We start from the raw sequence: 115,343 nt of genomic DNA, 5'->3' as shown, positions 1-115,343 counted from the left end.
TTAACGAACGGCTCATCTCTTTCTCCATCTGAGGTAGGACAGGATAAACCGCTCCAGGTCTCCGTCCAGAACCGCCGCAGCGTTCCCAGTCTCCTCGCCTGTCCTGTGATCCTTGACCATGGTATAGGGATGGAGCACATAGGACCTTATCTGATTGCCCCAGGAGATCTCCTTCTTGTCGTGGAGACTGTCCAGGGCATCCTGTCTTTCCGACATGGATTTCTCATATAGTTTTCCCCTCAGCACCTGCATCGCCACCGCCTTATTCATATGCTGGGATCGCTCGTTCTGACAGGATACGACTATACCGGTCGGGATATGGGTTATGCGAACCGCTGAATCGGTCATGTTGACATGCTGCCCCCCTGCTCCACTAGCTCGGAAGGTGTCTATGCGCAGATCCTCGGTCCTGATATCCACCTCGACATCGTCCGGGAGCTCGGGAGCCACGTCTACCGAGGCAAAGCTGGTGTGCCTTCTTTTCGCGGTATCGAAAGGCGATATGCGAATCAGACGATGAACCCCTACCTCCGATTGGAGATAGCCGTAGGCGAAATTGCCCGCAATCAATAAAGTCACCGTCTTTATGCCGCCTTCTTCGTCCCTCTGATAGTCCAGGATCTTGGTTTTGTAATCGTTGGACTCACACCAACGGAGGTACATCCTGTATAGCATCTCCGCCCAATCCTGAGAGTCCAATCCTCCTGATCCGGCATGGACGGTCATTATGGCGTTGTTGCCGTCGTAGTTCCCGTTAAGTAGAAGCTCCATGCTGAAGGCCTCCATCGACCTGGAAAGACTCTCGGACCTGGAGGCAAACTCCGCTTCCAACTCCTGGTCGTCCTCCTCGTCCAGAAGCTCGGCCAGGACGACCAAGTCCTGATACTCGGAGCTCATTCTGTCCCAGGAGGATATCCTGCTCTCCAGCCTGGCCAGATCGGTGGATATTCGCTGGGCATCGTCTCTTCCCCAGAAATCGGGCAAAGCCATTATCTCGTGAAGTCTGCCGGTCTCGCCTCTCAATGAAGGCAGGTCAAAGACTTTCCTGCAGGTCCGACAGCAGAGCCTGAAGTTCCTCCAATACAGCGGATGTGGATATATTATTCACTTTCCGTCCTCCGTTTCTCACTTATAAAATCGATAAGGTCATCATTATAACATCTCTTAAGGTGTGGCATAGGGCACGCTGGAGGACACGAATCGCTTCTTTTCATGTATAATCACCATGAAGATAAGCGATAAAAAAAGGAGGTGTCTCCATGCCTCGACTGACCGAGATGTCAAGGACGAGCGGCTGAGCCGCAAAGATAGGTCCGGCGGACCTAGACGAGGTACTGAAGGCCTTTCCGGTCCCCGAAGACGACCGTCTTATAACGACCTGGGACTGCGGAGAGGACGCTGCACTTTGGGAGATAGACGAGAATAGGGTCGGCATACTCACATTGGATTTCATAACCCCCGTGGTTGACGATCCCAAAGCCTGGGGAGAGATAGCGGCGGCCAACGCCATAAGCGACGTGTTCGCCATGGGAGGCAGACCTTTCGTGGCCCTCAATATCGTCGCCTTCCCCATTAACTGTCTCCCTTTGGATACCCTGAAGGCCGTGATGGAAGGAGGTTACTCGAAGGTAATCGACTCTGGTGCCTTTCTCATGGGAGGACACAGCGTAGAGGACGAGGAGCCCAAGTACGGGCTCTGTGTTTTCGGAGAGGTGGAAAAAGACGCCCTCTGGAAGACAACCGGGGCCGACCCGGGGGACCTGCTCATACTGACCAAACCCCTGGGAAGCGGCATAATAGCCACCGCGGTAAAGGCAGATATGGTGGACGACTCTGCTTGGGCCGAAGATGCTACGAAATGGATGAGCAAATTAAACGATCTGCCTCTCAAGATGCCCCGATCTATGAGAAAAGCCATCAAGAGCTGCACCGACGTCACCGGTTTCGGACTGGCCGGTCACTGTCTAGATATGCTTTCGACTCAAAAGGTGAACCTGGAAATGGAATCGAAAAAGCTACCTCTGATGGACGGTGCCCTGGAGCTCGCCTCCATGGGACTTCTACCCGCCGGGGCCTACACCAACAGGTCCCTTTACGAGGGAAGGGTGGATGGACTGGATTCGATGGGCGAAAGGGCCGACTTCCTCTTCGATCCTCAGACCAGTGGAGGGCTTCTCCTGGCAGTCTCGCCCGATAAAAGCGAGGAGCTTATGGAGTTGGCCATCGATAACGGTTTCGAGAAAACCACGGTAATAGGACGTTTCAAAGATGGAGACGGAAGGATACAGATAGTTTAAACCGAGAGCTTCCCGGATCGGTCCGGGAAGCTCTTATTTTTCCTTGGATCTGAGGACGTTCCACAGAACCAGATAACGATCGTTCAAAACCCCGACCGGATCGGTCTCCACCGTCAATGGGTCTATCCATACGAACCCAGGGACTTTCCGAGCTACCTCTATCAGGGTCGGATCGGATAGATGATCGACCAATACCGCATCGTATCCTTCCTTCCACGAGGTCAAGATCTCGGACAGCTCTTTCTTTTCGCTGTCTTTTTTTGCCGGAAGGGCTTCGGAAAGCTGAGACCTCATGTCCTCCGTAGGGGTCTCAACCTCGCATCCGGCCGCGACGAAAAGCAAGTCGGAGGATCCGGAGAGACTGAGGATCCTGGCACCTTTCAAAAGTTTTCTACCCATCGATACCGTGCTGTCCAGTCTGCTCTGGAACTCCGCCAGACGGCGCTGATAGTAGCTGTATCCGTCGGGATCGAGGTCGGCAATGGCCACCAGAACCCTCTGCCCCACAAAAGGCAGAGAGGCCGGATCGGAGAAGATCTCTTCGACGGAACGATCGACTGGAAAATCGCTGTAGAGGACGGCTACTCCGGCGGACTCCAGAGATAACCCATATTTTTTACCGTCCGACCTGTCCAGACACAGGGCCCTCTTAGGCATATCGTCCACCTTTATTCTGTACCGAATAAAATTTCCGTCGTCCCAACCGGAAAGAGGCACTACGGAAAGGTTTACCCCTCCCAAAAATGACGCCATGGAGGCCAGACAGGGATCGGTAACGGCGAGTCTCCAGGGAGAAGCGGAAAAGGACGGACTCTCGGCTAAAAAAAAGACGGCGAGGGCGAGAGCGAAAATCCCTGCCCTCGGCCCGATGGTCGTCTTAGAGATCATAATAAATCAGACCTGGCGACTGCCCGGTTTGTAAGGTTTGCTGCCATCCGAACAGAGAGGACATTCGTCCGGGTCGTATACGGGAAAGGAGACCTTCCATAAAGACACGGGGTCCTTATCGAAGCAGTGCTTTCCTCCGCTTCTGTCCACTATGCAGGCTGTGTCCACCCAGTCGCATCCTGCCTCGGCGAGACACCTTCCCACCTCGGCAGCGGAGCCTCCGGTGGTGATGACGTCCTCCACTACCACGAAACGCTCTCCGACCGGAACAGGGAACCTCCTGAGGGACATCTTTCCGTTTTCCCTCTCGCAGAAGATAAAGGGAACTCCGAGGGCTTTGGCTACCTCGTGACCTATTATGAGCCCCCCTATGGCGGGAGATGCTACGAAGTCGATGGACTTTCCCTTCAACGCCTCGGCTATGCTACGACCGGCGAACTCCGCCTTATCGGGAAAACGAAGCATCATGGCACACTGCATATAATGACCGCTATGCTTGCCGGAAGTGAGGAGAAAATGCCCCTTCAGGTACGCTCCGGACTCCACCATAAGCTCCTCGAGTTTATCCCTTATCTGACTCATCCCTTGAGCCCCTCCCTTATGGAATCTCCTATAACGTTCATAGCCGATTCTATATCGTCCGCCTTGTATATGGGACGTCCCATCACTACGTAATCCGCACCGTTCTTTATAGCCTGACAGGGAGTGGCTATCCTGGTCTGGTCGTCTCCAAGAGAGGTCAGTCTGACCCCGGGAACCACCTTGAGAAGTCCGGGCCTGACTCTGTCTTTTATCACCGGAAGGTCCAGAGGAGAGCAGACTACCCCGTCGAGTCCGGAGTCGTCGCACAACCAGGCTCTCTGCCTCAAAGCCTCTTCCATGGGACAACCAGGGGTCGCCTCCGACCAGACCTCCTCGTTGAAGCTGGTCAGCACCGAGATACCGAAAAGCTTCATAGAGGAGCCCATTCTATCCCTTGCAGCCACCGCTTCCTCCAGCATCCTTCGACCTCCCGCCGCGTGCAGAGTCAGGGACCAAAGTCCTATTCCTCCGAAGGCCTCCACCGCGAGACGTATGGTATTAGGTATGTCGTGAAGCTTGAGATCGAGGAAGACCTTGAAGCCGTAGTCCACCATCTCCTTTACAAAATGGACTCCTCCGAGGGCGAAAAGTCTCGGGCCTATCTTTACGTAATCAAGTTTCCCCCTCACCAGATTCAACGTCTTTCTGGCATCCGCCAGGGTATCGAGGTCCAGGGCCATTATCAGGGGAAGCTCGTCGTCTCGGTGCATAAAAATTCCTCCTCGTTCCAAATCGTCGCCTACTTTTTGGCGACTCCTACAAGAGATCTCAGTTCCTCTACTTTTTCCTCGGTCATGTAGGCCTTTACCTCTCTGAGGATATTCTCGGGAAGACGAATATCCCTGAACATTCCCGTGCCGAGCTCAATGGCGGTAGCTCCGGCCATTATCATGGCCAGAAGATCCCGACCGGAGGAGACTCCGCCGCAGCCTATGACCGGAATGGACACGGCTGACGAGACCTGCCAGACGAGGCGAAGGGCCATCGGGAAGACCGCCGGGCCGGAAAATCCCGCCACCACTCTGTCGAAGACCGCCTTTCTGCCGTCGACGTCTATAGCCATGCCCAGCCATGTATTTGCTACGACCAAAGCGTCAGCTCCGGAGTCCTCGGCAGCTCTGGCCACCCCCTCCGGATCGGGGGCTTGAGGGGTCATCTTGACCCATAGAGGTCCTCTCCAGACCTCCCGTACCATCGACACCGCCTGAGACGTCAGGACAGGGCTTACCCCCCATGACATGCATCCCTTGTCCACGTTGGGACAGGACACGTTCAGCTCGATGGCGGCCACGCAGTCCGCCACCTCCATCAGCCGTTCCACCATCCGGGCGAGCCCTCTCTCGTCCTCCATGGACACGTTGGCTATTATCGGAACGCCATAAGACTTGAGCTTGGGGACCTTTTCGTCTACGAAATCGTCTATTCCGGTGTTCTGGAGCCCTATGCTGTTCAGCAAACCGCAGGGAGTTTCCCATATTCTATGACCGGGGTTGCCGTCTTTAGGCGATTCGGTTATGGCCTTTGAACAGACGGCTCCGACGTGACGGAGAAGATCGTCTCTCCAGAGAGATTCGTCGTAACCCCACGTACCGGAGGCTATTATCACCGGAGATCGAAGGGGCACCGATCCGATATTGACCGAAAGATCAAGCATTCCATACGACCTCCTCCAAATTGAAGACAGGACCATCTGCGCAGACGCGCCTTTTGCCCTGGATCGTCTCTATGACGCAGCCACAACAGGCTCCGATCCCGCAGGCCATCCGGCTTTCCAGACTTACCTGACACGATAGAGGCTCCAGCTTTACTATAGCCGCCATCATGCCCATGGGACCACAGGCATATACCGGATGGGACTCCCCTTTTTCAAGACCGTCGAGAGCCGTCCCCCTGACGCCGATGGAGCCGTCGTCGGAGAATACCTCCATCTCGGGACACCTCGCTTCCAGATAGTCCACGAACGGCCCCCACCCCTCGCCGGGGACTCCTAGAACGAATCGTCCCGCCCCGAAGACCTGCCTGGCAAATAAAAGAGGCGCCGCCCCCAAAGCTCCCGCTACGTATATAGGCGACGATTCCGGAGATGAAAAGCCACGTCCCATAGGTCCTCTGACCACGAGATCGTCGCCTACGGAACGTCCAGCCAGAAGAGAAGTTCCCCGCCCTACCAGCTTTATCAGCAACTCAAGATCCTCTCCATGTACCGCCGACACGGCGAAGGGGCGCATCAATAGAGGGTCCATCCCCCAGGAAGGATCCCTAAGCAGCACGAACTGCCCCGGATAGATGGACTCGGCGATAGAGGGACACCTCACCCTGATGGACAAGATGTCCTCTCCTACCATCTCTCTGGCCGTTATCTTACAGGGAAAATCGTCGACATTGCCGCTCATATCCCCACCCCCATTATTTTTTCAAGAATACCTACAGATACCCATCCGCTATCCTCGAGAGATCTCCTTCGTGTTCGAGACCGAGAAGTCCGGCAGGTCCCGAGGTAAGACATTCGAGCAGTTTCTCCTCCGAGACGTAGGGAAACTCGCTCCGCCTCGTTCTCAAAAGCGACAGGGCCGCATCGGGTAAGGTCTCGAAACCAAAGGGAGCCTCCGGAAACGGGACCATCTTGTCCTCCTCCGATATCTGGACATGGCCGCTGGTTATCGCATCCACCGTCCCGTCCTCCACCCCTTCCCAGAGGGCCTTTCTGTCGCTATCGGACCTCAGAGGTATCTCTGTCTTGAGGTACGGATCCCATCCGGATTTGATCAGGTCTTCCTCGGTAAGACACAGTGAGAAAGATGTCACCGAACAGGTCACGTCTAGACCCTTCGCCTTGGCCTCTCTCACCATGTCCAGGCCCCTCTCGGTGGAGACACCGTGAAGATGAAGCGGAATATCGTATTCTCCTGCCATCTCCAATGCCCTGAAGATGCCTATGGACTCGGCTACCACCGGAAATCCCTTCATTCCGGAGACGGAGGAAGCCCTGCCCTCCGACACCAGAGCTCCCCTGGTCAGGGGCTCCTCGTCCGGCACCAACGCCAGACGACACCCAAGACCGGAGCAGTATGCCATGATATTTCTAAGCAGCTCGCTCTTTCCGCCTAGAGCTCGACCTCCGTATATCATACCAGCCCCTAAAAGCTCCTGGGAGGTCCTTATGTTGGCCATGGTGCCATCGGGCTTCAGGGCATCGACCACCGGGATGGTCGCAATTCCGTCGAATTCCGAAGCCTCTAGGTCGGCTATAACCCCTAAAGCTCCGTAACCTCCGGACCCAGCCAGGGCGCAGAGTCTGCCGATAGAGTCGGCATTTCCTCTGACGAAAAGATCCACGAAACCCTTAACCCTCATAGCGCCTCACCTCCGAGACAGAGTTCGAGGACGGCCATCCTGGCTGCGACCCCGCTCCTGACCTGATCTAGGATCAGGCTGTTGGGTCCATCCGCCACATCCGAGGCTATCTCGACGCCTCGGTTGATAGGGCCGGGATGCATTACGACCGCACCTTCCGATATGTCCTCCATGGATGCACCGAAAAAACGGTGATATTCCTCGAAGGACGGAAATAGCCCCTGATCCTGACGCTCTCTCTGTATTCTCAAAAGATAGACGATCCGAGCCTCGCGCATCGCCTTTTTAGCGTTCTCCCCATAGGACACCCCGAAGGACCCTAGATCGCTGGGCATGAGGGACCTGGGACCGGAAAAGGAGATCGAGGCTCCCATGGTCCTGAATGCCTTGGCTACGCTTCGGGCCACCCTGCTGTGCTTGACGTCGCCTGCGACTACCATCTTAACTCCGTCAAGGCTGCCCAATCTCTCGTAAGCGGAAAGAAGATCCAACAGGGCCTGAGTGGGATGGCTCCTCGCACCGTCTCCCCCGTTGATTATCGAGACGTCCGGGAGAAGTTTTCCCAGATACATGGGGAAACCTGCCATCCCGTGTCTCATCACGATAGAGTCGATCCCCATGGCCTTCAAGGTCCAGGCCGTATCCCTGAGGGTCTCGCCCTTGGACAGGCTGGATCCGGAAGACGCCCAGTTTATGACCTCCGCTCCGAGGAACTGTTCGGCCATCTCGAAGGACGTCCTCGTCCTGGTGGAGGGCTCGAAAAAGAGGTTCACCACGGTCCTCCCCCTCAGGAGCTCTCCCCTTCTCTTAGGAGAGTCGAGAGAGGCCTTGTGCTTCGAGGCCAGCTCCAGGAACACCTCGAAATCACTACGGTCCCAGTCCTCCAGATCGAAAAGGTTTCTTCTGGACCAGCTCATGACAGGTCCTCCCTCTCGCATATCAGGACCCGATCCTCTCCGTCCAGCTCCTCGACTCGAACCTCCACGACCTCGCTCTTGGAGGTAGGGACCGTCTTTCCAAGGAAATCCGGCTGTATGGGAAGTTCTCTGTGTCCTCTGTCCACCAGGATAGCCAGCTGGACAGCACCCGGCCGCCCCAGGTCCATCAGAGCCTCGAGAGCCGCCCTTATGGTCCGACCTGTAAACAGGACGTCGTCGACCAAGACCAGTGTTTTGCCGGAGACATCCACCGGTATGGAGGTGCTGTGAACGATAGGCTCGTCGGACAAAACGGCCAGATCGTCCCTGTAAAGGGTTATATCCAGTTCTCCCTTAGGGAGTTTCACTCCCTCCGACTCGAGAAGGATCTTTCTGATACGTGAAGCCAGATAGACCCCTCTTCTCTGTATTCCCAGGATGACCAGATCCTGGAGCCCTCGGTTGCGCTCGATGATCTCGTTTGCGATCCTGCGGAGCACCCTCTCCATGTCCTCCGCGGTCATGACGACAGCTTTTTCCCTCAGCTTCACCGCTACGCCTCCTCATAATCTGAACTGGAGGCATTATAGCAGTTACGCTATTTATTTGCAACCGGTTGCATCAACCCTCCTAAAGCTGTCCCTATCACCGCCCCCACAACCGGAGCCCCGTCGAAGGGGGTGTTCCTGCCTTTGGACTCGAAACGATCGGCGTCTATCGTCCATCTCGCCTCCAGATCCAACACAGTCATATCCGCCACACAGCTAGGCCTCAGAGAACCTCCGGGAAGACCGAATATCCCCGCGGAAGCGCAGGACATGGCCTCTACCATGCGGTTTATCGAAAGATGCCCCTTGCCTACAAGCTCGGTCAAGATCATGGGGACCGCAGTCTCAAGACCCACTATTCCGTTAGGCGATTCCAGAAGCCCTCTGCCCTTTTCCTCTTCGGAATGGGGAGCGTGATCCGTCGCAATGACGTCTATAATCCCCAGCCTGAGGCCCTCTCTCAAGGCCTCCACGTCCCGAGCCTCTCTCAAAGGAGGACTCATCTTGGCCTGAGATCCATGAACGGAAAGAACTTCTTCGGTCAAGATAAGATGGTGCGGGGTCGCTTCAGCTGTAACCTCTATGCCGTCCTCCTTGGCCCTACGTATCATCTCGACCCCCAAGGCTGTGCTGACGTGTTGTATATGGACCCTGGCCTTCGTCTTGGAGGCCAAAAGGATATCCCTTTGGATCATGGCCTCCTCCGCCACCTTGGGAACTCCCTTCACCTTCAATGCATCCGATAGAGCTCCCCGATTCATCGTCCTGTCCCCCCATAGACGGGGATCCTCGCAGTGAACCGATATGGGAAGCCCCAGCTCGGCGGCCTTCTCGAAAGCCCTGTACATGACCTCCGAGTCCACGATAGAAAAGCCGTCGTCGGAGAAAGCCACCGCACCGGCCTCGGCCAGACTACCCATGGGGGACAGTACCTCCCCCTTCAGTCCCAAAGTTACAGATCCTACGGAACAAAACCGTACGGGGCTCCCCTTTCCCTTTTCCAGAACGTAGTTGAGGGTTTCCACCGAATCCACCGCAGGGGAGGTATTCGCCATGGCTATGACCGATGTGTAGCCTCCGGCGGCGGCAGAAGCGCAGCCGGAGATAACGGTCTCTTTATGCTCCTGGCCGGGATCCCTGAAATGGACGTGAGGATCTATCAGACCGGGCACGACAGCGTAACCTCTCAGGTCCACCTTCTCAACGTCCCGTCCCAACGCCGAGGTCAGATCCCTGCCTATCGCTGCGACCTTTCCGTCTTTCACCAATATGTCCGATATATCGTCCAATCCCTGACAGGGATCGATCACTCTAGCCCCTGAAAACAAACTCATCATCTAGAACACGCCTCCCAACTATCGATCTTTCGTCACCAGACGGTATATCGCCTCCACCAGGGCTCTGTAGCCCGGACGGATACGACCTATCTCCACTTTTTCCTCAGAGCTGTGGCTTATCCCTCCCACGCAGGGGACGAATATCATGGCAGTAGGGATAATCGAGGCGACATACATGGCATCGTGCCCCGCTCCGCTCGGCATATCGGTCCATCCGATCTCCATATCCTCACAGACCTGACCCAGAAGCCGCCTTAGACGCCCGTCCAGCACCACCGGATCTCCTCTCGAAATAACCTTCTTTTTAATCTCCACGTTACGAGAGGCGGAGATCCTCTCCATCTCACTCAGAAGACCGTCGAAAACCCGACCTATGCTTTTTCCTTCTATGCCCCTGACGTCCACCTTCAGAGAACATCTGCCGGGAACCACGTTCATGACCCCCGGGAATACCTTACAGTCTCCGACCGTTCCGACGGTCTTGAAGGCCGACTCCTCCTTGGCCAATTTTTCCACCGCCAGAACTATCTCGGAGGACGCCGCCAGGGCGTCCTTTCTCATATCCATGGGGCAAGCTCCCGAGTGGGCCGATTCACCTAGGATCTCCAGGGATAGCCTTGTGGGGGCGGCAATGGCCTCCACGACTCCTACGTCTATGCCGGTTTGGTCCAGAAACGGACCCTGTTCGATGTGAAGCTCGAAAAAAGCCTTCATGTCCGAGGGCAGAATTCTGGAACGATCCGCCTTTTCGGGTGAGAGGCCGAAGTCTCTAAGGGCCTTGAAGATCGATATCCCCTGATCGTCTCTGTGATCGAAGAAATCTTTGAGGGACATATATCCCGTAACGGCCTTGCTGCCCACGTTCGATACCCCGAAACGGCTGGATTCCTCACCGGAAAAAACTATCACCTGAAGGGGGTTGACGTGGTCCGGACAGCGTTCCGCCACGTCAAGGACGGCACCCAGCCCTGCCGCTACTCCTAAGATACCGTCGAACTCGCCTCCATCGGGCACTGTGTCTATGTGGGAACCTACTGCTATAGGAGGGGCGCTGGGACGGCTCCCCCAACGGGTCCCCTTTATGTTACCCACTTCGTCTATCTCGACCTGAAACCCGGTCTCGTGCATTATCTCCACCAATGTCTCCCTGGCCAGACGGTCTTCCTCGGTATATGCGATGCGTGAGACCCCTCCTGTCTCGGATCTGCCGTTAGAATTTATCCTTCTGACCGCATCGAGACAAAGATTAAACCCCGACTGCATAAGAACAGCCCCTTCCCATCTATGGATAGGCCTTTAGCATAGCACAAAGCCCCCTTGGGAAAAGGGGGCTTCGGTACGGGAAGAGCCTACCGTCAAGGATAGACGAGCTTTGGAAGAAAAGTGGAGATAGCCGGTATGTAGGTGATGATCAACACCCCCGCCAGACTCACCAGGATGAACCGCATCACCGCTGGTATTATCTCCGACATGGGAAGCCCCGTAACTCCGCTGGCGACGAAGAGGTTCAATCCGAAGGGAGGGGTGAAGTTCCCTATGGATAGATTAGCCACCATGACTATACCGAGGTGAAGAGGATCTATTCCCATCTTCATGGCTATGGGGAAAAACAGAGGGGCAAGTATTATTATCGCGGCAATACCCTCCATGAACATCCCAACCACCAGCAAAACGGCGTTGATTATTCCCAGAAACACCCAAGGGGACGTCACGTTGGAGACGACCATGGAGGTTATCGCCTGAGGGATTCGGACGACCGTCAGAAACCACCCGAAGGTCTGAGCCGCAGCCACCAGAATAAGGACTTGAGCGCAGGTAATCGCCGAGCTGAGGCATACATCGTATAGGCCTTTGAGAGTTATCTCCCTGTATATGAAGATACCCACGAAAAGGGCGTACACGACAGAGATACCCGCCGCCTCGGTAGGTGTGAATATACCCATGTATATTCCGCCCAGAATTATGACCGGAACCATAAGGGACCAGACGGCCTGTTTGCTCTTTTCCCATATCTCCCTTCGGCTGGAGGGAGCGGATAGAGCCAGATTATGAGAGCGGGAGAAAAACCATATATAGATTATGCTCGCAAGTCCGTAGACGACACCGGCGCTGATACCGGCCATGAAGAGAGATCCCACCGAGGTACCGGTGGCGGCCGCGTATATTATCAGGGTTATGCTGGGAGGAATTATCAGCGCTACCGACCCCGCCGACGTTATCAAGCCTACGGAAAAGCCTTTAGGATAACTTTCCCTGACCAGCTCGGGATACAGAAGCTTACCCATGGCCACCACGGTAGCGGGGCTGGATCCGCAAAGAGCTCCGAATACCATACAGGTAGCCTGGGTAGTGTAGGCCAGGCCGCCCCTGGTGCTGCCGACCATACTCCTGGTCCAGTCTAGGATTCGTCTCGACAGTCCGCCCACGTCCATGACGTTCGCTGCGAAGATGAAAAAAGGCATGGACATGAGAGCGAACTTGTCTATTCCACCGAAGGCTTTCTGTACTATAACCATAGGAGGCATATGGGTGAAGAGAAGCACGCATATCAAGACGGCACCGTTCAGTGCTATGAAGATGGGGACGCTGCCGAATAGGGCTGCCAGGAGAGTGCATATCAACACAGTGGTCAATTCAGTTTCCCCCTTCCGAGGCCGTTGTTATCCGCTGTAGAAAACGCAACGCCATAAGTCCCGATCCTATGGGAATGGCGGAGTAGACGATCCACATGGGGACTTCCAAAGCCGGAGATACCTGCCCTGACCTGAAATTGAAAGAGACTATCTGCACCCCGTAGGCGGCCAGAAAACCGCAAAATACGGCGGAAACCAGGTAGATTACCCTGTCTACCAGTCCTCTACTCTTGGGAGAAAGCTTCCCTAGCAGGAAATCCATCCTTATATGGGCTCCCCTTCTCACGCACAGGCTTCCTCCCACGAAGGTTATCCATATCATGAGATACTTTATAAGCTCTTCCGCCCAGCTGGTACTGGCACTGAAGACGTAGCGCAAGGTAACGTTGACGAAAAGTATCAAAGCCGTCGCCAACAGGGCCATGGCACAAAAGCCCTCCTCCAGACGATCCAAAATCCTCATCATATCCATCCCCCGAGGTTTAAAAAAAGGGGCGAGAGGAATCCCTCCAGCCCCGAAAAGATTCTAAGATCCGATCAGTTCTTTCCCAATTCGTCGTAACAGGCGGAAAGAAGCTCTTTCATGGCATCGGTACTCGCGAACTGGTCGTGAACCGAGCGGCTCTTCTTCGAAAAAATCTCGTATTCCTCGTCGGTCAGCTCCGTGACGGATATTCCAGAGCTCTTTATCTCATCCAGGTATTCCGCTTCCTTCTTGGCCTGGGCCTCTCTCTCGACAAGTCTGGCCTCTTTCTCCGCCTGTAGTACAAGCTCTCTGGCGTCGTCGGGAAGACCGTCGAACCACCCCTTGTTGACCACGAAGAGATAGGCCAGAAAACCATGGTTGCTCAATATCAACCTATCCTGGACCTCGTAGAGCTTGTTCATCGCTATCGTCTGGATCGGGTTTTCCTGCCCGTCGACCACCCCCTGCTGAAGGGCGTTGTAAAGCTCGGCATACTCTATGGGGATGGGGTTGGCTCCCCATGCCTTATACTGGGCGATCAGGAGAGGAGATGGCATGACCCTCATCTTGACTCCCTTGAAGTCCTCCGGAACGTGGATATCGATATCCTTGGTAGTGAACTGCTTAAAACCGGAGGCCCAAAGCCCTAAAGAGACCAGCCCTTTGGGCTCGGTGAATTCGTAGAAACGCCGTCCGACCGGGCCGTCCATCACCCGATAAAGCTCGTCGGTAGAAGGCCAGAGAAAGGGAAAGTCTATTATCTGAAGCTCCTCCACGAAAGGAGTCAGCACAGAGACGGGCTGTATGGTTATGTCGAGGGTTCCCATCTGAGCGGACTCTGTCTGCTCCCTCATGGACCCCATCTGCATGGATGGAAATATCTGAACCTCCATCTTTCCGCCCGATCGATCCTCCAGGATGGTCTTGAAGGTCTCGGCACCTATGTCCTCCGGGCTTCCCGTCGGCTGGTTATGGCTCAGACGTATCGTCATCTTCGGATAGTCGGCCGCAAATGCCGCCGTAGAGGCGGTTACGATGAAACAAACGAAAATCGCCGTTATCAAACGTCTCATTATCTATACCTCCATCACATAGATTGAATCTAAAAAAACTAGAATTCTTGAAGTTTATCAGAGAGAGTCATCCCTTGCAACCGATCGCATCAAGGACAATCCATCTAAAGCCGCTTGGACCTCCGCCTCTTTAATAGATCTTCCTCTTCCAGAACTCAGAAGGACTCCCGAGACGTACAGTTCCACCTCGAAACTGGGACTGTGAGGAGGTCCCTCACGAGACATGATCCTATATTCCGGCAATGGCTCCCCCCTTATCTGTAGGATCTGTTGGAGCTCCGACTTGGGGTCGATGGACGAGGTTCCGTCCTGTAGATAATCTCCCTTTTCGAACAGAAAGTCCAGATAGCGGTTCACCACCGATTCCGCCATATCGTAGCCTCCGTCCATATAGACAGCTCCAAAGATAGCCTCTATAGCATCGGCGTGCATGGAGGAAAGATCACTGCTTCCCTCCTTTTTTCGTAGTCCCCGATTGACCCTGAGAACGCCCGAGAGCCCCAGTGCCTCCGCCCACGTCAAAAGAGCTTCCTTACGGACCAACCGGGCCCTGAGCCTGGTCAGTCCTCCTTCGTCCATATCCTTCATCGCCCTGAAAAGTCTCGTCGAGGTAGCCAACTCCAAAACCGCATCTCCCAGGAACTCCAGCCTCTCGTTCCAAGAACAAAGCCCTGACTCATGGGCATAGGACGAATGAGTCAGGGCTTCACGGAGCAGTTCTATATCGGTGAAGCTGTATCCCAGACGGTCCTGAATCAGAGAAAGGTTATTTTCCCATTTCCGTCCGTACATGAGGGGTTCAATCGTTAAAACGCTCGATAGCCAGGACGCCGTTGTGTCCGCCGAAGCCGAAGCTGTTGACCAGGAACCTGTCCACCCTGGCCTCGGTCGTCTCGGTGATGACGTTGACGTCGCAATCCGGATCCTTCTCGTCGAGGTTAAGGGTCGGATGTACGATGCCTTCCTCAACGGACTGAAGGGCAGCTACTGTCTCTAGAGCTCCAGCCGCTCCGAGGCAATGACCTATCATGGACTTAGTGGAGTTGACCATGAGGCGATCGGTGGCCTCACCGAACAGGTTTCTTATGGCGATGGACTCGACCTTGTCGTTGAGGGGGGTTGAGGTTCCGTGGGCGTTTATCAGATCGACCTGGTCAACGGACCAACTGGCTTGATCCATGGCCATCTTCATAGCCCTTGTGGCTCCTTTCCCCTCCGGATCCGGAGCGGTGATATGGCTGGCATCGCAGGTAGAACCGTAGCCGACTACCTCGCCATAGATATGGGCCCCTCTGGCCTTGGCGCTCTCGAGTGTCTCCAGAACCAGAACCCCCGCACCCTCTCCGATGACGAAGCCGTCCCTGTCCTTGTCGAAAGGACGGCTTGCCCTCTCGGGCTCGTCGTTTCTCGTGGAGAGAGCCTTCATGGCTGCGAAGCCTGCCACGCAGATGGAACGAAGGGCGGCCTCGGTTCCACCGCAGAGCATGACGTCGGCGTCGCCTCTCTCTATGGTCCTGGCAGCCTCTCCGATACTGTGTATCGAGGTGGCACAGGCGGTCACGACGCACATGTTTGGCCCTTTGGCCTGATGTCTGATGGCCACGTATGCGGCAGACATATTTCCTATCATCATGGGGATGAAGAAGGGACTAACCCTCTTGGGTCCCTTGGTCATCATGGTCTGGAAACTATCGAAACAGGTTTCGATTCCACCCTGTCCGGAACCTATATAAACGCCGAATCTATTGGAGTCAAGGTCCTCCGCTTTGAGACCGGCGTCTTCCATGGCCATATCCGAAGCTGCCACGGCAAACTGGATAACCCTGTCGGACCTTTTAGCCTCCTTTTTGGGAAGCCACTGGGTTGGATCGAAGTCCCTTACCTCCGCTCCGACCTGAACCGAGAACTCCGAGGCATCGAAGCACGTTATAGCGCCGACGCCGTTCTTTCCCTCTTTAAGAGCCTGCCAATATGCCTCTCTACCGCTGGCTATGGGACTGACGACCCCTAGCCCGGTGATAACGACTCGTCTGTCTTTCAAAGGATGTCCACTCCTTACGGCGCAGGGGAGTTCACAACACTCTAACTCTCGCCTCGCCATGATTTGAGCGAGAGGGGCGGTTGACCGCCCCTCTCCGGATCGAAAACGGGAGTATTCTACCCCTCGATTCCGAGTTTGTTGCTGGCGTAGTCGATAGCTTCACCGACACTGGTGAGTTTCTCCGCGTCCTCATCGGGGATCTCGATGTCGAACTCCTCCTCGATTCCCATGATGAGCTCGACGATGTCGAGGGAGTCAGCCCCCAGGTCCTCGACAAAGGAGGCCTCGGGTTTAATCTGCTCCTCCTCCACATCAAGACGATCTATGATGATCTCCTTAAGACGGGCAAGTACTTCATCTCTCTTCATGGCAACGTCACCTCCCTTCGTCAAATTCAGGATCAGACCATGGTCATTCCGCCATCGACGGCTATAACCTGGCCGTTGATATATGAGGCATCTTCCGAGACCAGGAAGGCCACCGCCTTAGCGACGTCCTCGACTGTCCCGGCACGGCCAGCAGGTACGGATTTCAACATCTCATCTTTCACCGACTCCGGCAGGATATCGGTCATATCGGTGGCTATGAATCCAGGGGCCACTGCGTTTACCGTTATCCCTCTTTGAGCGTACTCTCTTGCTATACTCTTGGTCAAGCCTATTATACCCGCCTTCGAGGCGCAATAATTAGCCTGTCCAGGATTGCCTATAAGCCCGACAACCGAGGCTATGTTCACTATCCGACCCCAGCGCCCTTTTGCCATTACCTTGACTCCGTCTTTGGAGCAAAGGTATGCGGACTTAAGGTTTCCGTCTATGACGGCATCCCAATCGGATTCCTTCATCCTCATGAGGAGGCCGTCTCTGGTTATCCCGGCATTGTTCACCAGAATTTCCACCGGACCGAACTCTTTAGAGATGGTCTTGAAAAGCTCTTTTACCTGATCGGGGTCGGAAACGTCGGCTCTGCCGGCCATAGCCTCTCCCCCCAAGTCGGAAATGTTTTTCACGACCTCGTCGGCCGCCTCGGATGAACTTCTATAGTTCACCACTACCCTCAGACCTCTGGAAGCAAGTTCAAGAGCGATGGCTTTTCCTATTCCCCTGGAACCACCGGTAATCAAGGCAACTCTGCCGTTCTCGGGCATTTTATTTATCCTCCTCGAGAAAGTCAACGACTTTATCCAAATCCTCGGCGGAACCTATCGAGAGAGTCTTGCTTCCCTTGACACATTTCTTCGCCAACCCCGCCAAGACCTTTCCAGGACCGAGCTCTAAAAAGGTGGAAACTCCCGCATCGGACATATACCTCATGCTCTCCACCCACCGGACTGGGCTGTAGGTCTGTCGATACAGTCCGGATCTGATGTCCTCCACCGAGGTTACAGGCGAAGCGGACACGTTCGCTATCAGAGGACAGGCTGAATCGGACCAATCGCAACGTTCCATCTCCCTGGAGAGCTCGTCCGCCACGTCGGTCATCAGTCGGCAATGAAACGGAGCGCTGACGTTGAGGGGGATAGCCCTCTTGGCCCCGGCCTCCTTGGCTGCTTCGATCGCCTTAGCCACCGAGTCGGAATCCCCGGATATCACGACCTGCCCGGGAGAGTTGAAGTTGGCCGCCTCGCATACCTTGTCTCCGTCGAACTGGGAACAGATGTCTCGAACGTCCGAATCCTCCAGACCAAGGATCGCCGCCATAGCTCCCTCTCCCTCCGGAACAGCCTTTTGCATCAGACGACCTCTGGCGTTGACCAACCGGACACCATCGGCTAGAGATAGGGTTCCCGACGCGACCAAGGCAGAATACTCTCCTAAGCTGTGCCCGGCTACAAAATCGGGGTTTAGGAGTATCCCTTTGTCCTCGGTCAAAGCCCTGAAAAAGGCCACGCTAACTGTAAGCAACGCCGGCTGGGTGTACTCCGTCAAGGTCAGTTTTTCCTCGGGACCTTCGAATATGATGGAACTCAGAGAGAAACCCAAGGCCTCGTCAGCCTCGTCGAAAACCCTGCGAGCCAAGGGAAACCCCTCGTAAAGATCCCTGCCCATTCCGACGGATTGAGCTCCCTGGCCGGGGAACAAAAGCGCGAATCTCTTCATACTCATACGGCTACAGCTCCTCTACAGGACCGTTATTTTAGCGATCCCAGTCTAGATAGGACCTCCTCGGCCTCTCTACATATCTCCTCGATTATCTCGGACGCCGGCTGTATCCTAGATACCATGGCGGCGATCTGACCGGCCATGACCGACCCGAAATCGACGTCCCCATCAACCACAGCTGCTCTAAGTTTGCCAGCACCCAGAGCCTCGATATCCTCGACGGACGCACCGGATATCTCCATGTGGTCGAACTGAGAGGTTAATTTGTTTCTTATACATCTAACCGGATGTCCGGTAGGACGCCCCGTCACGGCGGAGCTTCTGTCCTTGGCGTTTAAGATAGCAAGCTTGTAGTTTTCGTGAACTCTGCACTCGGAGGAACAGACGAAACGGGTTCCGATCTGAACTCCCTCGGCCCCTAGGGCAAAAGCTGCGGCCATGCCTCTTCCGTCGGCTATTCCTCCGGCGGCTATCACAGGTATATCTACCGCGTCTACCACCAAAGGAGTCGCGACCATCGTGGTCAGCTCTCCTATGTGGCCTCCTGCCTCGCATCCCTCGACTATCACGGCGTCGGCTCCCTGTCTCTCCACTCTACGAGCCAAAGCGGTCGTGGGCACCACCGGAACTACCTTCGTTCCCAACGGCTTCAGGCGTTCCAGAACCTTTCCCGGACTCCCCGCCCCAGTGGTGGCAACGGGGACCCGATTCGCAGCCGCCACCTCTATGGCATCCGACGCGGTGGGAGACATCAACATTATATTGACCCCGAAAGGACGATCGGTAAGGGCTCGTACCTTTTTAAGCTCCTTGTCCAGAAGCTCCGGAGGCATACTCGCCGCGGCTACGATACCGAGTCCTCCGCCGTTGCTTACGGCAGCGGCCAACTCGGCCTCAGCAACCCAGGCCATTCCACCCTGGACTATGGGATAGTCAATTCCAAGAAGCTCGGTAACCCTTTTACCAAGTCTCATGTCTCTCACCTCACGCCTCGTATATAAAGGCACCGTAGGTCATTCCGGCACCGAAACTGGTAATCAACACCTTCTGTCCGCTGTTATAGGTTATACGTCCACCCTCGTAGGCCTCATTCAGAGCCAGAAAAACCGAGGCAGCAGAGGTATTTCCATACCTTTCCAGGTTGTTGATCGCCCTGTCCTCCGAGACCCCGAGCCGTTTGAGGACACCCTCCATGATCCTGAGGTTTGCCTGATGAAATATCCAACGATCGATATCAGAGGGAGATATACCGGCATCGGAGCATACGTCCTTCAGATATCCTGGAAGAACTCTCTGGGTAAACTTGAAAACGTCGTTTCCCTTCATCGACACGAAATGTTTTTTCTCCGCCAATGTGTCGCTGTTAGCTGGAAGGGAAGATAGCCCTCCAGGAAGGGTGATATAGTCCCACTTGGTTCCGTCGGCCTTCATATCGCAGGCGATAACACCGGGGGATCCCTTTTCTCCGGCCTCCAGTACGACCGCACCGGCTCCGTCGCCGAAAAGCACGCAGGTGGTCCGATCCTCCCAGTCTATCAGTCTGGATAAAACCTCTACACCGCACACCATCACCCTGTTCCACAGGCCCGATGCTATCCCTGAAGACGCCACGGATAGAGAGTAGACAGAACCGGTACATCCGGACTGGACGTCGAAGGCCCCTGCCTTGGACGCACCTATGGCTCCCTGAACCCTGGCGGCTACGCTGGGGAAAAGGGTGTCCGGAGAGTTTGTAGCGACTACAACCATGTCTATGGACTCGACGTCCACTCCGGATCTATCGATAGCCTGTCTACAGGCAGCGATGGCCAGATCGCTGGCGTTTTCGTCCTTGGAAGCTATTCTGCGCTCCCTTATACCGGTCCTCTCCACTATCCATTCGTTGCTGGTATCGACTATCCTCGCCAATTCATCGTTATCCATCACTTTGTCCGGAACCGCCATCCCGGTTGCCACCAGACGGACGGATCGTCCCTGAAGCAACGCCATCAAACGTCCTCCTCTCCAGGTAGGAGATCGGTTATCTCCTCTTTGATCTTACTGACTCCGTTTTTCAACACAAATTCCCTGGCCACACCGAGAGCGCTCGTTATGGCGGGAGCCTTGGAACGACCGTGGGCTTTGATTACCGCTCCGTTGACGCCCAACAGAGGCGTCCCACCGAACTTCTGGTAATCGAAACGATGCTGCAGATCCTTGAGCATCGGAAGAAAGAACACAAGCCCCATCTTGGCCAGGATTCTTTTATCTACCTCGTTTTTCAAGATCTTAAGGGCCAGCTCTCCAAGTCCTTCAAAGGACTTCAACATAACGTTGCCGGAGAAACCATCGCATACGACTACGTCGGCATGACCGAATGGAACGCCGTTTCCCTCTATGTATCCGCCAAAGTCGACATGGGAGTTTTCCACGAGCATGGTTCTGGCCTCGGATATAACTTCGTCTCCCTTGATCTCCTCGGAACCGTTGGAGAGAAGCCTCACGTCAGGTCGGCTCACTCCCACCATATGTTTCATGAACAAGGACCCCATAACGGCAAACTGGGACAGGTTGAGAGGCTTGCACCTAATGGTCGCACCTACGTCTATCAGAAGCGTTGGTTTTTCCAGAGTGGGCAAGACCACGCCCAACCCAGGACGATCTATACCGGATATCCTCCCTACCACCAGGACCCCTCCGGCGACTATGGCTCCGGTATTGCCTGCGGAGATACATCCTCCGGCCTCGCCGGAACGGACCATCTCCATGGCCAGGCGAAGACTTGAACGCCTTTTAGATCTTATGGCCCTGGCGGGAGATTCGTCCATGGATATGGACTCCTCCGCACTCACTACGTACAACCGACCCTTTATAGAGGGCTCGACCGAATCTATGGCCGATCCTATCCGGTCGGTGTCGCCCACAAGGGCTATATCGAGATCGGGAAATTTCCGACAGGCCTCTACGGCTCCGAGACAGTTCTCACTGGGACCGTAGTCCCCTCCCATTGCATCAAGCGCCAGTATCAAGCCTCTCACCTCTTACCTTTCTCTCACCCTCTGAATCTAGCGCCACTACGATGTACCGCCCGACGAAAATTTCCTTTTCGCCGACTCTGGTTCTGACGCTGACTATGTATTTATTTCCCTTATGGACACCTACCTTGGCCCTTGCCATAAGGACATCTCCAACCTTGGCGGGGGCCTTGAATCTACCTCTGATGGATCCAACTATAACCATGTCGGCTCCGACCACGGCGATGGCCAAGGAGGATGCTTGCGCGTATATATAATGGTCCCAGACATATTCCGTGTGTCTGAAGGCCATTTCCTGTCTGGTCTTGAGAACCGACAGAGCCCAGCGGTTCGGTTCCAGCTCCAGCAGATCTCCGATGAACTCTTCCTGTTTGAGAGACCTCAACTTGCTCGTAGCCTGCTCCGCCATCCGTCTGGTTCTCTCTCTGAGCTCCGGAACCCCCAGAAGGGTCCTGTCTAGACGAACGGTGCTTACGCTGACATCCAAAGTCGAAGCCAGCTCTTCGTCGGACAAAAGAGGATTCTGTCTTATAAGCTGGGACAACCGTTCGTGTCTCATCTTACGATTTATCGAACGTGCCACGGCGCCCCCTCCCTTATCACTTGGTCCTAACATCAGATTTGAATACCAGGCAAGTATAGGAATTTTTATCCTGCCGGTCAAGGGCAAACCTCATAAAAAAGGAGGACGGGAAAATCCCGCCCCCTTTTTTATCTTCGCCTCTTTGCTAGGCTTCCTTGTCCGCTGCGACCTCGATAGCCTTACGGCCTCTATAATAACCGCACTCGGGACAGGCATGGTAGTTTTGGATAGTCTCGCCACAGTGAGGACAGGCCGTCAGACCTGGCGTCTCGAGACGTCCAAGCCACTGAGCCTTCCTGTTATGAGTCCTGCGATGAGATACCCTTGACTTTGGAGTTGCCATCGATTTTCCCTCCTTTACCTGAAGAGCTGCCGAACTTATCGGCTAAAATTTGGAATCGGGGATCCGCCGCCTCTCCCTCTTCCCTCGTAGTGCTGGGCCCGATCGGATCACACCCCTCGGGACAAACCGGGTAAAGGGGCATGGAGACGACGAAACACTCCCAAAGGTCGCCGGAGATATCGATGGTTTTTCCAATCTGAGGCAACGATTTTATCACCTCGTCAAGTTCGACATCTTCCGACTCTTCTTCGTCGGGCTGCGACACATAACAATACTCGAAATTCTCGCCTATTGCAACCTCCAGAGGAACGAGACAACGAGAACATTCCGTTTCGACCCTAAAGGAGAGCCGGAGAGATATCCTGACCGCACCATCGTTCCGTACCGTCCTCGCCGAAAATTCGACGGGAGACACGCATCGGTAGGTACCTCCATCGAGCTTTATGAGATCCTGAAAATCCAGAGACCAGTTTTTCTCGGACGGCAGAAGCGGTTCTTCCGGAACATCCACAAAGAATCGCCAATTCTCCGGCGGGCTATCGCGGAAAACCAAAAGGACCGGCTCCTGGAGTTAACAGGACACCAGTTTTTTGGTGTCTCTCGCTATCACGAGTTCCTCGTTGGTAGGTATCACCATGACCTTGACTTTGGAGTCGTCGGAGCTGATGATCCTTTCCTCGCCTCTGAAATCGTTCTTGCTCTTGTCCACCGAGGCGCCCAGGAAACCGAGGTTCTCGGTGACTGTCTCCCTTATGGCCTTGCAGTTCTCGCCTATACCGGCGGTGAAGACGATGGCGTCCACGCCTCCCATGGCGGCGGCGTAGGCACCTATGTACTTGGTTATGCTGTAGGAAAGCATCTCGAAGGCCAAGGTAGCCCTCTCGTCTCCCTTCTCCATGCCCTCCTCGATATCTCTCAGATCGCTGCTGATTCCGGAGACACCGTGGACCCCGCTCTCTTTGTTGAGAATCGTGTCGGCCTTGTCCACCGACCCTTCCTTCTCAGCTATGAATTTGACTATGGATGGATCGATATCGCCACAGCGGGTTCCCATGAGAACCCCGGCGAGAGGTGTGAATCCCATGGACGTATCGACGCAGATTCCGTCCTTGACGGCGGTGATAGAGCTGCCGTTTCCGAGGTGACAGGTGACGATTTTAAGATCCTCGATGGGACGTCCCATAACCTCTGCACAGCGATTGGCCACGAAGAAGTGACTGGTGCCGTGGAAGCCGTAGCGACGGACCTTGTAGTCCTCGTAATAACGATAAGGCACACCGTACATATAGGCGTGTTTGGGCATCGTCTGGTGGAAGGCTGTATCGAAAACCCCGACCTGAGGAACGTCGGGAAGCACCGAGGTGATGGCCTCTATGCCGGTGATGTTGGCCGGATTATGCAAGGGGGCCAAGGGAATACATTCCTTGAGAGCGGCCATGACCGTGTCGTCAAGACGGACGGAGCAGGCAAACTTCTCTCCGGCATGAACGACCCGATGTCCCACGGCACTGAGCTCGTCCAGGCTGGAAAGCACTCCATGCTCTCCGTCTAGAAGAGAGTCCAGCACAAGCTTTACCGCAACCTTATGATCGGGGATAGCGGTCTCGGTGACCACGGCGTCCTGCCCTGCCTTGGTGTGTTTGATCCTGGAGCCCTCTATGCCGATCCTCTCCACCAAACCCTTGGCGAGAGCGTTTTCGGTCTCCATGTCGAAAATCTGATACTTAAGGGAAGAACTACCGCAGTTGATAACCAGAACTTTCATATCGCCTATAAGCCTCCTTGCCATTTTGCATTGCATGGCATAATGTTATCCCCGAACGAAAACTCCGAAGGGGGTATTCCGATGTTTAAAAAAGCGATCGGTATCATCGCCGAATATAACCCGTTCCATATGGGGCATCTGCATCACGTCGAGAATGCCTCTTCAAGTGGAGACCCGGTAATAGTGGCCCTTTCCTCCAACTTCACACAAAGAGGGAAACCAGCGTTTATCGATAAGTGGAGCCGTGCGGAGATGGCCCTGCTCTCCGGGGCGGATCTGGTGCTCGAACTTCCGGTCGTCTTTTCATGCCACAACGCCGGTGTTTTCGCAAACGCCGGCGTCGATATAATGAAGTCGACCGGGGTGGTCGACCGCCTCTCTTTCGGCATGGAGACGATATCCCCCAAACTTCGGGACATCGTGGCTATTTTAGTGGAGGAACCTAAACCTTTCAAGTTAAACCTTCGTAAGTTTCTAAATGAAGGTTTCTCTTACGTGGAATCCAGGACCAGAGCTATGGATTGCGCATATCCCGGAGCCGGAGAAATCCTCTCTCAGCCCAACAACAGCCTAGCTATCTCCTACATGATGAGGATAGAGGAAAAAGGATACGATATAACCCCACTTCCCGTGAAAAGAGCCGGAGCCGGATATCACGATCGATCGATATCCGTCGAGTTCCCCAGCGCAACGGCAATACGAAAGGGCATAAGGGGAAAGAGGGAGAAAGCCTTTCAGCAAGTTCCCCCCTTCAGCCGTAAAATTCTGGAGAGAGAGATATCGAGAGGAAGATGCTTCCTTGACAACGACACCCTGTGGGAAAAGATCCGCTTTCTGATGACCAGGACCTCCGGCGAAGAACTCGGGAAATATGCCGAGTTCGGGGAGGGCATAGAAAACAGATTCATGAAGGCCCTAGGGAAATCCACAGACTGGGAGGACTTCATCGATAGATGCACCTCCAGGAGATACCCAAGAGGAAGACTTCAGAGAAACATGATGCATTTTCTCATCGGTCTAGGACACGAGGAGAACAGGGCATATCAGGAAAAAGGCCCCGCCTACCTGAGGCCGCTGGGGGCTACAAAAAGGGGCAGAGATCTGCTCAAGAGAATAGACGAGGTAGGCACTCTTCCGGTAATATCGAAATTCGCTCAGTTGGACCGGGACTACGGTAGATCGATGCTTTTGATGGAAAGACGGAGCTGCGATATCTGGGAGCTACTCCTTCCGGGGGGAACTCCCGGAAAAGACGCCAAGACACCTCCGATCATCGTCCAATCTACTTGTCGAAACGAGGAAACCTCTCTCTGAGACGACGATACACACCTGGGGGAACCATCTCCTGCACCGGCCCTCCGAAGTTGAAGATATCCTTTACCGCATGGCTCGACAGATAGGAATATCTGGCTTCGGTCACAATAAACAAAGTCTCTATCTCCGGGGCTAGCTGTCTGTTCATCTGGGCAAGCTGAAACTCGTACTCGAAATCGGAAAGCGCCCGCAACCCCCTTATTATTATGCGGCTCCGTTCCTGTCGCAGAAAATCAACCAAAAGCCCGGTGAACGAATCTACCTTTACGTTAGGGAGATGGGACAGGGCCTCTATCGCCATGGTTTTTCTCTCGTCGACGCTGAAAGTGGCCCTCTTCTCCGGGTTTATAAGTATGGATACCGTCAGCTCGTCAAACAACCCGGCGGCTCTCTCGGCTATGTAGATGTGGCCGTTAGTTATGGGATCGAAGGACCCCGGATAGACGGCCCTGATGGTATGGCTCACCACTACCCCTCCTTTAAGGCCGACGAAGAGAGCTCCAAAAAGGAAAGGACCGACCTTCCGTAAGATCTCTCGTCTCTCAGGATCCAGGGAAAAGAGACCTTTACAGGTTCCTCCCTGCCATGCTCGAACACGAAAACCCCGTCCTCCTTCAGTATTTCTCTGCGGGAGAGAATTAAATCAGGAAGAGTCTCGTCCCATCGGGCTCCGTAGGGCGGATCGGCGAAAACGACGTCGAAGGCAAAACCCTTTCTCGATACCCAGGATAACCCCTTTCTGACGTCCATGGAAATATGGGTGTGAGAATCGAAGCTATTGGCCTTCCATATAGCCTTAGATCTGGATCGCACCAACTCCACAGAAACCACAGGATCCGCCCCTCTTCTGCACGCCTCGAAGGCTATCCGTCCAGTTCCGGAAAAGAGATCCAGGAAAGCCACCCCATTCAGGTTACCCAGGATATTGAAGAGAGCCTGAGCCACCAGGCCCGTAGTGGGGCGAACCTCCTTCATGATCTCCTGATGCTTCCTGCGACCGCCCCCAAGGCCTTACGGACCGCGGGAGTGAGATAAGGAGAACAGATTCCGTCTACCTTGACCAAAGCCCCGTTTTCCCTGAGAACTACCCTCACGTAAAATTTCTGCTCGTAACCGTCGTCGGAGGTTACCGCCTGAATAAGCCAGGATTCCCTGGAATCGGAGTAGATCCTCTCCAAAGTCCAGTGAGCTCCGTCCTCTCCCTCGGAGATACCCAACCTTTCATTCCTCAAAACTGCCATATCCAACTCGTCCGATTTCACGGCTACGTGCATATCGTCACACCTTCCGTCCACAATCCTACCCACTGTAAAATTACCGAACTTCTCGAAGACCAAGAGGTATATATCCTTGCCCTGCTCTAGCCATTTCCTCTCGTATTTCGTCGTTATCTCCCTTCTTTTGTTTACCTCGAAAGAGACCAAACTAAGAGAGGGATGTCCATCCAATATGGATGCGACCTCGTCGGCATACCATTTTTCGTCGGTGGCCAGTTCGAAACAGCCGCCGATACGTAAAACCGACGCAACCACATCGGAGAAACCTCTATGTGTGACCCGCCTCCTGGCGTGGCGTTCCTTGGGCCAGGGGCATGGGAAACTCATATATATTCGGTCTAAAGACTCGTCGCTGAAACACTCTCTCAGAAGGAATCGGGCATCGCCGCATATTATCCTGACGTTTCCAAGATTCTCTCTGACGGCCCTTTTTACCGCCTTGCCGACACAGGTCATGGAAATCTCCAATCCATAGACCGTCGTATCGGGGTTCAACCCGGCCAGGTGCGTGAGGAACTCCCCGTTTCCGAAGCCTATCTCAACCATCTTTCTGCCGCCTTGTTCCGGATCAAATGGCACTCCCGATATAGACGGTTCCAAGAGGACATCCTGTCTTTTCATGACCATAAAAACCTCCAACAAAAAAATGCAAGTATCCCCTGCCATCACCGCTTCCAGGTCGGCCAGGACAGTTCGCCATTATACCTTATAACCCGATCGTCGACGATTTGCTTTGACTCTTTAACTCTCGTTGGTATAATCAGGAGGAGAGCGACCTGTATGGTGTATAATTCAGCCTCTTAACGGAAACGCTTTTCATTTCAAGAAGGCGATGCTATGATAGGTTGTATGGGGTATACAAGATAATTCTTATTCTTCACCATATCAAGAGGGGGTAATTTTATGGCAAAGCAGTGGAAAACTATGGACGGAAACATGGCTGCGGCTCATGTTTCCTATGCGTTCACCGAGGTGGCGGCTATCTACCCGATAACTCCGTCGTCTCCCATGGCCGAATACGTGGACGAGTGGGCGGCACACGGCAGAAAGAACATATTCGGAAGAACCGTCGAGCTGGCGGAGCTTCAGTCCGAAGCCGGCGCATCCGGAGCCGTCCATGGTTCTCTCTCCGCAGGTTCCCTTACGAGCACCTTTACTGCCTCGCAGGGACTCATGCTCATGCTTCCCAATATGTACAAAATCGCAGGAGAGCTGCTTCCTGGGGTTTTTGACGTAAGCGCCAGAGCAATCGCCGGTCACGCTCTCTCCATATTCGGGGATCATAGCGACGTCACGGCCTGTCGTGCCTCAGGGTTCGCCATGCTGGCATCCGGCAGTGTACAGGAGACAATGGACTTGACGGCGGTAGCCCATCTCTCCGCCATAAGATCCAGCATCCCCTTCCTCAACTTCTTCGACGGTTTCCGTACCTCTCACGAGATACAGAAGGTAGAGGTCCTCGACTACGACGATCTAGCCGACCTGGTCGACTGGGACGCTATCAGAGATTTTAAGGAAAGAGCTCTTAACCCTGAGCATCCCTATCTGAAAGGGACCGCCCAGAATCCGGACATCTACTTCCAGGCCAAGGAAGCGGCCAACCGCTTCTATCTCGACGTGCCGGACATCGTCGAGGACTACATGAACCAGATAAGCGAGCTCACCGGTCGTCACTACGCTCCCTTCAACTACTACGGAGATCCCGAGGCGGAGAACATCGTCATCCTCATGGGCTCCTCCACTGAGGCTGCCGAGGAGACCGTGGATTATCTTATGGCCAAAGGAGAGAAGGTTGGTATCATCAAGGTCCATCTATACCGCCCCTTCTCGGCCAAGCACTTCTTCAAGGTGCTTCCCGCTACGGTCAAACGTATCGCCATCCTCGACCGCACCAAGGAACCGGGATCACTCGGAGAGCCCCTCTATGAGGACGTATGCGCACTTTTCAACGAGAAGTCCGAGCGTCCTGTCATAATCGGTGGACGTTACGGCCTCGGCTCGAACGACACCACTCCGAGCTGGCTCAAGACCGTATTCGACAACCTCAAGCTCTACGAGCCCAGAAACCATTTCACCATCGGAATCGTGGACGACGTCACCAGACTGTCCCTTGAGCTCAAAGAAGAGATCAACGCGGCTCCGGAGGGAACGATCAGATGTAAGTTCTGGGGTCTCGGCTCGGACGGCACTGTAGGAGCCAACAAGAACGCCATCAAGATCATCGGAGACAACACCGATATGTACGCTCAGGGCTACTTCTCCTACGACTCGAAGAAATCCGGAGGTGTCACCATATCCCACCTTCGCTTCGGCAAGAAGCCCATCAAGTCGACCTACCTCATCAAGGACGCCGACTTCATAGCCTGCCACAAGCAGGAGTACGTCCACCTTTACGACGTCCTCGACGGACTCAGGAAGAACGGCACGTTCCTTCTCAACACCCAGTGGACCGACATGGAGGCTCTGGAGGCCAATCTTCCGGCCAACGTAAAGAGGGCTCTGGCCGAAAAAGAGGCCGATTTCTACGTGATCAACGGAATCGATCTGGGACAGGAGATCGGTCTGGGCAACAGAATCAACATGATAATGATGTCCGCTTTCTTCAAGTTGGCGAAGGTCATCCCCTACGAGGATGCCATCAAGTACATGAAGGAAGCCAATAAGAAGACCTACGGCAAGAAGGGCGATAAGATCGTCGCCATGAACGATACAGCCGTGGACAAGGGAGCGGACGGTCTCATGAAGATAGAGATCCCCGACAGCTGGAAAAACGTAGAGGACACCTGCTGCTGCGAAGAGGACATGCTTCCCGAGTTCATCAAGGAAGTCTGTAAGCCTATGAACGCTCAGAAGGGCGATCAGCTTCCTGTGAGCGCCTTCGTCGGACGGGAGGACGGAAGCTTCCCCAGCGGAACCGCGGCATACGAAAAACGAGGCGTGGCCATCGACGTTCCCGAGTGGATCATGGACAAGTGCATCCAGTGCAACCAGTGTGCCATGGTATGTCCTCATGCTGCCATCAGGCCGGTCCTTCTGAACGAGGACGAGATGTCTCTGGCTCCGAAGAACTTCGAGGTAGTAGATGCCAAGGGCAAGGAGCTGGAAGGTCTCAAGTTCAGGATGCAGGTCAGCCCTCTAGACTGTCTTGGATGCGGCAACTGCGCCGACATCTGCCCGGTCAAGGCGCTGGAGATGAAGCCTCTGGCCACCCAGACCGATCCTCAGGCGGAGAACTGGGAGTTCGGCGTTTCAGTAAGCGATAAGTCCGACAGGGTAAACGTAAAGACGGTCAAGGGAAGCCAGTTCTCCCAGCCTCTGCTCGAGTTCTCCGGAGCCTGCGCCGGATGCGGAGAGACTCCCTACGCCAAGCTGATAACCCAGCTCTTCGGAGACAGGATGATCATCGCCAACGCCACGGGATGCACTTCCATATGGGGCGGATCCGCTCCTAGCATGCCCTACTGCACCAACGCAAAGGGACAGGGACCCGCTTGGGCTAACTCCCTCTTCGAGGATAACGCCGAATACGGGTACGGAATGGCCCTGTCGGTCAAGAGCATCGTCGGAGGCCTGGTAGAGAAGGCAAAGGCTCTGGTCGCCAAGGATATAGACGAGGACGTCAAGGCAGCCCTTCAGGAATGGCTCGACTCCTACAACGACGGAGACGCCTCCAAGAAAGCCGCCGAAAAGGTCAGATCCATACTCGACAGAGACCTCGGCTGCGCCGAATGCAACGCCCTTCTGGACGACATAGCCGAGCTTGAAGACTACCTTGTCAAGAAGTCGGTCTGGATCTTCGGAGGAGACGGCTGGGCCTACGACATCGGTTACGGCGGACTGGACCACGTCCTGGCCTCCGGTGAAAACGTGAACGTAATGGTCTTCGACACCGAGGTCTACTCCAACACGGGCGGACAGTCCTCCAAAGCCACACCGACCGCGGCCGTAGCCAAGTTCGCCGCATCGGGTAAGAAGATCGCCAAGAAGGACCTGGGACGCATGGCCATGACATACGGCTACGTCTACGTAGCTCAGGTGGCTATGGGAGCGGACAAGAACCAGCTGGTAAAGGCTATGGCCGAGGCCGAGGCATACGACGGACCTTCCCTCATCATCGCCTACGCTCCCTGCATTAACCACGGCCTCAAGGAAGGCATGGGACGCAGCCAGAATCAGGAAAAGAAGGCCGTAGAGGCAGGGTACTGGCATCTCTATCGCTACAACCCCGAGGCGGAAGAGGGCAAGAACCCCTTCAGCCTGGATTCCAAGGAGCCCAAGGCTTCCTTCAAGGACTTCATCCTCAGCGAGGTGCGTTACTCCTCACTGACGAAGACCTTCCCCGAGGTGGCGGAACAGCTCTTCGAGGCCGCTGAGAGGGACGCCAAGAGGCGCTACGAGACCTACAAGAAACTTGCCGAGAACTAGAACGCAGAAAATAGATTCAGAACAATCTTTCTAGGCGGGAGGCCGTAAAAAAGCGGCCTCCCGCCGTTTTTGGTAGTTGACCGAAAGGTGTCGGCCGTGTATAATGCTCCTCGTTGAGGCGGGACGTAGCGCAGCCTGGCTAGCGTACCTGAATGGGGTTCAGGTGGTCGGAGGTTCGAATCCTCTCGTCCCGACCAGAATTATCAACGGGAAGCCGTAAAGGCTTCCCGTTTTTTTCATATTTCAGGAGGTCCAAGATCCTATGAGAGATGCCCCCTCTTTTACTCCGAGAACCAGCCTGGGACAGAATTTCCTGATCAATAGGGACATAGTCCGAAGGACTGTGGAGAAAGCCGACATAACGGAGAACGACGTGATCCTCGAGATAGGTCCTGGTCAGGGAGTCCTGACGAGGGAGATACTGTCGTCTAGATGTTCCCACCTTCATTCCATAGAGATAGACAGAAGGCTGGAACCTTTTCTTCAGGATATAGAGGGAGATGACCGTTTTTCCCTCCATTGGGGAGACGGGGTGAAGTTCCCCTACGGAGAACTTAGACCGGTTCCCTCCAAGGTGGTAGCAAACATACCCTACCACGTAACGACCCCTTTGATATGGTCTATATTGGAAAAACTGGCTCCCTCCGGTCTGAGTTATATGATAATGATGGTCCAGAAGGAGGCGGCGGACCGGCTTGTCGCACAGGCCAGTACCAAGGAGCGTTACCCTTTGGGTATAACCTTGGCGGCCATGGGATCGGCCAAGACATACATGAAGGTATCCCCCGGGTCCTTCAGGCCTATCCCTAAGGTATCCTCCGCTCTGGTAGAGCTGACGATAGAGAGGAGGAGAGATCTCCCCTCAGACGACCTCTGGCGAAAGGTTCTTAAGGCCGGGTTCTCTCAGAGACGAAAGAAACTGGCAAATAACCTAGTCTCCCTCGGAGTCAAAAAGGAAGAGATTCTAGCTCTCATGGATCGCTCCGACATTCCATCGGAGGCGAGAGCCGAGACCCTTTCTGTATCTCAATGGCTCGAATTCGTGGAATCCCTAAGACGGGCGGTTTAAAAAAAGAGTGGCATGGAAGAGACGAAGCGTCTCGACCATGCCACTCTTTCGTGACCGGAAAGTCCTCTAGTTAACCCTGTCCTTAAGCGCTTTTCCGGGACGGAACACAGGGACCTTCTTGGCGGGAATCTCTATGGTCTTCTCGGGATCCTGAGGGTTCCTGCCGGTTCTAGCCGCTCTCTCTCTTACCTCGAAGGTTCCAAATCCGACAAGCTGGACCTTTTCACCCTTTACCAGGGCCTCCTCGACTGACTCCAAAACGGCAGAGACCGCCTCTCCTGCGGCTTTTTTGCTGAGTTCCGCGGATTTAGCCACTGCCTCGATAAGTTCGGTTTTAGTCACGTCAAACTACCTCCTCAAAAGGATAAATAAAACGACTCCTACACGCAGGAAGAACTAAGCTCTCCCTGCTATTTTTATCAGCTCATCCAGTCGTGGTCAAGCCTCAGCGCCTTTTTCCATCGCTATTACGCCAAAAAAGGCGTATAGGTACCCCATCGTAGTCTCCTAGCCTTCTGATTTGATTAATCATGTGATTCTCGAAGGACCTGGTAACTATATTTCTCTCATTCACGAAAAACACGAACATAGGGGGCTCCACACCTGCCTGGGTACAATAATAGATCCGAAGAAGCTTCCCTTTCTTATCGCTAGGGAGCCTCTCGAAGGCCAGGACATCTCGCAACAGACCGTTCAGCTTGGTGGTACTGAACCTGTTCTTACGCCTCTCGTAGACCCCTAATACTGCGTCCAGGAGCTTCGCTCCCACCCCTCTTCCGGTCAAAGCGGAGCAAAACACCAGAGGAGCGTGGTTGACGAAAACCAGGGAATCTCTGACCAAATCTCTTTTCTCGTCTCCGATCCTCTCTCCGTCGCCCTTGAGAAGATCCCATTTGTTCATCACCAGGACTATTCCCTTGCCTCTCTCCACTATGGAAGAGGCTAGTTTCTTATCCTGATCGGTAACCCCCTCGACCGCGTCCACCACCAATATGGCGACGTCCGACCGGTCTATGCTCTCCATGGTCCTGACGAAGGAATAATACTCTATATCGTCCTTGAAACGGCTCTTACGCCTTAGACCAGCGGTATCTATGAGACGAAGCTTTCTGCCATCGTCCAATTCCATGAGAGAGTCGATGGAGTCCCTGGTGGTTCCAGGAACGTCGCTCACCAAAGAACGGTTTTCGCCTAAAAGCCTGTTGAGTATGCTGGACTTACCTACGTTGGGTCTACCAACCAGGGCGACCTTTATCTCGTCTTCCTCATAGAAAGACCTATCGTCCTCGGGAAGAAGCTCGCATACCCTGTCCAAAAGGTCATCTATACCTCTGGCGTGTATGGCGCTTATGCCGACAACATCTTGAAAACCTAGACCGTAGGCTTCGTAGACCAGTTCGTCGAACTTCATGTCGTCCAGCTTATTGACGACGACTACGACCGGCTTTGGGGTGCCCTTCCTGATCACCATGGCTATATCCTCGTCCATCCATGTCAGACCTTCTCTGCCGTCCACGGAAAGGAGGATAACGTCGCTTTCCTCCATAGCCTGGAGTATCTGCCCCTTCATACCTTCCATTATGGGATCCTCGTCCCTCAGCAAAAGGCCTCCGGTATCCACCAGGTAAAAACTGTTTCCCCTCCATTCAACCTGACCGTAGAGTCTGTCCCTGGTAACTCCCGGGACGTCGTCCACTATGGCCCTTCTCTCCCCTATCAATCTATTGAACAACGAGGACTTCCCTACGTTGGGACGTCCTACTATGGTTACGATTGCCATCTTTTCCTCCCTAGTCGGTCCAGAGGACCACTTTCGGATATTCGGCGGATCCTATGACATACTCTGATTCCAGGGCCACATAAAGCCGATGAAGGTGTTTAACAGCCACCCATATCAGATCCTGAAAGGGATCGGGGTCCATTACGTCCAACCCCGCCGATACCAACTTATCGATTAGTCTTTCCTTGTATCTACAGCTCACCCTGATCTCCGCAAGATAACGAAAAGGCGGAAGCTCCAGTTCCGATCTCTCCACAAGCTCTCTTCTCCAAAACGAGGTCCATCCGGAGAGGAGGGATACCTGCCAGCCCTTACCGGGACGTCTGCTTTGGATCACGACCTGTCGCCTCTCCGGAGAAGGACCTCTCCAGCAGGACTCGGATATCATTGTATAGGCGCTGTATCTGGCATCGTGTTCGGATCTTCTTGCCTCTCCATCCGAATCGAGCCAACAGACCAGCCCCACGTCCAAGATATCACATAATTCCAGGCTCTTTCTCGTTCCTACGACCAAACCTCCCGAGGATAACTCCTTTATCCTGTCACGTCTATCCACAGTCCTCTTGGGATCGTCGGAAGACCAAGTGAACACTCTCTCCTTCGAGACCACGGCTTGAGCTATCGGCAACAGAGCCTCAAGCCCCGGACGTCTACCCATTATAACCGGACCTCCGCAGTTAGGACACTTATTCGGGATATCGAAGGTCTTTCCGCAACGTACGCAACGTCCCCTTCCTCCGAACAGCCTCAAGGTCCCTCCGCAGTCACACCTGAGAGGGTGTTCGCAATCGTCACATTTCAGATCCCCGACATATCCCTTTCTATCCAGTATCCAAAGGGCGACCCTACCGTTTTCCATCGTATCGAGGGTCCTGGTCATAGTTCCCTCCGCCAGAGGAATCTCGTCGGAAGCTCCCGGCACAGATACCCTGTTCGCGTCGTTGAGATCTATAAAGACGACCCTCGATTCCAGACGTCCACGTTCCTCCTCGGGACGAAGCTCTCGGAACACTCGTGAGGACGGGATCCTCCCTCCAACTACCAGACGGGATCTCGAGTCCATAGCTAGCCTGGTCAATACGCTCCTGCCGTTCAATCGGGGATGACGTTGCATACGATATGAGTCGTTCCCCTCGTCCTCCACCACGACGAGATCGGGCTCCAGGGGAGCGGCCATCACCCCCGGCCCCCCCACCACGAAACGACAGTTTCCGTCCCTGACGGAAAGCCAGGCCTCCATCTTTTTCTTACCGCCGGTATTGGGCCAGAGGAGACCTCCGACGATACCGTCATCCTCCAGCCTTTTCAGGAAAGCCTTGGCCCTGAGCTGCTCCGGGAAGGAGATAATCGCCCTGGTGCTACCATCTCCCAAAAGCTCCTCGTAAAACTTAAGACGATCGTCGTCCAACCAGCGATAGAGACCCTCCATGGAAAAAGACGGTTTCTCCTTTTTTTTCGATCTATCGATAAAGGGAGAGAGGTCCTCTCCCTTCAATATCTGTTCCGGCAGCATGGAGGAAAGAGCCTGGCCTACACCGCATAGAAAGGAACGACCGACCCAGGTCATAAGACGCCAGGACACGTCCGGTATCGTAGAGGATTCATCCAGAACCTCCATAATCGGCCTTACCTTCTTCTCCGGCCAGGAGGAAGTTTCGTCGCATCTAGATACGAATCCTATTCGAGATCCTCGTCCTATCGGAACTCTTACCCTGACGCCCGGCTCCAAAGGTCGATCGTGACGATAGGTCAACCCCGACCACCAAGGGCCCGGAACCAGGACTTCAGGAAACCAAGTCACATTCAGCGCCCCTCTCGTAGCAAGAGCACCTCGTCCCAGATAACACCGGCAACCTCCGACTTCTTCCCTTGAATCTCCTTGGAGTTTCCATGAACGTCGAAGATCGTGACCCTGTTGGTGTCGGTTCCGAAGCCGCTTCCCGGTTCGGCGAGATCGTTCGCTACTATGAGATCCAATCCCTTGGCATTGAGCTTTCTCAGAGCGTTTTCCTTAAGGTCGTTCGTCTCGGCGGCGAACCCTACCAGGATCTGCCCTGGTTTTTTCATCTCTCCCAGGGTAGCCGCTATATCGGGATTGGCAACCATCGAGAAGGAGACCTCCGATTTCCCCTCTCGTTTTATCTTATGCTCCGATCTGGAGGCGAACCTGTAGTCCCCAACAGCCGCAGCCTTTACCATCACGTCGCAATCGTCCATGGCTCGGGTGGCAGCGTCGAGCATGTCCTCTGCCGAGGTTACTGGTATAACCTGAATGCCATGAGGCAGCTCCAGGGCGACCGGTCCCGATATGAGACGGACCTCCGCTCCTCTGTACCAGGCCTCCTTGGCTATAGCGTATCCCATCTTGCCACTGCTGGGATTGGATATATAGCGCACGGGATCCAAGAACTCTCTGGTAGGGCCTGCCGTTACCGCCACAGACAGACCTGCCAGATCTTTGGGACAAAGAGCCCTCTCGACCTCCTCCACTATGACCTCCACGTCGGGAAGGCGACCTCTGCCCTCGTAGCCACAGGCCAGATCCCCAGAATCGGGGTCGACCACAACGTACCCCATGGACTCCAATGTATCTAGGTTCCTCCTGGTAGCACTGTGATCCAACATATTGACGTTCATGGCAGGAAAGACTACCACGGGAGCCCTGGAGGCCAAAACGGCTCCGTCTATCACCTTAGAGGCGTTTCCACCGGCAAGCCTGGCGGCGGTATCGGCGGTACAGGGAGCGACCACTATAACGTCGGCCCATTCCGCCAGAGATATATGTGGTATATGCCAACCGGAATCATCGGAAAGATAGTCCCGATCACGCCATACTCTGTTATGGGATAAAGTGGCTAGGACCATGGGGCTTACGAAAGCCTCCGATGCCTCGGTCATGGCCACCTTAACCTCCCATCCGGACCGGATAAAGCCCCTCACCAGGTGAGGGGCTTTATATGCAGCTATTCCACCGGTCACACATAGAAGGACTCTACTCGACCGAGACGGACTCTTCATCGGAGGAAACTCCTCCCTCTTCTCCGGCAACCCCCATCTTGACCGAGAGTTTGTCCGATTCCAGCTCGGAAAGAGCTATGGAGATTACCTTCTCTCCCTTTCCGGTCTCTTCAAACGCCCTGCTTCCCCTGTCCTCGCTCAGGCTTCTGGCCCTGGCTGCTACGACTGTGGTCAGAAGATATTTATTTGATACTCCTGAATTCTTTTTAATCTTATCTATGTCGAAAAATTTCAACCTAATCCCTCCCTTTACCTCTTCCCTCGCGATAATCGTAAACGATTTGCTCCAGTTCGGAAACCGCCCTTTGAAGTTCGTCGTTGACCACTATATGGTCGTATCTGACGGCCAAGGCCATCTCCTCCAGAGCGTTGTTCAACCTCAGTTTTATGGTTCGTTCGTCCTCCGATCCCCTTCGGCGAAGACGGCATTCCAACTCTTCCGTAGAAGGTGGAGTTAAAAAAACCGTAACTATATCGGGACATCTATCCTTAACTTGCAGGGTACCCTGAACGTCTATCTCCAGCACTACGTCCTTGCCCTCGTCTAGATATCGTTCGACATCGGAGCAGAGGGTGCCGTACATATTTCCGTGAACCTCGGCCCACTCCAGGAAGTCACCGGCGGCGATCCTGCGTTTGAACTCCTTCTGCCCTATAAAACGATAGTCTACCCCGTCGATCTCTCCCTGTCTCGGAGTTCTGGTAGTACAGGATATGGAAAAGACCAATCCCTCCACCCTTCGAAACAACTCCTTGCGTACGGTCCCCTTACCTGCTCCACTTGGTCCGGAGAAGACGAACAACCGCCCTCGGCTGTCCCGTTTAACCATCTGGTTCCTCGCCGGAAAAACGATTGACGATAGTCTCCGGCTGGATGGCCGACAGAATGACGTGATTGCTGTCGGTCACCAATATGGCCCTTGTCTTCCGCCCCTGAGTGGCATCTACGAGACGACCGGTCTCTTTGGCCTCTTCTTTCAGACGTTTCATCGGAGCCGAAGTAGGGTGTATTATGGCCACGACTCTCTCGGCAACTACCATGTTTCCGAATCCTATATGAACGAGTCTCTGTCCCACAGACTATCACTCCACGTTTTGAACCTGTTCCCTAATCCTCTCCAACAAGGATTTTCCGTCGACCACAAGCCATCGTATCTCGGCATCCGCAACTTTGGAGCCCATCGTGTTGATCTCTCTGTTCATCTCCTGGAGAAGGAAATCCAGTTTTCTCCCTCTGGGTCCCTCTTCGTCCAGCAGTTTCTCGAACTGACCTATATGACTGTCCGTACGGGAAAGCTCCTCGGATATATCCCATTTATCCGCTATTACCGTCATCTCTTGAGCAAGCCGTCCCTCGTCCATAGATATCTCGAAACGATCCGCCACCGCCTGAACCCTTTCCTTAAGCGACTCAAAGGCCTTGTCCGCACATCCCCGCCAGAGAGAGCCTATCTTGGACACTATTACCCGGTAGTCCTCTAGACATCCGGAGATATCCTCAAGGAGCTTTTCACCCTCACTCTCCCTCATAGAGACCAGCTCGTCCAGTCCCCGAGAGGTTAGATCGGCTAAAACCGACGATATCTCGTCTTTCATCGACGAGGAAGACGCGGATGGAAGATCCAAAACCCCGGGCAATCCTAAAATTCCGTTCAGGGGAAGCTCGTCCGATCCATCCCCCATAGATAGCACCACGTCTTTCACCTGTGACAGATAGGAGCTAAGGACATCGGGGTTTATCCTGCCCATGCGACACTCGGAAGCCCATGAAAGCTCTACCCTGACCTGAACCTTGCCTCTATTGAGTCTTTTCTTGACGGCTCCCTGTATCAGAGGATCCTCCGAAGCCAGCTCTCTCCCTGACTTCACGAAGACCTCCAGATAGCGGGAGTTGACGCTGGAGAATTCCACGGTCAAGGTACCCCAATCCCTATCCACCGAGACTCGGCTAAAACCGGTCATACTTGTCAACATAACGATCAATCCACCTCCGTTTTTCTATAGATATGTCCTGAAGACGAGCTTTTCCAAGACGGGGATTATCTCTTTTACATCCCATTTCGACGCGCTTATAGCCTCTACGTCCTCGCCGTCGGATCTTATCCTGGTCAGGAGGCCGTTCAGGGTGGATCGATCTATGAGATCCGCCTTGTTCAGCAAGACCGCCCGAGGGATCTCTATAGCGTCTATATCCCTGAGGGTCTCCCTAACAACCCTCAGGGTCTCAAGCGCATCCGGATCGCTTCCGTCGAGCATGACCAACAGGAAGTCGGCCGCAACCGCCTCTTCCAACGTCGTCCTAAAGGCCGCTATCAAAGCGGGAGGAAGTTCCCTTATGAACCCTACCGTATCGGTCAGGAGGATCGTTCGTCCATCGGACATAGATATCGAACGTACCAACGTATCCAACGTTGCGAAAAGGGCGTCGGCCACGTATACGGATCTGTCTCCCGACAGACGGCGTAGAAGAGTCGATTTTCCGCTATTGGTATATCCGACCATCGCTATCGTTAGTATATCGGAACGACTACGTCGCTTCCGTTGATTTCTTCGCCTCTTTTTTACCTGGGCAAGTTTTCTCGTTATATCTCTTATACGCCTCTCGAGCTTTCTCCTGTGTCTCTCGAACTCGGTCTCGCCGGGCCCTCTGGTACCTATTCCGCCCCCCAGCCTAGACATCTGATGTCCCAGACCACGAAGGTGGGGTAATTCATAGCGGCATCGGGCCAGTTCCACCTGAAGCTTAGCCTCCGATGTCCTGGCCCGTTCCTCGAATATCTTCATTATGACCAAAGGCCTGTCCCAGACATACCGCCCCGACTCCGCCTTCAGATTTGCCATCTGCCTAGGGGTCAAGGGACGATCGCTGACGATCAGTCCTGCATCGACCACATCGCAGATCCTCTTGAGATCCCTTGCCTTTCCAGACCCTAAGAAGAAAGCGGGGTCCGGAGAGTCCCGCTTTTGAATTACCCTCTCGACGACGTCCACATCCAGGTTCGCCAACAGAAGCTCAAGCTCCAGAAGAAGACGCTCCCCCTCCTCCAGACGCTCTAAAGCAATTAAAACCGCTCTACCTCTATCAACCGCCAAGGGCTACCGCCTCCATGGATCTGAGGGATTCTCCTAGTTCGGACAGTATCAGAGAACGACATTCCTTGGAGGAAACACCGCCTTCTAGAATCCTGGAGGTATCGATAGGATCTCCGAATCTGACCTCTATGGAGCTCCAACCTATCTTGCTGGCTCCTACCGGCATAGCGTCGAAGGTCCCGGATATATAAACCGGGACGATAGGCACCCCGGTCCTGACCGCCAAGAGGGCGACTCCCCCCTCCAGGTCCTTCAACCTGCCATCCAGAGACCGGGCGCCTTCGGGAAAAAGGAGAACCGACTCTCCCCCCTCGAGAAGCTGTAGAAACGTCCTTAGGGCACCTCCAGCGCTCAAGGAGGAATCCCTGCTGACCGGGATGGCTCCCAACGTCCTTATCAACCAGGCGAAAAGACGGGATCCCTCGAAAAGCTCCACCTTTGCCAGATATCTCAAACGATCTGGAAAGGCGGCACCTAAAACCACTGGATCGAGATTGCTACAGTGGTTGGCCACCATTATGAAAGGCCTCTCCACAGGTATTTTATCCTTGCCCGCTATTCTGAGACGATTATGAAGCTTCAAAAAAATAAAACAAAACCGTCTTACCAACTGATATATAAAGGCATTAATCATGTCGAACCTCCGAAGCGATGGAGACGATCTTCGCCACCACTTCATCGATAGTCATATCCGATGAATCGATGGAAACCGAATCAGCGGCCTTTCTCAGGGGGGAACAGGCTCTATCCATGTCGGCCCTGTCTCTCCGTCTTATATCCTCCAAAATGGACTCGAAGGGGAATTTCTCCCCTTTTTCCCTCAACTCACGCCAACGACGATCGGCTCTGGTCTCTTCCGAAGCGGACAGATACACCTTTAAAGGAGCTAGAGGAAACACCACCGTCCCCATATCCCGACCGTCGGCGACCAAACCACCGGAAAGGGCCTGCTCCCTCTGCAGATCCAAAAGTTTGTCTCTGACCGAGGGAAGGGCCGAATAGGACGAAGCGATGGAGTCCACCTTAGGGGTACGGATCATGTCGGTTACGTCGACATCGTCCACCGTGACCCTGCCGCCTTCGAGTGAAACGGAAATAAATCTAAGAGTCCTGTTCAGGTCCTCTCCCTCCTCGGGGGGGATACCACGGCTGTCCAATATATAGGCGAGGGCTCTGTAAAGAGCCCCTGTGTCCAGATAGGGTATTCCCAACTCAGAGGCGACCTTCCTGGCCACGGTACTCTTTCCGGCACCGGCAGGACCGTCGACGGTGATAACTATATTCTTAGATGCCATAGCAGGCCTTATTCCTCCATGAGTTCCATCTCTTCAGATACCTTGTCCATGATGTCGACCAGATCGGACAAGAGCTCCTCGACCTCCTCCTCTAGTCCCAAACGTTGGAGGACCGTCTCCGACAGAGAATACTGAAGGGCATCCGCCCCTCCGCTTACCCCCAACATCAAAATCAAGGAGTTGGCTAGGTGGATGATGTCCACGAGCCCTCTGTATTCCTGAAGATCCTCCGGAAGTTCGTCGGGTGAGTACTGATACTGAATAGCCACCTTGTGAGATTCCGGCAGATTCCACTTCTCCACCAACATGGCCCCCACCTGGGCGTGATCGAACCCAAGCACCATCCGTTCCGCCTCCACGAAGGGGATCTTATCGGTATCCACGATACGTACTATTATCTGGTAACCGAATTTTATATAGTCGTTTAGAACTATCTTGCCTATGGCGTGAAGCATGCCTACGATATAGGCCTCATCGGGAAGGCAGGCCTTGGTTCTCTCCGCCAGATATCTGGCCGCATAGGCTACACTGAGAGAGTGTTTCCAAAGGTCTCCTCTGTCTAGGGCGTAACCGGCAAAGGAATTGTCCATCCTCTGATAGACCGTGGCGGCTATGACCAGGTTTTTGATCGTTTTATAGCCCAGAAGTGCTACCGCCTCCTGAATGCTGGAGATCTTTCTGGGAAGCCCGTAAAAAGCCGAGTTCGCCAACTTCAAAGTTCTTATGACCAAGCCCTCGTCCTTCGAGAGACTGCCTGCGACGTTATACGCGCTGCTGTCCGGGTTATCCAATGCTCTCAAGGTCTCCATTACAAACTGAGGGAAGGATTTGACCTCCTTCAGCCTGCTGAGGATACGATTCTGTATCAGCTGTCTGGTTCGATCGTCCATCAACCCATCTCCTGCCTTGAACTAGACGCTTCCTCCCTGACGGATAAGTCGCCATAACCGTTGGAGTTCCACAACACAGTATTCCCCTGATTTGAGTTTTCTCAACTCCATTCTACCAACTTTTCTACGAAAGAGGACATTCACCGAAAGGGAAAAATAGGACGCCATTAGCCTGATCTCCCTTTTCAGCCCCTCTTGTAGGACTATCGAGACCCATCTTCCGGCAGGTTTTTTATCCATCACCCGAAGCGAGACCGGAGATACGACCCTTCCGTCTATCGGAACTCCCTTGCGCCAGTAGGAAAGCTCCTCTTCAGTAAGGGGTCTATCCAGCAATACCTCGTAGGTCTTTTGATAGCCAGCGCTAGGATGTATCAAAGAATTACAGAAATCACCGTCGTTCGTCAAGACCAGAAGACCCTCGCTTTGCCTATCGAGACGCCCGACAGGATAGATCCTCTTAGCCCTCAGATCGGGGGGCACAAGACCTATCACGGTAGGATAAAAACGGTCCTCGACGGCACAGACGTAGCCCTTGGGCTTGTTCATAACGAGATAGACGGACTTCTGAAAGCATACCAAATTTCCGTCCACTGACACCTGGTCCTCTTCCGATACATCCCTGGCAGGATCGGTGACAGTCACGTTTCCTACCTTCACCCTACCGGATCTGATTATATCCTCGGACCTACGCCGGGACGCCACTCCGCACAAAGCGAGATACCTATTGAGCCTCACCGTCGTCGTCCTCCCGTCGAGAGCGCAGCTCCTCTATCTCGGAGACCGTAGGCAAATCGGAGATGGCTCCCAAACCGAAGACCTTGAGAAAGGAGTCGGTGGTCCTGTAGAGGAGAGGAGATCCGGTACTCTTCTTTCTCCCGGAGATACGTACCAGACCGTGACTCAGCAGAGTCTCGATCACCCTCTCGCAGCGCACACCTCTGATATCCTCTATTTCCGATCGGGTTACAGGTTGATTATAAGCCACAACGGCTAGAGTCTCCAGGGCCGCTTTGCTCAGTCTGATACGTTCCCTTTCGTTTGCCTCCCTGAAACTATCCACCGCATCGGCGACATCCAAAACGGTACAAAGATGCCACGCACCGCCCAAAAAGACCACCTCTATTCCGTGAGATCCTTCCCTGTATTTTTCAGAGAGGGCCTCCAGACCGGCTAGGACTGTCTTCTCGTCTATTCCCACCGCTTCGGCGAGCTCCGTCGCCGTAGCTCCCTCGGAAGCGACGAAAAGGACCGCCTCGATCCGTTTGAGGACAGAAAACCCTTTATCTTCTTGAAAGAACGAGGACGTCACCAAATTGATCCTCCTGCCTAAGGCTTATTCTGTTTCCTCTGGAAAGCTCCAAGAGGGCCAGAATCGTAACTACCAACTCGGAAGCTCCGGGTCTATCTATCAGGAAGGTGGAAAGGTAGATCCTACCGTCGCCGAGCTCTTCCATTATCAGACCCATTCTGTTCTCCACCTGGTTTTCCTCGGGAATAGGGGCGGGCATCCCCGCCAGATGGTCGTCCTCCCATGTATCTTCGGGATCGGAGAAGACCATCTCCCTGGATTTCATCAGACACCACCAGATGGAAGAGAGGGAGTAAAGGTCCCCTATATCGTAGGACGGCGGAAGAGGCAGGGAGCTCCTGAAGGAACGACGTCCCGTTTCGGCCAGGCGCTCCGCCAGAAGACCGGCGGCCTTCCTGTAGGGGCGATAACGCAGAAGCATATCCTCGATATCCGTCGATTCCTCCACGAACTCCTGATCCCAGATCTCGTCGGTGTCATCGGTAACCTTCTGAGGCATCAGGGCCAGAGCTTTATCCAGTATGAGTCGAGCGGCCTGGACCAAAAAATGGGCCACAGCCTCTATCGGGACCTCGCCTTTCCGGGAGTGATAGGCGCCGTAAATCCTGACGACCTCTGCGACGCTGACCGAAGAGGCCTCTATCTCGCGGCTTTCCACCATATGACAGAGCAAGTCCAGAGGCCCGGAAAAACCGTCGATATCTATACGGATCATCGCATCATCCCCGATTCAGACAAGGTTGGACTGCAGGTTTATCTACGAGGGACGAAGCCGATGCCTTCCAAAACGGCGTCCATTGTCTCTCTGGCGACAACTCTGGCCTTGTCGGCTCCGTTCCACAGGATATCGTCCAAAGTTTCCTGACGAGACTCATAATAAGCCCGTCTCTCCCAGATCGGAGTCATCATGGACACCACGTGCTCCTTCAGGGCCTTCTTGCACTGGACGCAGCCGATGGAACCGGCCCTGCAACCGGAGGCCAGATCCGCCTTTTCCTCCTCGTCGTGGTTGAATACCTTATGGATATCCCACACCGGACATTTGTCGGGATCCCCAGGATCGGTCTTTCTCTCCCTGGCAGGATCGGTCATCATGGTCCTGAGCTTATCCCACATCTCCTTTTCAGTATCGGCTATATTGATGCTGTTGCCGTAGGATTTGCTCATTTTTCTCCCATCCGTGCCTGGAACCTTCGGAGTCGGGGTAAGAAGGATATCCGGCTCGGGAAACACCTCGCCGTAGAAGTTGTTGAACCGACGAGCGATCTCTCTGGTGATCTCAAGGTGAGCCGACTGATCCTCTCCGACAGGAACTACGGAAGATCTGTACAGAAGTATATCGGCAGCCATCAGGACGGGATATCCCAGAAAACCGAAGGTACTGAGGTCCTTATTCTGTATATTTAGGATCTGTTCCTTGTAAGTTGGGTTTCTCTGAAGCCAGCCAAGCGGTGTCACCATTCCCAAAGCCAGGGACAGCTCCGCATGCTCCGGAACGTGGGATTGAACGAATATAGTCGATTTCTCCGGATCAAGGCCCACAGCGAGCCAATCCAACAGAACCTCCCGACAGTTCCCCTTTATAACCGAGCTGTTAGCGTAATCGGACATCATGGCGTGCCAGTCCACTATGCCGTAAAAACAGTCGTATCCAGGATCCTCCTGAAGCTTTATCCAATTCGACAAAGCACCTGCCATATGCCCCAGATGCAGCTTACCGGTAGGTCTCATTCCGCTAAAAGTTCTAAGTTTCATATCTAGAAGAAGCTCCTTTCCTCACCCAGTCAGGTTAAACGAGCTCTCCCGAACAGGACGGTCTCTCCAGCAATAGGGTATCCAATCCGGACAACCTACCTACGTGAGCGGCCAAATCCCCCATGGAAGCCCATTCCATCTCGCCGTGATCAACCTCCAGGACCGACAGTCCGGAAGCTACGGCATCCTGCACATCGTGATACTTCACGTCTGCCGTTATATACACTTCGGCTCCGGCAGCCAGAGCATCTCTCCACAGAGAACCTCCCGATCCACCGCACAAAGCGATCTTAGAGATCGTCCTGTTAGGGTCTCCGTGAAGTCGGGCGAATGAAAGTCGCCATCGATCCTTCGCCGACAAAGCGAGGGTCCTGAAAGAACGGGGCTCCAGTCTTCCTACCGCCCCTACCCCCCATCCTCTGTTCTCGAACAGCATCGGCTCCACCGAGCCTAATCCTATCGAGTTCGCCAGAGAGACATTCGTCCCTGCCGGGGAATTATCCCAACTGGTATGGCAACAGAGGATCGACATATCCTTCTCTATCAAGTCGAAGATCGCCGCGTTGGAAGGTATCGAAGGATCAAGACGCCGGAGGGGAGAGAAGATAAGAGGATGATGGGTGACGAGACAGTCGCACCCAGCGCTGGAGGCCGATCGAACGACCTCCGCCGTAGGATCGAGGGCGACTGCGATACGATCGACCCTTCCCGATCGAGATCTCAACAGAACGCCACAGTTGTCCCAATCCTCCGCCCAGGCCAAAGAAGCCACTTCCTCCATCACACGGGCCAAGCCGTCTATATCCATTATTTTCCCCCCACTCGTGTTTTTCCTAAAAAAAAAGCCGCTCCCGAAGGAACGGCTTAGCTCTTGGTGGGCCCACCAGGACTCGAACCTGGAACCTTCCGGTTATGAGCCGGTGGCTCTGACCAGTTGAGCTATGGGCCCGGAACGGCGCTTATTATAACCGGTACTATCGTCTTGTTCAAGAGGCAAAATCGCCGATTTGAGGTTTTATTTTATTCCTCCACCGTTATGCACGATACGGGACAACTATCCCTGGCCTCCTCCACACAGTCCGCCCCTTCAGGGCGAAGGACCCTCGCTATCCCTTTCGACTCGTCAAGGGTGAAGGCATCTGGACAAATTTGGACACACACTCCACAGCCAATGCATTTATCGCTGTCGATACTGACACGCATACAAGGGCACCCCCCTCATAGTGGGGCATTCTATACCATAGCTTCGCCGACGTCAATCTGAATGTATACAAAAAGATCAGCCCGAGATGGACACCCTTGCCCCTTCACCGGACATATCCAGACGAAGCAAGGCGGAATAACTCTCTATGGCCTTTTTTCGAGGCTCCAGAGCGGCGAGAAAAACCCCGATTCCGACGAGCTCTGCTTTGAACTCCCTGACCACCTGACACATTCCGGAAGCGGTGCTTCCACCTCGCATGAAATCGTCTATGACCAAAACTCTGCTGCCCTGACATATCTGCTTGGTCCCCATGTACATAGCACGGACATCTCCGGTCTGTGTGGCGAAATGGACGCATACGGCGGGTCCATCGCTTGCCCTGTTCCTAAATCTACACACGGCCAACGGAACGCCTAGCGCCTGAGCGGTGAACATCCCAAGCGGTATACCCTTCACTTCCGACGTCATCACGACATCCGGACGGGTATCGTAAAAATCGGAGGCCAATATCAGCCCCAGCTCCCAGGTAAATTTAGGGTTGAACAGTATATCGCTATAGTATATCAGTCCGCTGGGAAGAATCCTGTCCTCCTTGGAAAGGACCTCGGCAAGTCGAGCCAGAAAAGCCTCCCTCCTAGCTCTAGACACCTGAGGCACGAAAAAAGCCCCTCCGGATCTGCCTCTATCGACTCGAACCCGACCCAACCCCTCAACCTGAAGGGCCTCGTCTATGATGGAAACGTCGTCGCTTACCACAGTCTTGGACACATCGAAATCGTCTGCCAACGACGTAACCGAGAATTGGCGCGAAGGGCAGGTCAGAAGTTTAGATACTATCCTTATAAGCCTCCCGGTGCGTTGTCCTCTCATAATCCACCATCACTCCACCAATATTATTTTTTCGACACATTCAAGCCCATAAAGGTGACCTAATCTACCCTTTACAAGACTACCTTTTCGATATAAGGCAAAAACCGCACTGCCGCTGCCGCTGAGACCCCAGGCCAAGGCTCCGGAGATTTCTATACTGTCGAAAATCGACCTGTATTCGGGATAGGAGGCCATAAGAGGTTTCATAAAATCGTTGGGAAGAAGGCCGATTTTAGATCCTTTGGAGAGCCCCTCTACTATGGATAGGGCCTCCTGTCGGGCCTCTTCCGGCCCCTTGGGCCAAACACCTGAAAAGCAGCGGTCGAGAGCCCCGTAGGCCTCTAACGTAGCGGAACGCCAAATTGGGATCAAGAGGGCGCAGTCTAGCTCCAAAGGGGGGAGAAAGCTCACGTCCTCCCCAACTCCCTCGACCAGGGCCAGAGATACGTCTTGGGCGAAAAAAGGCAGATCCGCCCCTACAGAAGCCAGGACATCCGGATGAGGTACGTTCTCGCGACACGACTCGATCCACTTATATACGGCCACGCCGTTCCCGGAACCGCATCCAAGACCCGTTCCGGGAGGAATTTCCTTATTTATGGACACCGAGAGAGAGGGGACCGAAACTCCTCCTCCACGGAGAAGATCGATCACCCTCTTGACTAAATTGACGCCGTCTATCGGTATATTTCTCACCTCTACGACATCATCGACATCTTGCTTTTTTAACGGAACGATGCTCAGGGACTCCAACGACGGCATCCTCATGAAAACCGATACCAGATCGTGATAGCCGTTTTCCCTTCGGCCGACGATTCTCAACGATAGATTTATCTTACCGTCGCTGGGAACAAGGATCTCCATGATAGAATCACTCCTGAAAAAGAATGCTGATCAAAGAAACTCGGAGGTCCTGGCGTTATCCTTGATAAGCTCCAGTTCCACCTCTTTTGTCAACAACTCAGCGTAACTGAAGGAAACCTTGCTGTGTTGAGATTCCACGTAAAGGGTGAAAAGACACGGGTATGTCTCCAAAATCACCCCTCGCCTTTCCTCCGTCTTGCGACGTCCCTTGGTGGCACGATACCGCACCGTGTTTCCCTTGTATCGAGCCACCCTCTGACGAATCGATTGAATGGAACAGGCCATGAGAGTCCTCCTCTTTTCACAGGGATAAGGACATTCTAACATATCCATCCAAAAAATTCAAATTTTTTAACCACCTAAGATTATCCTTCTATCTCCCACCCTTCTGGTAACCCCCTTGCCATCGAGATACTCCAAGAGAGGCAGGACAAACTTTCTACTGCTTCCGGTTATATCCCTCACGGAAGCTATGGTTATACCTCCGTCTACCTCCCTAAGAGCTGATACTAACCGTCTCTCCACATCGGAGGATAGCAGGAAGGTCCCATCCACCACGGAGAACAACCCCATCCGTCTGACATCGGTCAGTAAACGGGAGAACTCATTTTCGTCCATTCCGAGGGCTTTAGGACAATCGGTCAAAACCGGCGGTTGGAACCCCGCCTCGTCGCACAGTCCCTTCAGGGCTTCCACCTTCGCCTGAAAAGCCTGATCGTCCTCTTTCTCGAACCCGGGAAGAGAGAGCAGGGATTCTTTGGATATCAGTGCCCCCCCCTCTACCATCCATCCGACGAAGGAACGGCCGAATTTTCTGTCTTCGTCGATAAAAAGACCGTTCACCAGCCTGTCGGCAGCCTCCCCCTCCTGATGAGGGTGCTCTTCATGAAAGGTCTCCAGCCGTTTCAGGATAGAGCCCTCCAGTCGGACTCTCTCTCCGTCGGAGATGACTATGCCGTTGCCTACGGAAATAACCGATACGCCCCTGGATTTCAGGAGATCCTTCAATATTTCAGCCAATCCTTTTCTGGTCTCCTGGGTCTGCACTATCAGGTCGTCGAAGGGGATCCTTTCATGAAAATCCACCAGGGCCGCTATGCGATCCTCTCTGGAATCGGAGGCCATCAACGCCTCCAGCCTGGCGACGGCCTCCTCTCTCGCCCTTCTCCCTCGAGCTTTTTTCCCGTAGGGGGAGAGGACCTCTCCTCCGCCTATAGTCCTTAGGGGACTGTAAAAGCGGACGACAAACCTCTGACATATGGAGGCGACGACCGGTTCCTCCAGGACGAGCTGAGCGACCGCCTCCTCTCCGGGAAGAAGTTCCTTTCTGTCCAGAAAAGCCACCCTCGCCAACACGTCCGAGGTTCCCAGGTGGACCCTGAGCCTCTGCCAATGGGAAATTCCCTCTATAGCCCCCGGCAAGACCTTCAACCCCACGTCCAGACAGCTGGACGCCCTGAACACGCCGGAGGCACACACGACGTCTCCTCTGTTGAGCTGATCCACGGAAAGACCGTTCAGACTCATGGCCACCCTCTGACCTGCCTCGGCAGAATCGACAGAAGAACCGTGAACCTGTAGGCTTCTAACTCGGGTGTCCAACTCCGCCGGCAATATCTCCATATCGTCGCCCTGGGAAACCCTGCCTCTGTAGGCCGTTCCGGTCACAACGGTTCCGAACCCCGCCACGGGAAAGGATCGGTCTATAGGCATAAAGAAGGCCCCTTCTCTATCTCTGGGGACGACCTCGTCCACAAGCTTGTCCATCTCGTCCATAACGGCGCTCAGGTTGTCTCCCGTTACGGAGGAAACAGCCAGTATAGGCTTGTCCTGAAGAAAGGTCCCCTTGACCAGATCCTGAACATCGTCCGTCGCTAACTCCAGCATCTCCTCATCGACCAGGTCAGCCTTAGTCAAAACCACGAATCCCTCGCGAACCCCGAGGAGCTCTATTATGTCCAAATGCTCTCTGGTCTGAGGCATAACCCCCTCGTCGGCGGCCACCACGAGCAAAACGGCGTCCAGACCGGAGGCCCCCGCCACCATCTGTCTTATGAACTTCTCGTGTCCGGGAACATCTATCACGCTGACCACTCGGCCGCTGGGAAGCTCCAGAGGAGCAAAGCCGAGCTCTATGGTTATCCCCCGTTTCCGTTCCTCCGACAACCTGTCGCAGTCCACGCCGGTCAAGGCCTTAACCAGATGGGTTTTCCCGTGGTCTATATGCCCGGCAGTACCTATTACTAGAGACATCTCCTCGGTCATCTCGACTCCTCCTCCAGGATAGACGTAAAAGCTCGAACCAATCGGTCCAGGTCTCCCTCCATCAGGGTCCTGCCGTGGATCAAGATCCTACCGTCTCTAGCCCCGACCACCGCAGGTTCGTCGCAGGACCTGAGCCTTTCCTGAATAGTTCCGGAGCTCAGATCGGGCAAGGATATGGATAGAGCAAATCCGGGAACAGCCGTGGCAGGGAAGGCCCCTCCTCCGACTGCGTCGTCCACCGCTACGACCTCCATATGGGCCCCTTCGAGAACCGGTTCCAGAGCCTCCATGAGAGATCGACATCTCTCTTTTATCGCATCTCCGTCGAGAGAGAGCATGGCCAAGGTAGGTATCTCGTTCCAACTTCCTCTGAGATACAGCCTCAAGGTGGCCTCGAGAGCTGCCAAAGTCATCTTATCGCACCTGAGAGCTCTTAGGAGAGGATAGGTCCGAATCGAGTCCACCAGCTTTTTCTTTCCAACCACGGCCCCTATCTGAGGTCCCCCCAAAAGTTTATCTCCGGAAAAAGTGACCAGATCGACTCCGGCATCGATACAGTCGCCGACAGTGGGCTCTCCCGAGAGCCCCAGCTTGCCTGGATCGATCAATATACCGCTGCCGAGATCCTCCATGAAGATAACACCCTTATCCCTAGCGAGGGCAGCCAGGTCCTCTCTAGATACCTCCTTGTGGAATCCCACCACCCTGAAATTGGAAGGGTGGACCTTCATAACCATTGCAGTATCCTCGTCGATCGCCTTTTCGTAATCCCTCAGGTGGGTCCGGTTCGTGGTTCCCACCTCGACCAGCCTGGTTCCGGAAAAGGTCATTATGTCGGGTATCCGGAAGGAACCTCCTATCTCCACCAGCTCCCCTCTGGAGACCACGGCCGATCGACCGGCGGAGAGAGCGGCGAGGCAGAGAAGAACGGCTCCGGCGTTGTTGTTGACTACTACGGCGGCCTCCGCTCCGGTAAGCTTGCAGAGGAGCCACTCCACGTGACTGTTCCTCTGACCTCTTTCCCCCGCCTCCAGGTCGTACTCCAGCGTGTTATACCTACCTGCGACCTCGGAAACCGCACTTACAGCCTCCGGCGACAGGCAGGACCTTCCAAGGTTCGTATGGACCACTACTCCGGTACCGTTCACCACCGATCTCAGGCTGGGTGCGGACATGGATTCGACCCTGTCATCCAATAAAGAAAACAGATCCTCGTCTTTAAATTGCTTTCTCTTTCCGGACAGGATCTCGACTCTCATATCGTTCAATATGGAGGAACACAGCTCCTTCAGTCCCTCTCTATCCAGATATTCGAGATACCTAGAGGTTCTCTCGTCGTTCAAAACCTTCTCCATCGCGGGAATTCCACGAAGAAGTCCCTGTATATCTCTGTCCGCCATTAGGACCGTCACCACCCGATACGAATTCCCCCGCAGGGGTGAAATAGGTTAATAGTAATGATATAATTTCTTTGCAGTTATGGAAAGACCTTTCGATCAATCGATGATAACAGACCGAAGGCTTCAAGCCTAGAGCAACAGCTGCATACAGAATATCCATAGGAGGTCGAGCGTAATGCAAACAGTGGATGCCAGGGGAAAGATGTGCCCTCAGCCTGTGATAATGACGAAGAAAGCCATAGAGGCGGGGGCCTCGGAGATCAAGGTGATAGTGGACAACGCCATCGCCGGACAGAACGTCACGAGACTGCTCAAAAGCAAGGGGTTCGAGGTGGTCCTGGAGGCGGAAAACGACCTGGATATAGCTGTCACGGGAATCAGGGGAGACGGCCCTTCCGAGGGAGAAGATGGAACTAGCCCGTCCGAAGACACCCGAGGGGGAAGTAACGGACCATCCGGCGACAGCAAAGCCATAGCCGTCATCATCACCAAAGACATCCTTGGAGGAGCCGATAGAGATCTGGGAGAGATCCTTATAAAAGGCTTTCTAGGAACCCTTCATCAACTGGACGACGAACTTATACCGGAGACCCTGGCCTTCATGAACGAGGGAGTCAGACTGGCCCTCAAGGACAGTTCGACCTGCGAAAGCATCATCGAACTGGAGAAGAAGGGATGCAGAATCTTGGTCTGCGGAACCTGCGTAAACCACTTCGGCATAGCCGATCAGGTAGGAGTCGGAGAGATATCCAACATGTTCGATATCTCCGAGGCCATGCTAAAGGCCGATTCCATACTCTCGCTGTAAACGTTGAATATCAAAAAGACGGCAGGAAAGATCGAACGATCTTCCTGCCGTCTTTTATTCTTTCGTAATCTATCAGTTGAAGGACTTCAGATTCCTTCCAGAGAAGATCTCCGCCATCTCCGTCTTGATCTTGTCCATGATTATCTTTTTCTTTGAGGGGCGGATATCGTCCGCACTTATGTGAAACAGATAATCGTCCAGGTCGAAATCCCTGAGGGTCATCCTGGTGCAGAAAAGATTTTCCTGGTAAACGTTGACATCGTACATGTTATACCTGTTTATGGTGTCCTTCGAGATAAAGTCCTGTATGGAGTTTATGTCGTGATCGATGAAGTACTTATTGCCATCTATATCTCTGGTGAACCCTCTTACACGATAATCTATACAGGCGATATCGGGATTGAACCTGTGGATCAGGTAATTTAACGCCCTCAGAGGCGATATCCTTCCACAGGTGGACACGTCTATATCGGCCCTGAAGGTGCTTATGCCGTTATCCGGATGTTGCTCCGGGTAGGTATGGACCGTTATGTGGCTCTTGTCGAGATGACCTATCACGGTATTGGGCAAAGGCCCCGGCGCAGCGGACTGCTCTCTCTCCGACTCGCTACCTCTGAGCTCCGGAGGAACGGGTTCCTCCGCTATCAGCATCGTGACGCTGGCGCCCTGAGGCTCGTAGTCCTGTTTGGCCACGTTCAAGATGGTTGCCCCTATAATATCCGCCACGTCGCTCAGGATGGCGGTGAGCCTATCGGCGGAATACTCGTCGTCGATATACTTTATGTACTCCTTACGCTCCACCAGACTTTGGGCATAGCATATATCGTACAGGTTAAAACACAGGCTCTTGGTAAGATTGTTGAAACCATACAGCTTTATTCTATCTTCCGTCATCGTAAGCCCCCCAGACGTGAACAGGGTAGCCCGGACAACCGCCGGGACGGCCTTTCGGAGAAACTCCTCTTTCCGAATATACCACTCAATTCTCCATACCTCAAAAAAGCCTCATTCCCAAACCGCTTTTTCTCTGACGGCGGACCCTATCGGGTATCAGAGAGGCCTCCAGTTTTGCTTCGGTCCAACGAGCCAGTCGGATGAAGGGATATCCCAGAAGAAAATAAATCGCCGCCACGATCAACCCAGTTCCGAAATAATCGTAGTAGGTCGTAGCTATCTGTCCGTAAGCTTTGGTTAGATCCACCAAAGTTATGACGGAGACCAGCGAGGAATCCTTCAAAAGCGATATAAAATCGTTGGTCACAGGAGGCAACACCATCCTGACCGCCTGAGGAACCACGACGTGACGCAGGGACTCTCTCCTGGTCATTCCCAGTCCCAAGGCCGCCTCCATCTGACCGGCTGGAACCGCCATCAATCCCGCCCTGTATATCTCGGCCTCGTAGGCGGCGTAGTTTAACCCTAAGCCTATCACCCCGGCGGTGAAGGGATCGAGCTTTATGCCCACGTTTGGGAGACCGTAGAAAATGAAGAAAAGCTGAATCAAGACGGGCGTCCCTCTTATGATCTCCACATACCACGTCGACAACACCGCCAAGGGCGCGGGACCGAACACCCTGACTATGGCGAGGCACAATCCGAGGACCACAGCCAATACCATCGCGGCCAGCGACACCTCTATCGTAGTGATAGCAGCTCTTCCGAGCTTGGGCATGAAGGAAACATATCTTCGAGCCGTATCCTTCCATGTGGCACCGGGCCTATGGCTCTCAATCCATCTGTTGTATCTGTCCGGAGTCGCCTTGACCGGCCCTAGATCCTGAAACTCCTCTGCTGACAGGGAATTCCACAGGTTCCACCTCTCCAGGATAAAGCGGATAGTGCCGTCGTCCCTGAGGGACATTATAGCCTGATTCACCTGGCTCAAAAGCTCCTCTTCGCCTTTGCGCACCGCTATTCCGTACTCGATTCTGCCTATCTCCGGACCTACGAATTTGACCTCTCTCATAGGACCTCCGTAATAGAGAGCGATAGGGGCATCGAAAAGGGTGGCGTCCAGCCTTCCGTTGACGAGATCGGTATAGGCGTTTATCTCGTCGGCGTAGGTACGGACCTCCACTCCTTCCAAAGAATCCAGAACGTACTGAGAGTAAGACTGCTTCAACGTCCCTACCACCCTGCCCTTGCAGGATTCGAGATCGGTGATGTCGAAATTATCCCTTCTCACAGCTATCTGAAGATGTGTGACGTAATAAGGGATCGAGAAATCGACCACATCACTGTGTTCCGGCGTGATCTCCAGTCCGTCTATGGATACGTCGTACAGATGTCTTTCCAAACCAGGGATGAGATTGTCCCATCCGTTCTGGACGAATCTGGTGGAAAGCCCCATCTGTTCCGCTATAGCCTCGACTATCTCCACCTCGTAGCCGACGAGTTCACCTATATCGTCAGCATGGTGGAACATGTAAGGAGCTCCGCCCTCCGTATCGCCTCCCCAGGTCAGGACGCCGGGAGACATAGTATTGGAGGCGAGAGCTCCGGTAACCGGTAAAAAAGAGAAAAAGAACGCACAAAAGACCGACAGTAAGCGGGACATCAGGCGACCTCCATCATGTGACGAAGGAAATTTCTGGTCCGCTCGTTCTTGGGGTTTGAGAACATCTCGTCTCCGTCGGAGATCTCCACTATCTCGCCACGGTCCATAAAAACGACGTAATCGGAGGCATCTCTGGCGAAATGCATGGCGTGGGTCACAAGCACCTGGGTCATCCCCTCTGCGTCGAGATCCCTCATTACCTGGAGGACCTCTCCCACCAGCTCGGGATCCAGAGCCGAGGTAGGCTCGTCGTAAAGCATCACCTTCGGAGCCATGGCGAGAGCCCTGGCTATGGCGGCCCTCTGAGCCTGACCACCGGAGAGAGTAACCGGATATCGCCCGGCATATCCCAGAAGTCCGACCTTCGAGAGGATGGCCCTGGCTATCTCCTCCGCCTCTTCGTAGGGCTTCTTCTTTACGACCATGGGAGCCAGCATAACGTTTTCGATCACGGTCTTATGGGGAAAAAGGTTGAATCCCTGAAACACTATTCCTATCTCTTTCCTCATATCGTGAGCGGTCTTCATGAACCTCTGTCCAGCTTGCCGTTCGGATGAATCTCTCCTCAAGGTCTTGCCCGCCACGGAGATAGTCCCGGAATCCAGAAGTTCCAGCCCGTTTATACACCTCAGAAAAGTGGACTTGCCGCATCCGGAAGGACCGATTATGGAGACCAGATCTCCCTCCTTGATGTCTATGGACACCCCGTTGAGCACCTTCTCGTCGTCGAAACTCTTGTGGAGATCCTCGACGCTTATGAGGACCTCGCAGTTCTTTTTCAACTCCTTCTCACTCTCCTAACTTAAACCGGATCGCCCCCTTGAGGGCGTCAGAGACGTAGTATGACATAAAAGCCACGCAAGAGAAAGGGTTACACCCTTTTTTCTTGCTCCTTCTTCTCTAATCTTAGTTTATCGCCTGACCGAAAGATCTCATGTAGGGGAACTATCCCCTTTTCCGGCTCCACATATCTGACCTCGCAGGGAATATCGCGACCTATGGAATCCCTGATTACCGACCGAATCGTTCCGACCAAACCGATCACGTCGGAGGAACCGGCGTCCCCCAGGTTTATTATAAAATTAGCGTGTTTTTCGCTGACCATGGCGTCGCCCAGTCGAAGTCCCTTGAGTCCGCATCGCTCTATTACCCTTCCCGGAGCTCCCCAGAGGGAGAATATCTCCGGGTCGTTGCTGAAGACCGATCCGCAATTCGGATATCCCAAGGGGAACTTCCGTCTTCTCTCTCTGAGCACATCCTCCATCTCGGATCTCACGTCTCCGGGCGTCGACCTCTTCAGACGGAGTCCGGCCTCCACCACGACCCTCCGTCCATCCTGAAAACTGGAACGACGGTAGGAAAAGCCGCACTCTTCGGTAGAGAACACCTTAAGGGCTCCGTCTTCGTCCAGAAAGCGAACCCACTCCACAGAATCGCCGATGGACCTTCTGAGGCTGCCTCCGTTCATTGCTATCAACCCACCGACGTTACCCGGAATCCCGACTGTATGCTCCAACCCGGAAAGTCCGGCGGAGGCGCTGGCCCTCGCCAGACAGGGGGCCCACGTACCGGCTCTCACAGTAATTCGATCCTCTCTGATCTCGAATCCCCCTAAAGACCTGCCTATCTTCAGTACCGCCCCTCGAAAACCGTCGTCGTCGAAGAGCAGGTTGGACCCTCTGCCTATCACCAACCAGGGAACATCGTTACGGCACAAGGCTGAGACCGTGGCGGCCACTTCCTCGTCGGTGCGGGGCTGGACGAAAAGATCCGCCGGGCCTCCGATCCTCCACGTACAGTGATCTTTCAGAGGTTCGTCCAAGGAGAAGGGAATCCCCATGCTCTCCAACATACGAAGAACTCGTATCATCTCCCACCCCTCCGTCCTCTTTTCTTTTCCTTTCGTACCCGGACCTTCTCCGTCTTTTTATCGGTCCTCTTTTTTTCGGTATAGTTTCTAACGAGACATTCAGGACCTCTGCCTATAAGATCGGTCCGCCCCGTCTTCTCCAGCGCCTCCACCACCAGAGCCCTGTTTTCCGCCCTATCGTACTGCAACAAAGCCCTCTGAAGCGCCTTATCGTGACCTCTTTTGGCGACAAAGAGAGACCTTCCAGAATAGGGATCCATCTCGGAGTAATACATGCAGGTGGACAGACTGCCTGGCGTAGGTATGAAATCCTGAACGTGATCCGGGATGTGCCCCAGGTCCCTCAGGAACTCCGCCATGACAACGGCATCCTTCAAGGTCGCACCGGGGTGACTGGATATCAGATAGGGAATGAGATACTGCTTCTTGCCTATCTTTTCGTTTATTCTGTCGAAAGCCTTCTTGAACTTGAGGAACACGTCTATGGATGGTTTTCCCATAAGCTTAAGGACCCGGGGGGAACAGTGTTCGGGAGCCACCTTTAATATTCCGCTGACGTGATGGCGACATATCTCCTCGAGATAGCTTTCGTCGCCGCACTCCATGAGATAGTCGTATCTGATGCCCGATCGTATGAACACCTTCTTGACCTTGGGGAGCATCCTTATCTTCCTCAAAAGAGCCATATAGTCCGAATGATCCGTATCCAGAGAGGGGCAGGGTTTAGGCGCCATACAGCGTCGATCTCGACAGGTTCCGACCTTCAACTGCTTCGAGCATGATGGATGACGAAAGTTGGCAGTAGGACCTCCAACGTCGTGGATGTACCCCTTAAAACCGTCCATGGAGACCAATCTCTCCGCCTCTTTCAATATGGAACGATGGCTCCTGGCCTGGATTATCCTGCCCTGATGGGCCGAAATGGCACAAAACGAACAGTCTCCGAAACAGCCTCTATGGCTCACTATGCTGAAGCGGACCTCCTCTATCGCCGGAATCCCGCCCAAATCGTCGTACATGGGATGGGGCTCCCTGACGTAGGGAAGATCGTAGACACCGTCCATCTCCTCGGTCGACAGAGGCATGGCAGGGGGAAGCTGGACAACCGTCTTATCTCCGTGCCTCTGACAGACGGACCTTCCCCTGAAGGGATCCTGTTCTCCATACCAAAGCCGAAAAGCCTCGGCGAAAGCCCTCTTATCCTTCTGAACCTCCTCGAAAGAGGGGACCTCTATGGCCTCTTCCGGAACCGACGAAGACCTGTAACAGGTCCCTCCGATATCGGTCAAATCAGACACGGACTCGCCGGAGGCCAGCCTAGAGACTATCTCCAGGATCTGTCGTTCCCCCATTCCATAGACAAGGATATCCGCACGGCTGTCGATCAGTATGGACCGTCTCACCTTATCGGACCAATAATCGTAATGGGCCATCCTTCTCAGGCTGGCCTCCACCCCTCCTATAATCAACGGGACGTCGCCCCAGAGCTCTCTCGCTATATTACAGTAGACCAAGGTAGCCCTGTCCGGCCTGTGACCGAGCTCCCCTCCAGGCGAATAGCTGTCGCTTCTTCTCCTGTTCCTCGCAGCGGTCAGTTTGTTGAGCATCGAATCGAGATTCCCCGCCGACACCAACACCCCCAGCCTGGGACGGCCCATCGCGGTAAAATCCTCTCGCCCCCGCCAGTCCGGCTGTGCGATTATTCCGACCTTAAACCCCGCCGCCTCGAGACATCGACATATCACGGCGGGCCCGAAGCTCGGATGATCCACGTAGGCATCTCCGCTCACGAACAGAAAATCCAGCTCGTTCCAGCCCCGGGCCTCCATATCGTCCCTGTTCACAGGAAGAAAATCTCTGCGATCCAACATATCTACTCCTCCCACAGAAGCCTCTCCCATATGGAATTAGCCACCCTCATTCCCTTACGGGTCAGGGCTACCGAGCCCTTTTTCCACTCGAGACAGTTATCGGGAATTTCCGAGAGACACTTCAACAACCGGGCCTTCGATCCGGATCCGAACCTTCGACAAAAATCGTCCAGATCGATCCCCCATTTGGTTCTCAATGCCAATATGGCCGACTCGGACGCCTCGGCGACGCCACCGATCCTCTCGCTGTAGACCGCCGCGAAACCGGAGGACCTCACCGAATCGCAATACCCAGCCAGAGACGGATCGTTCTCGTACCTCAGACCGTTTAAATATCCCCAGGCTCCCGGCCCCAGCCCCAGGACATTCTCCCTGTTCCAATAGGCCAGATTGTGGAGACTCCAGCGCCCTTCGAGGGCGAAACTCGCTATCTCGTACTGGTCGAAACCGATCTTAGGCAGATACCACTGGGCCCATCGATAGTGGCCGTAACCGTCGAAGACACCCTCGGGCGGTTTTTTCCCCCAAAAGGAATCGTTATCCAAGGTAAGCTGATACAGAGACATATGACCGACCCCCAGCTCCGCCAAGGCCTTTAGGCTCCGGTGCCATTTTCTGAGGGTCTGCCCCTTCAGGCCGAACATCAGATCACCACTGACGTCGAAACCGGACGCCACCGACGCAATAACAGCCCGTCTCGCCTCGTTCGAATCGTGAAGTCTACCGAGCCATCGAAGCTCGTCGTCGTCCAGGCTCTGAACACCTATACTGATTCGAGAGATCCCTCTGTCCCTCCAAAACCGAAGATGGCCGTCGGAAAGGCTCTCGGGGTTCGCCTCTACGGAGAACTCCTCGATCGAACCACGGTCGATATATCGATCCAGCAGATCCATCAGCCTGATCCATTCCTCAACTGACAAGACCGTGGGAGTTCCTCCTCCTATGTAGAGGGTCCTGACCGAAAGGGGCCCTCCGGATAGCCGACTCAGTCCGATAAGCTCCGACTCCAAAGCCGAAAGATAAAGGTCCACGTCCCCAAGACGAGGAACAGAGCTGGCGAAAGAACAGTAAGGACATTTGGACCTACAGAAAGGCACGTGAAGGTAAACAGAGAGGGGCTCGGAAAGCCCCTCTCTACCTCCCTCGAAATCGAGGATATGACTAGTTACTTTCATCGTCCATGTTGAGGAAGGACATAAAGGCATCGGGAGGAATGGAAACTTTCCCTATCATCTTCATCTTTTCCTTGCCCTTCTTCTGCTTCTCCAGAAGCTTCCTCTTCCTCGTTATATCACCGCCGTAGCACTTGGCCAAAACGTCCTTCCTCAGGGCCTTAACGTTGGAACGGACTATGATCTTGGATCCCACAGAAGCCTGAAGAGGAACCTCGAACATCTGTCTCGGAATTATCTCCTTTAACTTCCTGATCGCCTGCTGACCTCTGTGATACGCGTCGTCCTGATGGCAGATAAAGGAGAAAGCGTCCACCGGCTCGTGGTTTATGAGAACGTCGACCTTGACCAGCTTGGCCTCTCCGAATCCCACGTGCTCGTAGTCCAGGGAGGCATAACCCCTCGTCTGGGACTGAAGCTTATCGTAAAAGTCGACGATGAACTCCGCCAGAGGAAGATCGTAAATCGCCCTCGCCCTCTCGGGAGTGATATAGTCCATGGACACGAAGGTACCCCTCTTCTCCTGACAGAGCTGCATGACCTTCCCGACGTAATCGGAAGGAACGTAAACGGTGAGCCTTATCATAGGCTCCGACACGGAGGCGATATCCCCGACCTCGGGAAAATCCGAGGGCCTGTGGGCCTCTATCTCCTCGCCTTTTTTGGTCTCCATCCTGTAAACGACGTTGGGGGCCGTCGCCACCAGCTGAACGTCGAACTCCCTCTGAAGCCTCTCCCTGGTTATATCCATGTGGAGCAACCCGAGAAAACCGCAGCGAAAACCAAAGCCGAGGGCGGTCGAGGTCTCTGGCTCGAACTCTATGGAAGCGTCGTTCAGCTTGAGCTTTTCGAGAGCCTCTCTAAGCTGGGTATATTCGTCCCTGTCCACAGGGTAGAAACCGCAATAGACCACCGGCTTTACAGCCTGATAGCCCGGAAGTGGCTTATCTGCCTTTTTGTTGTAGAAGGTGACGGTATCCCCGACCCTTGCCTCGTCCAGGGTCTTTATGCTGGCTGTAAGATAGCCGACCTCCCCGACCCCCAGGGACTCGACGGAGGTGAAACCCGGACGGAACACCCCGACATCCTCGACGGTGTAGCGTCTGCCGGTGACCATGAAAATTATCTCGTCTCCGGCAGAGATCCTTCCGTCCACGACCCTTATGTAGCATATGACCCCTCGATAGTTATCGTACACCGAGTCGAATATCAGAGCCCTCAGAGGAGCGTCTGCGTCTCCCTTCGGAGGGGGAACAATCCCCACCACCCTCTCCAGGGCATCCTCAATGCCTATTCCGTTCTTGGCGCTCGCCAACACGGCATCGGAGGCGTCCAGACCGACCACGTCCTCTATCTCCTGGCGAATCTCGTCGGGACGTGCAGATGGAAGGTCTATCTTGTTTATGACCGGAATTATCTCCAGATCCTGATCGATGGCCTTATACGCGTTGGCAAGGGTCTGAGCCTCCACCCCCTGAGCAGCATCCACCACCAACAGAGCCCCCTCGCAGGCGGCGAGAGACCGGGATACCTCGTAACTGAAGTCCACGTGGCCCGGGGTATCGATAAGGTTCAACACGTACTTTTCGCCGTCCGAAGCGGTATAGTCCATGCGTACCGGAACGGACTTTATGGTTATTCCCCTCTCCCTTTCGAGCTCGAGGGAATCCAAAACCTGTTCCTTCATGTTTCTCTTATCGATAGTACCGGTAAACTCCAGCATCCTGTCGGCTATGGTGGACTTACCGTGATCGATATGAGCTATAATCGAAAAATTTCTTATCCTTTTAGGATCCATATAGAAAAAACACCTCACAGATAGAAAGAGCGCCCCCTAAAGGGCCCGTTTCGCTCCCTCCGAAAGAGGGATCCGAACCAGACTATGATATCAGAGACGGGACAAAACCGCACCGTCTCAGGTAGAAGCCCATCCGAAACGTAGCCCTCCATCGAGCCTCTCCCTATAGTTGACATTTATAGACCTCAAGGTGATAATGTCAGTATCTTATTCCGGGAGGTAACTGCCATGGAGATCCGTGAAATGCTGTACGAGGGAAAGGCAAAGAGACTCTACGCTACCGACGACCCCGACGCCCTATATCTGAAGTATAAAAACTCCCTTACCGCCTTCAACGCCAAGAAAAAGGCGGAGATGGAGGGAAAAGGAGAGCTGAACAACATGATAAGCTCCTGGATATTCAGATATCTGAAGAGCAAGGGCATAGACAGTCACTTCATCGAAAGGATCGACGAGCTTTCACAGCTGGTAAAACCGGTCACCATAGTCCCTCTGGAGGTGGTGGTCCGCAACGTCACAGCCGGTTCCATATGCAGAAGGCTCGGGGTCGAGGAGGGAATGAAGCTTCCCAGACCTCTGGTGGAGTTCTATTATAAAGAGGACGAGCTGGACGACCCTCTCGTCATAAGAGACCATGCGGTGTTGTTCGGATGGGCCACCGACGAGGAACTGGACAGAATGACCGAAATGGCCCTTACGGTGGACTCTGTGCTTACCGAGCTCCTCTCTTCCATAGATATAGACCTGGTGGACTTCAAGCTGGAGTTCGGCAAGGATAGAGAAGGCAACATTCTTCTGGCCGACGAGATCTCTCCGGACACCTGCCGTTTCTGGCAGAAGGGAACCAGACAGAGCCTGGACAAGGACCGTTTCCGCAAGGACCTGGGAGACGTGCTCGGAGCTTACAGGGAGATATGGCGCCGTCTTTCGGAAAAGAAGGAGGAGAACTGATGCGTTACGGAGCGGAGATACTGGTATATCTGAAAGAGGGAGTCCTGGACACCCAGGGCAAGGCCGTCGCGGCATCCCTGACGAGGCTGGGCTACGACGACCCTTCCGTCAGGGTAGGTAAATACATCCGAGTCGAGATAGAGGCCTCCGACATGGATTCCGCCAAGGAAACCTTCGATAAAATGTGCAAGGATCTTCTCGTAAACGCCATAGTCGAGGACTACACGGTAAAGGTGGAGGAACTGAGATGAACGTCGCCGTGGTGGTCTTCCCCGGCAGCAACTGCGACAGAGACGTGGTCAAAGCCATAAAATACGCAACGGGAGACGAGGCCGAGCTGGTCTGGCACGGAGAGACGGAGCTTCCAGGAGAAACCGACCTCGTCGTTCTGCCAGGCGGCTTTTCCTACGGCGACTACCTCCGTTGCGGCGCTATGGCCCACACGGCTCCCATCATGGCCGACGTGAAACGGCACGCCGATCGGGGCGGTCTGGTGCTGGGGATATGCAACGGTTTTCAGGTTTTGACCGAATCCAAGATGCTTCCCGGGGCCCTACTGGTCAACCGGGACCTGGCCTTCATCTGTCGCCCCGTCGAGATATCGGTGGAGAGGGACGACACCGCCTTCACCTCCGGCTACGAAAAGGGACAGGTGATAACGGTACCCATAGCCCACTACGAGGGTCGATACCACCTTCCAGAGGATGAGCTGGAGCTCCTGGAGAAACGGGGGCAGGTGGCGTTTCGCTACAGCGGAGGGAACCCCAACGGGGCCCTGAACGACATCGCCGGTATATACAACGAAGGCGGGAACGTTCTGGGGATGATGCCCCACCCGGAGAGATATTCCGATAGAGCCGTAGGGGGAGACGACGGACTTCCCATGTGGCTGTCGATAAAGAGATGGATCGAAAGGACCGGTGCCTGATATGGATTACTCCAAAGCGGGACTCCGCAAAGAGGAATACGACGCCCTGAAAGCCAGACTCGGAAGGGAGCCCAACGACCTGGAGCTTCAGATCATGGGGGTAATGTGGTCAGAACACTGTAGCTACAAATCGACCAAGCCGCTTCTGAGGCTATTCCCCAAGGACGGAGACAGGGTCCTCCTCGGACCGGGGGAAAACGCCGGGGTCGTCGACGCCGGAGACGGACTCGGGCTGGCTTTCAAGGTGGAAAGCCACAACCATCCCTCCGCAGTCGCCCCCTATCAGGGAGCCGCCACGGGGGTAGGAGGCATAATTCGAGACATAATGGCCCTGGGAGCCAGGCCTGTAGCCTCCATGGACGGACTTTTCTTCGGAGACCCGGAGGAGAGGAAGACCCAGGCACTGGCCGACGGAGTGGTAAAGGGAGTGGGAGGCTACGGCAACTGCGTAGGAGTTCCCACCGTAGGAGGCAAGACGGTCTATCACGAAAGCTACAGGGGCAACCCCCTGGTTAACGCCTTCTGCGCCGGACTTGTCCCGACCGACAGAATGGTGAGCTCCCAGACGGCCTCTTCTGGCCAGAAGGTACTGATACTTGGCTCCAAGACAGGAAGGGACGGCATAGCCGGAGCGGCCTTCGCCTCGGTGGAGCTAGCCGAGGACGGTTCGGGGGTCCCGTCCATCCAGATAGGCGATCCCTTCACGGAAAAGCTTCTCATAGAGGCCTGTCTGGAACTGCGAGACAAGGACCTGCTGGTCAGCATGCAGGACATGGGAGCGGCGGGAATACTCTCCTCCTCCAGCGAGATAGCCGCCAAGAGCGGCATCGCCATGACCATAGACTTCGACGCCGTTCCACTCAGGGCCGAGGGAATGGAGCCCTGGGAGATAGCCCTATCCGAGTCTCAGGAGAGGATGCTGCTCATAGTCGAGCCGGAAAAGGTCGACCAGGTGATGGCTGTCGCCGGAAAATGGGAGCTGGACTGCGCCGTCATAGGAGAGACCGAAAAGGGCGATCATTACCGCATCCTCTGGAAGGGGGACACCGTCGCAGACATGCCTGCGTCTGTAATAGGCAGCGACTGTCCCGAGATCCCCTGGCCCTCCGTCAGACCCGAGGACCTGGAGGATCGCTGGAACTTCGACCTCGACTCGCTTCCCCTTCCGGAAAACTGGAACGAGGAGATTTTGAACCTTCTGGGCTCCCATTCCCATCGCTCCAGAAAAGAGATATTCGAGCAGTACGACTCGATGGTCCAGACCAACACGGTGATAGGTCCAGGATCCCCTGTGAGCGCCGTAAGGATCGAGGGCACCGACCGATTAGCCGTCATGTCCATGGAGGCCCAGCCCTTCATGTGCTGGCTAGATCCCTACAACGGCTCAGCCGAGGTCGTGGCCAGAAGCTGCCGGGCTCTCGCCGTAGCCGGAGCGAAACCGGCCGGGACCACCGACTGCCTGAACTTCCCCTCTCCGGAGAAACCCGAGCAGTTCTGGACCCTGGAGCAGTCCGCCAAGGGAATGGCCGAGGCCTGTTCCTCACTGAAATGCCCCGTGGTGTCCGGAAACGTCAGCCTGTACAACGAGACCGCCAACGGCCCCATTCTGCCGACTCCCCTGGTCGGAACGGTAGGATTCGTCGAAAACATCGAGGAGCTTCTCCGTTCCGGCAACTGGAGCGAGGGAGACAGACTCTTCTACGTGGGAATGCCCAACCCGAGGCTCGACGGAGGATCCTACCTGCTGAACAAGACCGGCCGCATCTGGGGCAAACCTCTGGACTTCGACGGAGAGCTGGAAAACGAGTTCATCCTGAGGGCGATCGAGACGGCCAAAAGGCGGGCCGCCTCGTCGGGAATGCCCATAGCAGGAGGAGGACTGGCCGTGGCCCTGGCCAAGGAGGCCGGAGCCAGCGGCCTGGGAGCCTCTATATCCATACCCTGCCCCACCAGGAGGGACGTCCTCCTCTTCGGAGAAGGAGGCCCCAGGGCAGTTTACTCGGTTCCTAAAAACCGACTGGTTCTCTTCAGAGCCCTCTGGAAGGGCTACGCCGTGACGGAGATAGGACAGGTCGGAGGAAACCGCCTGACCCTGGACGACCTGGTAGATCTGTCGGTATCCGAGATCAGGGAAAGCTGGAATCTCTGATATGTGCGGAGTTTTCGGCGCCTTTTCCGCCTCGGGCAATCCGGTCCTCGAGGAGGTCTACCTGGGCCTCTACGCCCTCCAGCACAGAGGACAGGAATCGGCGGGAGTAGCATGGATCGACGGAGAAAATCAGATAAGGACCATAAAGGGACAGGGCCTTGTACACCTGGCTTTGAACCAGGCGGAACTGTCGGGCATCCCGGCGAGCTCCGCCATAGGACACGTCCGCTACTCCACTGCCGGAGGCTCGGGACTGTCTAACGTGCAGCCCCTGGCGGCAAACTACTGCAGGGGCCCGGTGGCAATAGCCCATAACGGCAACATATCCAACGCCTCGGGGGTAAGAAGATACCTTGAGAACAGAGGGGCCATATTTCAGTCCACCACCGACACGGAGGTCATCCTCCACCTCATGGCCCACCAACCCCACAAAACGGAGCTGGACGCCCTGGTCGACTCTCTGAGAAAACTCAAGGGAGCATTCTCTCTCGCTGTGGCCCTGAAGGACCGCCTGGTGGCTGCCAGAGATCCCTGGGGATTCCGTCCCCTCGCCCTGGGCAAGAGAGACGACGTCTACTACATATCGTCCGAGAGCTGCGCCCTCGACCTGGTAGGGGCGGAGATGATCCGGGAGCTCGATCCGGGAGAGATCCTGGTGATAGACACAGACGGCCTCCATTCCCTCAGGATCCCGGTGGAGCCAAGGCGGAGATACCTCTGCGCCTTCGAATTCGTCTACTTCGCCAGACCGGACAGCCTGATAGCGGGACAATCGGTCTATCAGGTAAGAAAAGAGCTGGGCCGTAGATTGGCCAGAAGGTCTCCCTGCTCGGGAAACTGCGTTACTGGAATGCCCGACAGCGGAACGATAGCGGCCATGGGCTACGCCGAGGAATCGGGGCTAGCCTACGAGAAAGCCATAGTCAGGAACCGTTACTCCGGACGGACCTTCATCGAACCCACCCAGAGGGTGAGGGAGCTGGGTGTAAGGAAAAAGCTCAACCCGATAAGAGAGCTAATAAAGGGTCAAAGCCTGGCTGTGGTGGACGACTCCATAGTCCGTGGAACGACCTCCAGAAAGATGGTAGAGCTTTTGAGAAACTACGGCGCCTCGGAGATACACATGAGGATATCCTCTCCGCCGGTGCGCTTTCCCTGCTACTACGGCATAGACACCCCCACCAGGGAGGAGCTCGCGGCGGCCCGATCCAACGAAGAGGCCCTATGCGCCGAAATAGGGGCCAACTCGCTGGCCTATCTTACCGAGACGGACCTGGTAGAGGCCATTGGCCTACCGGCCTGCGAGGTATGCACCGCCTGTTTCAGCGGATCCTACATGGAGGACGGAGAGAAATATGAAGAACTGGACATATGAGGAATCGGGAGTCACCATAGACGGAGGCAACCGCTGGGTCAAGCGGATAGGCGAGCTCATGTCCCAAAGACCCAAGGACCCTAACGTAGTAGGTGGAATAGGCGGCTTCAGCGGCCTCTACGACATGGGCGGAGGCTCTCTTCTGGCCGCCTGCTGCGACGGCGTCGGCACCAAGCTGGAGATAGCCGAGGCCGCTGGAAAACTCAAGGGGCTGGGGCAGGACCTGGTGGCGATGAGCGTAAACGACCTGATAACCTGCGGAGCCAGACCTATACTCTTCCTCGACTACCTGGCCTGCGGCAAGCTGGACTCGGACAGACTCATCCCCGTAGTCGAGGGAGTCATGGACGCCTGTCTCGAATCGGGATGCGCTCTTCTCGGAGGCGAAACCGCCGAGATGCCCGGGGTGTACCCTCCCAACGGATTCGACCTGGCAGGCTTCGCCGTGGGAACTGTAGACAGAGAGGACCTCATAGACGGATCCTGCGTCGAAAGAGGCGACCTCATGATAGGGCTCGCAAGCTCGGGCATACACAGCAACGGCTACTCTCTGGTCAGAAAGGCACTGGAGAAAGAGCTCGCCGCCTCACTTCACGAAAAGATCGACCAACTGGGAGAGCCCCTCTCGGACGCCCTGCTAAAACCCACCAGGCTCTATCCCCGTCCGGTTCTCTCGGCTCTAAAAACCGGAAAGATAAAGGCGATGGCCCATATCACCGGAGGGGGCCTGGAGGAAAACATAGAGAGAGCCCTTCCGAAGGGAATGCTCCCCGAGATAGACTTCGACTCCTGGAACAGACCGGCCATATTCGACTACATCTCGGACAGAGGCGTGGACGAATCGGAGATGCGCAGGGTCTTCAACCTCGGAATAGGATACACCCTGGTGGTTGCCCCAGAAAACCGCGACGAAGTTACGGAAAAACTGAGAGAAAAAGGGGAGACCCCGGTGATCTTCGGTACGGTGGCATGACCTCCATAGGACTGCTGATATCCGGCAGAGGCTCCAACATGGACGCCATCCTGGACCGAGTGAAATCGGGAGATCTGAAGGCCAACGTCTCCTTCGTGGCGTCGGACCGACCCGGAGCCCCCGGCCTGGAGAAGGCGGCCGCCAGAGGGGTAAAGACCGAGCTACTGCCCTACGAAAACGGCAAAGAGGCGGCGGAGGAACATCTCCACCGCCTTTGGCGTCGTCACGACCTGGGCTGGCTCGTACTGGCCGGCTTCATGAGAATACTCTCGCCGGGCTTCGTATCCTCCCACGCCGGAAGGATCGTGAACATCCACCCCGCCCTGCTCCCCTCCTTCCCCGGAGCCCACGGCATAGAGGATGCCTGGGGCTACGGTGTAAAGGTGACGGGGGTAACGGTCCACCTGGTGGACGAACTGGTGGACCACGGGACCATCCTGTCCCAGATGCCGGTAAGGGTAAAACCGGACGATAACATGGAAACCCTGGAAAGAAGGATTCACCGAGCGGAACACAGACTATACTGGAGAACCCTGGAGAAACTCTTCTCCGGGATAATTCACACAGGAAAGGACGATTCCAGATGAAGAGAAGAGCCCTCATATCGGTCTACGACAAGACCGGCGTGGTCCAGTTCGCCAAGGCGCTATCCGAGCGAGGTTGGGAGATAGTCTCCAGCTCGGGAACCGCAAAGGCCATTGAAGAAGGCGAAGTCGAGGTCGTGGAGGTCGCCGACCTGACCGGAGTGCCCCACATGCTGGGAGGCCGGGTGAAGACCCTGCACCCGGCCATATCGGGAGGCATACTTGCCAGACGGGAGCTCGAAAGCGACATGGCCGACGTCGACACCCACAGGATCCCCCTGATAGACATGGTGGTCTGCACCCTCTATCCCTTCGAGGAAACGGTCCGATCCGGCGGAGGGCTGGACGAGCTCATAGAGAAGATAGACATAGGCGGGGTAACCCTTTTGAGAGCTGCGGCCAAGAACTACCGCCACGTAACTGTGATATCTGACATTGCCGACTACGACTCCATAGTAGAGGAGCTGGACAAAGAGGGAGATATATCCGTATCCACCAGACAGTCTCTGGCCCTCAAGGCCTTCGCCCTCACATCGGGATACGACTCGGCCATAACCGCCGGTCTGTCCTCCGAGCTGGGCAGGGATATGGAGGAACAGGAAGAGATACCCTCGGACCTGCCTCTCAACCTTAAACTGGCTCAGCCTCTGAGATACGGTGAAAACCCCCATCAGACCGCCGGACTCTATCTGCCATCCCTCTCCGAACTACCATGGGAACAGCTGGCAGGCAAGCCCCTTTCCTACAACAACATACTCGACCTGGACGGAGCCCTAAGAGGAATGGCCATGATGCAAAAGGACGTCGGAGCGGTAGTGTTGAAGCACACCACCCCCTGCGGCATGGCGGTGGCAGACACAGTAGGAGACGCCTACAACAGGGCTTTCGAATGCGACTCTCTTTCGGCCTACGGCGGGGTCGTAGGGGTTACCAGGACGGTCGACCTCGACTCGGCCAAGAGGATAGGCGAACACTTCACGGAGATAGTCGCCGCCCCGGACTTCGACGAAAAAGCGGTCGAATACCTGGCGGAACGCCGTCCCTCCCTAAGGCTCATAAAGTGGAACGGAGGCCGGGTGATGCCCTGGCAGATCACCGGAACATGGAGCGGACTGCTGGCACAGAAAGACCAGCTTCCTCCTCTGCCCTCCCCCGACTCGGGCGAGTGGATCGGCCCTAAAAGACTCGACCTCTGGGAGGACATGCTTCTGGCCTGGAAGGTAGCCTGTCTGTCCAAGAGCAACGCAGTCGCCATGGTCAAAAACGGAGCGGCGGTAGGAATAGGTATGGGATTTTGCAGCAGGGTCTTCGCCGTCGAGTTCGCCGCCTCCCAGGCGGGAGATAAGGCCAAAGGAGCTGTTATGGCCTCCGACGCATTCTTCCCCTTCGCAGACGGACTGGAAAAGGCGGCGGAAGCCGGAATCGTGGCGATAATCCAGCCCGGCGGCTCCGTCAGAGACGACGAGGTCAAGTCCAGAGCCGAGGAACTTGGCATATCCATGTTTCTCAGCGGCTGGCGGACCTTCAGGCACTGACCATGAAGGTACTCGTACTCGGCGGAGGCGGCAGGGAACACGCCATAGCCTGGGCCCTGGCTAAATCGCCCCTCTGCGACGAACTGCACGCCCTGCCGGGCAACCCGGGAATCGCCGGAATAGCCACCTGCCACGAAGGGAATCCCTGCGACGGGAAATCGGTCGTAAAACTGGCCGAGGACCTCTCGATAAACCTGGTCGTGGTGGGCCCGGAGGCGCCTTTGGTATCCGGCGTCTCCGACGAACTTCGCAGGGCCGGTATTCCGGTGTTCGGTCCGGGAAAGGCCGGAGCCATGCTGGAGGCCAGCAAGGCCTACTCCAAGGAATTCATGGCCAGACACGGCATACCCACCGCCCCGTTCAAAATATGCCGCAGCATAGACGAGGCGAGAGAAGCCCTGGAGGAAAGAAAGCCCCCCTACATAGTCAAAGCCGACGGCCTTGCGGCGGGAAAGGGAGTATTCATCTCCGACGACCTCTCCCAGGCGCTGGACTCCTGCAAAGAGCTCCTGGACGGATCGCTGGGCGAGGCCGGAAAGACCCTCGTGGTGGAAAACGGCCTTACGGGACGGGAGGTCTCTGTGATGATAATCACCGACGGAGAGACATGGAGACTCCTCCACACCAGCCAGGACCATAAAAGGGCCTTCGACGGTGACAGAGGCCCCAACACCGGAGGAATGGGAGCCTACGCTCCGGTTCCCTGGGTGGACCCCGAGATGACCAAAAAGATAGAGCAAGAGATCGTGAAAAAAACCCTGTCGGGACTGAAAAAAGACGGCATAGACTACCGTGGCGTCATATACGCGGGGCTGATGGTCTCCCCGGAGGGCAGGATCGACCTGCTGGAGTATAACGTCAGGCTGGGAGACCCGGAGACCCAGGCACTGCTTCCCCTCTTCGACGGCGACTGGCTGGAGGCCTGTCTCCGATGCACCCAGGGAAAACTCTCGGAGGCCAAATGGTCTCTCAAGGACCTGTGCTCGGTCAACCTGGTCATAGCCTCGGAAGGATACCCGGGCAGCTACGAAAAGGGACACCCCATAGAGGGGCTGGACGACGAAGAGGAAGGCGTTACAGTCTTCCAGGCGGGAACGGCGCTTAAAAACGACAAGATAGTAACGGCGGGGGGAAGGGTGCTTTCCGTGGTTGGCACAGGCTCAACTCCCGACGAGGCCAGAAAAAGGGCCTACGGAAAAGCCGAAAAGATAAAATTCCAGGGAGCTTTCTATCGAAAGGACATAGCGGCAAACACGGAGAGGCCGAGGGAGGAAGACAGATGACCAAGGCAAAGATAGGCATAGTTCTGGGATCGGCAAGCGACAAAGCGATCGCCAAAAAAGCGGGGGACATGCTGGACAAGCTCCAGATCCCCTACGAGGTGACGGTGGCCTCCGCCCACAGGACTCCGGAGGACGCTGCGGCCTACGCCGCCAACGGAGAGAAACGAGGGCTAATGGCGATCATAGCCGTGGCGGGACTTTCCGCCGCCCTTCCCGGCGTGCTGGCCGCCCACACTTCCCTGCCGGTCATAGGGGTTCCGGTTTCCGCCGGAACCGTGGGAGGGCTGGACGCCCTCTACTCGGTGGCCCAGATGCCTCCGGGCGTTCCCGTGGCGTCGGTGGGAATAGACGGAGGGGCAAACGCCGCCCTTCTGGCAGCCAGGATAGTGGCCCTCCTGGACGAAAAGGTGAGACAGAACCTGGAGGACCTCCGGGTGGAACAGGCCGAAAAGGTCCGCAAATCCAGATCGACCCTGGAGCTTCCGGAGGTGCCGGAGGAAGCGTTTAAATAGCCCCAGGAAAAACAGTCGTTCCCCGCTCTCTATCAAGAGGGTGGGGAACGACTGTTTTTCGACATGGACTTTAGTATTTTCTTTCATCCTGAATACCCAAGTTTTCCCTTATAGCATTCTGGAGAAGAGCGGAGAAATTGACTCCCTTAGCCTCAGCGGCACGATTTAGCCAATAGGGCAGGGTTAATGTCTTTTTTATCGCCTTACTCTCCATAGCATCTCTGACCAGAGGCATTATGGCCGAGATCATCACCGTTCTTTCACCTGGTCCAAGATCGATATCGGATAGACGGGATGGATTGGGGATAGAGTCTCCGTCCTCCTCCATCCCGAAGATGTGAAGCTCAAGGGCTTCGGTGGCTTTTTTTATCCCCTCTTTGTCGGAGGTCGCCTGGCTGACGCATCCGGGAAGATCGGGGAAGTATATGCCGATACGACCGTCGGGGTTATAGTGAAACACCGCCGGGAAGTTGTATCTGTCCTGCATCTATTTCACCTCCCTTGGTTCATATATCATAAGGTTATGCCTGCCTGCTTTTCTATGCTTTTGAGAACCATTATGTCCAGGTCTTTTACGGTCATGATAATCAGGTTATTCAAGGTTAACTCAACTTGGGCCTCAGAATGTCGATCAACGTGATTGGCGTCTGTTCCGCTACTGACCCAGTTGAAATTCACCAAGTCGGAGAGTGCCATAAAATGGCGCTCTCCGTGGCAACTCTCGCTCTGTTTAGGCTTCGGTAACTTAGCCATTCAGGCAAGAGGACTTTTTGATACGGTTATTTCTTCTGGAACAGGAGCAAAGGCAAGAGCAAGAAAAATGCCGCTGGGGCAATCCCACCTATAGAGCATCCAGCACCACCGCTTCCACTGCTTGCGGGAACAGGCTTTGCGGTATTGATTGCATCGATAGCTTTTTGAATATCCTCTTTTACTGGATCCACCAGTTTATCTATTTCACTCTTATATTCATACCATTTAGACGAATCAAGATTCAATAATCCCATGTTTACAAGATCCTGATAGCTATAATTCTTTGAGCCTATCTTTTCCATGATAGTCTGTATCAGATGCTCTTCCGTATCCACAGCAAACACGGACCCCGATAGATCATCAAAGGTCAAGCCAGCCCCTGGACGATTGGACACATTTAGAACGACGTAGTAAAACCCGTCCTTTTCCTCTACTGTAGCGAGTCTTTCTGCCACGAGATTTCTCCCCCTGAACATTATGACGCTATCTTTCGAGGCTATCCTAAGGCGGAAAGTCAGGACGTTATTGGATATGTTTGTCATAAGAGATCTTATCTGGGCAACAGGAAGAGAGAAATCAAAATTATCCCCATCGCCTAAAGAACCATCGTTTTTTATCTGAGCAATCACAGGTGTTATAGCCACAGAGCCTTCATATTTCACGGCTATATCCGTCACGTTCTTAGCGTGATCCTTCTTTGCAGGAAACTCTATGTCCTTTACATCACCGTCAAGATTCACAGCAACTATCTCAGCTACTTTATCCTCGCTAAATAAATTCAAAAGATCTCCGTTGCCGTTGACTATGTCTGCTGTCTCACCGGCAGTCATAGGCTTTGCCCCAGTGTCAGAGCTTATATCTTCATCTTCCAATTTAAAAGGTTCTATATCGGAAGGCTCAACCTTTGGTATCACCGGTGTAACAGGATCGGTACCTATATATACCGTGACAGCCCAATTCAGAAAAGACTTATCTTCTGCGATTATCTTGTAAGGGACGGGAGATGTAAAATCATTAGCGGTTACCCCACTCTCCTGAATTAGAGATCCAACCTCAGCGGAGGCTCCATCGGATAGGGTAAAATCAGCCACCAGAGAGGATACATCCGTTCCGCTAGGCATGGTCACGGTGACGGTATGAGCAGAGCTGTCGATTATAGAACTCACCTGACCGGGAAGAGAATAGCTGGTTATATCCTTGCCGATTCTTGGAGCTGGGGCAACGTTTACCGTGACTACCCAGTTCTGAACGCTTTTATCCTCGGCAGTAACTCTATAGGTAACGGGATTCCTAAAGTCGTTGGCGGTCTTTTTGCTGATTTGGGCTACTCCGCCTACTTCAGAAGAGGCTCCACCTGAGAGGGTAAAATCAGCCACCAGAGAGGATACATCCGTTCCGCTAGGCATGGTCACGGTGACGGTATGAGCAGAGCTATCGATTATAGAACCCACCTGACCGGGAAGAGAGTAGCTGGTTATATCCTTGCCGATCCTTGGAGCTGGGGCAACGTTTACCGTGACAACCCAGTTCTGAACGCTTTTATCCTCGGCGACAACGGCATAGGTAACGGGATTCCTAAAATCGTTGGCGGTATTTTTGCTTATCTGGGCTATTCCGCCTACTTCAGAAGAGGCTCCATCTGAGAGGGTAAAATCAGCCACCAGAGAGGATACATCCGTTCCGCTAGGCATGGTCACGGTGACGGTATGAGCAGAGCTGTCGATTATAGAGCTCACCTGACCGGGAAGAGAGTAGCTGGTTATATCCTTGCCGATCCTTGGAGCTGGGGCAACGTTTACCGTGACTACCCAGTTCTGAACGCTTTTATCCTCGGCGACAACGGCATAGGTAACGGGATTCCTAAAGTCGTTGGCGGTCTTTTTGCTGATTTGGGCTACTCCGCCTACTTCAGAAGAGGCTCCACCTGAGAGGGTAAAATCAGCCACCAGAGAGGATACATCCGTTCCGCTAGGCATGGTCACGGTGACGGTATGAGCAGAGCTATCGATTATAGAACCCACCTGACCGGGAAGAGAGTACGCAAGAATTGCTTTTCCGGTCTGCAATGCTACGGCTGTTGTCGTAAAACTAAACGTACTTTTCCAAACAACCCCCTTGTTGTCCCTAGCACTAACTTCCCACGTGTACTTATCCCCCAGGTAAAAGCCGGACGTTTCAAAAGTAATTCTACTTGGCCCTATAGATGAAATACTTCCACTGCTCATGTACGTTCCCTTTTCGTTTCTTACTTTAATAGTATATCCTGCTATTGGAGTTCCATCCTCGTTATAACAGCGTGCCCAGGATAGCGTTTGGTCCAATGGAACATCGACGGCATTGTCCGCTGGTATGGGATCGGAGGGTTTTTGAGACTGTGAGAAAGACGAGGCCCAGGTGGAACAAGAACAGACTGCCACCGCTAGAAAAGCCAACAAGAACAGACTAATAAATCTTTTTGTCATAACAAAAACCTCTTTCTTTTTAATTGAGAAAATCTCCTTGTTTAAAGAATTTCAGCTTTAATAAGGTATCTTCCTGCCCTGTTCTAACACCCCCTTACAGACATTCCAACAACCTAGCTTGCTGAGTAATTGCATTTTGTAGATAATGTTTTCAGCAGGAATAACTAAACCTTCCACTCAGCCCTTTCCTGACCTTCAGAAAGATTGACATTAAAACACTACACCAGACATACGACATTTTAAGTCGTAACTACCCTAAACGTATATTTAGGCACATCTTCCACTCCTCTTACCCAAGAGAGACTCTCTTGCCCTATAATCTACACAGAGAGGGGGGCTTCATTTGGAAAAGATGATTTTAGGAAGGACAGGGCTTTCCGTCACCAGAAGCGGCTTCGGCGCTCTTCCGGTACAGAGAATTCCGCTTGAGGATGCGGCAGAGCTGTTGAGGGAGGCGTTCGAGAAGGGAATCAACTACTTCGATACCGCCAGGGCCTACACGGACAGCGAGGAAAAGATCGGAAAGGCGTTGTCGGACGTTCGAGACAGCATCGTGATATCCACCAAGAGCCACGCTACGACGCCCCAGGAGCTCAGGGAGCACGTGGAGACCAGTCTGGCGACGATGAAGACCGACTACGTGGACATACTGCAGTTTCACAATCCGAAGAAGGTCTTTCTGCCCGGCGGAGAGGACGGCATGTACGACGCCCTGGCGGAGCTGAAAGATCAGGGAAAGGTTCGTTTCATAGGCTACACCAACCACAGCCTGGACAGGGCCATGGAGGCGGTTCGCTCGGGATATTACGACACGGTACAGTTTCCCCTGAACCATCTGTCGGCCCAGAGGGACGTGGAGCTGGTGGAGGAATGCTCGAAAAGGAACGTAGGGTTCATCGCCATGAAGGGTATGTCCGGCGGGCTTATCACCGACGCCAGATTATCCTTCGCCTTTTTGAGACAGTTCGATAACGTGGTGCCCATATGGGGAATGCAGAAAAAGTCGGAGCTGGAACAGTTTATCGAGTTGGAAGCGGCTCCCCCGTCGCTGGAGGAGCTCCAGGATCTCATAGACGAGGACAGAAAGGCACTTTCCGGCGATTTCTGCCGTTCATGCGGCTATTGTCTGCCCTGCCCCGCCGGAATAGACATTCCTCAGGCAGCCAGGATGTCCCTCCTTTTGGGAAGGATGCCCTGGCAGCCCTTCATGTCCGACGAGTGGCGTGACAAGATGGAAAAAATAGAGGGCTGTATACACTGCGATCACTGCAAGAACCATTGTCCTTACGGCCTGGATACCCCGGAGCTGCTCAGGAAAAACCTCGTCTTCTACAGAGAGTTCTACAGGGAAAAAACCGGCAAGAAACTACCTTAAGGAGGGCTGAAGGGAACCGAAGCCACGAGAAAACATATCGGCGACGGCCTCTTCCGGAACGGGGCGGCTGTAGAGAAAGCCCTGCGCCGAGACGCAGCCTATACGGAGGAGCAGATCCCTCTGTTCCTCCGTCTCCACTCCTTCGGCTATCACCCTAAGCCCTCTCGCACGGGCGAGGGCCACGATGCTCTTCACTATAGCCTCGTTCAAAGATGGGGCCTCTTTACCCGGCATGAAGGATCGGTCTATCTTGAGGACGTCTACGTCGAAACGGGCCATATAGGTTAGGGACGAATATCCAGTTCCGAAATCGTCTATGGCGAGGGAGACACCCAGTTCCTTCAGACTCTCCAGCATACTGCAGCTTCTGTCCAGGTCTTTCATCAGGGTCGACTCGGTCAGCTCCAGCTCCAGAAGTTCCGGAGGAAATCCCGTTTCCTCCAGGATTCGACCTACCATAAGTACGAAGTCGTCCTGTTGAACCTGTTTCGCCGATATATTAACGGCCAGGGGAACTCTAAGCCCCTCCTCCAGCCAGAGGGCTCCTCTACGACAGGCCTTCTCCATAACCCATCGTCCCAGGTCAACTATGAGGCCTGTTTCCTCAGCGGCCGGTATGAAAAGCTCGGGAGAGCGATCTTCCTCTCCATCTTTCCAACGACAGAGGGCCTCGAATCCCAAGACCTCTCCGGAGGACATGTCCACCTTTGGCTGGTATGCCAAAGAGAGCCCCGACTCTCTTGCAAGAGAGTCGGCGAGGCGACGTTCCATTCCTATACGCTCCCGAAAAGAGACCCCCATTACGTCGTCGAAGAAGACTATCTTTCGTCCCGATTTCTTAGCCTCGTACATGGCTATATCGGCATGGCCGAAAAGGTCTTCCCAGGTGATGCCGTGATCGGGATAGACGGAGATGCCCACCGAGGCACCTATGGATATATGGGCCCTTTCGGAAAGCTTGAACGGCCCGTCCATACAGTCCAGTATCGATTTACCCACCGAGTAGGCGTCGCAGTAATCGCCGGAATATATCATGACGCCGAACTCGTCTCCGCCGAGACGGGAGACCATGGCGGAGGGGTCGAGCGCTCTGGATATACGGTCTGCCACGTAACGAAGCAGCTCGTCGCCTATGGCGTGTCCTAAGGTGTCGTTCACGTTTTTAAACCGGTCCAGATCAACGTAGAGAATCGAGAAGGGCTCACCCCTCTTTACCCTGGAGCGGCCTTCCCTCACGAAAGACACCCTGTTGGGAAGGTCGCACAGTTCGTCTCTAAAGGCCAGACGACGGACCTTTGCCTCTACCTCGGCCTGCTTCGTGACGTCCCGATATATGCCGTAGAAACCGACGAGTTTTCGGTTCACCTCTATGGGACACCCGAAGATCATGACCTTTATGATTTCTCCGTCGCCTCTGAGACGGGTTCCCTCGAACTCCACTTTCTTATCTTCCAATATCTTTCGGTTTATCGCCAACCCCTCGTCCACCCTGTCGGGAGGAAGAATCATCTCGTCCAGTTTTTTACCCAGCAGGTCTTTTTTGGAAAAACGGAATATGCCGAGGAAGGCGTCGTTGACGTCCATCACCCTCTCGTTCGGGTCCAGCAGGACTACTCCGTCCGGCAGGGTCTGAAAGAGTCTTTTCAGGGAAATTCTGTCCTTACGGCTCACAGGATCGATCGGTTCAACCTGTTTTACCGCTTTCTCGAAAAACGAGCGAACGAGAGAGACGATTTTTCCTACTCCAGCCATCTCGGGATGTTCTCTCTGTATAGTGTCCTTATTCTACCGGTAATTTCTCCGGGATTGCCGTTTCCCACCGTTATGTCCCCTACCTGAACGACCGGCATTATCTCCTTCACCGATCCGGTTATAAAGGCCTCCTGGGCCTCGGACAGCTCCTCCAGAGATGGAACCCGCAGCTCCAGGTCGATCTCGTTTTCAGTCAGTATCTGAAGGAGAAGAGATCGAGTGGTTCCAGCTAGAACCACGTCGTCCGGAGCGGTTACGACCTTTCCGTCTTTTATCATGAAGAAACTGCTGTGTCCCGCCTCGGTTATTCCGCCCCCTGGACAGTAAAGTACTTCGAGGGCCCCGGGATCGACGCTGTTTTTTGCCAAGGCGGCACTGTAGTCTATGCTTTTCGCCGAGGGCATCAGCCTGGCTCTGTCCAGGGGGAAAAGCCTGACTCCCTTGGAGTAATGCTCCTTATCGGGAAGAACCAGGTCCTGAAAGGAAACGAAGTAACGTGGATCGGGAAAACGACATCCGTCCACGAAATTATCTCCTCCGGTTATGTAGAAGTTCACCAGAACCTCTCCGTCTCCATCCATCCGGCCGATTCCCTCTCTGACTATGGATTTCATAGCCTCCACTCCGAGTTTGTTCTCTATTCCCAGAGCCGAAGCGGATTTCAAGAGTCTTTCCAGATGGTAGGTCATCATCATGGGCCTTCTGTCGTAGGTCCTGACGAGATCGAAGACTCCTATGCCTCGAAGTATTATGTGATCCGAGAGAGGAAGAGCGGCACGATCAAAGGGAAGGAAGTTTCCGTCCATATAGCAAAGTCTCAAATCGATCCCTCCAAAGGTCTATGTAAGCTTTCATGGCACTCCCGGTATTGTACCTCAAAAAATTCAGGAATCGAACCTTTTCTTGAGAATATCCAACGCCTCTTCCGATCTGGATTTAGCCAGGATGCAACACAGAGATTCCGGAGTCTCCACTATCATCTCCAGGTTTATGCCCCTCTCGGCCAGGGCGGAAAAGACGTCGGACAGCAGTTCTGGACGGTCGGAAAAGCCCTTTCCGTAAAGAGCCACTCGACATATTTCTGTATCGAAGGTCACTCCCTGGGCGCCTATTTCGCCGGGCATCTTGCGACAGACGTCTATGGCCTCTCCTATGCGGGAGTCCTTTATCAGAAAGGCTATGTCGTTTACGTCGCCTCTCATGACGCTCTGAATGACCATCTCGACTGGCACCTGAGCCTCCTTAAGGGCGGAAAAAAGATGGGCCGCTATGCCGGGGCGATCGGGAACCCCCAGCACCGCCACTTTAGCGACGTCGACGTCGCAGACGATGGTATCTATGGAAAAGCCGGACATTTTATCGACATCTCCTCTCTTCGGGAACTTTAAAATCAGCCGTCGTTTCGACCGATGCTCCGTAACGATCTACGTCCAATACGAAAAACCGGGAGTGAACTCCGGCCTCGGCGAAAATACGGCACATAGGCCTGGCGAGCTTTTCAGGAGACCATCTGGTGAAGGCCACCATGGTAGGGCCGGATCCGCTTATTGCCACGCCGTCGCATCCGGGAATTTCCCTCAAGGTATCGAGAATTTTCTCCCCTCCGGGAAAAAGTTTCGACCGAAATGGCTGATGAAGACGGTCTCCTACCGCCAATGAGAGGTTTTCCCACTTTCCGGTGGCCCAGGAAGCGGCCAAAAGAGCGGAACGGCCCAGGTTGAAAACAGCGTCTTCCATAGGGACAGTTTTAGGCAAAGCCGCTCTCGCCTGAGAGGTAGGGACCCTCACGTCTGGAACGGCCACCACGGCGGTCATTTCATCCTCTCCGCAGGGGAGCCTTACGTAGCGCAGGTCTCCATCGAGCCAGCAGCTGACCACGAAACCGCCCAGGCAGCAGGGAACCACGTTGTCCGGGTGTCCCTCCAACTCTACCATGAGGGGCAGAAGCTCCTCTTTGGAAAGGGGCTCGTCCCTGAGCTCGTTCGCCACCATAACTCCTCCTACTATGGCGGAGGAGGAGCTTCCCAAACCTCGGCAAAACGGGATCGCGTTGAGGCTCAACAGGTCCAGCCCGGGGGGTTCTATTCCCCATCGCCGACAGGTGGCCTCGTAGGCCAGGATGAAACCGTTTTCCTCCGGTTTTTCCGCCTCGCCAGCTCCTTCGCCCAATACCTCTATTTTGTAGATTCCTCTTTCAAGAAATCCTTTGACCTTGAAAACGTTGTAAAACCCCAGAGCCAAGCCGATGGAGTCGTACCCCGACCCCATGTTGGCGCTGGTGGCTGGGACCCTTACGGATATCATGACCTGAAGATCTCCTCCAGGACGGACCATTGAGCCTTCACCGGCTCGATCGGGGAGATCCTGGATAGAAGGGCATCCGGATCTTTTAGACCGTTCCCCGTCAGGACCGTGACTATTCTGATGCCCTCGGGCAACTCGCCCTGTTCCTTCAGTTTCATCAGTCCCGCCACTCCGGCACAGGAAGCGGGCTCGGCGAAGATCCCATCCCTACCGGCCAGGAGCCTCTGGGCTTTCAGTATCTCGTCGTCGTCCACCGCGAGGAAGGTTCCCCCGCTGTCGGACACGGCTTTTTTTGCTTTCTCCGCGTTTACCGGACGGCCTATCCTTATGGCGGTGGCCACCGTTTCCGGCTCGGGGAACTCCCGTCCCAATGCCAGAGGGGCCGAACCGGAAGCCTGAACCCCTACCATCCGGGGCAATCCGGAGCAGCGTCCCAAAGAGGAATAGTAATCGAAGCCTTCCCTATAGGCGGAGATGTTTCCAGCGTTGCCCACGGGCAACACCAGCCAGTCGGGCCGATCGCCCAGCTCGTCGCAGATCTCCCAGGAGGCGCTTCTCTGTCCCATCAATCTGTAGGGATTGACCGAGTTGACTATCGCCATGCCCATCTCCTCCGCTCCTTTTCTTGCAAGGTCAAGAGCGACGTCGAAATTGTCCTCTATAGGTACTACCTTAGCTCCGTAGGCGATGGCCTGGGCGAGTTTCCCCATGGCCACGTTGCCGGCAGGTAGGACCACGAAGCAGGGGATACCTGCCCTGGCGGCGTAGGCGGCGGCGGAGGCGGAGGTGTTGCCTGTGGAGGCACAGACCACCGAACGGGCCCCTTCCTCCAGTGCCTTCGCCACCGCCAGGACCATCCCTCTGTCCTTGAAGGACCCGGTGGGGTTCAAGCCGTCGAATTTAGCGTAAAGCTCGACGGAGAGCTCTCTACCGAGATTTATCAGAGGGATAAGCGGTGTGCTCCCCTCACAGAGAGACAGATCGGGAGTTCTGTCCGTTATAGGAAGATGTTCGCCGTATCTCCTTAAAATTCCCTGAGCCATGAAAAAGACCTCCTCTAGATAAAGTAAAACCGGACCCGATCGTCTCAACAGGCCCAATGCCTGGAGACGACCGAGTCCGGCCGCGGTTCCACTCCAGTTCCGGTAAAAACCGGCTCTCTAAAGAAGTACATAACAAGCTCCGAGGTGGTATTCCCGAAAGTCCTTGCCGGGAAGCTTTTCAGCCCACGAGCTCCCCTCTCTGAGACCGGTTTCGATCGGTACTGGCTCTCTTCATCGCTTTATTCCGATTTGGTTGATAAAGTACTTTACAGCAGCGACATAACTATGTCAAGGACGGGACGCTCGACTTTATGGATCCAAAGGCACGGAGTAAATTAGGGGGTTTTCCCTATATCGACATAAAGGGGGCCGATGCTATTATGTAGTCGTCCGCAAGAAGCGGACGTTTTGTGGAACCCTCCAAAATCCACCACCCCAGGCGATGGGATCCCCCCCATCGCCACTTTTTTATCCTCTCAATCCTCGGAAATTCTCGTCTTCTCCAAACCTCCGGATCTTAGAGTATCCAAGGTGCCGTAATGGGTCATGTCCATGTGTATAGGGGTTATGGAGACATAGCCGTGAGCCACCGCCCATACGTCGCTGCCCTCCACCAGGTCGTCCTCCGGTTTACCGGCCACCCAATAGTAGGTGCGTCCGAAGGGATCCTGTAGTTTGGTGACCTTATCGGCGTAAACCCTGACTCCCTTATGGGTAACCTTCAACCCCTTCATCATGGTCAGAGGCAGGTTCGGTACGTTTACGTTCAGAACTATGTCGTCCGTCATGGGGTTATGGGAAAGCCAATCGACCAAACGGACCACTACCGCCGCGGCAGCATCGTAATGGAGCTCTTCGTCTCCTCTGGAACAGTTCAGCGACACTGCCACCGATGGGTACCCCATGATGGATCCCTCCATCGCGGCTGAGACCGTACCGGAATAGGTTATGTCGTCTCCCAGGTTGGGACCGTTGTTTATCCCGGATATGACTATATCCGTGCCGGAGGATACCTCGTCCACCCCCAGTACCACGCAGTCCGAGGGGGTTCCGTCGCAGGCGTGGACGTCCAGATCATGGGGGTAAAGGTCGCTGACCACGGACCAGACTCTCAAAGGTCTGGTCAGGGTTATGGCGTGCCCTACGGAACTTCTCTCTCTATCGGGAGCCACCACTGTCGCGAGGTGACCTCCAGCTTTAAGGGCCTTGGCCAGAGCCGCTATTCCAGGAGCGTAAACTCCGTCATCGTTGGTAACGAATAATCTCATAGATTCACCTCAAGCCAGTATAAGTCTCAAAAAAAGGTACATGACGGGGCGCATTATTGCCCCGATTGCACCGACGGCGACCAAAAGCAACAACACTATCATTCCGTACCTCTCAAGGTAGAACCAGCCTTTCATCCAGGATCGGGGAAGAAGGGGGTAGATCAGCTTCGATCCGTCCAGAGGGGGAATGGGGATGAGGTTGAACACCGCAAGCCCCACGTTTACGTAGACCATCAATATCATGACCCTTCCGAGAGCGGGGCTGGCCATGAAGGGACCGGGAAAGAAACGCAGTATCAGACCTACGACAAAAGCGGTGAAGATGTTTCCCGCCACCCCTGCCACCGAGACCAGCACCATGTCCCTCCTTGGCTTGCCGAAGTAACGTGGGTCGATGGGAACAGGCTTGGCCCATCCAAAATGGAACAACAGCAACATTATGGCCCCTATGACGTCGAAGTGGGCCAAGGGGTTCAACGTAAGTCTGCCTGCATCTCTGGCAGTAGGGTCTCCCAGCTGATAGGCCACCCAACCATGGCAGAATTCGTGAAAGGATATGGCCCAGAGCACGGCAGGCAGGGCCAGAAGTATATCGGCGATTTGTCCAGACATATGGTTATCTCCCTTCCATCTCTACTTCTCTTTTAAAATTTCGAGTTACCCAGGCGATTTCATCGTCCCTGGTATCGACAGTTCCGTCCAGCCTGGCCAGAAGCAGCGAGTCCAGGATTTTTCCGACGTGAGGCCCTTCCGAATATCCCATGGCCAATATATCGCTTCCGGACAACATGGGCTTCACCTTGATTAACCTGGTCAGATACAGCAGTATCCTTCTCCTGAAACGCCAACGAGCGGTGGAAAGAGCCCAATAGAGGGCTACCACCGGAGAGACGTCCCTCAGAAAGGTCACTATCTCCGAGTTTCTTCTGGAAGACCGGCCTCCTATGGCTTCCTCCGCCCCTCCCAATCCGTCAACGCTCATCCGAAGAAGAGATCTCTCCCTGGCACCCAGGTTCAATCTATCGGCAACCCTGGGCCACAGGTCGTCCGGCCCCTCTTGGAGCAAGGCGGCCAGAGGGGCTATCCATAGGTCGTCTCCCAGGGGGATCAACTCCTTGGCCATTCTACCTCTCGCTACGGAGAGACGACGCAGAGTTCTGGCTACCCTGTTGCCCAGGTGTATTCCTGGAAAGAGGGGCTCCCAGAGTCCCAGTTCGGCCATTCTCTTGACTATGGGCCAGGGTCTGGGCTCCTTCAATGATATCTCCAGCTCCGATCTCAAACGAAACCCGGAGAGCCCGCCAAACAAGCCGCCTCTCACGCAGTTTTTCATCGTTCTGAGAGCGTTATCGTCCAGGTCGAAACCGAGCCTCTGCTCGAGCCTGACTCCTCTAAAGATTCTGGTCGGGTCCTCAACAAAGCTGAGGTTGTGCAGGGTTCTCAGCTTACGAGACAGGATATCTCGCCTTCCGCCAAAGTAGTCTATCAGGGTTCCCCAAGTCTCCCCTCCGATGGAGAGAGCCATGGCGTTGACTGTAAAATCCCTCCTGTAGAGATCGTGTTTCAGTGAGTCGCTGGAGACGGTCGGCTGAGCCGTGGGGAATTCGTAAAACTCCCTCCTGGCAGTGGCGACGTCCACCTTTCTTCCGTCCGGAAAGGCGATCGTGCCGGTTTTGAAGCGACCGTGAAGCGATACGTCGGCACCGTCTCTCTCCCAGGATTTTATGAAGCCGGTGGCGTCGCCCTCCACCACAACGTCAAGATCCGTGACGGGTCGATCGAGCAGTAGATCTCTCACGACACCTCCTACGACATAGGCGGCCATTCCCATATCGTGGGCCCTGCGCCCCATCGTTTTAAGCAGTTCTCTGTCGGAGCAGGAAAGCCCCTTGTCCAACAGACGTTCCATAGGCTCGGTCCAAGGGTAATCCGGGGCTATCTGCCTTTCCTCCATGGGCATAGATGCGGGGTAGAGAGCCCTCAAAAGGTCGGTTCTGGTGACTATTCCTATCAGATCTCCGTTACGCACCACCGGCAGTCTGCCGATGTTGTGGGTTACCATGGATCGATGGGCTTCCTCTATGGAGGCCTGAGAGGAGACGGTTATGACCCCTTCCGTCATGAACTCCCCCACCATGGCCTCTCCGTATCCGTGTAGCTGAGCCTTGTCCAGGTCCTTTCTGGTTATAAGACCTATCAGATCTCCACGCCTGGTAACGGGAAGAGCGGAGTGACCGTAGCGAAGCATTATCCTGTAGGCGTCGTTTACAGAGCTGTCCTCGTCCACCGCCATGACGGGGCTGGTCATTATCCCCGACACGGTCATAACCGGGGTTATAAGCTCCTCGACCTTGTTTTCGAGAGACAGGAGAATCCTCTGAGGGCTCCTGTCGCTTACCGTAGCGGACGCAGCCTGGGGATGGCCTCCTCCGCCCAGAGGTTTAAGCAGAGATGACACGTCGAGAACGTTCTGTTTGCTTCTGCCGACAACGTAGGTGCGCCCCTCCATCCTCACGGCGGACAGGACTACGTCGGCGCTGAAAAAATCGCGAAGACGATGGACGAACAGGGACAGTCCCTCGATGTAGGTGTCGACCGCCGCCATGGTGAAGACAACTCTAGCACCGGCGATATACCTCTCCCAGGCGTTCTCCACCAACTTATCCATCATGCTGCGCTCCGAGGCGGAAAGCCCCATCTCTATAGCGGAGGGGATGAGGGTGAAATCCGCGCCGTATTCCCTCATGCGACACATCATCTCGTAGTCCCGTTTGGTGGTTCCGCCGAATATGAGGCCCCCGGTGTCCTCGTATATGCCAAGGGCGAAAAGGGTGGCCTCGTGGGGAGTCGGAGCTATCCCCCTGCGGAGCACCTCCTCGAGTATGAGGGTGACCGCCGCCCCCACAGGCTCTATTACCTTTTTGGATGCGTCTATCTCGTCGGAACAGGGCGGATGATGATCGTATACGTGGACGTCCACTTCCGGACGTCCCGCCAGAGGGGCGAGGACGCCCAGTCTCCGAACGGACCTGGTGTCGACGACTATCAGCTGGGTTACCTCGTCCATTCTGATTTTTCTTGGGGTCAGGACGGTCCACCGGTCGCGATGTCTTTTCAGAAAATCCCTGACGTTTCGTTCAGCCGATCCGGAAAAACACGGAACGCCGTCGGGATATAGTTTCCCGGCGGCGATCATGCTGGCGAGTGAGTCGAAGTCGCTGCCGACGTGACTGGTGATAACCTTCAAAGACAGGCCTCACAGAGGGCCTCTCTGAAAGACAAGCTGGCCCTCAGGACATCGGCTACGGCGAGAGGTGTCGGTTCCTTCTTTATGATCTCCGAAGCCACTCGAGATATCTCCGGCACCAGAGGTGCCAGGGTGTAGAATTGGACCTCCCAGTTGTCCGTGAGGAACTGGTCGTATCTGGAATAGGCCGTCTCCAGAGAGGCAAGGTTGGCCTGGTAGGCCAGTTTTTTGCCGAGGATGCCCGATATAAGCTGTCTGGCCTGTTTTTTGAAGGCGCATTGGATCTTGACCGTACATATGGACGACATCCGAAGCATCTTCTCGCCGTGGGACCTCAGGATATCCTTCAGTTCATCCAGGGATCCGTCGTTAGTGACCACCAGATCCGCCATTGATTTCTTCTCCTCAGAGGATATGAGGAACTTCTCTCTCCTGTCCAGCTCGTCTCCGTTCAGGCCTCTTGAAGAGTTTCTCGCTACCCTGTTTTCCGGAGACGCCGTCACGTAAAGGGTCATATCGCACCAATAGGGAACGTCGGACTCGAAAAGCAAGGGGATCTCCACCACCACCCAGCCCCGTTCCGCCGAAAGCCCGGAGGCCATCTCGCTTCGGACCATGGGATGGATTAGTCGGCAAAGCCAACGATATTCCTTCTCTTCTCCGAAAAAACGCTCCGCGACTGCGGAGGGGGAGATTTTTCCGTCTTCGTTCAAGACGGAGTCGCCCCATCTGTCTCGGGCCGCGTCCACCAGCTCCCTGTGGTTCCAAAGTCTACGGACTATTTGATCCGCGTCTATGACCCTGGCACCCATGTTGCCCAAGATGGAGGCCACTGTGGACTTACCGGCGCCGATATCCCCGGTAATTCCCAAAACGAACATGATTAGGTCCCTCCCCTGCTCTGCTCTCTACGACCCGGTAGTTCTCGGGTATCTCCCATATGAATCTGGAAACGTCGTTATTCATCACGGAACCGAAAAGACGCCGAAACCGAGACGAGGTCAGATATAGCCTCTCTTCGGCTCTGGTCATTCCGACGTAACAAAGCCTTCGTTCCTCCTCCAGTTCGTCTCTTCCTCCATCCAGGGATCTTCCGTGAGGAAAGATTCCATCCTCCATTCCAACCACGAAAACTACCGGGAATTCCAGCCCCTTGGCGGCGTGGAGAGAGGACAGGCTGATACCATCCGGTATGTCGTCTACCTCTTGGTCGGTATAAAGGGCTATCTCGGCCAGGACGTCCTCCAGGCTCTCGGATCCGGGAGATATGGAGGTAAGCTCCATAACGTTCTCCCTGCGCTCCTCGAATTGATCGGGGTACCCCTTCTCCAGGTAGGATCCGTAGCCTATAACGTCCATTATATACTCAACGGCACGGTTCAAGTCGGAGCCTATGTCTATCAGCGATATCATATGCCGGGCCAAATCCCTTATGCCCTTATCGCCCTTTCCCCTGAGACCGCAACCTCCGTCCGCTATGCGACACCAGGTCGTCCTGGCCTCGGCGGCGTGGGTCGAGAGGTAGTTTTCCACCGACTCCAATCCCTTTGCGCCCAGTCCTCTCGGGGGCACGTTGGCCACCCTTGCCAAAGCGCTGGCGTCTCTGGGGTTTACTGCTAGACGAAGGTAGGAGATGGCGTCTTTTATCTCTTTTCTGTCGTAGAAAGCGGTGCCCTTGACGACTCTGTAAGGGATCCCCCTTTTTACGAACTCCTGTTCGAAGTTTCTGCTAAGAGCGTTCATTCTGTAAAGCACCGCCATGTCGGTGTAGCGGTATCCGAGGGACAACAGCTCCTCGACCACGTCGGAAACGTAACGTGCCTCGGAACGCTCGTCCCCCAAGGTCACGACGTTTATAGGCTCTCCTCCGGAACGGGCTGTCCAGAGCCTCTTTTCCGGACGGTTTACGTTGTTGCCTATCACGGAGTTGGCTGCGTCCAGTATGGTCTCGGTCGATCTGTAGTTCTGCTCCAGGAGGATCACCTTCGATCCGGGAAAGTGCCGTTCGAATCCAAGGATAACCGACATGTCCGCCCCTCTCCATCCGTAGATCGACTGATCCGGATCCCCTACAGCCATTACGTTAGGAGAGTCTCCGGCCAGAAGGCGAAGGAGGGCGAACTGGGGACGGTTCACGTCCTGGTATTCGTCCACCAATATCCAGTCCAGTCTATCCCTCTCTTTTTTCAGTATATCCCGATCGGTGGACATGAGATGAAGCGGCATGACGATGAGGTCGTCGAAATCGAAGGCACCCTGCTCCTTCAGGGATTTGGTATAGCGACTGTAGAGCTCCGCCATATCTCCTTCCAGAATAGTTCCGTCCATGGTAACCGGATCCGAGGCAGTCTTGGCCTTGGATATACATTCCAGGACCCAGGAAGGCTCCATCTGAGAGGTGTCCAACTTCATGGCCTTCATGGATTTTTTCACCAGGGAAAGCGAGTCTCCTCTGTCGAAGACAACGAAGTTTCTCCTGTATCCCCGGGCCTCCAGGGCGTCTCTGTTTCTGAAGAGCATCTGAAGCCCGAAGGAATGGAAGGTGGAGATCTGACCGTAGGGGTATCCGCCGTCCAGCATGGAGTCTACTCTATCCTTCATCTCACGGGCAGCCTTGTTGGTGAAAGTGACTGCCAGGATCCGCCAGGGAGGAACCGACCGCTCCGCCACCAGCCAGGCCAGCTTGCTCGTCAAGACCCTGGTCTTGCCACTTCCGGCTCCGGCCAAGACGAGAAGAGGGGTCCCCTCGTAGGAGACCGCCTCCCTCTGTCGAGGATTAAGACTCTCTAAGACAGGAGAGTCCTTCGTCATCCGTTCCTTTTCTCCTCTAGCCAGCTACGGAGGATCCGAGACCATTCCTCCAGTCCCTCTCCCTTGGCGCAGGACATATCCAGACGCTTCGCCTTCGGGTTCATCTTACCGACATCGCCCCAGTAGAGATCCAGGTCGAAAGGCACGTAGGGCAGCAGGTCCGTCTTGGTGAGGACCACGGCGGAAGCCTCGGTGAAAAGCAGAGGATACTTGAGGGGTTTGTCCGGTCCCTCCGGCACGGAGGAGATGGCGACCTTGTGATCCTCTCCTATGTCGAACTCGGCGGGGCACACCAGGTTACCCACGTTCTCGACGAAGATTATATCCAGTTCGTCCAAAGGCAGCTTGTCTATGGTGGAGTCCACCCAGTTCGCCTCGAGATGACAACCTCCGTCGGTGTTTATCTGGATCGAGGGCACACCTGTGGCCTCGATTCTCTTGGCATCCCTGTCGGTGGCGACGTCGCCCTCTATCACTGCCGCTCTGAGGCCGTCCTTGCCCAGGGTTTTCTCCAGAAGGGTGGTCTTGCCGGAACCGGGAGAGCCTATGAGATTGACCATGAGGATTCCCTTCTCCTTCAGGCGATCCTTGATCTTCTGAGCGTAGCTGAGGTCCGCCGCCATAACCGCCTGTTGAACTTCTACTTTTTTCGTAGTCATCGTTCCTGCACCTCCAGGGATTCCAGTTCTAGTTCCATTCCTTGTTCCATATCCACTTCCATCCCTCCACAGGAAGGACAGAGATACCCAAGTTCCTCCTCGCCCCAATGGGCTCCACAGCCCCGGCAGGAAAACTTTATGGGCACCGAGATTATAGCAAGTTCCGCCCCTTCCATGGGAGTTCCCTTCACCGATACTTCGAAGGCGAACTTCATGACGTCCGGTATTACCTGACGCATGGCTCCCACCCTGAGGGTCACCGATTTGACCGAGGACCATCCGTTTTCGTCCACCATCTTTTCTAGGCTTTCCAAAATAGCGCTGACCAGGGACATCTCGTGCAAGCGATCACCTCCGCTGAAGCAGACAAGTCACAACAATTTAAAAAGGGGCCCCTAGGGCCCCTCCGGTAAGGTTCAAATCTAGTCCGTAGGTTCCAATAGGCCGTATCCGCCGGACTTTCTCTTGTAGACGACGTTCATGGAACCGTTCTCGGCATTGGAAAAGATGAAGAACGAATGTCCTAAAAGATCCATCTGCATACAGGCTTCCTCTGCACTCATGGGCCTGAGAGGGAACTTCTTGACCTTAACGATCTTCTCGTCCTTCTCCTCCACCGCCGGCTTCGACATATCCGCCAGAATCTCGTCTATGTTGAACGATACGTCGTGGGTCTTAAGCTGAACTCTATCGACAAGATACTTCTTGTGCCTGCGTATGCGCCTCTCAAGATTCTTGAGGGCTATATCGAAGGCCTTTCTCAGATCCGAATCCCTCTCCTCTCCCCTCATGATGACGCCGTTGACGTTGGAGGTCACCTCGACGGTGTGAATACCCCGACTGAGATTGAGGACGATCTGGTTATCAAGGATCTTGGGGAAGAATTTCTCCAGTTTGGAGAGCTTCCTCTCCATGTATTCCTTCAGTTCGTCCGCCAGTTCCACGTTGCGAGTAACAAAACGAATGTCCATTCTATTTCCTCCCTTCCTCCAACAGGTGCGCCTATCTACGCAATCGTATTTTAACACCTGTCCTCACATCTCTGCAACCGATGGAGGCTTACATAAAGTATAAACGACTTTCGTCAAAAGGACGAGACCGCTGTAGCTTTTCCTCGTTTTTTTTGTTTAAATGGCTGTACGCGATTACGGAACGACAAATAATCTAAGGAGATGAGCGGAATGGTTCTTTCTGAAAGGGCACGAACGCTTGAACCTTCGGCCACGCTGGCCGTGGTGGCCAAGGCCAAGGCTATGAAGAGGGAGGGTAAGCCCGTAATTTCCTTCGGTGCCGGAGAGCCGGACTTCAACTCGCCCGAGTCCGCCCTCAAGTACGCAGTAGAGGCGATGGAAAAAGGTTACACCCACTATACTCCCGGAACCGGAATACCGGAGCTCAAGGAGGCCGTGTGTTCCTACTACTCCAAGAGGTTCGGCCTGGAATACGCCCCGGGAGACGTCGTCGTAGGAGCGGGAGCCAAGATACTTCTCTACGAAGCCCTCAGCTGTCTGGTCGACCCAGGAGACGAGGTTATAGTGTTCGCTCCCGCCTGGGTCAGCTATGTGGAACAGATCCGCTTATGCGGGGGTAAAGAGGTCATAGTGGACACATCAGAAACCGACTCCATTCCGGACCTGAACGAGGTAAGACGGGTGATATCGGACAAGACGAAATGTATGATGATAAATTCGCCCAACAATCCCACCGGTGCCGTCTACGACGAGGAAACCCTTAAGGGCTTGGCCTCTATAGCGGTGGAGAACGACATAGTCATAATATACGACGAGATATACGAACAGCTGGTCTACGGCGATGCCGCCCACCATCAGATAGTCGCACTGGCTCCGGAGGTCCGGGACCATACGATAATCATAAACGGGGTCAGCAAGGCCTACGCCATGACGGGGTGGAGGATAGGCTACGCCCTGGGACCGTCCGAACTGATGGCCAAGGTAGGAGCGGTGCAGGGACACCTCACGTCCAACCCCTGCTCCATAGCTCAGTACGCTGCCCTAGGAGCCCTGAAGGAAGCCGACGGCGACATAGTAAAGATGCACGGTCACTTTTCCGATAGAAGAGACCTCATCCTCAAGCTCCTCGGAGATGTACCTCTGATCGAGTTCGTAGAGCCTCAGGGAGCTTTTTACGTTCTGGTCAACGTTAAAAAAGCCCTGGGCAAGAGCTGCGACGGAGAGAAACTGACCGACGACGTCCATTTCTGCCAGAAACTGCTGGACAAGTCATATGTGGCGATGGTTCCGGGCAGCGCCTTCTTCGCGCCGGGCCACATAAGGGTGTCCTACTCCAACTCGACGGAGGAGATCGTAGAGGGAATTAAACGACTCAAGGAGTTCATAGAGAAGCTGAGTTAAACGACATGACATACTACGAACGGGGTCCTTCTCGAAGGACCCCGTTCGCTTTACCTATATCCAATTCATATGGCTTGCCAATATCTCCAGACCTATGAGGCAGAGACAAAGGCCTCCCAACATCTCAGCTCTGTGTCCAGTGACACTTCCCAGACGACACCCGGCCATCGCTCCGAATACGGAAAGAAGGTAGGTTATAACCCCGGCAGCTAGGGCCAGAGGCATGACGGACTCCCCTAAAGTGGCGGTGGAAAAACCGACCGCCATGGCGTCGATGGAGGTAGCCACGGCCAGTCCCAGCAGAACTCTGGTCTTGGCGGTGTCCAGACCGGAGCAGTCTTTGTTGGGCTTGAGAGACTCGAATATCATGTTCCCCCCGACGAACCAGAGGAGACCGGCGGCTATCCAATGATCCCAGGCCGACACGAAAGACACAGCGGTAGCTCCCAAGAACCCGCCTAACAGGGGCATGGCAAACTGGAAAAAACCGAACATAAAGGCCATCCGGAGGATCTGCCTTACCGGCATACCGCACCGACAGGCCCCGGCGCCTAGAGAGACCGAAAAAGCGTCCATCGCCAGAGCGGACGCCGTAGCTACGACCACATCCATCTCGGCCATCCACCGTTACCGTTCAATTGACGGACCAGACGAGCTTCACCGCCTCGCCGAGATTTTCACCCCGCTCTATGGGCCCGTAGACCCTGAGGGATTTTTTTGGAGGAATACCGACGTCGAACACGGCTACTCCGAGGTCTTCTCCCCCCGCCCCCTGGAAGACTACCTTCGCCTTCAGGGGCTGAAAGAGCTCGCCGTCGTTCTTCACCGTCAGGTAGAGACGATTCCACTTTATATGAGGCTTGCTCCAGGACAGGTTAAAATAACCGTCCACCTTCCCCGAGCCTGGCAAGGCCGCCCAGGCCGTTCCTATCGAAGCTAAGGCCAGCAAAACAGCCGAAAAGATGGCAAGATACTTTTTCATCGAACTCCCCCTATACACGATGTCAATTCACCGGATTTCTCGGTTCCTTTCCTTCCAGCACGTCCAGCATGTTGGACACGGCCATTGTAGCCATGGCATCCCTTGCCTCCCTGGTGGCGCTGCCTATGTGGGGCAACATGACCACGTTTTCAAGTGACAGAAGGGGATCCTCCGGCGATATCGGCTCCTCGTCGTAGACGTCGAGACCGGCGGCGCCGATGACCCCGTCCCTGAGGGACTCGTAGAGTGACGTCTGGTCTACCACAGGGCCTCTGGATGTGTTTACCAAAACCGCGTCCTGCTTCATCCTCTCCAGCTCTTTCTTCCCGATAAGCCCTCTCGTACGATCGTTCAGAGGGCAATGGAGGCTCAGGTAGTCGCTTTTCTCCAGGATCTCTTCAAATGAGACCCATCGGGGGCCGTCGCCCTGATCCGTCGCAGGACCTCCCGAAGGGGTGTGATAGATTACCTTCATGCCGAATCCGGCTGCCCTTCGAGCCACGGCCTTCCCTATTCTTCCGAAGCCTATCAAGCCCAGAGTCTTGCCGAATATCTCCCGTCCGAGCAGCATGGTGGGATGCCAACAGGTCCATTTTCCGGAACGAAGATACCTCTCCGCCTCGGTGAACCTGCGGGAAGCCGCCACTAGCAATCCAAAGGCGATGTCGGCGGTGGCCTCCGTCAGAACTCCAGGGGTGTTCGTTATCTTTACCCCTCTAGAAGTGGCCTCCTCCACGTCGACGTTGTTGTAGCCTACCGCGTAGTTGCTGACCACCTTAACCCTCGGGGCGTTATCGAAGAACTCCGAGTCCACCTTTTCGGTCAACATGGTTATAACTCCGTCCACGTCGGATATCTCCTCCAAGAGCAGGTCCCTCGGAACCGGTCCGTCTCCGTCCCAACACCGATATTCCACTTTTCCGTTCAATAAATTTAAACCGGCCTCCGGAATTTTATGGCACACATAGACTTTATTCATGGTATTCCTCCTTTTCAACAGAGCCTCTCAAAGGTATCATAAGACGATTCGGAGAGAAAGCATTTAAAATCCTGATCCCCTGCGACAGGGTGTCTCGTTGAAATGCTTTTCAACCAGGTCTATACTTATATTATATTCTTTAAGTAAAGACATCTTCATTATTTCAGGAGGGATCATCGTGGCAAGTTGGCTAGAAAGGCAGTTTAAACTGAAAGAAGTCGGGAGCGACGTAAAGACGGAGGTAATGGCCGGTATCACCACCTTCATGACCATGGGGTACATAATTTTCGTCAACCCGGACATATTGTCCAAGACGGGGATGCCTTTCGGTCCTCTCATGGTAGCGACCTGTCTCGCCAGCGCTCTGGCGACTTTACTCATGGCGTTAATGGCCAACTACCCCATAGCTCTCTCGTCCGGCATGGGACTCAACGCCTTCTTCGCCTTTTCCGTGGTTCTGGGGATGAACATACCCTGGGAAGTGGCCTTGGCGGCGATCTTCGTGGAAGGACTTCTATTCATAGTCCTTACACTGACCAAGATACGAGAGGCTATAGTCAACAGTATACCGAAATCCCTCAAGATCGGCATCTCTACCGGGATAGGCTTTTTCATAGCCCTCATCGGACTGGAGGGAGCTGGAATCATCGTAGACAATCCCGCCACCCTGGTAGGTCTGGGCGATCTGGCCTCCAAGCCGGTCATACTTACGATCATCGGCTTCGTCATAATGATGGCCCTGGAAGCCCACAGAGTCAAGGGTGCCATCCTATGGGGAATCCTGGCCGTAACTGCCATAGCTGTGCCTATGGGAGTGGCTTCCATGCCGGAAGGGGTAGTCTCCATGCCTCCCTCCATCTCTCCGATTTTCATGAAGATGGATTTCTCTCAGCTGGCGAACGGAACTTTCTGGATCATAGTCTTTACGTTCTTTTTCGTTGACTTTTTCGACACTGTCGGCACTCTGGTCGGTGTCACCAACAGGGCCGGACTTCTTGACGACAAGGGCAACCTGCCCAGGGCCAGAAGCGCCCTCATGGCGGACGCCATTGGGACAACCTGCGGAGCGGTTCTCGGCACATCGACTATCACCTCCTTCGTTGAAAGCGCCAGTGGAGTCGAACAGGGCGGCAGGACCGGGCTCACAGCTCTCGTGACGTCGATACTCTTCCTTTTGGCCATTTTCTTCAGCCCCATTGTGTCCATCGTTCCGGCCTGTGCGACCGCACCTGCTCTGATAATGGTCGGGGTCTATATGATGATGAGCCTCAAAGACCTGGACTTCGGCAGCTATACCGACGTAATTCCGGCGGCTATAGCGATATTCATCATGCCTTTCAGCTACAGCATAGCCAACGGAATAGAGTTCGGCATCCTCACTTTCGTGATCCTCAAGTTCGTGGCCTGCAAGAAAAACGAGATAAGCCCCGTCATGTGGGGACTTTTCGTCATATTCATTCTCAAGGAGATATTCGTGTAAAAATCACCGCACGACAAAGAGGGGGCAGGGCTTTCGCTTCAGAGAGCCCTGCCCCTCTCTCTAGCGAGGGAAATGAAACAGAAAGGAGCGATATCCTATATGAACGTAAAATCCATGCTGGCTCAGGCCAGAGGCGAAAGGGAGGCGGACCTGGTTATATCCAACGTCACGGTTCCCAATCTGTTCAGTTTCGAGCTGGAGGTAACCGACGTAGCCGTTTCGGGCGACCTCATAGTAGGTGTAGGAGAGGGATACAGTGGAGCGAGAACCGTGGACGGGACTGGGAAGTATCTGGTCCCAGGGTTCATAGACGGACACTGCCACATAGAGAGCACCATGTTGACCCCGGAGGGATTCGCAGAGTTGGTTCTTCCTAGAGGGACGACTGCGGTATTCGCCGATCCCCACGAGATAGCCAATACGTCCGGAATGGCCGGACTGGAGTATATGCACAGGGCGTCCAGGTCCCTTCCTATGGACGTATTCCTGAACGCTCCGTCCTGCGTTCCGGCCTCTCCCTTCGAGACCCCCTTCGACAGGCTGGACTCTATGGCTTTGGACCAAATGTTCCGAAAAGGTTGGTGCACCGCCTTAGGCGAGGTGATGAACTATCCGGGCGTTCTGGAGGGCGATCCCGATCTATGGGGAAAGATACTCGTATCGGGAGATCAAGTTAAGACCGGACACGCTCCGGGGCTCACAGGAAAAGACCTGTGCGCCTATCTTCTCAGCCAATGTGATTCGGACCATGAATCCTACGAGCTGGGCGAGGCGATAGAAAAGCTTCGCAGAGGCATGTGGGTGATGATAAGAGAGGGAGCAAGCGAGCATAACCTGGAGGATCTGGCCCCGATGATAGTCCGGGACGAGAGACGGGGATGCCGATCCATGATGGTGAGCGACGATCTCAACGTCTCCTATCTCTTAAGCAGAGGACACATGGATGAGAAGCTCCGTATGGCTCAGAGACTAGGAATATCCTTCCTGACCGCGCTTAGAATGGTGACTCTGTCCGCCGCGGATTATTTCGGACTGAAGGACAGAGGAGCCATTGCACCGGGATACAGGGCCGACATGGTCCTCCTAGACTCCATGGAAAACTGCAGAGCCGAGATGGTCTGGAAGGACGGTACGTTGGTGGCGGAAAACGGATCCCTGTCCAGCTACCCTCTTGTCAGAGAGGGACGTTATCCATCTCCGTCCAAGACGACCGAGATCCCCGACTCGGAAGGCCTGAAGGTAAAATTCCAAGGCGGCAATATAAGGGTAATAGGCATAAAACCGGGACAGGTGGTGACGGAACACCTAGTAATGCCACCGAAGGTAAGGGACAACCTGGTTATATCCGACGTCGAGAAGGACGTCATAAAAATGGCGGTGGTCGACAGAAACACCGACAGCGGCAGAGTCGGCATAGGCTTCGTTCACGGAATAGGCTTAACAGGAGGTGCAATGGCATCCTCGGTGGCCCACGACGCCCATAATTTCGGCGTCATAGGGACGAACGACGACGACATGGTGTCGGCTCTCCGGGAGCTGAGACGCTTAGGCGGTGGATTCGTATCCGTGTTGGACGGAAAAGTCCTGTCCTCCCTCCCCCTGCCGGTCGGAGGGCTCATGAGCCAGGAAAACCCCGAAGAGATCATGGAGAAATACGAGAAGATGGAGGTATCGATCGAAAAACTGGGCTGTTCTCTGGAGCATCCTTTTATGGTTATGGCCTTTCTGTCTCTATCGGTGATACCGACGCTCAAGTTGACCGATCAGGGATACGTCGATCTGGATGCTGGAGGGCTGCTGGATCTCTTCGTATGAAAACGAAAAAAAGCGTAGGAGAAAGGGATCCCCTTCTCCTACGCTTTTAAAAAAGACTAGAACTTGGTGAGGATCTCCTCTTCCTTGTCCTTCATGACCTTGTCGATCTCCTGTATGTGCCCATCGGTTATCTTCTGGATCTGATCCAAAAAGTCGTGGTACTGGTCCTCGCCTATCTCCGATTCGTTCAGCTTTTTCTTGTAGAAATCGTTACAGTCCCGGCGCAGGTTTCTTACCGCGATCCTGGCCTCCTCGGAAAGCTTATGGACCATCTTGGTAAGCTCTTTGCGCCTGTCTCCCGTGAGCTCCGGCAGATTCAGCCTTATGACCTGTCCGTCGTTCTGAGGGGTTACGCCGAGATCGGAGCCCAAAATGGCCTTCTCCAAATCCTTGAGTACGGTCTTGTCGAAGGGAGTTATCAGAAGAGATCTCCCCTCCGGGACGCTTATGGTGGCAAGCTGTTTCAGCGGCGTGGACGACCCGTAGTAGTCCACCTTGATGTCGCTTACCAAACCAGGATGAGCCCTTCCTGTCCTGATTCCTACGAACTCCCCTTTCAGGAAGTCCACTGCTTTTTCCATTTTCTCTTCAAGATCGAATTTCGTTACCTCGCTCATGGAAACACTCTCCTTTTCGGTGGCGCTGATCTGTGATCCGGCTATTCCCCCGAAACTATCGTACCAATCTTCTTCCCTTGGATCAAGAAGTCGGCTAATCTACCGTCCTCCAGGACGTTCATGACCACTATGGGAATCTTGTTTTCCATACACAGGGAGAAGGCGGCGGCATCCATGACCTCTATCCTCTGCCTCAGGGCGTCCATATAGGTCAAGGAGGAGTAGAGGACGGCATCGGAGTTCTTCATTGGATCTTTATCGTATATTCCGTCGACCTTGGTGGCCTTCACGAGACATTGGGCTCCTATCTCGGCGGCCCGGAGAGCCGCTGCCGTATCGGTGGAAAAATAGGGAGAGCCGGTTCCGGCGGAGAAGATGAGAACCCGTCCCTTGTCCATATGTCTGAGAGCCCTTCTTCGGATATAGGGCTCGGCTATCTCCTGCATCTGGATGGCCGTCTGGACCCGGGTGGGGATGCCCTGTTTTTCCAATACGTCCTGAAGAGCCAGGGAGTTTATAACGGTGCCCAACATCCCCATGTAATCGGCCTGGGATCTCTCTATGCCCTCGTCGACGGCCTGTTTACCTCTGAAGAAATTGCCTCCCCCTACGACCAGTCCGACCTCGACTCCGGCTCTCGAGATCTCCACGATCTGATGGGATATGCTCCTGATGGCGCCGAAGTCCAATCCGAAACCGAGCTTGCCGGCTAGCACCTCTCCGGAAAGCTTCAACAATATCCTCTTGTATTTAAACTCTGCCACTGACGAATCCCCCCGTGTTTTTCCAAAAAAAAGGGGCCAGGATAAGAAATCCCTGAGCCCCTCTATCGTTGATCTAACTACTCTCCGATCGAGAATCTGGCGAAACGACGGACCACCATATTCTCGCCAAGCTTGGCGACCGCCTCTATCACGAGATCCTTGATCTTTTTGTCGCCGTCCCTGATCCAAGGCTGCTCCATAAGACACACGGTCTCGTAGTATTTGCGGACCCTGCCCTCGGCGATCTTGTCCAGGATATTTTCCGGCTTGCCCTCCTGAAGGGCCTGCTGACGGTAAACCTCTATCTCGCGATCGAGCTCCTCCGAGGGAACTTCCTCGGGAGATACGTAGATCGGAGCGGCAGCGGCCACGTGCATGGCTATCTCGTGTCCCAGCTCCTGGAACTCATCGGTTTTGGCCACGAAATCGGTCTCGCAGTCGAGCTCTAGGAGGACACCGATCTTGCCGGTGGTGTGGATGTAGGAGAACACCCTTCCCTCTTTGGCCGCACGGCTGGCCTTCTTGGCCGCCTTAGCCAAACCTTTTTCCCTCAGGTAGTCGACGGCCTTTTCTACGTTGCCATCGCACTCGGCAAGGGCATTTTTGCAGTCCATCATGCCACAACCGGTACGTTCTCTAAGACTCTTGACGTCAGATGCGCTGATTGCCATGGTCAGATCCTCCCTTATTCCTTTAAAAAGAAGACAGCTCTATCAACGGCCGTCCTGATATTAGTCTTCACCCTCGGCGGTATCTTCTCCGTATGCCTCGGTGAGTTTCTCCTTGACCTCGATGATATCGTTATCGTTGACATCGTCGGAATCGTCGGATCCGTTGGCTCCGTCCACTCCCTGACGTCCCTCTATTACGGCGCTTGCCATGAGCCCGGATATAAGCTTGATGGCCCTTATGGCGTCGTCGTTTCCGGGGATGGGATAGTCTATGACCTCGGGATCGCAGTTTGTATCGACTATGGAGATGACCGGTATGCCGATCTTCCTGGCCTCTTTGACTGCGATATCCTCACGACGAGGATCGATGATGAAGAGGGCATCGGGAAGAACCTTCATGTTTTTTATGCCGAGTAGGTACTTCTCGAGCTTGGCCTTCTGCTTTTTGAGCAGGACTACCTCTTTTTTGGTAAGATCGTTCCAGGAACCGTCGGACTCCATGCGATCCAGTTCGACCATTTTGAGAACCCTTTTACGGATGGTCTGGAAGTTGGTGAGCAAACCACCGAGCCAACGCTGGTTGATATAGTGCTGACCACAGCGGATGGCCTCTTCTCTGATGGTGTCCTGAGCCTGGCGCTTGGTCCCTACGAAAAGAACGCTGCCGCCTTCCTTGGAGACCTCTCTCAGGAAAGAATAGGACTTCTCAAGTCCTTTGACGGTCTTCTGAAGGTCGATGATGTAGACGCCGTTTCTCTCGGTGAAGATGAACGGCTTCATCTTGGGGTTCCAGCGGCGGGTCTGGTGACCGAAATGGACACCGCACTCGAGAAGCTGCTTCATGCTGACTACGGACATGGTGTTTCCTCCTTAATGAATGTGGTTTTTATCCTCCACCGGGCTACGAGAACGGGAACCGAAAAGGCACCACCCCGACCTCCGACCCGATGTGTGGAATGCGACCCATACAAATATGGGCCATCGGAAAGTATAGCATAGTCGGACTTGACCATCAAGAAGCTTCATATTACCATGACCGAGGTTTTTTGAATCGTGAGAGACTCGGATAGAGTATCCTCAAAAAAGGGAAGGGGTAGCACAGTGACGCAGTCTTTGATAGAACAACTGGACGATCTCTCGCCGGAGAGAAAAGCCATGCTCAATCGACTTCGAAGGGTCGAGGGACAGCTCAGGGGAATCCAGAGGATGATAATAGAGGAAAAGGATTGTTGCGACGTTCTCCTACAGCTTTCCGCCGCAAGAAAGGCGCTCCAGAACGCCTGTATGGAGATACTCAAGAACTACATTTCCATCTGCATGACCGACGATTTATCCGAAAACGACGTCGACGTGAAGAGGCTCCAGAAACTTATAGAGGCACTGGTGGACATAGCACCGATAAAATAGAAAAAGCTCCCTACAGGAGACCCAGGGATCCGTGGCACCCAAGGGACACCGCTTACCGCTGCTTCCTTCCGGACCTGACGGGGTTCACGGGCTCTCGCCGCACGGGACTGGGCCCCCTGTAGGGAGCTTTTCGATGACGGAGGTCATTGTATCAGAACTGGGTAAATCATACAACTCGACAAAACAACAGAGCCGCTAAAATCCAAAGAAACATGAGAGGAAGCAATGTTCCAAGATACCAAGACAGAAGCTTTAACACCGTTTTTTTCGGAAAGAGCCCGGACCAAAAGGCCAGATTCTGTCTCCCTATCCTGGATAGACTTCCCAAAGAGTTTCCCACAAGAAGGGCCCAAACGGCCTCCGCAGAGGAGATATGGCCTCCGGAGACGGCTGCTCCAGCGGCGGCCAAGGCGGCGGAGTTATGGGCCATCCCCGCCAAGGCCACGGACCAGGCCACGGGAGACATGGCCAGCCCCCTGCCCCACTCCCTGAACAGAGGTTCCAAAAAGGGCATACCCCAGAAGGCTAGGGCGAAAAAAAGCCACCCCCATGGCAATGTCCTGTATAACATTCCCCACAGAGAGGGGACCTTCCCGCTGCTTTGCCAGTTGACCTCCTTCAGATCGACCGACCGACCGTGTCTCAACACAAGTCCGAGAAAAAAACAGAATCGGATGGCGCTTCTGAGCAAAAGAGACAAAGCGTATATTCCACCGGCAACACCGGCCAATCCTATGGACATACCCAAGGTGGAAGTAGACCAACGTCTCAGATATCCCGGAAAGGATATGAGCTGGACTCCCCATACCAGATCTCTGTCCTCAAGCCTTCCCTGCTCAGCCGCTGAGGCCAGCATTCCGGCCGCTACTCTTGACGACCCCAGGCTCAAGGCCAGAGCCGTCACTATGTCCGGGTGGATTCCCCATCTCGCGATTTTCGGTCCTATACGGGCCAAAAGCCTGTCAGAGACCCCGAAGCGCACCAGGAGCCACCCGAAGAACAGGCCTATCAGGACGTTCACAGTCAGGATGGTTTCCCCTCTTATGAAGTCCCCCCATAGTCCCCAATCCATAACCGTCTAACGGTCCTCGGAAAAGAAGAAATCCGTCAGCCGTCTAACGGTGGACTCCATCCTGTAGACCGACGGACGGCTCAGGTCTCTCTCGTCTATAAATAGGATCCTCTTTCCCCTCAATATCTCTATCCAGGGCCTTTCGGACACGGATTTTTCCGTCACGTCGTTCATGGCGCCCTGCTGGACTATGTAGATATCCAAGGTCGGAGTTATCCCGATCAGTCGCTCCATTCCGTAGGGAGCCAAGGGGCTCCCCTCCCTCAAGGGAGAAGCATCGGACGCTCCATTTATCCCTCCGGCCAATTCCAGGATTCCGGCAGCCCAGCTGTCTGGAGAACAGGTCCTTATGCCTTTTTCGCCGGTCTCCAAAAAGAAAACCGGTTTTTTCCCGCCTTCCCTGCGGGTCTCAGCCATTATGAAAAGTCGCTTGATGGAACGGGCCAGAAGATCCACCTGGACATCGCCTCTATCGCCAAAGAGCTCTCCTATGGTCCTGACGTAATCGAACAGGGACGTCCATACCGGAGGATCCAGGTTCACCACGGGGATGCCGGTCCGCCGAAGGACGTCGAGTGCTCGACCGTGGGTCCCCTCCAACATGGGTCTCGATAGGATCAGGTCTGGGTTCAGCGCTATGATCGACTCGGGATCGAAGTTACGAGGCAACCTGGGTATTCCCGGGAAAAGCTCTCCATCGTCGCTTTGAGACACCGCCACCAACCGATCCCCATAGCCCATGGCCAGCAGTGTCTCACTATGTCCTGCATAGAGAGAGACCACCTTCGTGGCGGGACCGGGGAGAGATACCGAGTTCCCCAGGTCGTCATGAACGACTATATCCCCTCGGGCAAAGGCAGCTCCTGCGAAGAACAGATACAAAGCCATCAATCCAGCTCGAAAAACCAAAGAGACTTCCCCCTTTCTCCGTCATACCGACGAAAGTCAACTCCGTAGACCTTGGACAGTCTCTCCCGAGAGAGGATATCCTCCGGGTTTCCATATCTCACCAAACGACCTTCGTCCATAAGCCAGACCTTATCGGCGAACATGGCCGCCAGATTGACGTCGTGAACCGTGACGATAACGGCACGACCCCGGTTAGTCATATCCCTAAGGGACGAGAAGAGAGAGGACACGTGACCGGGGTCCAGTGCGGAGGAAGGCTCGTCCATCAGCATAATCGGGCTATCCTGGACGATAGCTCTCGCGATGGCCACCCTCTGTCTTTCCCCTCCGGAAAGCTCCGTAACCGGTCTATTACAGAGATCCGACAGGTCCATGGCGGTTGCCGCTCTACGGACGCTTCTCAGTGTCGAGTTTTTTCTCGGCTCGTCCCTGCCGTGAGGTAGACGACCCATAGCCAAGACCTCGGTCACGGAAAAGGGATAGTTCATGGAGGGGATCTGATCGACCACGGCGAAGAGAGCGGCCCTCGACCTTCGGCCCATGCTTTCCATGTCGACGCCGTTCAGCCTGATCGAACCGTCATAGTCTATCAACCCTGCTATAGCCTTCAACAGAGTGCTTTTGCCGCTTCCGTTAGGACCTATCAAAACGGTTATCTCTCCGCCCCTGGCCTCGGCCGATATGGAGGTCACGCCACCGCCGCTTGGATACAGGGCGGAGACGTTGTCCAGTACCAGTGAAGTCATCCCCTTCCCCTCTCTCTTATAAGGATCCAGCAGAAAAAAGGGCCTCCTACCAGAGAGGTCAGGACACCTACCGGCAGCTCTCCCAGCTCCCGGACGATTCCATCCGCTCCGGAAAGAAGAAGAGCCCCGGTCAACATCGACAGGGGAAGAAGAACTCTGTGAGAGGCGCCTATGGATATTCTCACGAGATGCGGGACGACGAGGCCGACGAAACCGATCACCCCGAAAAAGGAGACCACGGAGGCGGCAGAGAAAGCCGCGGCAACCGCCAACAAAGGCCTCAGCACCCTCTCGTCGACTCCCAGTACCGCTCCGTTATTTCCTCCCAGGGAAAGCGCATCCAGATCGGAGGAGAAGAACAAAGACGAAGAGACGATCAAGACACCTAACCAGACCCAAAAGACGCTTCCCCAGGAAGCTCCGGCGAACCCTCCCATGAGCCAGAAGACTATCCCAGCCACTTTATCCCCGGCCAGGGCTTTCGCCAAGGTTACCCCGGCGGATAGAGAGGACCCCACTACTATCCCGGCCAGGACGGTGTGTCCCGTGGACCCGCCGGAACGCCAGGAGATGGCCATCACCAAAGCCAAGGCTACGAGGGCTCCGGCAAAAGCCGATATCGTAACGACCCAGCCCGACAATATCGCCAAAGACGCCCCGAAAGCCGCGCCTGAGGCTATCCCTAGAGTGTAGGGCTCAGCCAGGGGGTTGGCGAGAAGGGCTTGGAGAACGACTCCGGAGACAGCTAGAGACGCCCCGGCCCCCATGGAGGCCATTATCCTGGGAAGCCTCACCACCCTGACGATTACATGGGCCTGATCGTTCGATCCCCACCCCAGGAGGGCCCCTGCCACATCCGAAAGAGACAGGTCGACGTCTCCAGAGGTTATACGCCAAAAGAACAAGGCGATCAAGGCGACCAAGAGAAGGGACCCACATAGAAAGGCTCTCTTCCTATCCTGCCTTATACGATCGGTAATCCTCAAGACGGTTCCTCCCCCTACATTTCAATAGATAAAAAACAGGCGTCCGAAACCTGAAACAGGCTTCGGACGCAGAGACTAAAATCGATCCAAGGTGCCCTTAAAAGCCATCTCCGGCGGCAGCCCGGTACTTCCGGACCAGCATGGCACCGATCTCGTCGTATTCGCCCAGACCTTTCAGGACGGAGGATACTCGATACCCGTCGCCTTTGATCACTGTGACCCAGGAATCATCCTCGGGACCGGCCATATCGTTGGTGGCATGGTCTCCGGCGACTATCATGAATGGAGCCAAGGTCGCCTTACGAGCTCCCTTAGCCTTCAGACGAAGCAGGACGTCGTCCAGAGTAGGAGCCCCCTCGACGGTTCCCACGATAAAACCGGGGAGCGACGACTCCAGAACCGTCTGGAGATGGCCGTATGCGGCGTTGGCGAAATCGGGGGTACCGTGTCCCATCAGGACCACGACGCTGTCCTCGTCGACTTTATCGCCGTAGGTCCTGTCGAGGAAACCGGCCATAGCCTCGAAGTCTTCCTCATGATACAGCAAAGGTTCGCTCAGCACCAGACGATCGAAACCGTACTTTCCCCTGACCGACTGGAAGGCTCTGACGATCTCCTCCAGGTCTCCATACTCCTCCCCAGGGATAATGTGAGTGGAGACCACCACGACGTCGGTGAACCCCTCGTCCCTCATCTTAGACAGGGCAATCATAGGACTATCGATCATCTTATTCTCTTCTTTAGCCAATTTACGCCTGATTATGTTGGACGTATAGGCCAGTCGAACTTCCTTGTCGGGACAGACCGACTTGAGGGTCGCAAAAAGGTTATCTATCGCCTTCTGACCGGACGGAACGGTCGTTCCGAAAGATACCATCAATACGCCTTTCTTGCTCACCGAATCATCTCCCCACGCGACACCAGCGACGAAGATCGCAGAAAACAGCAACAAAACCGACACCAACTTTTTCAAAAAACACATCACCTTTCCCGATATATTATGACCAAAGAGGCCCCGAAGCGAGATCGCCACGGGGCCTCCAGAGACACCATGTGAATTCCGCCCACGCAGATACACATCGTCATCTCGAGAACAGCATTCTGGCTCGTTCGAAATTCGAACTTACAGTGGCGGGGCCGCTCCGGAGTCTAACCGGATTCCCTGATCTAGAGATGTCGGGTATTCTGTTTTCTCGACAAAGTATAGCACAAAAGCTGAAGCTACAATACGTCAGGGGCGGTCCATGCCCTCGAAGATCCCCTCTTCGCTCTCGACTATAACGTTTCTGCCCGGCAGAACCTCTCTATAGAACTCCAACCTTTTCATGAAGGGATAAAGGCCCTTGACGGCACGATTGGCGTTGCTTAACAGTTTCTGAGCCTTCATGTCGCCCTCTCCCTTGATCTGCTCGGCCTCTTTCATGGCAGAGGCCAAGACCTCCACCCTGTTTCTGTCAGCTGCGGAGCGCAGCTTCATGGCCTCGGCCTTTCCCTCCGACCTCAGCTGAGCGGACATCCTGTTTCTCTCCGCCTCCATCGAGCGATAGACGGCCTCCTCGTTCTCCTGAGGGAGAAACAGTCTCTTGAATTCCACGGTCCTTATGGTGACGCCGTATTTCTCGCTCTCCTCCGCCGCGATCCTGAGAGCCTGAGCCTCCGCTTCCTCCCTCTTGAGGTAGAGGATCTCGTCGAAGGTAACCTGCCCTGCGACGGCTCTGACGGCGGCATACACCGAGTCGTCCAGCCTCTGTTGGACGGCGGATATGGTTCGGACCCTCTTTCTGAAGGTGGCCGGATCGGTTATCTGGAAGACCGCGATGGAATCGAATATGAGATTTTTTTTATCGGCCATCACCACCGAAACTGGATGGGCGTCGTACTCTATAAGCCTTTTAGTGTATTTCACCACCGTGTCGAAGACAGGGACCTTGAAGGCTATTCCGGGCTCTCGCCTGGTCGAGACTATCTCTCCCAGCCTGAGTATCACTACCTGCTCATCCTGACGAACCACGTAAAAGGAACCGTAAAGGACTAGCATAAGAAGTAGCATAACTCCAATAATAGACACGGCTTTGAGCTGTTTAGTCATTCCTCCACCTCCTCAATCGCCTTTGGCGTCTTTTTCGGAAGGCTCGATAAACCGATCCAAAGGCAGAAACTTCAGGGACTCGGAGGAGCGAAGAAACAGAGGATTGATTTCCTTCCACACATCGGTCATAGTCTCCATCCAGAGGTTCAGCTTTACCAGATCGGGATCGACCCTGTAGGCTTCGTTCAAAGCGCTGAGTCTAGCGACGTCTCCCTCCGCCAGAGCCACCCTTCGAAAGGCGTAGGCGTTAGCCTCGTTAAGGATCCTCTCGACGTCTCCAGCCATCTCCGAGGCTATTTCCTTTGCGTAACGCTCGGCCTCCAGTATCATTCTCTCCTTTTCCGCTCTGGCCGAGTTGACCGCGTTGAAGGCTTTTTGCACCGCTTGAGGGGGAATGACGTCCTGCAATGAGATGGAAGAAACGAAAATCCCTGTGGAGAGAGCGTTCATCTTGTCCTGGAGACCTTTTCTGACCTCGGTCTGGATAGCCTGTTTTTCCTTCGTCAGAACGTCGTCCAGGATCCTAGCCCCTATAACCTCCCTCATGAAGGATTCGGCTATATCCCTTATCATCCTCTCCCTCATGCCTTGATTCTCGGGGATATGGGTTACGTAGTCGACCGGATCGGATATCTGATACTGAAGGACCCAGTCTATCTCTATGATCTTGTTGTCCCTGGTCAACATCTTCGATTCATCGGGAACGTCTCTATACCTGGCGGGAGGTCCTACGCTTACCGTCCTGTATCCGTACTCGAAACGACGGATGTTTTCGGTATTAACTACCTCTACTACATCGACAAAGGGGATCTTAACATGAGGCCCCTGTTCCGCGACGAACTTGACCTCTCCCAGACGGAAAAGCACTCCCTCAGAACCGGACGGTACGATGTATATCCCGTCCAGAGCTCCAACTAGGACTATCAAGGCAAGTAAAACCGATAAAATGACCTTTTTCCCCCATGACCGCAGCCGATTAAGAAAGGCGAGATGCCGGGAGACATCCTCCCCAGATGCGGATTTATCCTTTACGAACTTAAGAAACAGCAACAACGCGGCCAAGACCGCCAGCGATAAAATAGATCTAAAATCCACGACGGACCTCCTCTCAAAAGATCTCTAAAACACATACCATCATACAACAGATCAAGCTCGGAAAAACAAAAAAGCCGTCGTGCCAGGCACGACGGCTCAATCATCTGGCGGAGAGGGTGGGATTCGAACCCACGGTACCTTGCGGTACACCTGCTCTCCAAGCAAGCACCTTCGACCACTCGGACACCCCTCCAGATCGACGAGAGGAATTCTAACACGTTTTGTCCTATCAGGCAAGATCCTGATAGCTTCGTACTGAGGAAATTTCCTCCATTCCTTCGTCGCTATAGAAGCAGATCCTGTTTTTGCCTCTGCGTTTGGCCTCGTAAAGGGCGTCGTCCGCCATCTTTATCAAGTTGGAGGAATTCCACATCCCGTGTTCCATAGGAGACAGAACGAAGGAAAGCCCGCAGGAAAGGGAGATCGGGAGCTCCTTGCCGTTGAAGACGAACTGTGCAGAACTTATCCTTTCGTACAGAGAGCACACTATCTCCTTGGCCTCCGCCTCATCCGCTTCGGGTAAAACGAACAGAAACTCGTCGCCGCCGTACCTGCCGGCTACGCCGTGTTTCTCCAAGAAAGTCTCCATAAAATACCCCAGTTTCCTCAGGACGAAATCCCCTGCCTGATGCCCGTAGTTATCGTTGATGTGTTTGAAAAAATCCACGTCACACAGACAGATAGAAAGAGAACGGTTCTCTCTCTGAGCTCTGTCCAGGCTCTTCTCTAAACAGGATAAAACGTAACGTCTGTTGAGGATACCGGTCAACTCATCCGTCCTGGACATCCTATCTATGGCTTCCTTCTGCCTCAAGACCTTTCGATAGGCCTCCACGAGACGAAGACCTACGGTAATTCTCGCTTCTATGTCCTCGGAATGAAAGGGCTTCGTGATGAAATCGTCCGCGCCGGATGAAAGACCGTGAGCGATGGAGCTTCTATCGTCCATCGAGGTGGTCATGACTATGTAGCAGTATCCGAAGTCGTCGTCGCCCTCTTTTTCCCTTACGGAACGACATATCTCGGGCCCCTCGATCCCCGGCAGAACCCAATCGAGAAAAACCATATCGGGTTTCTCCTTAAGGATGTAGTCCAAAGCATCGTCGCCTCTGGAGCAACTCTCTAAGATGAGACGAGATCTATCGGGAAAAAAGCGATCTATTCCGTCGAAGAGGATGCGTTTTTCAAGTTTGGAATCGTTGGCTATCAGGATTCTGACTACATCGCTAGCATCTTCGTTAAGACCGAACAACCCCATCTCAACACCTCCATCATATACGTGACGGCGGCGACACGACCGCACGTTTTGAATTATACAACAAAACGGATGCGATCGTTGTGCTATGAAGAACCTAATCAGGGCAGTTCGTAGGTATAGTGGGACGGTTCCATCCCCATGTGTCCATTTCCGGACGGAGCAAAAATCTCCGGATTACCCTGTTCGACAAAGGAGACAGGAAACTGTATCACGGACAAACCGCCACCAAAAAGACAAACCGGGACCACGTTCAGATAGGCCCAGTTCCCTTCGGGAGTTCGAACCACCGCATATCCGTCTTTGGTGAGGTAATATCCCTCCTGAACCTGAAGTGGAACGACGTAGTCGTTATCGTAGTCGGGATGGGGCAACAGAGCGGGGGCGTTACCCATCATGGCATCGGCGTTCGACACCAGAAAAAACGATAGTAGCAACGCGAGAAATCCACGGTTCACGGCGATCACTTCCTAGAGATTTATCGGCGAAATTCGCCCCACCCAGAGGAAACCCCAAGCCGGAGCATGAGCGGCCAATACAGCTGTATCTCCGTCGTTCCATCTGGAACCGTTCTGCTTGTACATCCTGGTAAGTTCGTATACATGACGTTTCAAGGTCTCCGCCGGCGATTCTCCGTCCTTGCAGATCATCTGATACCAGCTTTTTCCCGTCCATCCGTATAGGACCTCAGGACGATCTCCCTTCCAAGCCAAGGGGATTTTAGGCTTGTGTAAAACAGCCAGACGATCAACCATTCTATGCCATCTCGTAACCGTTAGAAAATTATCGTCCGCTAGCCACCTAGGAGTGAGAGGCATAGCACCGGAAGTCATGACCCCGTTGTTCGCGGGAACCGTAACTACAGGCGTCAAGTTGGCCTGCTGAAAGGGTACGACCGAACCAACAACATAGCCGGTATGGACCAAAGTTCCGTCGTTTCGAGGTACACCGTAAACCCAGTTACCTCCGTTTCCTCGCGAAACGGGATATCCATCGTAGGTCACGAACCACCCGGCGGGCATATTATAAGGACGGTATACGTAGAAGCTCATCCCGTCGTAGACCGGCTGGGTTACAAGGACTGGTTCCGCTATGTAGGTGGCGGCAAAACCGGAAGATGCGGCAAAGATCAAAAGCCCCGACAACAAAGACAAGAGAATTTTTTTCACCATCAGAAAAAGCTCCTTTCCATTACCATTCCAGATTCCCTAAAAGCGAGAGAAAGATGTCTCTCCGCGGCGGAACGGCCCCAATTGACCGAATCCATCCGACGTCTAACAGAGTTCCTATTCTCCACATCCGAAGCCATGTTCTGAATGGCCTCGTCCATGGCAAAGGCGGTCCATTCCATAAATTCCTTAGCCCTTGAAAGCTCAACCCAGAAAGGGCCGGGAAGGGAGGGTACCTTTGTCTCTATCAAAACGGTCCTCAAACATTGAATCTTTCCTGTTTCTTTCAACACCGAGGACCTAAGAAGAGCCTTGTCCTCAGCTCCGGACATGACATCGTAGTAGAGGGAGCAGGCGGAATCCCAGACGGAGAGCATATCGTTCCAGTGTCCTCTAATCTGCATATAGACATCCAGAAACTTGGCATCGGCCCTGGAGATCTTAGGCAGACGGAGCCAAACCAACCTTCGGGTTCCCGACCCCTCCACCTCCAGTATAACCGAACGTCCCTGGGCCAGTTTTTCCTCCACGAACGAATCCATATCTTCCGCCAGCGAAGCATCTTGACCGTCGACGGAGATGATCCGATCTCCATCGACGATACCGCCGCCCTCGGCAACACTTAGGGGGCCTACCTCCTCGGCCACCACGGTTCCATTGATCGTGGAAAAAGAGATTCCAGACAGCACCCCTCCCTCAGCTGTCGCCACGCAGGACAAAATAGTCACGAGAAAGGCTAGGATAAAGAATCGGATCCGTAGCAAAGGTAATATCATCGACACCGGCACCGTCCTTTCGAATAAGCCACGACAGTATCTCGTCGGAAGAGCTGGATGAGGCGACCTGCCCCATCGCCATATCCAACAAAAGATCCACCGACAGGCTCTGATGGGTTCTTCTTGGAAGAACGCTGTAAAGATCTTTCGAAGACGAGTAGAGATACAATCTGTACCGTCTGTCACCTTCGACGAAAGAACGGACTATCCGACCACCGCCACCCTCATCCCAGGACAATCTAGTCATGGCGTGAATTAAAGCTTTAAGAGACCCTATCATGGAATCCCTGTCACTGGAAAGCAGCAGAGCGTTCCCGAAGGAAACGAACAGCATCTCTCGAGACGAGAAAGTCGCCTTAAAAACCGGAACATCGTCGATTTTTTCGTCTGGAGAGAGTCCAACGGGATTTTGTCCAAACAGAAAAGAGGGGTCCTTCGACCTCCCTCTCTGTATTTCCACCAGTTTCTTTCTGACGTTCGGATCCAGGTCGAACCAATCCAGACAGAAAACGGCGGAGGAAAATCCGACTTCCCTTTCTCGGTCGGGAGAGAAGACTACGGCCATGGAGTCCACCGGATACCCGGGAAAAAGAGAGTAGAAATCGGCGGAGAGATCCTCCAGCCTTCGTCTCTCGGATACGTAAACCAGGAAAGGCTCATCCTTTTCCAGACCACCTACTGCCATCATGGCGTTCTGATCCACACATCCGACAGGCTGGGAATTTTTCTCTCTCCAACTGTCGTATAATATCCATCCCACGCCCCCCAAAGTCGACACTACCATGGCGAGGACAAACACTGTGCCCCTGTTTTTAGCCGATAGAATCACCTTAAAGGGAGATAGGGTTATCGAAATCAACCTCGAGAAAAAAGTCTTTATCTTGCCTCTCTCATCGATCGCTTCGGTTCCCTGATTTTCGTTTTTCGAGACCCTTTCCGACATGGACGCCACCTCCCCTACTACATAAATATCTCGGCAATGATATAGTGATATTGTAGCCCAAAAAAATTGAAGAGGTGATCTAGATGAAAGGGTTTTTCGCACTTTTTTACAGCTTATTTATGATCCTATCGGCGTCTCTTGCATGGGCCGAAACGCCCATTGCCGACAAGGACCTATCGAAAAACATATCCTGGCACTATAAAGCGCTCCACGGTATAACCGGAGATATGGCGACGAATGGAGAAAGACTCTTCTTCTCCGACGGAAGCGGCAACCTCTATTGCCTCGACGGGAAAACCGGCAAACTTCAATGGCAGAGGGCTTTCGATGTACTGCTTTATGGAGCACCGGCAGTGACGAAAGACAGGCTTTACGTGGGATCCGGGGCGGGTATAGTATACTGTCTATCGACCGTAAACGGTACCACCTATTGGAGTAAAAATCTAGCAGACGCTCCGGACAATCTGGCATCAGGAGGAATAAACTCCTCTTTGGCACTGCATGAAGACGCTCTTATGGCGGCTAATCTGGAGGGAAAGGTCGTTCGAATGGACGCCCAAACGGGAGAGGAGAGGTGGAGTTTCAAGGCCTCCAGAGAAATTCTAGCCTCCCCATTGATAGCCCCTCCCTTTGTCTACGTAGGCGACCACGCTGGCATCTTTCATGCTTTAAGCCTGGATTCGGGGAAAAGGACATGGGGCGGATCTTCAGGAGGTCCTATCGATGCTACTCCTGCCTACTTCGACGGGGTGGTCTACTACTGCGGATGGGATGGGGTACTGCACGCCATAAGGGTAAAGGGAGTTACCCCCCTGTGGGGCTTCAAAGCCGACGGAGCAGCTACCACCGACATAGTTTTATCGGAAAAACAGGCCTATCTAGGGACATCATCCGGAACCTTCTACTGCGTAGGGACCGAAAATGGCTCACTCCTATGGTCCATCAAGATGGAGGGAGGAGTCGTGGCTTCTCCGGTGACCTCGCAAAACAGGATATATGTCCCAGAACAAAACGGTAAACTCCACTGTTTTAACGGAAGTACCGGAGAGAAGGATTGGTCAATAGATCTAGGGTCGAACCTGGTCTCCAATCCCGTGATCTCCGAAGGAAATATTTTCATAGGCACCATGGACGGATCGATCTACTCGATAAAGGAAGGGCAATGATAAACAAAAATTTTATGGCTTTAGCCATGGAAGAGGCGAGAAAAGCTGCCTCTGAGGGAGACATTCCCGTAGGCGCCGTAGTCGTTTACAAAAACGAGGTGATCGGTAGAGGCAGAAACCTGAGAAGGATCGATCACGATCCCACTGCTCATGCGGAGATAGTCGCCATAAGGCAGGCTGCGAAAGCAAGGGGAAGCTGGAACCTCTCGGGGTGCGAGATATACGTAACTCTCGAACCCTGTCCGATGTGCGCCGGAGCTATCGTTCAGTCGAGGATAGCCAAGGTTGTCTACGGTTGCACCGATCCAAAAGCCGGAGCAAGCGGAACTCTGTACGACATAACCAGGGACACCAGGTTGAACCACAGGTGCGAGGTCATAAAAGGCATCGAAGAGGACAGATGCAGGAAGATGTTACGAGACTTCTTCTCAGAATGTCGAAAGAAAAGACGGAAAGAGAGAGACCCGTCTCCAGGAGCCCCTAAAAACTAGCTCCCCTTGCAAAAAGGGGCTCCGATAGGTATAATTGCTTCCTGTCGAGGAGGAGTGGCCGAGCGGTCGAAGGCGCTTGACTCGAAATCAAGTGAGGGGCTCTGCTCCTCCGTGGGTTCAAATCCCACCTCCTCCGCCACTTCAAAATTTAATCATTCTGTCGAGCAGTGACAGCCTACGACAAAAACACCTCGAACCCCTGGAATTCCAGGGGTTTTTTGCTATACTCCAACTGGAGATACGAGGCAAAATTGACAAGCGATGACGGTAAAGGACAAACAAAACCGTACCTATTACCGTACCCCTGCCGAAAAACAGCAATCATCACCGTACCTCGTCTCTGTCTCTACAAAGGAGGCAAACCGTAGTGATCACTGACGTTGAAATACGCAAAACAAAACCGGGAGATAGGGTTATCCGGCTGGTGGACGAAAGGGGCCTGTCTCTGGAGATTCGTCCTACAGGTAGAAAGGTATGGAAACTTAGGATATGGAAGAACGGGAAAGAGAGCAAAAAGACCTTAGGAGAATATCCTGGGGTCTCCCTCATGAGAGCTCGTCAGATAAGAGATGAGATCAAATCGTCTTCAACATCCCCCACAGACACAACCTTCGCAAAACTGGCCCACGAATGGCTTGATGTCCGTATGAGGCCGACGAAAGCACCTCGATACATCGAGACTCTGGTCTATAAAATAGACACCCTGCTAATTCCCCACATAGGGGATAAAATCGTCCGATCTCTTACAGCTCCAGAGTTGCTGCAAGTCATCAGGAAAATAGAGGCCAGAGGAACTATAGAAACCGCCAGACGAACTCGCCAGATGTGTGGTCAAATCCTTAGATACGGGGTGGCAACCGGAAGGTGCGACAGAGATGTCGCCGCCGACCTCAAGGGAGCCCTGCAACCGGTCAAGACTACCCACATGGCCACCATCATCGACCCCGCCCGGATTGGGCAACTCATGAGAGATATTGATACCGGATTGGTTGGACAGATCAAGTACGCACTCTTATTCCAAGCATACACATTTGCCCGACCAGGCGAATTGAGAAAGGCCGAATGGATTGAATTCGATGGTGCTACTTGGAAAATCCCGGCTGAAAAGATGAAGATGAAACGAGTTCACTGGGTACCCTTATCACGTCAAACAGTAGAGGTCCTCAATAAGCTCAAGGAGATTTCCGGCAAATCCCGGTATCTTTTTCCATCGATAAGGTCGACGGTCAAGCCGATGTCCGACGCCACCGTTTTAGCTGCTTTACGCAGATTAGGATACACTCAAGAGGAGATGACCGGTCACGGGTTCCGCTCAATGTTCAGCACTATAGCCAACGAGCATGGCTGGCCACCGGACGTGATTGAGCGCCAGCTGGCTCACGTTCAGAAAAACCAGGTGAGAGCTGCTTACAATCACGCCGAATACATCCTGCAACGACGTGAGCTTATGCAATGGTGGGCAGACTGGCTGGACGAACAAAGAGAAGATATTAGACCATAGAATAATCGACGGAATAAAAAGTTCTTACATTATATATAGCCCTCTCGAGGAGATCCCCGAGAGGGCACATTATTATCTCGCCTTACGCTCCAGCCACTTCAGAAGTAGCTCCTGTCCGTAATCCAACAGCTGACCTGCGCTGTATCCGGACATGGCCACCACAGCCGAAGTGATCCAGATGTTCAGTCCAAGGCCGCGGCAAAGACAGTGCATAACCATTCCGGCAAAACCGGCCGTTGCCATC

At 54.3% G+C, this 115,343-nt stretch carries 117 protein-coding genes, 4 tRNA genes, 1 other RNA gene and 1 riboswitch (1 of these 123 running past the window's edge); of the genes, 25 read left to right on the top strand and 97 right to left on the bottom strand.

All coding sequences use genetic code 11. From position 1 onward, the window contains the following. Both L2W48_RS03995 and prfB read right to left on the bottom strand, forming a co-directional pair. A protein-coding gene (locus tag L2W48_RS03995) for a SpoIVB peptidase S55 domain-containing protein (protein WP_236098744.1) crosses the window boundary here: on the bottom strand, positions 1–16 show its beginning. It extends 1,763 nt beyond the left edge of the window; only the first 16 of its 1,779 coding nucleotides appear in the window; its start codon is at positions 14–16; its stop codon lies off the left edge, out of view. Next, a protein-coding gene (prfB, locus tag L2W48_RS03990) for a peptide chain release factor 2 (RefSeq protein ID WP_236098743.1) occupies positions 13–1,108 on the bottom strand; the annotation gives its coding sequence in 2 pieces (ribosomal slippage) (positions 13–1,035 and positions 1,037–1,108; 1,095 coding nt in all). Before prfB ends, L2W48_RS03995 begins: the two co-directional genes overlap by 4 nt. A gap of 151 nt (positions 1,109–1,259) precedes the next feature. On the opposite strand from prfB, the gene selD reads away from it, so the two are divergent. Beyond that, on the top strand, positions 1,260–2,297 hold the full coding sequence (gene selD / locus L2W48_RS03985; protein ID WP_236098742.1) for a selenide, water dikinase SelD: 1,038 nt from the start codon (positions 1,260–1,262) through the stop codon (positions 2,295–2,297). A 33-nt stretch (positions 2,298–2,330) separates the two neighbouring features. On the opposite strand, the gene L2W48_RS03980 is transcribed toward selD, so the two are convergent. The 25 genes from L2W48_RS03980 to L2W48_RS03860 all read right to left on the bottom strand — a co-directional run bounded on the left by L2W48_RS03980 (position 2,331) and on the right by L2W48_RS03860 (position 23,943). Continuing rightward, on the bottom strand, positions 2,331–3,185 hold the full coding sequence (locus L2W48_RS03980) for a hypothetical protein (RefSeq protein ID WP_236098741.1): 855 nt from the start codon (positions 3,183–3,185) through the stop codon (positions 2,331–2,333). Positions 3,186–3,191: 6 nt separating this feature from the next. Further along, complete coding sequence (pyrE, locus tag L2W48_RS03975; RefSeq protein ID WP_236098740.1) at positions 3,192–3,767, bottom strand: orotate phosphoribosyltransferase; 576 nt, start codon at positions 3,765–3,767, stop codon at positions 3,192–3,194. Beyond that, complete coding sequence (gene pyrF / locus L2W48_RS03970; RefSeq protein ID WP_236098739.1) at positions 3,764–4,477, bottom strand: orotidine-5'-phosphate decarboxylase; 714 nt, start codon at positions 4,475–4,477, stop codon at positions 3,764–3,766. Before pyrF ends, pyrE begins: the two co-directional genes overlap by 4 nt. A 29-nt stretch (positions 4,478–4,506) precedes the next feature. Further along, positions 4,507–5,421 (bottom strand): dihydroorotate dehydrogenase, encoded by a 915-nt coding sequence (locus tag L2W48_RS03965; protein WP_236098738.1) that lies wholly within the window; start codon positions 5,419–5,421, stop codon positions 4,507–4,509. After that, the gene (locus L2W48_RS03960; RefSeq protein ID WP_236098737.1) at positions 5,414–6,160 is read right to left on the bottom strand and encodes an iron-sulfur cluster-binding protein; all 747 of its coding nucleotides are present in this window, start codon (positions 6,158–6,160) and stop codon (positions 5,414–5,416) included. The genes L2W48_RS03965 and L2W48_RS03960 overlap by 8 nt, the downstream gene beginning before the upstream one ends. Positions 6,161–6,191: 31 nt before the next feature. Beyond that, entirely contained in the window at positions 6,192–7,121 is a 930-nt protein-coding gene (locus tag L2W48_RS03955; RefSeq protein WP_236098736.1) for an amidohydrolase family protein, read from the bottom strand. Further along, complete coding sequence (locus L2W48_RS03950) at positions 7,118–8,038, bottom strand: aspartate carbamoyltransferase catalytic subunit (RefSeq protein ID WP_236098735.1); 921 nt, start codon at positions 8,036–8,038, stop codon at positions 7,118–7,120. The genes L2W48_RS03955 and L2W48_RS03950 overlap by 4 nt, the downstream gene beginning before the upstream one ends. Next, positions 8,035–8,589, bottom strand: a complete 555-nt coding sequence (gene pyrR / locus L2W48_RS03945; RefSeq protein WP_329604242.1) for a bifunctional pyr operon transcriptional regulator/uracil phosphoribosyltransferase PyrR — start codon at positions 8,587–8,589, stop codon at positions 8,035–8,037. Before pyrR ends, L2W48_RS03950 begins: the two co-directional genes overlap by 4 nt. 47 nt (positions 8,590–8,636) lie before the next feature. Continuing rightward, a complete protein-coding gene (locus tag L2W48_RS03940) occupies positions 8,637–9,923 on the bottom strand; it encodes a dihydroorotase (protein WP_236098734.1) in 1,287 nt (428 codons plus the stop codon). An 18-nt stretch (positions 9,924–9,941) separates the two neighbouring features. Next, positions 9,942–11,186 (bottom strand): Zn-dependent hydrolase, encoded by a 1,245-nt coding sequence (locus L2W48_RS03935; protein ID WP_236098733.1) that lies wholly within the window; start codon positions 11,184–11,186, stop codon positions 9,942–9,944. 92 nt (positions 11,187–11,278) lie between these two features. Beyond that, positions 11,279–12,547 carry a TRAP transporter large permease gene (locus tag L2W48_RS03930; protein WP_236098912.1) on the bottom strand — a complete coding sequence of 423 codons (1,269 nt, stop codon included), beginning with the start codon at positions 12,545–12,547 and terminating at the stop codon, positions 11,279–11,281. A gap of 10 nt (positions 12,548–12,557) precedes the next feature. Continuing rightward, complete coding sequence (locus L2W48_RS03925; protein ID WP_236098732.1) at positions 12,558–13,022, bottom strand: TRAP transporter small permease; 465 nt, start codon at positions 13,020–13,022, stop codon at positions 12,558–12,560. A 71-nt stretch (positions 13,023–13,093) separates the two neighbouring features. Continuing rightward, on the bottom strand, positions 13,094–14,095 hold the full coding sequence (locus L2W48_RS03920) for a TRAP transporter substrate-binding protein (RefSeq protein WP_236098731.1): 1,002 nt from the start codon (positions 14,093–14,095) through the stop codon (positions 13,094–13,096). Between the two features lie 57 nt (positions 14,096–14,152). Continuing rightward, positions 14,153–14,887 (bottom strand): ribonuclease III, encoded by a 735-nt coding sequence (gene rnc / locus L2W48_RS03915; RefSeq protein WP_236098730.1) that lies wholly within the window; start codon positions 14,885–14,887, stop codon positions 14,153–14,155. Positions 14,888–14,894: 7 nt separating this feature from the next. Continuing rightward, on the bottom strand, positions 14,895–16,136 hold the full coding sequence (gene fabF, locus L2W48_RS03910; protein WP_236098729.1) for a beta-ketoacyl-ACP synthase II: 1,242 nt from the start codon (positions 16,134–16,136) through the stop codon (positions 14,895–14,897). A gap of 116 nt (positions 16,137–16,252) precedes the next feature. Continuing rightward, on the bottom strand, positions 16,253–16,504 hold the full coding sequence (acpP, locus tag L2W48_RS03905) for an acyl carrier protein (protein WP_005662313.1): 252 nt from the start codon (positions 16,502–16,504) through the stop codon (positions 16,253–16,255). A gap of 32 nt (positions 16,505–16,536) precedes the next feature. Beyond that, positions 16,537–17,283 (bottom strand): 3-oxoacyl-[acyl-carrier-protein] reductase, encoded by a 747-nt coding sequence (gene fabG, locus L2W48_RS03900; protein WP_236098728.1) that lies wholly within the window; start codon positions 17,281–17,283, stop codon positions 16,537–16,539. Position 17,284: 1 nt separating this feature from the next. Next, positions 17,285–18,241 (bottom strand): ACP S-malonyltransferase, encoded by a 957-nt coding sequence (gene fabD, locus L2W48_RS03895; protein ID WP_236098727.1) that lies wholly within the window; start codon positions 18,239–18,241, stop codon positions 17,285–17,287. A gap of 26 nt (positions 18,242–18,267) precedes the next feature. Next, positions 18,268–19,212 (bottom strand): enoyl-[acyl-carrier-protein] reductase FabK, encoded by a 945-nt coding sequence (gene fabK / locus L2W48_RS03890; RefSeq protein ID WP_236098726.1) that lies wholly within the window; start codon positions 19,210–19,212, stop codon positions 18,268–18,270. 10 nt (positions 19,213–19,222) lie between these two features. Beyond that, positions 19,223–20,227: a 3-oxoacyl-ACP synthase III family protein gene (locus L2W48_RS03885; protein ID WP_236098725.1), complete on the bottom strand. Its 1,005-nt coding sequence runs from the start codon at positions 20,225–20,227 to the stop codon at positions 19,223–19,225. Next, positions 20,227–21,246, bottom strand: coding sequence for a phosphate acyltransferase PlsX (gene plsX, locus L2W48_RS03880; protein ID WP_236098724.1), 1,020 nt, complete (start codon positions 21,244–21,246; stop codon positions 20,227–20,229). The genes L2W48_RS03885 and plsX overlap by 1 nt, the downstream gene beginning before the upstream one ends. Then, a complete protein-coding gene (gene fapR, locus L2W48_RS03875) occupies positions 21,230–21,835 on the bottom strand; it encodes a transcription factor FapR (RefSeq protein WP_236098723.1) in 606 nt (201 codons plus the stop codon). Before fapR ends, plsX begins: the two co-directional genes overlap by 17 nt. 145 nt (positions 21,836–21,980) lie before the next feature. Then, positions 21,981–22,178, bottom strand: coding sequence for a 50S ribosomal protein L32 (gene rpmF / locus L2W48_RS03870; RefSeq protein ID WP_236098722.1), 198 nt, complete (start codon positions 22,176–22,178; stop codon positions 21,981–21,983). Next, complete coding sequence (locus L2W48_RS03865) at positions 22,135–22,731, bottom strand: YceD family protein (protein WP_236098721.1); 597 nt, start codon at positions 22,729–22,731, stop codon at positions 22,135–22,137. Before L2W48_RS03865 ends, rpmF begins: the two co-directional genes overlap by 44 nt. A gap of 18 nt (positions 22,732–22,749) precedes the next feature. Next, positions 22,750–23,943, bottom strand: coding sequence for an acetate/propionate family kinase (locus L2W48_RS03860; RefSeq protein ID WP_236098720.1), 1,194 nt, complete (start codon positions 23,941–23,943; stop codon positions 22,750–22,752). An 81-nt stretch (positions 23,944–24,024) separates the two neighbouring features. On the opposite strand from L2W48_RS03860, the gene L2W48_RS03855 reads away from it, so the two are divergent. Then, on the top strand, positions 24,025–25,257 hold the full coding sequence (locus tag L2W48_RS03855; RefSeq protein ID WP_236098719.1) for a tRNA(Met) cytidine acetate ligase: 1,233 nt from the start codon (positions 24,025–24,027) through the stop codon (positions 25,255–25,257). Here the strand turns inward: L2W48_RS03855 and coaD are convergent. The 3 genes from coaD to trmB are packed head-to-tail and all read right to left on the bottom strand — an operon-like array spanning position 25,226 to position 27,155. Then, complete coding sequence (gene coaD / locus L2W48_RS03850) at positions 25,226–25,723, bottom strand: pantetheine-phosphate adenylyltransferase (protein ID WP_236098718.1); 498 nt, start codon at positions 25,721–25,723, stop codon at positions 25,226–25,228. The genes L2W48_RS03855 and coaD overlap by 32 nt on opposite strands. Before the next feature lie 2 nt (positions 25,724–25,725). Beyond that, positions 25,726–26,232, bottom strand: a complete 507-nt coding sequence (locus tag L2W48_RS03845) for an RsmD family RNA methyltransferase (protein WP_236098717.1) — start codon at positions 26,230–26,232, stop codon at positions 25,726–25,728. After that, positions 26,229–27,155: a tRNA (guanosine(46)-N7)-methyltransferase TrmB gene (gene trmB / locus L2W48_RS03840; protein ID WP_236098716.1), complete on the bottom strand. Its 927-nt coding sequence runs from the start codon at positions 27,153–27,155 to the stop codon at positions 26,229–26,231. Before trmB ends, L2W48_RS03845 begins: the two co-directional genes overlap by 4 nt. Positions 27,156–27,437: 282 nt before the next feature. On the opposite strand from trmB, the gene nifJ reads away from it, so the two are divergent. The 3 genes from nifJ to rsmA all read left to right on the top strand — a co-directional run bounded on the left by nifJ (position 27,438) and on the right by rsmA (position 32,028). Further along, a complete protein-coding gene (nifJ, locus tag L2W48_RS03835; RefSeq protein ID WP_236098715.1) occupies positions 27,438–30,959 on the top strand; it encodes a pyruvate:ferredoxin (flavodoxin) oxidoreductase in 3,522 nt (1,173 codons plus the stop codon). A gap of 119 nt (positions 30,960–31,078) precedes the next feature. Continuing rightward, a tRNA-Pro gene (locus L2W48_RS03830) sits at positions 31,079–31,156 on the top strand. A 65-nt stretch (positions 31,157–31,221) separates the two neighbouring features. Next, positions 31,222–32,028 (top strand): 16S rRNA (adenine(1518)-N(6)/adenine(1519)-N(6))-dimethyltransferase RsmA, encoded by an 807-nt coding sequence (gene rsmA / locus L2W48_RS03825; protein ID WP_236098714.1) that lies wholly within the window; start codon positions 31,222–31,224, stop codon positions 32,026–32,028. A gap of 66 nt (positions 32,029–32,094) precedes the next feature. Here the strand turns inward: rsmA and hbs are convergent, their stop codons facing one another. The 24 genes from hbs to selA form a co-directional block, all read right to left on the bottom strand. Beyond that, positions 32,095–32,370, bottom strand: a complete 276-nt coding sequence (gene hbs, locus L2W48_RS03820; protein ID WP_005662342.1) for a non-specific DNA-binding protein Hbs — start codon at positions 32,368–32,370, stop codon at positions 32,095–32,097. Positions 32,371–32,473: 103 nt separating this feature from the next. Next, positions 32,474–33,808, bottom strand: coding sequence for a ribosome biogenesis GTPase Der (der, locus tag L2W48_RS03815; protein WP_236098713.1), 1,335 nt, complete (start codon positions 33,806–33,808; stop codon positions 32,474–32,476). A 10-nt stretch (positions 33,809–33,818) separates the two neighbouring features. Then, positions 33,819–35,609 (bottom strand): primosomal protein N' family DNA-binding protein, encoded by a 1,791-nt coding sequence (locus tag L2W48_RS03810; protein WP_236098712.1) that lies wholly within the window; start codon positions 35,607–35,609, stop codon positions 33,819–33,821. A gap of 2 nt (positions 35,610–35,611) precedes the next feature. Further along, on the bottom strand, positions 35,612–36,826 hold the full coding sequence (gene coaBC, locus L2W48_RS03805) for a bifunctional phosphopantothenoylcysteine decarboxylase/phosphopantothenate--cysteine ligase CoaBC (protein ID WP_236098711.1): 1,215 nt from the start codon (positions 36,824–36,826) through the stop codon (positions 35,612–35,614). After that, the gene (gene rpoZ, locus L2W48_RS03800; protein ID WP_236098710.1) at positions 36,801–37,061 is read right to left on the bottom strand and encodes a DNA-directed RNA polymerase subunit omega; all 261 of its coding nucleotides are present in this window, start codon (positions 37,059–37,061) and stop codon (positions 36,801–36,803) included. Before rpoZ ends, coaBC begins: the two co-directional genes overlap by 26 nt. Before the next feature lies 1 nt (position 37,062). Then, positions 37,063–37,656: a guanylate kinase gene (gene gmk, locus L2W48_RS03795; protein WP_236098709.1), complete on the bottom strand. Its 594-nt coding sequence runs from the start codon at positions 37,654–37,656 to the stop codon at positions 37,063–37,065. After that, positions 37,649–37,903, bottom strand: a complete 255-nt coding sequence (locus L2W48_RS03790) for a DUF370 domain-containing protein (RefSeq protein ID WP_236098708.1) — start codon at positions 37,901–37,903, stop codon at positions 37,649–37,651. The genes gmk and L2W48_RS03790 overlap by 8 nt, the downstream gene beginning before the upstream one ends. A 6-nt stretch (positions 37,904–37,909) precedes the next feature. Beyond that, positions 37,910–38,788 carry a YicC/YloC family endoribonuclease gene (locus tag L2W48_RS03785; protein WP_236098707.1) on the bottom strand — a complete coding sequence of 293 codons (879 nt, stop codon included), beginning with the start codon at positions 38,786–38,788 and terminating at the stop codon, positions 37,910–37,912. 36 nt (positions 38,789–38,824) lie between these two features. Then, a complete protein-coding gene (gene hflX, locus L2W48_RS03780; RefSeq protein WP_236098706.1) occupies positions 38,825–39,919 on the bottom strand; it encodes a GTPase HflX in 1,095 nt (364 codons plus the stop codon). Continuing rightward, positions 39,909–40,502, bottom strand: coding sequence for a lysophospholipid acyltransferase family protein (locus L2W48_RS03775; protein ID WP_236098705.1), 594 nt, complete (start codon positions 40,500–40,502; stop codon positions 39,909–39,911). Before L2W48_RS03775 ends, hflX begins: the two co-directional genes overlap by 11 nt. Before the next feature lie 43 nt (positions 40,503–40,545). Further along, positions 40,546–41,214, bottom strand: coding sequence for a (d)CMP kinase (gene cmk, locus L2W48_RS03770; RefSeq protein WP_236098704.1), 669 nt, complete (start codon positions 41,212–41,214; stop codon positions 40,546–40,548). An 8-nt stretch (positions 41,215–41,222) separates the two neighbouring features. After that, complete coding sequence (locus tag L2W48_RS03765; RefSeq protein ID WP_236098703.1) at positions 41,223–42,104, bottom strand: HDOD domain-containing protein; 882 nt, start codon at positions 42,102–42,104, stop codon at positions 41,223–41,225. 21 nt (positions 42,105–42,125) lie between these two features. Beyond that, positions 42,126–42,842 carry a pseudouridine synthase gene (locus L2W48_RS03760; protein ID WP_236098702.1) on the bottom strand — a complete coding sequence of 239 codons (717 nt, stop codon included), beginning with the start codon at positions 42,840–42,842 and terminating at the stop codon, positions 42,126–42,128. Continuing rightward, positions 42,829–43,416 carry an SMC-Scp complex subunit ScpB gene (gene scpB / locus L2W48_RS03755; RefSeq protein WP_236098701.1) on the bottom strand — a complete coding sequence of 196 codons (588 nt, stop codon included), beginning with the start codon at positions 43,414–43,416 and terminating at the stop codon, positions 42,829–42,831. The genes L2W48_RS03760 and scpB overlap by 14 nt, the downstream gene beginning before the upstream one ends. Continuing rightward, positions 43,388–44,131, bottom strand: a complete 744-nt coding sequence (locus L2W48_RS03750) for a segregation and condensation protein A (RefSeq protein ID WP_236098700.1) — start codon at positions 44,129–44,131, stop codon at positions 43,388–43,390. Before L2W48_RS03750 ends, scpB begins: the two co-directional genes overlap by 29 nt. Positions 44,132–44,169: 38 nt before the next feature. Beyond that, on the bottom strand, positions 44,170–45,171 hold the full coding sequence (gene trpS, locus L2W48_RS03745; RefSeq protein ID WP_236098699.1) for a tryptophan--tRNA ligase: 1,002 nt from the start codon (positions 45,169–45,171) through the stop codon (positions 44,170–44,172). A gap of 34 nt (positions 45,172–45,205) precedes the next feature. Then, on the bottom strand, positions 45,206–45,979 hold the full coding sequence (locus L2W48_RS03740; RefSeq protein ID WP_236098698.1) for a Nif3-like dinuclear metal center hexameric protein: 774 nt from the start codon (positions 45,977–45,979) through the stop codon (positions 45,206–45,208). 64 nt (positions 45,980–46,043) lie between these two features. Next, positions 46,044–46,120 (bottom strand) — tRNA-Ile (locus tag L2W48_RS03735). A gap of 71 nt (positions 46,121–46,191) precedes the next feature. Continuing rightward, positions 46,192–46,374, bottom strand: coding sequence for a ferredoxin (locus tag L2W48_RS03730; protein WP_236098697.1), 183 nt, complete (start codon positions 46,372–46,374; stop codon positions 46,192–46,194). Between the two features lie 76 nt (positions 46,375–46,450). Then, positions 46,451–47,245 carry a phosphoribosyltransferase family protein gene (locus L2W48_RS03725; protein ID WP_236098696.1) on the bottom strand — a complete coding sequence of 265 codons (795 nt, stop codon included), beginning with the start codon at positions 47,243–47,245 and terminating at the stop codon, positions 46,451–46,453. 9 nt (positions 47,246–47,254) lie between these two features. After that, positions 47,255–48,109 carry a 4-(cytidine 5'-diphospho)-2-C-methyl-D-erythritol kinase gene (locus L2W48_RS03720; RefSeq protein WP_236098695.1) on the bottom strand — a complete coding sequence of 285 codons (855 nt, stop codon included), beginning with the start codon at positions 48,107–48,109 and terminating at the stop codon, positions 47,255–47,257. Between the two features lie 30 nt (positions 48,110–48,139). Then, entirely contained in the window at positions 48,140–48,394 is a 255-nt protein-coding gene (locus tag L2W48_RS03715; protein ID WP_236098694.1) for a Veg family protein, read from the bottom strand. Positions 48,395–48,460: 66 nt separating this feature from the next. Continuing rightward, a complete protein-coding gene (gene selB / locus L2W48_RS03710; protein WP_236098693.1) occupies positions 48,461–50,374 on the bottom strand; it encodes a selenocysteine-specific translation elongation factor in 1,914 nt (637 codons plus the stop codon). Next, on the bottom strand, positions 50,371–51,774 hold the full coding sequence (gene selA, locus L2W48_RS03705) for an L-seryl-tRNA(Sec) selenium transferase (RefSeq protein WP_236098692.1): 1,404 nt from the start codon (positions 51,772–51,774) through the stop codon (positions 50,371–50,373). Before selA ends, selB begins: the two co-directional genes overlap by 4 nt. A 175-nt stretch (positions 51,775–51,949) precedes the next feature. Between selA and yedF the strand changes: the two genes are divergently transcribed. Beyond that, positions 51,950–52,582 carry a sulfurtransferase-like selenium metabolism protein YedF gene (gene yedF / locus L2W48_RS03700; RefSeq protein ID WP_236098691.1) on the top strand — a complete coding sequence of 211 codons (633 nt, stop codon included), beginning with the start codon at positions 51,950–51,952 and terminating at the stop codon, positions 52,580–52,582. A gap of 72 nt (positions 52,583–52,654) precedes the next feature. Here the strand turns inward: yedF and speD are convergent, their stop codons facing one another. From speD to lepA, 7 genes are all read right to left on the bottom strand, one after another. Next, complete coding sequence (gene speD / locus L2W48_RS03695) at positions 52,655–53,476, bottom strand: adenosylmethionine decarboxylase (RefSeq protein WP_236098690.1); 822 nt, start codon at positions 53,474–53,476, stop codon at positions 52,655–52,657. 100 nt (positions 53,477–53,576) lie between these two features. Beyond that, positions 53,577–55,139 carry an ABC transporter substrate-binding protein/permease gene (locus tag L2W48_RS03690; protein WP_236098689.1) on the bottom strand — a complete coding sequence of 521 codons (1,563 nt, stop codon included), beginning with the start codon at positions 55,137–55,139 and terminating at the stop codon, positions 53,577–53,579. Next, entirely contained in the window at positions 55,139–55,921 is a 783-nt protein-coding gene (locus L2W48_RS03685) for an amino acid ABC transporter ATP-binding protein (protein ID WP_268906430.1), read from the bottom strand. Before L2W48_RS03685 ends, L2W48_RS03690 begins: the two co-directional genes overlap by 1 nt. Before the next feature lie 89 nt (positions 55,922–56,010). Further along, positions 56,011–57,009 carry a UDP-N-acetylmuramate dehydrogenase gene (murB, locus tag L2W48_RS03680; RefSeq protein ID WP_236098688.1) on the bottom strand — a complete coding sequence of 333 codons (999 nt, stop codon included), beginning with the start codon at positions 57,007–57,009 and terminating at the stop codon, positions 56,011–56,013. Continuing rightward, positions 57,006–58,880, bottom strand: coding sequence for a YgiQ family radical SAM protein (locus L2W48_RS03675; RefSeq protein WP_236098687.1), 1,875 nt, complete (start codon positions 58,878–58,880; stop codon positions 57,006–57,008). The genes murB and L2W48_RS03675 overlap by 4 nt, the downstream gene beginning before the upstream one ends. Before the next feature lie 2 nt (positions 58,881–58,882). After that, a complete protein-coding gene (hemW, locus tag L2W48_RS03670; RefSeq protein ID WP_236098686.1) occupies positions 58,883–60,055 on the bottom strand; it encodes a radical SAM family heme chaperone HemW in 1,173 nt (390 codons plus the stop codon). Beyond that, on the bottom strand, positions 60,042–61,850 hold the full coding sequence (gene lepA / locus L2W48_RS03665) for a translation elongation factor 4 (RefSeq protein ID WP_236098685.1): 1,809 nt from the start codon (positions 61,848–61,850) through the stop codon (positions 60,042–60,044). Before lepA ends, hemW begins: the two co-directional genes overlap by 14 nt. Positions 61,851–62,078: 228 nt before the next feature. Here lepA and purC point away from each other — a divergent pair, with 228 nt between their 5' ends. From purC to purE, 10 genes are read left to right on the top strand one after another with little or no spacing between them, the layout of a single operon-like run. Next, entirely contained in the window at positions 62,079–62,801 is a 723-nt protein-coding gene (gene purC / locus L2W48_RS03660) for a phosphoribosylaminoimidazolesuccinocarboxamide synthase (protein WP_236098684.1), read from the top strand. Then, positions 62,801–63,052, top strand: coding sequence for a phosphoribosylformylglycinamidine synthase subunit PurS (purS, locus tag L2W48_RS03655; protein WP_236098683.1), 252 nt, complete (start codon positions 62,801–62,803; stop codon positions 63,050–63,052). The genes purC and purS overlap by 1 nt, the downstream gene beginning before the upstream one ends. Continuing rightward, positions 63,049–63,729 carry a phosphoribosylformylglycinamidine synthase subunit PurQ gene (gene purQ, locus L2W48_RS03650; protein ID WP_236098682.1) on the top strand — a complete coding sequence of 227 codons (681 nt, stop codon included), beginning with the start codon at positions 63,049–63,051 and terminating at the stop codon, positions 63,727–63,729. Before purS ends, purQ begins: the two co-directional genes overlap by 4 nt. A 1-nt stretch (position 63,730) precedes the next feature. Further along, positions 63,731–65,878, top strand: coding sequence for a phosphoribosylformylglycinamidine synthase subunit PurL (purL, locus tag L2W48_RS03645; protein ID WP_236098681.1), 2,148 nt, complete (start codon positions 63,731–63,733; stop codon positions 65,876–65,878). 1 nt (position 65,879) lies between these two features. After that, positions 65,880–67,253 (top strand): amidophosphoribosyltransferase, encoded by a 1,374-nt coding sequence (purF, locus tag L2W48_RS03640; RefSeq protein WP_236098680.1) that lies wholly within the window; start codon positions 65,880–65,882, stop codon positions 67,251–67,253. Beyond that, positions 67,234–68,226 carry a phosphoribosylformylglycinamidine cyclo-ligase gene (purM, locus tag L2W48_RS03635; RefSeq protein ID WP_236098677.1) on the top strand — a complete coding sequence of 331 codons (993 nt, stop codon included), beginning with the start codon at positions 67,234–67,236 and terminating at the stop codon, positions 68,224–68,226. The genes purF and purM overlap by 20 nt, the downstream gene beginning before the upstream one ends. Then, entirely contained in the window at positions 68,223–68,813 is a 591-nt protein-coding gene (gene purN, locus L2W48_RS03630) for a phosphoribosylglycinamide formyltransferase (RefSeq protein ID WP_236098676.1), read from the top strand. The genes purM and purN overlap by 4 nt, the downstream gene beginning before the upstream one ends. After that, positions 68,810–70,345 (top strand): bifunctional phosphoribosylaminoimidazolecarboxamide formyltransferase/IMP cyclohydrolase, encoded by a 1,536-nt coding sequence (gene purH, locus L2W48_RS03625; RefSeq protein WP_236098675.1) that lies wholly within the window; start codon positions 68,810–68,812, stop codon positions 70,343–70,345. Before purN ends, purH begins: the two co-directional genes overlap by 4 nt. A gap of 2 nt (positions 70,346–70,347) precedes the next feature. Then, the gene (gene purD, locus L2W48_RS03620) at positions 70,348–71,628 is read left to right on the top strand and encodes a phosphoribosylamine--glycine ligase (protein WP_236098674.1); all 1,281 of its coding nucleotides are present in this window, start codon (positions 70,348–70,350) and stop codon (positions 71,626–71,628) included. Next, a complete protein-coding gene (gene purE / locus L2W48_RS03615; RefSeq protein WP_236098673.1) occupies positions 71,625–72,140 on the top strand; it encodes a 5-(carboxyamino)imidazole ribonucleotide mutase in 516 nt (171 codons plus the stop codon). Before purD ends, purE begins: the two co-directional genes overlap by 4 nt. A gap of 70 nt (positions 72,141–72,210) precedes the next feature. On the opposite strand, the gene L2W48_RS03610 is transcribed toward purE, so the two are convergent. Both L2W48_RS03610 and L2W48_RS03605 read right to left on the bottom strand, forming a co-directional pair. Next, positions 72,211–72,627: a type II toxin-antitoxin system HicB family antitoxin gene (locus tag L2W48_RS03610; protein WP_236098670.1), complete on the bottom strand. Its 417-nt coding sequence runs from the start codon at positions 72,625–72,627 to the stop codon at positions 72,211–72,213. A gap of 292 nt (positions 72,628–72,919) precedes the next feature. Next, entirely contained in the window at positions 72,920–75,355 is a 2,436-nt protein-coding gene (locus L2W48_RS03605; RefSeq protein WP_236098669.1) for an SGBP N-terminal domain-containing protein, read from the bottom strand. Between the two features lie 352 nt (positions 75,356–75,707). On the opposite strand from L2W48_RS03605, the gene L2W48_RS03600 reads away from it, so the two are divergent. Then, positions 75,708–76,730, top strand: coding sequence for an aldo/keto reductase (locus tag L2W48_RS03600; RefSeq protein WP_236098910.1), 1,023 nt, complete (start codon positions 75,708–75,710; stop codon positions 76,728–76,730). On the opposite strand, the gene L2W48_RS03595 is transcribed toward L2W48_RS03600, so the two are convergent. The 13 genes from L2W48_RS03595 to hpf form a co-directional block, all read right to left on the bottom strand. Next, positions 76,722–78,482, bottom strand: a complete 1,761-nt coding sequence (locus L2W48_RS03595) for a sensor domain-containing protein (RefSeq protein WP_236098668.1) — start codon at positions 78,480–78,482, stop codon at positions 76,722–76,724. The genes L2W48_RS03600 and L2W48_RS03595 overlap by 9 nt on opposite strands. Next, positions 78,470–79,303 (bottom strand): aminotransferase class IV, encoded by an 834-nt coding sequence (locus tag L2W48_RS03590; RefSeq protein WP_236098667.1) that lies wholly within the window; start codon positions 79,301–79,303, stop codon positions 78,470–78,472. Before L2W48_RS03590 ends, L2W48_RS03595 begins: the two co-directional genes overlap by 13 nt. A gap of 63 nt (positions 79,304–79,366) precedes the next feature. Further along, positions 79,367–79,837 carry an ACT domain-containing protein gene (locus L2W48_RS03585; protein WP_236098666.1) on the bottom strand — a complete coding sequence of 157 codons (471 nt, stop codon included), beginning with the start codon at positions 79,835–79,837 and terminating at the stop codon, positions 79,367–79,369. Between the two features lies 1 nt (position 79,838). After that, a complete protein-coding gene (thrB, locus tag L2W48_RS03580) occupies positions 79,839–80,786 on the bottom strand; it encodes a homoserine kinase (protein WP_236098665.1) in 948 nt (315 codons plus the stop codon). Further along, positions 80,783–81,829, bottom strand: a complete 1,047-nt coding sequence (gene thrC / locus L2W48_RS03575) for a threonine synthase (protein WP_236098664.1) — start codon at positions 81,827–81,829, stop codon at positions 80,783–80,785. Before thrC ends, thrB begins: the two co-directional genes overlap by 4 nt. A gap of 476 nt (positions 81,830–82,305) precedes the next feature. Beyond that, positions 82,306–83,097, bottom strand: a complete 792-nt coding sequence (gene surE, locus L2W48_RS03570) for a 5'/3'-nucleotidase SurE (protein ID WP_236098663.1) — start codon at positions 83,095–83,097, stop codon at positions 82,306–82,308. Between the two features lie 9 nt (positions 83,098–83,106). After that, positions 83,107–83,709: a site-2 protease family protein gene (locus L2W48_RS03565; RefSeq protein ID WP_236098662.1), complete on the bottom strand. Its 603-nt coding sequence runs from the start codon at positions 83,707–83,709 to the stop codon at positions 83,107–83,109. A 4-nt stretch (positions 83,710–83,713) separates the two neighbouring features. Next, positions 83,714–86,344, bottom strand: coding sequence for a CBS domain-containing protein (locus tag L2W48_RS03560; protein ID WP_236098661.1), 2,631 nt, complete (start codon positions 86,342–86,344; stop codon positions 83,714–83,716). Next, positions 86,341–87,225 (bottom strand): dephospho-CoA kinase, encoded by an 885-nt coding sequence (gene coaE, locus L2W48_RS03555; protein WP_236098660.1) that lies wholly within the window; start codon positions 87,223–87,225, stop codon positions 86,341–86,343. The genes L2W48_RS03560 and coaE overlap by 4 nt, the downstream gene beginning before the upstream one ends. After that, entirely contained in the window at positions 87,185–89,155 is a 1,971-nt protein-coding gene (locus L2W48_RS03550; protein ID WP_236098659.1) for an ATP-dependent helicase, read from the bottom strand. Before L2W48_RS03550 ends, coaE begins: the two co-directional genes overlap by 41 nt. Further along, positions 89,152–89,814 carry a hydrogenase nickel incorporation protein HypB gene (hypB, locus tag L2W48_RS03545; protein WP_236098658.1) on the bottom strand — a complete coding sequence of 221 codons (663 nt, stop codon included), beginning with the start codon at positions 89,812–89,814 and terminating at the stop codon, positions 89,152–89,154. Before hypB ends, L2W48_RS03550 begins: the two co-directional genes overlap by 4 nt. Further along, entirely contained in the window at positions 89,811–90,149 is a 339-nt protein-coding gene (locus L2W48_RS03540; protein WP_236098909.1) for a hydrogenase maturation nickel metallochaperone HypA, read from the bottom strand. Before L2W48_RS03540 ends, hypB begins: the two co-directional genes overlap by 4 nt. Before the next feature lie 87 nt (positions 90,150–90,236). Next, on the bottom strand, positions 90,237–90,785 hold the full coding sequence (gene hpf / locus L2W48_RS03535) for a ribosome hibernation-promoting factor, HPF/YfiA family (protein ID WP_236098657.1): 549 nt from the start codon (positions 90,783–90,785) through the stop codon (positions 90,237–90,239). 210 nt (positions 90,786–90,995) lie between these two features. Between hpf and L2W48_RS03530 the strand changes: the two genes are divergently transcribed. Continuing rightward, positions 90,996–92,186 carry a pyridoxal phosphate-dependent aminotransferase gene (locus L2W48_RS03530; protein ID WP_236098656.1) on the top strand — a complete coding sequence of 397 codons (1,191 nt, stop codon included), beginning with the start codon at positions 90,996–90,998 and terminating at the stop codon, positions 92,184–92,186. Between the two features lie 54 nt (positions 92,187–92,240). Here L2W48_RS03530 and L2W48_RS03525 read toward each other — a convergent pair whose 3' ends face one another. Genes L2W48_RS03525 through L2W48_RS03515 form a run of 3 tightly spaced genes read right to left on the bottom strand, consistent with a single transcriptional unit; the run spans position 92,241 to position 94,147 of the window. Continuing rightward, positions 92,241–92,807: a manganese efflux pump MntP gene (locus L2W48_RS03525; RefSeq protein WP_236098655.1), complete on the bottom strand. Its 567-nt coding sequence runs from the start codon at positions 92,805–92,807 to the stop codon at positions 92,241–92,243. 13 nt (positions 92,808–92,820) lie between these two features. After that, the gene (locus L2W48_RS03520; RefSeq protein ID WP_236098654.1) at positions 92,821–93,168 is read right to left on the bottom strand and encodes a hypothetical protein; all 348 of its coding nucleotides are present in this window, start codon (positions 93,166–93,168) and stop codon (positions 92,821–92,823) included. Positions 93,169–93,190: 22 nt separating this feature from the next. Further along, positions 93,191–94,147, bottom strand: a complete 957-nt coding sequence (locus L2W48_RS03515; RefSeq protein ID WP_236098653.1) for a 2-hydroxyacid dehydrogenase — start codon at positions 94,145–94,147, stop codon at positions 93,191–93,193. A 178-nt stretch (positions 94,148–94,325) separates the two neighbouring features. Between L2W48_RS03515 and L2W48_RS03510 the strand changes: the two genes are divergently transcribed. Both L2W48_RS03510 and ade read left to right on the top strand, forming a co-directional pair. Further along, complete coding sequence (locus L2W48_RS03510; RefSeq protein ID WP_236098652.1) at positions 94,326–95,627, top strand: NCS2 family permease; 1,302 nt, start codon at positions 94,326–94,328, stop codon at positions 95,625–95,627. A 99-nt stretch (positions 95,628–95,726) separates the two neighbouring features. Then, positions 95,727–97,442, top strand: coding sequence for an adenine deaminase (gene ade / locus L2W48_RS03505; protein WP_236098651.1), 1,716 nt, complete (start codon positions 95,727–95,729; stop codon positions 97,440–97,442). Between the two features lie 56 nt (positions 97,443–97,498). Here the strand turns inward: ade and frr are convergent, their stop codons facing one another. From frr to rpsB, 4 genes are all read right to left on the bottom strand, one after another. Then, entirely contained in the window at positions 97,499–98,059 is a 561-nt protein-coding gene (gene frr, locus L2W48_RS03500) for a ribosome recycling factor (protein WP_236098650.1), read from the bottom strand. Positions 98,060–98,100: 41 nt separating this feature from the next. Next, positions 98,101–98,823 carry a UMP kinase gene (gene pyrH, locus L2W48_RS03495; RefSeq protein ID WP_236098649.1) on the bottom strand — a complete coding sequence of 241 codons (723 nt, stop codon included), beginning with the start codon at positions 98,821–98,823 and terminating at the stop codon, positions 98,101–98,103. 77 nt (positions 98,824–98,900) lie between these two features. Then, positions 98,901–99,494: a translation elongation factor Ts gene (tsf, locus tag L2W48_RS03490; RefSeq protein ID WP_236098648.1), complete on the bottom strand. Its 594-nt coding sequence runs from the start codon at positions 99,492–99,494 to the stop codon at positions 98,901–98,903. A 60-nt stretch (positions 99,495–99,554) separates the two neighbouring features. Beyond that, on the bottom strand, positions 99,555–100,352 hold the full coding sequence (gene rpsB, locus L2W48_RS03485; RefSeq protein WP_236098647.1) for a 30S ribosomal protein S2: 798 nt from the start codon (positions 100,350–100,352) through the stop codon (positions 99,555–99,557). 243 nt (positions 100,353–100,595) lie between these two features. On the opposite strand from rpsB, the gene L2W48_RS03480 reads away from it, so the two are divergent. Further along, a complete protein-coding gene (locus tag L2W48_RS03480) occupies positions 100,596–100,901 on the top strand; it encodes a metal-sensitive transcriptional regulator (RefSeq protein ID WP_329604240.1) in 306 nt (101 codons plus the stop codon). Positions 100,902–100,916: 15 nt separating this feature from the next. Here the strand turns inward: L2W48_RS03480 and ffs are convergent. From ffs to L2W48_RS03410, 14 genes are all read right to left on the bottom strand, one after another. Next, positions 100,917–101,015: signal recognition particle sRNA small type (ffs, locus tag L2W48_RS03475), an RNA gene on the bottom strand. A gap of 52 nt (positions 101,016–101,067) precedes the next feature. Further along, positions 101,068–101,973 carry a hypothetical protein gene (locus L2W48_RS03470; RefSeq protein WP_236098645.1) on the bottom strand — a complete coding sequence of 302 codons (906 nt, stop codon included), beginning with the start codon at positions 101,971–101,973 and terminating at the stop codon, positions 101,068–101,070. A 6-nt stretch (positions 101,974–101,979) separates the two neighbouring features. Beyond that, the gene (locus L2W48_RS03465; RefSeq protein WP_236114785.1) at positions 101,980–102,882 is read right to left on the bottom strand and encodes an ABC transporter substrate-binding protein; all 903 of its coding nucleotides are present in this window, start codon (positions 102,880–102,882) and stop codon (positions 101,980–101,982) included. Beyond that, a complete protein-coding gene (locus tag L2W48_RS03460; protein ID WP_236098643.1) occupies positions 102,861–103,628 on the bottom strand; it encodes an ABC transporter ATP-binding protein in 768 nt (255 codons plus the stop codon). The genes L2W48_RS03465 and L2W48_RS03460 overlap by 22 nt, the downstream gene beginning before the upstream one ends. Further along, positions 103,625–104,614, bottom strand: a complete 990-nt coding sequence (locus L2W48_RS03455; protein WP_236098642.1) for a FecCD family ABC transporter permease — start codon at positions 104,612–104,614, stop codon at positions 103,625–103,627. Before L2W48_RS03455 ends, L2W48_RS03460 begins: the two co-directional genes overlap by 4 nt. A gap of 97 nt (positions 104,615–104,711) precedes the next feature. Continuing rightward, positions 104,712–105,587: a sirohydrochlorin cobaltochelatase gene (locus L2W48_RS03450; RefSeq protein ID WP_407928673.1), complete on the bottom strand. Its 876-nt coding sequence runs from the start codon at positions 105,585–105,587 to the stop codon at positions 104,712–104,714. Between the two features lie 102 nt (positions 105,588–105,689). Next, positions 105,690–105,822: riboswitch (cobalamin riboswitch) on the bottom strand. Positions 105,823–105,845: 23 nt separating this feature from the next. Further along, a complete protein-coding gene (gene hflC, locus L2W48_RS03445; RefSeq protein WP_236098641.1) occupies positions 105,846–106,703 on the bottom strand; it encodes a protease modulator HflC in 858 nt (285 codons plus the stop codon). A 12-nt stretch (positions 106,704–106,715) separates the two neighbouring features. Then, a complete protein-coding gene (gene hflK, locus L2W48_RS03440) occupies positions 106,716–107,798 on the bottom strand; it encodes an FtsH protease activity modulator HflK (RefSeq protein WP_236098640.1) in 1,083 nt (360 codons plus the stop codon). A gap of 105 nt (positions 107,799–107,903) precedes the next feature. Beyond that, positions 107,904–107,991, bottom strand: a tRNA-Ser gene (locus tag L2W48_RS03435). A gap of 36 nt (positions 107,992–108,027) precedes the next feature. After that, positions 108,028–109,056 (bottom strand): GGDEF domain-containing response regulator, encoded by a 1,029-nt coding sequence (locus L2W48_RS03430; protein WP_236098639.1) that lies wholly within the window; start codon positions 109,054–109,056, stop codon positions 108,028–108,030. A 98-nt stretch (positions 109,057–109,154) separates the two neighbouring features. Then, positions 109,155–109,511: a hypothetical protein gene (locus L2W48_RS03425; protein ID WP_236098638.1), complete on the bottom strand. Its 357-nt coding sequence runs from the start codon at positions 109,509–109,511 to the stop codon at positions 109,155–109,157. A gap of 12 nt (positions 109,512–109,523) precedes the next feature. After that, complete coding sequence (locus tag L2W48_RS03420; RefSeq protein ID WP_236098637.1) at positions 109,524–110,225, bottom strand: hypothetical protein; 702 nt, start codon at positions 110,223–110,225, stop codon at positions 109,524–109,526. Continuing rightward, complete coding sequence (locus L2W48_RS03415) at positions 110,225–110,911, bottom strand: hypothetical protein (RefSeq protein WP_236098636.1); 687 nt, start codon at positions 110,909–110,911, stop codon at positions 110,225–110,227. Before L2W48_RS03415 ends, L2W48_RS03420 begins: the two co-directional genes overlap by 1 nt. 7 nt (positions 110,912–110,918) lie before the next feature. Further along, positions 110,919–111,941 (bottom strand): hypothetical protein, encoded by a 1,023-nt coding sequence (locus tag L2W48_RS03410; RefSeq protein WP_236098635.1) that lies wholly within the window; start codon positions 111,939–111,941, stop codon positions 110,919–110,921. Between the two features lie 83 nt (positions 111,942–112,024). Between L2W48_RS03410 and L2W48_RS03405 the strand changes: the two genes are divergently transcribed. The 4 genes from L2W48_RS03405 to L2W48_RS03390 all read left to right on the top strand — a co-directional run bounded on the left by L2W48_RS03405 (position 112,025) and on the right by L2W48_RS03390 (position 115,099). After that, entirely contained in the window at positions 112,025–113,107 is a 1,083-nt protein-coding gene (locus tag L2W48_RS03405) for an outer membrane protein assembly factor BamB family protein (protein WP_236098634.1), read from the top strand. Positions 113,108–113,121: 14 nt separating this feature from the next. After that, the gene (gene tadA, locus L2W48_RS03400; RefSeq protein ID WP_236098633.1) at positions 113,122–113,598 is read left to right on the top strand and encodes a tRNA adenosine(34) deaminase TadA; all 477 of its coding nucleotides are present in this window, start codon (positions 113,122–113,124) and stop codon (positions 113,596–113,598) included. A gap of 48 nt (positions 113,599–113,646) precedes the next feature. Further along, positions 113,647–113,737, top strand: a tRNA-Ser gene (locus L2W48_RS03395). A 228-nt stretch (positions 113,738–113,965) separates the two neighbouring features. Then, complete coding sequence (locus L2W48_RS03390; protein WP_236114780.1) at positions 113,966–115,099, top strand: tyrosine-type recombinase/integrase; 1,134 nt, start codon at positions 113,966–113,968, stop codon at positions 115,097–115,099. The last annotated feature ends 244 nt before the right edge of the window (positions 115,100–115,343 follow it).

The sequence above is a fragment of the Dethiosulfovibrio russensis genome (assembly GCF_021568855.1).
In the GTDB taxonomy this organism is placed as follows: Bacteria; Synergistota; Synergistia; order Synergistales; family Dethiosulfovibrionaceae; genus Dethiosulfovibrio; species Dethiosulfovibrio russensis.
The sequence above is the reverse complement of the archived record's forward strand: the minus strand, read 5'-3'. Positions and strand labels throughout refer to the sequence as shown.

Bases quoted from the DNA above. Each gene is read 5' to 3' on its own strand.
- L2W48_RS03980 (WP_236098741.1), bottom strand. From the start codon at position 3,185: ATGATCTCTAAGACGACCATCGGGCCGAGGGCAGGGATTTTCGCTCTC.
- pyrE (WP_236098740.1), bottom strand. From the start codon at position 3,767: ATGAGTCAGATAAGGGATAAACTCGAGGAGCTTATGGTGGAGTCCGGA.
- pyrF (WP_236098739.1), bottom strand. From the start codon at position 4,477: ATGCACCGAGACGACGAGCTTCCCCTGATAATGGCCCTGGACCTCGAT.
- L2W48_RS03965 (WP_236098738.1), bottom strand. From the start codon at position 5,421: ATGCTTGATCTTTCGGTCAATATCGGATCGGTGCCCCTTCGATCTCCG.
- L2W48_RS03960 (WP_236098737.1), bottom strand. From the start codon at position 6,160: ATGAGCGGCAATGTCGACGATTTTCCCTGTAAGATAACGGCCAGAGAG.
- L2W48_RS03955 (WP_236098736.1), bottom strand. From the start codon at position 7,121: ATGAGGGTTAAGGGTTTCGTGGATCTTTTCGTCAGAGGAAATGCCGAC.
- L2W48_RS03950 (WP_236098735.1), bottom strand. From the start codon at position 8,038: ATGAGCTGGTCCAGAAGAAACCTTTTCGATCTGGAGGACTGGGACCGT.
- L2W48_RS03940 (WP_236098734.1), bottom strand. From the start codon at position 9,923: ATGATGAGTTTGTTTTCAGGGGCTAGAGTGATCGATCCCTGTCAGGGA.
- L2W48_RS03935 (WP_236098733.1), bottom strand. From the start codon at position 11,186: ATGCAGTCGGGGTTTAATCTTTGTCTCGATGCGGTCAGAAGGATAAAT.
- L2W48_RS03925 (WP_236098732.1), bottom strand. From the start codon at position 13,022: ATGATGAGGATTTTGGATCGTCTGGAGGAGGGCTTTTGTGCCATGGCC.
- L2W48_RS03920 (WP_236098731.1), bottom strand. From the start codon at position 14,095: ATGAGACGTTTGATAACGGCGATTTTCGTTTGTTTCATCGTAACCGCC.
- rnc (WP_236098730.1), bottom strand. From the start codon at position 14,887: ATGTACGGACGGAAATGGGAAAATAACCTTTCTCTGATTCAGGACCGT.
- acpP (WP_005662313.1), bottom strand. From the start codon at position 16,504: ATGAAGAGAGATGAAGTACTTGCCCGTCTTAAGGAGATCATCATAGAT.
- fabG (WP_236098728.1), bottom strand. From the start codon at position 17,283: ATGCCCGAGAACGGCAGAGTTGCCTTGATTACCGGTGGTTCCAGGGGA.
- fabD (WP_236098727.1), bottom strand. From the start codon at position 18,241: ATGAGTATGAAGAGATTCGCGCTTTTGTTCCCCGGCCAGGGAGCTCAA.
- fabK (WP_236098726.1), bottom strand. From the start codon at position 19,212: ATGAGACTTGGTAAAAGGGTTACCGAGCTTCTTGGAATTGACTATCCC.
- L2W48_RS03885 (WP_236098725.1), bottom strand. From the start codon at position 20,227: ATGGCGTTGCTTCAGGGACGATCCGTCCGTCTGGTGGCAACCGGGATG.
- rpmF (WP_236098722.1), bottom strand. From the start codon at position 22,178: ATGGCAACTCCAAAGTCAAGGGTATCTCATCGCAGGACTCATAACAGG.
- L2W48_RS03860 (WP_236098720.1), bottom strand. From the start codon at position 23,943: ATGAAAGTTCTGGTTATCAACTGCGGTAGTTCTTCCCTTAAGTATCAG.
- L2W48_RS03855 (WP_236098719.1), top strand. From the start codon at position 24,025: ATGTTTAAAAAAGCGATCGGTATCATCGCCGAATATAACCCGTTCCAT.
- L2W48_RS03845 (WP_236098717.1), bottom strand. From the start codon at position 26,232: ATGAAGGAGGTTCGCCCCACTACGGGCCTGGTGGCTCAGGCTCTCTTC.
- trmB (WP_236098716.1), bottom strand. From the start codon at position 27,155: ATGAAAAGACAGGATGTCCTCTTGGAACCGTCTATATCGGGAGTGCCA.
- nifJ (WP_236098715.1), top strand. From the start codon at position 27,438: ATGGCAAAGCAGTGGAAAACTATGGACGGAAACATGGCTGCGGCTCAT.
- rsmA (WP_236098714.1), top strand. From the start codon at position 31,222: ATGAGAGATGCCCCCTCTTTTACTCCGAGAACCAGCCTGGGACAGAAT.
- der (WP_236098713.1), bottom strand. From the start codon at position 33,808: ATGGCAATCGTAACCATAGTAGGACGTCCCAACGTAGGGAAGTCCTCG.
- coaBC (WP_236098711.1), bottom strand. From the start codon at position 36,826: ATGAAGAGTCCGTCTCGGTCGAGTAGAGTCCTTCTATGTGTGACCGGT.
- gmk (WP_236098709.1), bottom strand. From the start codon at position 37,656: ATGGTTAAACGGGACAGCCGAGGGCGGTTGTTCGTCTTCTCCGGACCA.
- L2W48_RS03785 (WP_236098707.1), bottom strand. From the start codon at position 38,788: ATGACCGGTTTTAGCCGAGTCTCGGTGGATAGGGATTGGGGTACCTTG.
- cmk (WP_236098704.1), bottom strand. From the start codon at position 41,214: ATGGCATCTAAGAATATAGTTATCACCGTCGACGGTCCTGCCGGTGCC.
- L2W48_RS03765 (WP_236098703.1), bottom strand. From the start codon at position 42,104: ATGGACGATCGAACCAGACAGCTGATACAGAATCGTATCCTCAGCAGG.
- L2W48_RS03750 (WP_236098700.1), bottom strand. From the start codon at position 44,131: ATGATCCGTATAGATATCGACGGTTTTTCCGGGCCTCTGGACTTGCTC.
- trpS (WP_236098699.1), bottom strand. From the start codon at position 45,171: ATGAAACTTAGAACTTTTAGCGGAATGAGACCTACCGGTAAGCTGCAT.
- L2W48_RS03740 (WP_236098698.1), bottom strand. From the start codon at position 45,979: ATGGATATAGACGGCTTGGCCCGTGTGATGGAGGAAGTGGCTTCTTTG.
- L2W48_RS03730 (WP_236098697.1), bottom strand. From the start codon at position 46,374: ATGCGTGTCAGTATCGACAGCGATAAATGCATTGGCTGTGGAGTGTGT.
- L2W48_RS03725 (WP_236098696.1), bottom strand. From the start codon at position 47,245: ATGAGAGGACAACGCACCGGGAGGCTTATAAGGATAGTATCTAAACTT.
- L2W48_RS03720 (WP_236098695.1), bottom strand. From the start codon at position 48,109: ATGGAGATCCTTGTTCCCAGCGACGGTAAGATAAATCTATCGTTGAGA.
- L2W48_RS03715 (WP_236098694.1), bottom strand. From the start codon at position 48,394: ATGGCCTGTTCCATTCAATCGATTCGTCAGAGGGTGGCTCGATACAAG.
- selB (WP_236098693.1), bottom strand. From the start codon at position 50,374: ATGACCGAGGAGATGTCTCTAGTAATAGGTACTGCCGGGCATATAGAC.
- selA (WP_236098692.1), bottom strand. From the start codon at position 51,774: ATGGCGGACAGAGATATACAGGGACTTCTTCGTGGAATTCCCGCGATG.
- yedF (WP_236098691.1), top strand. From the start codon at position 51,950: ATGCAAACAGTGGATGCCAGGGGAAAGATGTGCCCTCAGCCTGTGATA.
- speD (WP_236098690.1), bottom strand. From the start codon at position 53,476: ATGACGGAAGATAGAATAAAGCTGTATGGTTTCAACAATCTTACCAAG.
- L2W48_RS03690 (WP_236098689.1), bottom strand. From the start codon at position 55,139: ATGTCCCGCTTACTGTCGGTCTTTTGTGCGTTCTTTTTCTCTTTTTTA.
- murB (WP_236098688.1), bottom strand. From the start codon at position 57,009: ATGATACGAGTTCTTCGTATGTTGGAGAGCATGGGGATTCCCTTCTCC.
- L2W48_RS03675 (WP_236098687.1), bottom strand. From the start codon at position 58,880: ATGTTGGATCGCAGAGATTTTCTTCCTGTGAACAGGGACGATATGGAG.
- hemW (WP_236098686.1), bottom strand. From the start codon at position 60,055: ATGAAAGTAACTAGTCATATCCTCGATTTCGAGGGAGGTAGAGAGGGG.
- lepA (WP_236098685.1), bottom strand. From the start codon at position 61,850: ATGGATCCTAAAAGGATAAGAAATTTTTCGATTATAGCTCATATCGAT.
- purC (WP_236098684.1), top strand. From the start codon at position 62,079: ATGGAGATCCGTGAAATGCTGTACGAGGGAAAGGCAAAGAGACTCTAC.
- purS (WP_236098683.1), top strand. From the start codon at position 62,801: ATGCGTTACGGAGCGGAGATACTGGTATATCTGAAAGAGGGAGTCCTG.
- purQ (WP_236098682.1), top strand. From the start codon at position 63,049: ATGAACGTCGCCGTGGTGGTCTTCCCCGGCAGCAACTGCGACAGAGAC.
- purL (WP_236098681.1), top strand. From the start codon at position 63,731: ATGGATTACTCCAAAGCGGGACTCCGCAAAGAGGAATACGACGCCCTG.
- purF (WP_236098680.1), top strand. From the start codon at position 65,880: ATGTGCGGAGTTTTCGGCGCCTTTTCCGCCTCGGGCAATCCGGTCCTC.
- purM (WP_236098677.1), top strand. From the start codon at position 67,234: ATGAAGAACTGGACATATGAGGAATCGGGAGTCACCATAGACGGAGGC.
- purN (WP_236098676.1), top strand. From the start codon at position 68,223: ATGACCTCCATAGGACTGCTGATATCCGGCAGAGGCTCCAACATGGAC.
- purH (WP_236098675.1), top strand. From the start codon at position 68,810: ATGAAGAGAAGAGCCCTCATATCGGTCTACGACAAGACCGGCGTGGTC.
- purD (WP_236098674.1), top strand. From the start codon at position 70,348: ATGAAGGTACTCGTACTCGGCGGAGGCGGCAGGGAACACGCCATAGCC.
- purE (WP_236098673.1), top strand. From the start codon at position 71,625: ATGACCAAGGCAAAGATAGGCATAGTTCTGGGATCGGCAAGCGACAAA.
- L2W48_RS03610 (WP_236098670.1), bottom strand. From the start codon at position 72,627: ATGCAGGACAGATACAACTTCCCGGCGGTGTTTCACTATAACCCCGAC.
- L2W48_RS03605 (WP_236098669.1), bottom strand. From the start codon at position 75,355: ATGACAAAAAGATTTATTAGTCTGTTCTTGTTGGCTTTTCTAGCGGTG.
- L2W48_RS03600 (WP_236098910.1), top strand. From the start codon at position 75,708: ATGATTTTAGGAAGGACAGGGCTTTCCGTCACCAGAAGCGGCTTCGGC.
- L2W48_RS03595 (WP_236098668.1), bottom strand. From the start codon at position 78,482: ATGGCTGGAGTAGGAAAAATCGTCTCTCTCGTTCGCTCGTTTTTCGAG.
- L2W48_RS03585 (WP_236098666.1), bottom strand. From the start codon at position 79,837: ATGTCCGGCTTTTCCATAGATACCATCGTCTGCGACGTCGACGTCGCT.
- thrB (WP_236098665.1), bottom strand. From the start codon at position 80,786: ATGATATCCGTAAGGGTCCCAGCCACCAGCGCCAACATGGGGTCGGGG.
- thrC (WP_236098664.1), bottom strand. From the start codon at position 81,829: ATGGCTCAGGGAATTTTAAGGAGATACGGCGAACATCTTCCTATAACG.
- surE (WP_236098663.1), bottom strand. From the start codon at position 83,097: ATGAGATTATTCGTTACCAACGATGACGGAGTTTACGCTCCTGGAATA.
- L2W48_RS03565 (WP_236098662.1), bottom strand. From the start codon at position 83,709: ATGTCTGGACAAATCGCCGATATACTTCTGGCCCTGCCTGCCGTGCTC.
- coaE (WP_236098660.1), bottom strand. From the start codon at position 87,225: ATGTTCGTTTTGGGAATTACCGGGGATATCGGCGCCGGTAAGTCCACA.
- L2W48_RS03550 (WP_236098659.1), bottom strand. From the start codon at position 89,155: ATGACGAAGGACTCTCCTGTCTTAGAGAGTCTTAATCCTCGACAGAGG.
- hypB (WP_236098658.1), bottom strand. From the start codon at position 89,814: ATGACTACGAAAAAAGTAGAAGTTCAACAGGCGGTTATGGCGGCGGAC.
- L2W48_RS03540 (WP_236098909.1), bottom strand. From the start codon at position 90,149: ATGTCCCTGGTCAGCGCTATTTTGGAAAGCCTAGAAAAGATGGTGGAC.
- hpf (WP_236098657.1), bottom strand. From the start codon at position 90,785: ATGGACATTCGTTTTGTTACTCGCAACGTGGAACTGGCGGACGAACTG.
- L2W48_RS03530 (WP_236098656.1), top strand. From the start codon at position 90,996: ATGGTTCTTTCTGAAAGGGCACGAACGCTTGAACCTTCGGCCACGCTG.
- L2W48_RS03525 (WP_236098655.1), bottom strand. From the start codon at position 92,807: ATGGCCGAGATGGATGTGGTCGTAGCTACGGCGTCCGCTCTGGCGATG.
- L2W48_RS03520 (WP_236098654.1), bottom strand. From the start codon at position 93,168: ATGAAAAAGTATCTTGCCATCTTTTCGGCTGTTTTGCTGGCCTTAGCT.
- L2W48_RS03515 (WP_236098653.1), bottom strand. From the start codon at position 94,147: ATGAATAAAGTCTATGTGTGCCATAAAATTCCGGAGGCCGGTTTAAAT.
- ade (WP_236098651.1), top strand. From the start codon at position 95,727: ATGAACGTAAAATCCATGCTGGCTCAGGCCAGAGGCGAAAGGGAGGCG.
- frr (WP_236098650.1), bottom strand. From the start codon at position 98,059: ATGAGCGAGGTAACGAAATTCGATCTTGAAGAGAAAATGGAAAAAGCA.
- tsf (WP_236098648.1), bottom strand. From the start codon at position 99,494: ATGGCAATCAGCGCATCTGACGTCAAGAGTCTTAGAGAACGTACCGGT.
- rpsB (WP_236098647.1), bottom strand. From the start codon at position 100,352: ATGTCCGTAGTCAGCATGAAGCAGCTTCTCGAGTGCGGTGTCCATTTC.
- L2W48_RS03470 (WP_236098645.1), bottom strand. From the start codon at position 101,973: ATGGATTGGGGACTATGGGGGGACTTCATAAGAGGGGAAACCATCCTG.
- L2W48_RS03460 (WP_236098643.1), bottom strand. From the start codon at position 103,628: ATGACTTCACTGGTACTGGACAACGTCTCCGCCCTGTATCCAAGCGGC.
- hflC (WP_236098641.1), bottom strand. From the start codon at position 106,703: ATGACTAAACAGCTCAAAGCCGTGTCTATTATTGGAGTTATGCTACTT.
- L2W48_RS03430 (WP_236098639.1), bottom strand. From the start codon at position 109,056: ATGGGGTTGTTCGGTCTTAACGAAGATGCTAGCGATGTAGTCAGAATC.
- L2W48_RS03420 (WP_236098637.1), bottom strand. From the start codon at position 110,225: ATGGTGAAAAAAATTCTCTTGTCTTTGTTGTCGGGGCTTTTGATCTTT.
- L2W48_RS03410 (WP_236098635.1), bottom strand. From the start codon at position 111,941: ATGTCGGAAAGGGTCTCGAAAAACGAAAATCAGGGAACCGAAGCGATC.
- L2W48_RS03405 (WP_236098634.1), top strand. From the start codon at position 112,025: ATGAAAGGGTTTTTCGCACTTTTTTACAGCTTATTTATGATCCTATCG.
- tadA (WP_236098633.1), top strand. From the start codon at position 113,122: ATGGCTTTAGCCATGGAAGAGGCGAGAAAAGCTGCCTCTGAGGGAGAC.